The 115343-nt window shown below is 28.8% G+C and carries 82 protein-coding genes, 8 tRNA genes, 2 rRNA genes, 1 other RNA gene and 1 pseudogene (1 of these 94 running past the window's edge); 20 read left to right on the forward strand and 74 right to left on the reverse strand.

The window, feature by feature from the left end; genetic code table 11:
* A protein-coding gene (cysP, locus tag Bsayi582_RS02645; protein ID WP_500815673.1) for a thiosulfate ABC transporter substrate-binding protein CysP crosses the window boundary here: on the reverse strand, positions 1–245 show its start. The gene continues 781 nt to the left of window position 1, outside the view; only the first 245 of its 1026 coding nucleotides appear in the window; it begins with the start codon at positions 243–245; its stop codon lies beyond the left edge, outside the window.
* 2091 nt (positions 246–2336) lie between these two features.
* Here cysP and tkt point away from each other — a divergent pair.
* Positions 2337–4334: a transketolase gene (gene tkt / locus Bsayi582_RS02650; protein WP_500815674.1), complete on the forward strand. Its 1998-nt coding sequence runs from the start codon at positions 2337–2339 to the stop codon at positions 4332–4334.
* Between the two features lie 177 nt (positions 4335–4511).
* Positions 4512–5654, forward strand: coding sequence for a succinyl-diaminopimelate desuccinylase (gene dapE / locus Bsayi582_RS02655; protein WP_500816108.1), 1143 nt, complete (start codon positions 4512–4514; stop codon positions 5652–5654).
* Between the two features lie 196 nt (positions 5655–5850).
* Here the strand turns inward: dapE and Bsayi582_RS02660 are convergent, their stop codons facing one another.
* Together Bsayi582_RS02660 and dapA are read right to left on the reverse strand one after the other, a co-directional pair.
* Entirely contained in the window at positions 5851–6159 is a 309-nt protein-coding gene (locus Bsayi582_RS02660) for a hypothetical protein (RefSeq protein WP_500815675.1), read from the reverse strand.
* A gap of 54 nt (positions 6160–6213) precedes the next feature.
* Positions 6214–7101, reverse strand: coding sequence for a 4-hydroxy-tetrahydrodipicolinate synthase (gene dapA, locus Bsayi582_RS02665; protein ID WP_500815676.1), 888 nt, complete (start codon positions 7099–7101; stop codon positions 6214–6216).
* A gap of 538 nt (positions 7102–7639) precedes the next feature.
* On the opposite strand from dapA, the gene bcp reads away from it, so the two are divergent.
* Complete coding sequence (gene bcp / locus Bsayi582_RS02670; RefSeq protein WP_500815677.1) at positions 7640–8110, forward strand: thioredoxin-dependent thiol peroxidase; 471 nt, start codon at positions 7640–7642, stop codon at positions 8108–8110.
* Positions 8111–8427: 317 nt separating this feature from the next.
* Here the strand turns inward: bcp and upp are convergent, their stop codons facing one another.
* On the reverse strand, positions 8428–9054 hold the full coding sequence (gene upp / locus Bsayi582_RS02675; protein WP_500815678.1) for a uracil phosphoribosyltransferase: 627 nt from the start codon (positions 9052–9054) through the stop codon (positions 8428–8430).
* Between the two features lie 777 nt (positions 9055–9831).
* Here upp and Bsayi582_RS02680 point away from each other — a divergent pair.
* Positions 9832–10047 carry a DUF2633 family protein gene (locus tag Bsayi582_RS02680; protein WP_500815679.1) on the forward strand — a complete coding sequence of 72 codons (216 nt, stop codon included), beginning with the start codon at positions 9832–9834 and terminating at the stop codon, positions 10045–10047.
* Positions 10048–10128: 81 nt separating this feature from the next.
* Here the strand turns inward: Bsayi582_RS02680 and ureG are convergent, their stop codons facing one another.
* The 8 genes from ureG to guaB all read right to left on the reverse strand — a co-directional run bounded on the left by ureG (position 10129) and on the right by guaB (position 18729).
* Complete coding sequence (ureG, locus tag Bsayi582_RS02685) at positions 10129–10740, reverse strand: urease accessory protein UreG (protein ID WP_500815680.1); 612 nt, start codon at positions 10738–10740, stop codon at positions 10129–10131.
* A 134-nt stretch (positions 10741–10874) separates the two neighbouring features.
* A complete protein-coding gene (locus Bsayi582_RS02690) occupies positions 10875–11558 on the reverse strand; it encodes an urease accessory protein UreF (RefSeq protein ID WP_500815681.1) in 684 nt (227 codons plus the stop codon).
* Between the two features lie 424 nt (positions 11559–11982).
* Positions 11983–13686, reverse strand: a complete 1704-nt coding sequence (ureC, locus tag Bsayi582_RS02695; RefSeq protein ID WP_500815682.1) for an urease subunit alpha — start codon at positions 13684–13686, stop codon at positions 11983–11985.
* 2 nt (positions 13687–13688) lie between these two features.
* A complete protein-coding gene (locus tag Bsayi582_RS02700) occupies positions 13689–13997 on the reverse strand; it encodes an urease subunit beta (protein WP_500816109.1) in 309 nt (102 codons plus the stop codon).
* A 41-nt stretch (positions 13998–14038) separates the two neighbouring features.
* The gene (locus tag Bsayi582_RS02705; protein WP_500815683.1) at positions 14039–14341 is read right to left on the reverse strand and encodes an urease subunit gamma; all 303 of its coding nucleotides are present in this window, start codon (positions 14339–14341) and stop codon (positions 14039–14041) included.
* A gap of 11 nt (positions 14342–14352) precedes the next feature.
* Complete coding sequence (locus Bsayi582_RS02710; RefSeq protein WP_500815684.1) at positions 14353–15189, reverse strand: urease accessory protein UreD; 837 nt, start codon at positions 15187–15189, stop codon at positions 14353–14355.
* A gap of 370 nt (positions 15190–15559) precedes the next feature.
* On the reverse strand, positions 15560–17170 hold the full coding sequence (guaA, locus tag Bsayi582_RS02715; protein WP_500816110.1) for a glutamine-hydrolyzing GMP synthase: 1611 nt from the start codon (positions 17168–17170) through the stop codon (positions 15560–15562).
* 92 nt (positions 17171–17262) lie between these two features.
* Complete coding sequence (gene guaB / locus Bsayi582_RS02720) at positions 17263–18729, reverse strand: IMP dehydrogenase (protein ID WP_500815685.1); 1467 nt, start codon at positions 18727–18729, stop codon at positions 17263–17265.
* Positions 18730–19249: 520 nt separating this feature from the next.
* On the opposite strand from guaB, the gene mqo reads away from it, so the two are divergent.
* Positions 19250–20815, forward strand: a complete 1566-nt coding sequence (gene mqo, locus Bsayi582_RS02725) for a malate dehydrogenase (quinone) (protein ID WP_500815686.1) — start codon at positions 19250–19252, stop codon at positions 20813–20815.
* Positions 20816–20874: 59 nt separating this feature from the next.
* Here the strand turns inward: mqo and der are convergent, their stop codons facing one another.
* The 6 genes from der to Bsayi582_RS02755 form a co-directional block, all read right to left on the reverse strand.
* Complete coding sequence (der, locus tag Bsayi582_RS02730) at positions 20875–22323, reverse strand: ribosome biogenesis GTPase Der (RefSeq protein WP_500815687.1); 1449 nt, start codon at positions 22321–22323, stop codon at positions 20875–20877.
* Between the two features lie 289 nt (positions 22324–22612).
* The gene (gene hisS, locus Bsayi582_RS02735; RefSeq protein ID WP_500816111.1) at positions 22613–23917 is read right to left on the reverse strand and encodes a histidine--tRNA ligase; all 1305 of its coding nucleotides are present in this window, start codon (positions 23915–23917) and stop codon (positions 22613–22615) included.
* Between the two features lie 10 nt (positions 23918–23927).
* Positions 23928–25064, reverse strand: a complete 1137-nt coding sequence (gene ispG / locus Bsayi582_RS02740; protein ID WP_500815688.1) for a flavodoxin-dependent (E)-4-hydroxy-3-methylbut-2-enyl-diphosphate synthase — start codon at positions 25062–25064, stop codon at positions 23928–23930.
* Between the two features lie 377 nt (positions 25065–25441).
* Positions 25442–26575 carry a dual-specificity RNA methyltransferase RlmN gene (rlmN, locus tag Bsayi582_RS02745; RefSeq protein ID WP_500815689.1) on the reverse strand — a complete coding sequence of 378 codons (1134 nt, stop codon included), beginning with the start codon at positions 26573–26575 and terminating at the stop codon, positions 25442–25444.
* Between the two features lie 254 nt (positions 26576–26829).
* Positions 26830–27231, reverse strand: a complete 402-nt coding sequence (gene ndk, locus Bsayi582_RS02750) for a nucleoside-diphosphate kinase (protein ID WP_500816112.1) — start codon at positions 27229–27231, stop codon at positions 26830–26832.
* A gap of 516 nt (positions 27232–27747) precedes the next feature.
* On the reverse strand, positions 27748–28917 hold the full coding sequence (locus Bsayi582_RS02755) for an IscS subfamily cysteine desulfurase (RefSeq protein WP_500815690.1): 1170 nt from the start codon (positions 28915–28917) through the stop codon (positions 27748–27750).
* A 790-nt stretch (positions 28918–29707) separates the two neighbouring features.
* Between Bsayi582_RS02755 and Bsayi582_RS02760 the strand changes: the two genes are divergently transcribed.
* On the forward strand, positions 29708–30502 hold the full coding sequence (locus Bsayi582_RS02760; RefSeq protein ID WP_500815691.1) for an inositol monophosphatase family protein: 795 nt from the start codon (positions 29708–29710) through the stop codon (positions 30500–30502).
* Between the two features lie 106 nt (positions 30503–30608).
* Here the strand turns inward: Bsayi582_RS02760 and glyA are convergent, their stop codons facing one another.
* From glyA to lepA, 7 genes and pseudogenes are all read right to left on the reverse strand, one after another.
* Complete coding sequence (gene glyA / locus Bsayi582_RS02765) at positions 30609–31871, reverse strand: serine hydroxymethyltransferase (protein ID WP_500815692.1); 1263 nt, start codon at positions 31869–31871, stop codon at positions 30609–30611.
* 372 nt (positions 31872–32243) lie between these two features.
* On the reverse strand, positions 32244–32705 hold the full coding sequence (gene tadA, locus Bsayi582_RS02770) for a tRNA adenosine(34) deaminase TadA (protein ID WP_500815693.1): 462 nt from the start codon (positions 32703–32705) through the stop codon (positions 32244–32246).
* A 209-nt stretch (positions 32706–32914) separates the two neighbouring features.
* Positions 32915–33297, reverse strand: a pseudogene (acpS, locus tag Bsayi582_RS02775) (holo-ACP synthase).
* Positions 33297–34031 (reverse strand): pyridoxine 5'-phosphate synthase, encoded by a 735-nt coding sequence (gene pdxJ / locus Bsayi582_RS02780; RefSeq protein ID WP_500815694.1) that lies wholly within the window; start codon positions 34029–34031, stop codon positions 33297–33299. The pseudogene acpS and the gene pdxJ overlap by 1 nt, the downstream one beginning before the upstream one ends.
* Positions 34032–34753: 722 nt before the next feature.
* The gene (rnc, locus tag Bsayi582_RS02785; RefSeq protein ID WP_500815695.1) at positions 34754–35443 is read right to left on the reverse strand and encodes a ribonuclease III; all 690 of its coding nucleotides are present in this window, start codon (positions 35441–35443) and stop codon (positions 34754–34756) included.
* 134 nt (positions 35444–35577) lie between these two features.
* Entirely contained in the window at positions 35578–36573 is a 996-nt protein-coding gene (lepB, locus tag Bsayi582_RS02790; RefSeq protein ID WP_500815696.1) for a signal peptidase I, read from the reverse strand.
* 21 nt (positions 36574–36594) lie between these two features.
* The gene (gene lepA, locus Bsayi582_RS02795) at positions 36595–38397 is read right to left on the reverse strand and encodes a translation elongation factor 4 (protein ID WP_500815697.1); all 1803 of its coding nucleotides are present in this window, start codon (positions 38395–38397) and stop codon (positions 36595–36597) included.
* A gap of 349 nt (positions 38398–38746) precedes the next feature.
* Here lepA and ung point away from each other — a divergent pair, with 349 nt between their 5' ends.
* Positions 38747–39412, forward strand: coding sequence for a uracil-DNA glycosylase (gene ung / locus Bsayi582_RS02800; protein ID WP_500815698.1), 666 nt, complete (start codon positions 38747–38749; stop codon positions 39410–39412).
* Positions 39413–39763: 351 nt separating this feature from the next.
* Here the strand turns inward: ung and grpE are convergent, their stop codons facing one another.
* On the reverse strand, positions 39764–40360 hold the full coding sequence (gene grpE / locus Bsayi582_RS02805) for a nucleotide exchange factor GrpE (protein ID WP_500815699.1): 597 nt from the start codon (positions 40358–40360) through the stop codon (positions 39764–39766).
* Between the two features lie 129 nt (positions 40361–40489).
* Here grpE and nadK point away from each other — a divergent pair, with 129 nt between their 5' ends.
* Positions 40490–41386 (forward strand): NAD(+) kinase, encoded by an 897-nt coding sequence (gene nadK / locus Bsayi582_RS02810; protein WP_500815700.1) that lies wholly within the window; start codon positions 40490–40492, stop codon positions 41384–41386.
* A gap of 182 nt (positions 41387–41568) precedes the next feature.
* On the forward strand, positions 41569–41856 hold the full coding sequence (bamE, locus tag Bsayi582_RS02815) for an outer membrane protein assembly factor BamE domain-containing protein (RefSeq protein ID WP_500815701.1): 288 nt from the start codon (positions 41569–41571) through the stop codon (positions 41854–41856).
* A 193-nt stretch (positions 41857–42049) separates the two neighbouring features.
* On the opposite strand, the gene Bsayi582_RS02820 is transcribed toward bamE, so the two are convergent.
* Positions 42050–42484, reverse strand: coding sequence for a type II toxin-antitoxin system RatA family toxin (locus tag Bsayi582_RS02820; RefSeq protein ID WP_500815702.1), 435 nt, complete (start codon positions 42482–42484; stop codon positions 42050–42052).
* A gap of 147 nt (positions 42485–42631) precedes the next feature.
* On the opposite strand from Bsayi582_RS02820, the gene smpB reads away from it, so the two are divergent.
* From smpB to pssA, 4 genes are all read left to right on the forward strand, one after another.
* A complete protein-coding gene (gene smpB / locus Bsayi582_RS02825; protein ID WP_500815703.1) occupies positions 42632–43096 on the forward strand; it encodes an SsrA-binding protein SmpB in 465 nt (154 codons plus the stop codon).
* A gap of 59 nt (positions 43097–43155) precedes the next feature.
* Positions 43156–43557: a transfer-messenger RNA gene (ssrA, locus tag Bsayi582_RS02830) on the forward strand.
* Positions 43558–43846: 289 nt separating this feature from the next.
* Positions 43847–44170 (forward strand): DMT family transporter, encoded by a 324-nt coding sequence (locus tag Bsayi582_RS02835; RefSeq protein WP_500815704.1) that lies wholly within the window; start codon positions 43847–43849, stop codon positions 44168–44170.
* A 435-nt stretch (positions 44171–44605) separates the two neighbouring features.
* Positions 44606–45982: a CDP-diacylglycerol--serine O-phosphatidyltransferase gene (pssA, locus tag Bsayi582_RS02840; RefSeq protein ID WP_500815705.1), complete on the forward strand. Its 1377-nt coding sequence runs from the start codon at positions 44606–44608 to the stop codon at positions 45980–45982.
* Between the two features lie 87 nt (positions 45983–46069).
* Here pssA and Bsayi582_RS02845 read toward each other — a convergent pair.
* The 3 genes from Bsayi582_RS02845 to Bsayi582_RS02855 all read right to left on the reverse strand — a co-directional run bounded on the left by Bsayi582_RS02845 (position 46070) and on the right by Bsayi582_RS02855 (position 51161).
* Positions 46070–49075 (reverse strand): 23S ribosomal RNA (locus tag Bsayi582_RS02845).
* 319 nt (positions 49076–49394) lie between these two features.
* Positions 49395–49467: transfer RNA gene (locus Bsayi582_RS02850), tRNA-Glu, on the reverse strand.
* Between the two features lie 132 nt (positions 49468–49599).
* Positions 49600–51161: ribosomal RNA gene (locus Bsayi582_RS02855) — 16S ribosomal RNA — on the reverse strand.
* The 16S and 23S rRNA genes sit together here with 1 tRNA gene alongside, the layout of an rRNA operon.
* Positions 51162–51616: 455 nt before the next feature.
* Here Bsayi582_RS02855 and purH point away from each other — a divergent pair.
* Positions 51617–53245, forward strand: a complete 1629-nt coding sequence (gene purH / locus Bsayi582_RS02860; protein ID WP_500815706.1) for a bifunctional phosphoribosylaminoimidazolecarboxamide formyltransferase/IMP cyclohydrolase — start codon at positions 51617–51619, stop codon at positions 53243–53245.
* Between the two features lie 584 nt (positions 53246–53829).
* Here the strand turns inward: purH and rpoC are convergent.
* The 17 genes from rpoC to aroK all read right to left on the reverse strand — a co-directional run bounded on the left by rpoC (position 53830) and on the right by aroK (position 77539).
* On the reverse strand, positions 53830–58095 hold the full coding sequence (rpoC, locus tag Bsayi582_RS02865) for a DNA-directed RNA polymerase subunit beta' (protein WP_500815707.1): 4266 nt from the start codon (positions 58093–58095) through the stop codon (positions 53830–53832).
* Between the two features lie 93 nt (positions 58096–58188).
* Entirely contained in the window at positions 58189–62214 is a 4026-nt protein-coding gene (rpoB, locus tag Bsayi582_RS02870; RefSeq protein WP_500815708.1) for a DNA-directed RNA polymerase subunit beta, read from the reverse strand.
* Positions 62215–62488: 274 nt separating this feature from the next.
* Complete coding sequence (gene rplL, locus Bsayi582_RS02875) at positions 62489–62863, reverse strand: 50S ribosomal protein L7/L12 (protein WP_500815709.1); 375 nt, start codon at positions 62861–62863, stop codon at positions 62489–62491.
* 92 nt (positions 62864–62955) lie between these two features.
* On the reverse strand, positions 62956–63453 hold the full coding sequence (gene rplJ / locus Bsayi582_RS02880; RefSeq protein WP_500815710.1) for a 50S ribosomal protein L10: 498 nt from the start codon (positions 63451–63453) through the stop codon (positions 62956–62958).
* A 388-nt stretch (positions 63454–63841) separates the two neighbouring features.
* Positions 63842–64540 carry a 50S ribosomal protein L1 gene (gene rplA / locus Bsayi582_RS02885; RefSeq protein ID WP_500815711.1) on the reverse strand — a complete coding sequence of 233 codons (699 nt, stop codon included), beginning with the start codon at positions 64538–64540 and terminating at the stop codon, positions 63842–63844.
* 2 nt (positions 64541–64542) lie between these two features.
* Positions 64543–64977 (reverse strand): 50S ribosomal protein L11, encoded by a 435-nt coding sequence (gene rplK, locus Bsayi582_RS02890; protein WP_500815712.1) that lies wholly within the window; start codon positions 64975–64977, stop codon positions 64543–64545.
* Positions 64978–65127: 150 nt separating this feature from the next.
* Positions 65128–65673, reverse strand: coding sequence for a transcription termination/antitermination protein NusG (nusG, locus tag Bsayi582_RS02895; RefSeq protein ID WP_500815713.1), 546 nt, complete (start codon positions 65671–65673; stop codon positions 65128–65130).
* A 6-nt stretch (positions 65674–65679) separates the two neighbouring features.
* Entirely contained in the window at positions 65680–66057 is a 378-nt protein-coding gene (secE, locus tag Bsayi582_RS02900) for a preprotein translocase subunit SecE (protein WP_500815714.1), read from the reverse strand.
* A gap of 80 nt (positions 66058–66137) precedes the next feature.
* On the reverse strand, positions 66138–67322 hold the full coding sequence (gene tuf / locus Bsayi582_RS02905; RefSeq protein ID WP_500815715.1) for an elongation factor Tu: 1185 nt from the start codon (positions 67320–67322) through the stop codon (positions 66138–66140).
* A gap of 66 nt (positions 67323–67388) precedes the next feature.
* Positions 67389–69503: an elongation factor G gene (gene fusA / locus Bsayi582_RS02910; RefSeq protein WP_500815716.1), complete on the reverse strand. Its 2115-nt coding sequence runs from the start codon at positions 69501–69503 to the stop codon at positions 67389–67391.
* A gap of 188 nt (positions 69504–69691) precedes the next feature.
* On the reverse strand, positions 69692–70162 hold the full coding sequence (rpsG, locus tag Bsayi582_RS02915; protein WP_500815717.1) for a 30S ribosomal protein S7: 471 nt from the start codon (positions 70160–70162) through the stop codon (positions 69692–69694).
* Between the two features lie 186 nt (positions 70163–70348).
* Positions 70349–70723 (reverse strand): 30S ribosomal protein S12, encoded by a 375-nt coding sequence (gene rpsL, locus Bsayi582_RS02920; protein ID WP_500815718.1) that lies wholly within the window; start codon positions 70721–70723, stop codon positions 70349–70351.
* 1872 nt (positions 70724–72595) lie between these two features.
* Positions 72596–73180, reverse strand: a complete 585-nt coding sequence (locus tag Bsayi582_RS02925) for an anthranilate synthase component II (RefSeq protein WP_500815719.1) — start codon at positions 73178–73180, stop codon at positions 72596–72598.
* Positions 73181–73475: 295 nt separating this feature from the next.
* Positions 73476–74495: a tryptophan--tRNA ligase gene (trpS, locus tag Bsayi582_RS02930; RefSeq protein ID WP_500815720.1), complete on the reverse strand. Its 1020-nt coding sequence runs from the start codon at positions 74493–74495 to the stop codon at positions 73476–73478.
* A 261-nt stretch (positions 74496–74756) separates the two neighbouring features.
* Positions 74757–75434, reverse strand: coding sequence for a ribulose-phosphate 3-epimerase (gene rpe / locus Bsayi582_RS02935; RefSeq protein WP_500815721.1), 678 nt, complete (start codon positions 75432–75434; stop codon positions 74757–74759).
* A 422-nt stretch (positions 75435–75856) separates the two neighbouring features.
* A complete protein-coding gene (gene aroB, locus Bsayi582_RS02940) occupies positions 75857–76948 on the reverse strand; it encodes a 3-dehydroquinate synthase (protein WP_500815722.1) in 1092 nt (363 codons plus the stop codon).
* 45 nt (positions 76949–76993) lie between these two features.
* A complete protein-coding gene (aroK, locus tag Bsayi582_RS02945) occupies positions 76994–77539 on the reverse strand; it encodes a shikimate kinase AroK (RefSeq protein WP_500815723.1) in 546 nt (181 codons plus the stop codon).
* A 1214-nt stretch (positions 77540–78753) separates the two neighbouring features.
* Between aroK and Bsayi582_RS02950 the strand changes: the two genes are divergently transcribed.
* Positions 78754–79344, forward strand: coding sequence for an NfuA family Fe-S biogenesis protein (locus tag Bsayi582_RS02950; RefSeq protein WP_500815724.1), 591 nt, complete (start codon positions 78754–78756; stop codon positions 79342–79344).
* 169 nt (positions 79345–79513) lie between these two features.
* Here the strand turns inward: Bsayi582_RS02950 and asd are convergent, their stop codons facing one another.
* Positions 79514–80623, reverse strand: a complete 1110-nt coding sequence (gene asd / locus Bsayi582_RS02955; RefSeq protein WP_500815725.1) for an aspartate-semialdehyde dehydrogenase — start codon at positions 80621–80623, stop codon at positions 79514–79516.
* Positions 80624–80877: 254 nt separating this feature from the next.
* Here asd and Bsayi582_RS02960 point away from each other — a divergent pair, with 254 nt between their 5' ends.
* Complete coding sequence (locus Bsayi582_RS02960; protein WP_500815726.1) at positions 80878–81477, forward strand: YhgN family NAAT transporter; 600 nt, start codon at positions 80878–80880, stop codon at positions 81475–81477.
* A 531-nt stretch (positions 81478–82008) separates the two neighbouring features.
* Here Bsayi582_RS02960 and yigL read toward each other — a convergent pair.
* The 4 genes from yigL to dapF all read right to left on the reverse strand — a co-directional run bounded on the left by yigL (position 82009) and on the right by dapF (position 88453).
* Positions 82009–82818, reverse strand: coding sequence for a sugar/pyridoxal phosphate phosphatase YigL (gene yigL, locus Bsayi582_RS02965; RefSeq protein ID WP_500815727.1), 810 nt, complete (start codon positions 82816–82818; stop codon positions 82009–82011).
* A 387-nt stretch (positions 82819–83205) separates the two neighbouring features.
* Positions 83206–84150, reverse strand: coding sequence for a magnesium/cobalt transporter CorA (gene corA, locus Bsayi582_RS02970; protein ID WP_500815728.1), 945 nt, complete (start codon positions 84148–84150; stop codon positions 83206–83208).
* A gap of 2545 nt (positions 84151–86695) precedes the next feature.
* Positions 86696–87421: a 5-amino-6-(5-phospho-D-ribitylamino)uracil phosphatase YigB gene (gene yigB / locus Bsayi582_RS02975; RefSeq protein ID WP_500815729.1), complete on the reverse strand. Its 726-nt coding sequence runs from the start codon at positions 87419–87421 to the stop codon at positions 86696–86698.
* 204 nt (positions 87422–87625) lie between these two features.
* Positions 87626–88453, reverse strand: coding sequence for a diaminopimelate epimerase (gene dapF / locus Bsayi582_RS02980; RefSeq protein WP_500815730.1), 828 nt, complete (start codon positions 88451–88453; stop codon positions 87626–87628).
* A 1046-nt stretch (positions 88454–89499) separates the two neighbouring features.
* On the opposite strand from dapF, the gene hemC reads away from it, so the two are divergent.
* Together hemC and hemD are read left to right on the forward strand one after the other, a co-directional pair.
* Positions 89500–90417 (forward strand): hydroxymethylbilane synthase, encoded by a 918-nt coding sequence (hemC, locus tag Bsayi582_RS02985; RefSeq protein ID WP_500815731.1) that lies wholly within the window; start codon positions 89500–89502, stop codon positions 90415–90417.
* Positions 90418–90457: 40 nt separating this feature from the next.
* A complete protein-coding gene (hemD, locus tag Bsayi582_RS02990) occupies positions 90458–91204 on the forward strand; it encodes a uroporphyrinogen-III synthase (protein WP_500815732.1) in 747 nt (248 codons plus the stop codon).
* 166 nt (positions 91205–91370) lie between these two features.
* Here the strand turns inward: hemD and Bsayi582_RS02995 are convergent.
* The 19 genes from Bsayi582_RS02995 to rpmE form a co-directional block, all read right to left on the reverse strand.
* Positions 91371–91444 (reverse strand) — tRNA-Pro (locus Bsayi582_RS02995).
* 137 nt (positions 91445–91581) lie between these two features.
* Positions 91582–91666 (reverse strand) — tRNA-Leu (locus Bsayi582_RS03000).
* A gap of 28 nt (positions 91667–91694) precedes the next feature.
* Positions 91695–91770 (reverse strand) — tRNA-His (locus tag Bsayi582_RS03005).
* Positions 91771–91835: 65 nt separating this feature from the next.
* Positions 91836–91909: transfer RNA gene (locus Bsayi582_RS03010), tRNA-Arg, on the reverse strand.
* Positions 91910–92227: 318 nt separating this feature from the next.
* A complete protein-coding gene (gene rho, locus Bsayi582_RS03015) occupies positions 92228–93487 on the reverse strand; it encodes a transcription termination factor Rho (protein ID WP_500815733.1) in 1260 nt (419 codons plus the stop codon).
* A gap of 450 nt (positions 93488–93937) precedes the next feature.
* The gene (trxA, locus tag Bsayi582_RS03020; protein WP_500815734.1) at positions 93938–94276 is read right to left on the reverse strand and encodes a thioredoxin; all 339 of its coding nucleotides are present in this window, start codon (positions 94274–94276) and stop codon (positions 93938–93940) included.
* A gap of 185 nt (positions 94277–94461) precedes the next feature.
* Positions 94462–95943 (reverse strand): ketol-acid reductoisomerase, encoded by a 1482-nt coding sequence (ilvC, locus tag Bsayi582_RS03025; protein WP_500815735.1) that lies wholly within the window; start codon positions 95941–95943, stop codon positions 94462–94464.
* A gap of 60 nt (positions 95944–96003) precedes the next feature.
* The gene (gene ilvA / locus Bsayi582_RS03030) at positions 96004–97548 is read right to left on the reverse strand and encodes a threonine ammonia-lyase, biosynthetic (RefSeq protein WP_500815736.1); all 1545 of its coding nucleotides are present in this window, start codon (positions 97546–97548) and stop codon (positions 96004–96006) included.
* A gap of 8 nt (positions 97549–97556) precedes the next feature.
* On the reverse strand, positions 97557–99410 hold the full coding sequence (ilvD, locus tag Bsayi582_RS03035; protein WP_500815737.1) for a dihydroxy-acid dehydratase: 1854 nt from the start codon (positions 99408–99410) through the stop codon (positions 97557–97559).
* Between the two features lie 84 nt (positions 99411–99494).
* Entirely contained in the window at positions 99495–100418 is a 924-nt protein-coding gene (locus Bsayi582_RS03040; RefSeq protein WP_500815738.1) for a branched-chain amino acid transaminase, read from the reverse strand.
* Between the two features lie 59 nt (positions 100419–100477).
* On the reverse strand, positions 100478–100714 hold the full coding sequence (gene ilvM, locus Bsayi582_RS03045; protein WP_500815739.1) for an acetolactate synthase 2 small subunit: 237 nt from the start codon (positions 100712–100714) through the stop codon (positions 100478–100480).
* A 2-nt stretch (positions 100715–100716) separates the two neighbouring features.
* Complete coding sequence (ilvG, locus tag Bsayi582_RS03050) at positions 100717–102357, reverse strand: acetolactate synthase 2 catalytic subunit (protein WP_500815740.1); 1641 nt, start codon at positions 102355–102357, stop codon at positions 100717–100719.
* An 892-nt stretch (positions 102358–103249) separates the two neighbouring features.
* Positions 103250–103323 (reverse strand) — tRNA-Trp (locus tag Bsayi582_RS03055).
* Between the two features lie 57 nt (positions 103324–103380).
* Positions 103381–103454, reverse strand: a tRNA-Asp gene (locus tag Bsayi582_RS03060).
* A 201-nt stretch (positions 103455–103655) separates the two neighbouring features.
* A tRNA-Ala gene (locus tag Bsayi582_RS03065) sits at positions 103656–103728 on the reverse strand.
* A gap of 566 nt (positions 103729–104294) precedes the next feature.
* On the reverse strand, positions 104295–105134 hold the full coding sequence (gene murI / locus Bsayi582_RS03070; RefSeq protein ID WP_500815741.1) for a glutamate racemase: 840 nt from the start codon (positions 105132–105134) through the stop codon (positions 104295–104297).
* A gap of 323 nt (positions 105135–105457) precedes the next feature.
* A complete protein-coding gene (gene metF, locus Bsayi582_RS03075) occupies positions 105458–106366 on the reverse strand; it encodes a methylenetetrahydrofolate reductase (protein ID WP_500815742.1) in 909 nt (302 codons plus the stop codon).
* A gap of 578 nt (positions 106367–106944) precedes the next feature.
* Positions 106945–108093, reverse strand: coding sequence for a cystathionine gamma-synthase (gene metB, locus Bsayi582_RS03080; protein WP_500815743.1), 1149 nt, complete (start codon positions 108091–108093; stop codon positions 106945–106947).
* Between the two features lie 313 nt (positions 108094–108406).
* Positions 108407–108652 carry a 50S ribosomal protein L31 gene (gene rpmE, locus Bsayi582_RS03085; protein WP_500815744.1) on the reverse strand — a complete coding sequence of 82 codons (246 nt, stop codon included), beginning with the start codon at positions 108650–108652 and terminating at the stop codon, positions 108407–108409.
* 1214 nt (positions 108653–109866) lie between these two features.
* Between rpmE and Bsayi582_RS03090 the strand changes: the two genes are divergently transcribed.
* Positions 109867–110616, forward strand: coding sequence for a ferredoxin--NADP(+) reductase (locus tag Bsayi582_RS03090; RefSeq protein ID WP_500815745.1), 750 nt, complete (start codon positions 109867–109869; stop codon positions 110614–110616).
* Positions 110617–110812: 196 nt separating this feature from the next.
* On the forward strand, positions 110813–111583 hold the full coding sequence (tpiA, locus tag Bsayi582_RS03095) for a triose-phosphate isomerase (RefSeq protein WP_500815746.1): 771 nt from the start codon (positions 110813–110815) through the stop codon (positions 111581–111583).
* A gap of 109 nt (positions 111584–111692) precedes the next feature.
* On the opposite strand, the gene pfkA is transcribed toward tpiA, so the two are convergent.
* From pfkA to gpsA, 3 genes are all read right to left on the reverse strand, one after another.
* Positions 111693–112655 (reverse strand): 6-phosphofructokinase, encoded by a 963-nt coding sequence (gene pfkA / locus Bsayi582_RS03100; RefSeq protein ID WP_500815747.1) that lies wholly within the window; start codon positions 112653–112655, stop codon positions 111693–111695.
* Positions 112656–113206: 551 nt separating this feature from the next.
* The gene (gene cysE, locus Bsayi582_RS03105) at positions 113207–113962 is read right to left on the reverse strand and encodes a serine O-acetyltransferase (protein WP_500815748.1); all 756 of its coding nucleotides are present in this window, start codon (positions 113960–113962) and stop codon (positions 113207–113209) included.
* A 59-nt stretch (positions 113963–114021) separates the two neighbouring features.
* Complete coding sequence (gene gpsA, locus Bsayi582_RS03110; protein ID WP_500815749.1) at positions 114022–115044, reverse strand: NAD(P)H-dependent glycerol-3-phosphate dehydrogenase; 1023 nt, start codon at positions 115042–115044, stop codon at positions 114022–114024.
* Between the last annotated feature and the right edge of the window lie 299 nt (positions 115045–115343).

The following is a 115343-nucleotide window of genomic DNA, read 5'->3' on the forward strand; positions in this document are numbered from 1 at the left end:
CCTTGTAATATAGCCATCGCTTGTCTGGTAGAGCCTGCATGAGACTGACGAATAATTAACACATCTTCAGGATATTTATCCTTCCAATATTTAATAAAATCAGCATTAATTTCTAAAAATAATTCTCGAGATATATCATACGAACTATTTAACAAAACAGCTCCATATACTGACACACAAATAATATAATATAACAATAATACTGTTGTTATTTTAATTGCTTTTAAAATAATATTCATACACATCATATGCATCCAAATACAAACAAAATACACCTACTCAAAAATAAATATAAATTATTCCTCTATCTGCATTATGTGATAAATATATAAAACCAATATATTTTATGTACAGACATATATTTATATAAAAATTATCAACCAATTACTTATTACATAAATTAATTTATATCCACTAATTATTAAATTAATAAAAAATTTTACTCTTTATATATTCTCAACAACAAACAAACACAATATTAACTTTTCTATCATTAACCATATTTAAATTAAATACCTCTTATATAATTATCTCTAAAAAGAAACCATATTAAATATTATATATTTTACAGCAATATAAAAATATTAATACGTATAATTATCTTGTCCGATAAAATATAAAAATCACTTTTTATAAATCAATTAAAATAATTATTTATATAATAATGTAATAATTAAAATACAACTATAAATAATATTTATTATAATTAATTATCTATACAAAAAAAATCATCTTTATATATAAATCTATTTATAAAATTAATCAATTTTATAAACACTAACAATATTTATTATGAAAATCATTAACGAATTTATACTACATAATAATTAATATTTAAATAAACAAAAATTTAAAAAATAAAAAAAAAGAATAGTTGCACCATAATGTTCATACAAATAATATTTAAACATTAATTTTTATATCAAAATCACGTATAAAATTTTATTTTCAACATAATCATAAAATCTAAATATTTATTATTTATTATTTATTTATATGCTGCCTATATATTCTTATTATATGTGTTCTAAAATAATCATTCAATTCACTTAATACCATACGTAATATATACTCTGCGATATAATTCTTACAATCATATAAATGACAAATGACACTATAATATTAACATTATTGATAATAACTCCACTATAACAATCACTTTTTAAAATAGTCTCATATTTAAAATATATATGTTAATTAATTTATTAATTAACATATATATCTTATATCAAAAGATATAATTTCAACTTAAAAATATAATAAATATAATTTATTTATAACAAATAATTTTTTATATATATAAATACAACAAAATAATATTAAATATTATGGTATTTACAATGTTTGAAAATTATAAATATTGTAATAACTATTAATATCAATTAACTATAAAATAAATAATTACATAAATTAATATTAAATCAATCAATAAAAAATAAGTTCAAAATTCCTCACAACTTCAATTAATCAATAAAATATTTATTCAATTAAATCCTAAAATTTAATTTCATAATATTACTAATACCAATCCTTTTTTTTATTATTGTCTAATCAATACTTCTTAAATCTTATTAAAAATTATTTGAAAATACTCTGAAATATCGTTCATACAAAAAAACCAAATTGATGTATATATTCATATATATTTAACATAAAAACAATAAGTTAAAAATATGTATCATTGAATCTTTATTAAAAAAATAATAAAACAAATCTTTATTAACTAGAGAAATACCTTCTATTGTACTGTTCAATGAATATATAACTATAAAAACAATTAAAAATTAATCAAAAATATTAATCATTACACAACATACAAATATCTCACATCTTTTCGCTAAAATTACTAATATTTATAAAAATATTAAACTAAAGAAGTTAAAAATATAATATTAAAACAATCTAACACTTCCAAACTATTTTGATATATTATAGTATTGATATGTATGTAATTTTTATATTCATAAAATCGTATTTATAACCCAGTATAATCTGTTATCATACAAACATAAATTAACGATAAAATAATTAATACATACAAAAATAATTAAAAAATTATTATACCCGACTTTAATTTAATATTTGCTGTTTCTTACACTTTATTACTAAAAAATTATTTTATAATATATTATGACTTATTAAATGTTATTTACTTATTTCTATAAAATATTTAAACAAACGTATTCTTTTGTTTAAACTATATTTTTTTCAACACATAATAAGCATAAAATAACCACATAAAAAACTAACAAGCAATATTTAAAGAATCATTTATAAATCAATAACCATCTAAATGATCTTTTTATGAAAAATCTAATATTAGGAAAATACCTTATATGTTATCAGAAAAAATATTAGCCAACGCCATACGTATACTAAGTATAGATGCCATACAAAAAGCTAATTCAGGACATCCCGGCTGCCCTATGGGTATGGCTGACATTGCCGAAGTATTATGGAGAGATTATATCAATCATAACCCATGTAATCCAAATTGGATTAATAGAGATCGCTTCATTTTATCCAACGGACACGGATCCATGTTATTATATAGCATTTTACATTTAACTGGATACAACATATCTATAACAGATATAAAAAATTTCAGACAATTAAATTCTAAAACTCCTGGACATCCAGAATATAAACATACTGACGGAATTGAAGTAACAACAGGCCCGCTGGGCCAAGGTCTTGCTAACGCCGTAGGACTAGCAATTGCTGAAAAAACACTAGCAGCCCAATTTAACCGCGCACAATTTAATATTATTGATCATTATACCTATGTATTTTTAGGAGACGGATGCATGATGGAAGGAATTTCTCATGAAGTGTGCGCACTAGCCGGAACCATGCAACTAAATAAATTAATTATATTCTATGATAACAACGGCATTTCCATAGACGGAAACGTAACAGAATGGTTTACAGATGATACTGCTATGCGTTTCGAATCGTACGGATGGCATGTAATACATAATATAGATGGACATAATAGAAATTCTATTAAATCTGCAATCGACCAAGCCAAAACTGTATTGAATAAACCATCACTACTAATATGTAACACAATTATTGCTTTCGGAGCACCAAATAAAAGCGGAACACACAGTGCCCATGGAGCCCCATTGGGAGAAAAAGAAATATCTGAAACTCGAAAAGCACTTCATTGGAATGAACCTCCATTTGTCATACCACAAGAAATATATAAACTATGGAACGCTAAAACATTAGGTCAAAAAAAAGAAAACATTTGGCAACAATTATTCTGCGAGTACAAACTTGCCTATCCTAATTTAGCAAATGAATTGATCAGACGAATACAAAGAAAATTACCTAATGATTGGCAACAACACACACAAAAATTCGTTAAAAATTTACAAATGAATCCACAAAATATTGCTACGCGTCAAGCTTCTCAAATTACGATTGAATCTTTTTCTAAAAAATTACCAGAACTCATTGGAGGATCAGCAGACCTAACACCAAGCAATTTAACAACCTGGTCTAAATCTTCTTCTATTATGAAAAACCCTGCTGGAAATTATATTCATTACGGTGTACGTGAATTTGGAATGACTGCAATTGCTAATGGAATTGCCAATTATGGAGGATTTTTACCTTATACTGCTACATTTTTAACGTTTGTTGAATATGCACGTAATGCCGTTCGCATGGCAGCCTTAATGAATAGTCATCACATCATGATTTATACTCACGATTCTATTGGATTAGGAGAAGATGGTCCTACTCATCAACCTATAGAACAATTGGCTAATTTACGTATGACTCCAAATTTAATAGTATGGCGGCCTTGTGATCAAGTAGAAACCGCAATTGCTTGGAAAGCAGCAATTGAACACTGTGGGTCAACTGCACTTATTTTATCTAGACAAAATCTCATACAACAAAAACGTACATTAACACAAATCACCAATATTAATCGAGGAGGATATATACTTAAAGATTGCAACAATACTCCTGAACTAATTATCATTGCTACTGGCTCAGAAGTAACATTGGCGATAAATGCATATTATCATTTAACCAATGAAGGTTATAAAATCAGAGTTATTTCTTTACCTTCCACTGAAATATTTGATAAACAAGATCAATCATACCGTGAACATGTACTACCACAAAAAATAACTAATAGAATAGCAATTGAAGCTAGTAGTGCTGATTATTGGTATAAATATGTAGGATTATATGGGAAAATAATCGGTATGCATACATTTGGAAAATCAGCTCCATCAAATCAATTATTTAAGTTTTTTAACTTCACTACAGATTATGTAATTAAACAATCATATGAATTATTAAATAAATACTAAATACATAAATTATTAAAAATATTTTTCAAAAAAATGAACTTTATATCTAATATATAACTATATAGTTATATATACTTTATCAAAATTTTTATCTGTTTCAATATTATAATACCTATATATTATTATCACATTTAATATTATATCTACAATAATTTTAATTCTATGATAGGAATCATGATGCATTATCCACTTGTAGTAAGATTAGCTCAAAAATTAATTAAACAACCCTTAGATTATAATTGTCATGAAATAATTATAAATTATTTAAAAACTCTAAATTTCAATATAGAACGAATGCAATTTAACGACACTCTTAATATTTGGGCGTACCATAGCCACGACGTAAAACCACAAAAAAACACATTACTATTTCTCGGACATACCGACGTAGTAGATCCTGGAAATATACAACACTGGGACTATCCTCCTTTTTCAGGACTAATACATGATAACGTTTTATATGGACGAGGAGCAGCAGATATGAAAGGTGCATTAGCAGCTATATTAGTAGCTATTAAAAATTTTATAAATCAACACTCTAACTATCAAGGACGTATTGCATTACTTATCACTTCTGATGAAGAAGGCACTGGTATACATGGAACCACAAAAGTTGTAGAATGTTTAATGAAGCGTAATGAATCGATAAACTACTGTATAATAGGAGAACCCTCAAGTCAAAATCAACTCGGTGATGTTATAAAAAACGGAAGACGTGGCTCACTTATGGGAGAATTAATAATATACGGATCACAAGGACACGTAGCTTACCCCCAGTTCTCTAAAAATCCAATACATTTAATCGTTCCAGTTTTATCGGAAATCTTAAATACCACCTGGGAACAGGAGAAAAATATATTATTTCCTCCTACCACTATGCAAATTATTGATATTAATACTAATAACAAAAGCGCTAACATTACACCTCACAAAATCACATTAAACTTTAATTTTCGATTCAACGACAAGCATTCTATCGAATGTATTAAAAACCACATAAACAAAATATTAACATATCATGCTTTAACTTATCATATTGATTGGAAAATTTTAGCAGAACCTTACTTTAGTAATCCTGGAAAATTAACTAAAATTGTTATAAATACAATTAAATATTACCAAAAGTTCACACCTCATTTAGAAACTACAGGAGGAACATCTGATGGACGCTTCATAGCCAAAATGGGTACAGAAATCATAGAATTAGGAGCGCTAAATCATAGTATACATAAATTTAATGAACATATAAATTTAACTGATTTAAAATTACTCAGTTCTATATACCAAAAAATTATAGAAAATTTATTATTAGATACATAATCAAAACCAAATTAACATAACGCAAAATCACGATTATAAAAACACTGTATAAACAAATAGTATATAAAACTATATATACGTATAACACGAAAAATCAATATTTGACATGAAATATCATGATTCATCGTATAATTTCCAAATAAATTTAAACAACTATCATACTAAACATACTTCGTATATACGAATATGTCTGTCATTAATCTTTAATATTAACCAAACAAGATTCATGTAACATATCTATAGAACAAACTGACGGAGGACATATATTCAGATTTTTACCTAATGCTTGAGTGTCAGTGTTAGTAATGGCAGGAACAGTATAATGATGACTCAATAACTCAAACGAGTCTACTGCACCTAAATCTTCTGGCAAATTTAATTTTAATAAAAATTCAGCATTTAAATATTCTAAATCATTATTTATTTTACAACGATTGTCCTCATGTACCCCAAAAGAACAAGCTGATAATAACAATACACATAAAATCTCTAAAAAAATCAACATCACAAACTCTATATATAAAAATAGTTATTTATAATTATACTGATTAGTTAGTAGTTAGTTAGTATATAATAATCCTGAATCTATTAAAGCTTTCTTTAACACATTACGATGCGAATCAGATAAAGAAGTCATAGGTAAACGTAAAGTATCGTATGAAATAAGTCCTAACTCTTTACAAGCCCATTTTACTGGTATAGGATTAGAATCAATAAATAACACTTGATGCATAGCACTTAAACGTTGATTAATGTGTTGTGCGCTTAAAAAATTATTCTCATTTGCAAATTTACACAATTCAGCCATTTCTTTTGCAGCAATATTTGCTGTCACAGAAATTACTCCGGAACCACCAAGTTTCATAAAATCCAGCGCACTCATATCATCTCCACTTAATAAAACAAAATCCTTGTGAACTAACTGTTGTAATTGACTTACTCTATTTAAATTTCCTGTTGCCTCTTTAATCCCAATTATATTTTTTATTTTTGCCAGACGAGCAACAGTAATAGGCAACATATCACAACCAGTGCGTACTGGAACATTATATAATATCTGTGGTAATTCCGTACTTTCCGAAATAGCTTTAAAATGTTGAAATAATCCTTCTTGATTTGGACGATTATAATAAGGAGTGACACTTAAACAAGCCGCTACATCACTATCATTGAATTTATTAGTTAATAACACAGCTTCTGCAGTTGAATTCGCGCCAGTGCCCGCTATAACGGGTAATCTACCATCACTAAACTCTAAGGTCCACATCACTACATCAACATGTTCTGCATGTGTAAGCCCAGACATTTCACCAGTTGTACCTACAGAAACAATAGCTGAAGTACCACTCATGATATGATATTCAACAAGTTTTTTCAAACTCATTCGATCTACAGCACCACGTAAGTCCATTGGGGTAATCAGAGCCACTATACTTCCCGTAAACATTAACTATTGTCTCCAATAAATAATACTAATCAATAAAACACTTATATTTAATAAAAAAATAAATTAAATAAAACAATAAATTCCAAATTAACAATGTTTCATTATTTTACTATCCATATTAAATTTTAATAAACAATAATTACAATACTTTGATCATTAATTAATTATGTAGTAGAATTATCTATATATAACCATCATCAATTATAATTCAAATAATTATATTAAATACCATGTATATATTTACATATATATATCATTAACTATCGTATAAGATTTTATATGAATTACATATTGTTTTCATTATATTTTTGTTTATTAAGTAAATTATTTTTCGTTAATAACATACAACATATTTTCAATAAAAACAATTATCCATGTCCCATGAATGCTATATAGAACTTTTTAAGTATAAAATTACACTGTAAATATACATAATAAATTTTTTAAATAATCGAATCATCTCATATACAAAAAATAAAAATAATATTAAAGTCTAATTATTTATATAAATATATTGATTACTTAGTGGAGCATTGTTATGAATTTATTAAAACCTGGCGATAAAGCACCGCAATTTAGTTTACCTGATCAAGATGGTGTTTTAATTAATCTTTATTCTTTTATAGGAAAAAAGGTTCTTATTTATTTCTATCCTAAAGCTATGACACCAGGATGTACTATACAAGCATGTAAATTAAGAGATAACATAGATGTATTTAAAACATTAAATACAGAAATCATTGGAATTAGTGGCGATACACCAGAAAAACTTTCAAAATTTTCTGAAAAAGAAATGTTGAACTTCACTTTACTTTATGACAAAAATCATCAAGTTACTAAACAATTTGGAGCATGGGGAGAAAAAAAATTTACGGGAAAAATATATAACGGCACATACCGTGTTAGTTTTATAATAGATCAAACCGGTACTATCGAACAAGTATTTGAAAATTTTAAAATTTCTGATCACGACCAAATCGTTTTGAACTACCTAAAAAACATACAATGAAATAACTTACATAAATACTCATTTTATTCAGATATATTATATTCAAATTTACAATATATTCTCATAAAAACTTATATAAACAATACTAATACTAGTAAAACATAATAATTATTAATTGTATACAATACTATAATAAAATTATTCTAGTATTATTTTGTATTGTATAAATCAAAAATAAATCTATATGCAAAACATAAAAAAATCAAATGTGAATACAAGCATTCAAAACTGTAGATATATCATTAAAAAATAAAATTTATAAATAATATTTATTTATATGTAATTTTTATATTTCATATCATGAAATATCATAAATATTACTTAGTTCCAAATGTCTTGTCACCAGCATCTCCGAATCCTGGTATTATGTAGCCGTTTTTATTAATCTTATGATCTATGGAAGCTAAATACAATTCAACATCTGGATGTTTTTTTTCCAAAGCTTCAAGCCCTTCTGGAGCAGCTACTATTGACAATACTTTTATGGTGTTACACCCAGATTTTTTCAGTAAATCAATAGTAGCAATTATTGATCCGCCAGTAGCTAACATAGGATCTAATATCATAGCCATACGTTCATTTATTTTAGAAACCAATTTATGAAAATATGGAATTGGCTCAAGAGTAATTTCATTCCGATAGATTCCCACTATACTGATACGCGCACTTGGAAGATGTTCTAAAACACCGTTCATCATACCTAATCCAGCTCGTAAGATCGGAACTACTGTTATTTTTTTTCCTTTAATACGTGCAATTTGAACTAATCCACACCATCCTCTAATAGTCACTATTTCCATTTCTAAAGCATCAGTAGCTACGTAAGTTAACAAACTTCCTAATTCTGAAGATAACTCTCTAAAACGTTTAGTACTAATATCACAAATACGCATAAGCCCTAATTTATGTTGTACTAATGGATGTTTTATCTCAACTATTTTCATATCAATTTTATTCTCCATGAAAGCAAACAACAACACTAAACTTGAGAGATTATACCCCTAATTGCAATTTCATAATAATATGTATAAATTTATTAAAAATAAATATATACTATTATTAGTAGTATATATTATTTCATAATATATACTACTAATAATATATTGATCTTATTATTTACAATCTTATATTTAATTAAATGATTCGTAGAACTACATTGAGAAAACAGGAACTTGCATACATAAGATATGTTATTAAATTACTTAGGCTCATATATTTAACACAAATAAAATATTGATACTAATATTAGAGTATAATATCTTCTGGTCATTAATTATTTAATGAATGAGATTATATAAATTTAAAACCATTATGTATATATTAATATAGTAATATAAAAAATAAAAAATAATTCATTACAATAATAAAACCTAAATATCTAAAATTGAAATCAATATGTTTGAATAATACCTCTATAAAATAAAAAATATACTGTTCACATACACAATTTATTTATAAAAATAAAAATATAATACTGTTTCAATCAACATACATATAAATTAATGATCTAATTAAAAAAATTATTAATTAATATTAATTCATATAAACCAATCACTTAAATGAATTTAAATTATTTTCACTATCTTAACAGAAAAGACCATACCATATATTAAATAATACAATATCCTCCGTATAAAATATATTATATAATTTCTTAATCGAAATAAACCAAATTACGTTTTAAACAAAAACGTATTTCCTTAATAAAATATTATGATATTATGACAATAAATACTAGTTATGACAGTATATCGTTGGTTGCTTTAATGAAAAAAAAGAAAACAAAAACACGTATTACCAAATGGGTGCTATCAATCAGTTTTATAATACTATTTATTAGATTAATATATGCTTCTATAAATTCTTGGCATTATCACAAATACAATAACAATAATTCCAATACCATCTCATCATTATCCAATGAAATAAATCGATGATTTATAATTCTGTTATATGCAAAACTAAACATGTACACAAATTTTACTTATAAATACATAATATTATTGTATTATTAACAATTATAATTGCTTCACAATAAAATCAACGACAGATTTTACTCCATAACCTGTTTTTAAATTAGTGAACGCCCACGGCAAATCTTTACGCATACAATTTGTGTCTTGAATCATGATTTCTAACGATGCTCCTACATAATCAGCTAAATCAATTTTATTAATTATTAAAAAATCAGAACGTGTAATACCTGGACCACCTTTTCTAGGTATTTTATCACCTGCGGCTACATCTATAACATATAGATTTAAATCTGATAATTCCGGACTAAAAGTAGCACTTAAATTATCGCCTCCACTTTCGATAAAAATAATATCTAAATTTTTAAATTTAGATATTAATTCTTCTATAGCTAATAAATTCATAGAAGCATCTTCACGAATAGCAGTATGTGGACATCCTCCAGTTTCTACACCAACAATACGATCAGCATCCAATGCATTTGCATCTGTTAAAATACGTTGATCTTCTTTAGTATAAATATCATTGGTTACCACTGCTAACTGATAATTAACTTTCATTTTTTTACACAATACTTCAAGTAACGCGGTTTTACCTGATCCAACCGGTCCTCCCACACCTATACAAAATGGCTGTTTACATTGATTACACAACAAAATACGCCTCCAATCTCAGTTTGAACATTGGTTAAATTATCAGCTTATTACAAAATTTACATACGATCATTAACTACAACACTAAACAATAAATACCTTATATATATTCTTTATTTATGTTAATTCTATTCTCTTCAGGAACGGAATAACCGTGAATATTGGGTTTCATGACAAGAAGAAGCTATCGATTGTAATGGAAAATTATTTCCTAATTCATTATCCGTTATAACATTAGCCTTATCCCAAGCATCTGGAAGAAATTTTATTAAATGTCTTAACAATTTTTGAGCAGTATTTTGTCCAAAAGGTATTAACTTTAGACCTACCATTACAGATGATTCTAACATGCTATATGCATACCCTAGTGCTAAGTTTTTTAAAGAAATATCCCACATACAACCTAACCACGCCATAGCTGCTAATCCACTATTTTCTAAAGCTACCAACCAAACATCATCATTAGTAAACGAATACCATTGCAAAATTAATTTTGTCATTGATTTTCCACGTTGTTGTTCTTCCAATCTAAGTTCATAAGTATCACGATACGATAATATTTTTAATGTACATTGTAAAAAATTTGCTCTATCTCCAATCTGAGCATAAATGTAACAACGTTTAAACATAGGCCAATCTAAATGGATTAATGGTCCATGAATCCATTGTTTTTGCCACAAAAAAAATGTTTCTACAGAATTCACCCAATTATATTCTATAGCCCATTCTAAACCTTGTGAATAAGTAAACCCTCCTAACGGAAAGTTAGAGCTAATTAATTGAAACAAAAACAATAATGAATCATCAGTTCGAAATAACATACACAATTACAATGATTAAAACTTAACGTCAATCCTATATGTAAATAAATATTATTTCCATTTTAATTTATAAAATAACGATTGCTATACACCATTTTCTTTCTTATAAAGGAAACCATCCATAACCAATTACCAATTAAATATTATTAATCAATTATATTTATATATCAATACACATTGCATATATCCAACTCAATAACTAAGCAAATACTTATTCATATTACAATCACCTAATTTTATAAATATTTTTTCGATAAAAAATCATCAATAACTTAAGAGTTTTATTCAAAATTAAAAATACAATAATTACGAATATAACAAAATATTATACGAACATCATATCGTTTTATTAGTATAAATTACACAAAATATGTACAATCAATATTGTACACAAGAATCAATAAGATATTCCCTATAAATCTAATTAAAAAAGGAAATAACGCTGAGACATTGGTAACGTCGATATAGGTTCGCAAGTCAACAATTCCCCATTAGCTCGAACTTGATAAGTCTGAGAATCTACTTCAATCATTGGCTTCCAGAAATTATTAATCATATCCTTTTTCTTAACATCTCTACACTTACGAACCTCTCCAATCAAACTAGCTAATTTTAAACGATTTATTAATTCTGAATTATAAGCCGCTTGAGACACAAAAGTCATACGTGTAGCATGTTTTGCGGCACCATACGCTCCAAACATCAACCTATAATGTACTGGCTGTGGAGTAGGTATAGCAGCATTAGGATCTCCCATGACAGAACAATTAATCATACCACCTTTAATTATTAACTCTGGTTTTACTCCAAAAAAAGCCGGATCCCATAATATTAAATCTGCCAATTTACCTTCTTCGACAGAACCAACTTCATGAGAAATGCCATGAGTTATTGCTGGATTAATTGTATATTTAGCAATATATCGTTTTACACGTATATTGTCGTTATATTTATCATCACTTAATAACGAACCTCGCTGTAACTTCATTTTATGAGCTGTTTGCCAAGTACGTAAAATAACCTCTCCAACTCGTCCCATAGCTTGAGAATCAGAAGAAATCATGGACAAAGCTCCAAGATCATGTAAAATATCTTCAGCAGCAATTGTTTCTCTACGAATTCTAGATTCTGAAAATGCTATATCCTCAGGAAGATTAGGATTAAGATTATGACAAATCATCATCATATCTAAATGTTCATCTATTGTATTAACAGTATACGGCATTGTAGGATTAGTAGATGATGGTAGAACATTATTAAATCCACACATACGTATAATATCCGGAGAATGTCCTCCACCCGCACCTTCAGTATGATACGCATGCACTGTTCTATCTTTAATTGCGGATAAAGTATCTTCGATAAATCCTGATTCATTTAAAGTGTCAGTGTGAATTGAAACCTGAATATCAAAACGATCGGCCACATTTAAACAACAATCAATAGTAGCAGGAGTCGCTCCCCAATCCTCATGCACCTTTAAACCTATAGCACCAGCAATTACTTGTTCTTCTAAAGCTTTAGGTAAGGAAGCGCTACCCTTACCAGTAAACCCAATATTCACAGGTAAAGTATCTGCTACTTGCAGCATACGACACAAAAACCAAGGACCTGGTGTACACGTTGTCGCATTACTCCCTGTTGTTGGGCCAGTACCACCTCCAATCCAAGTGGTAATTCCAGAACATAATGATTCTTCTGCTTGCTGAGGACAAATAAAATGAATATGAGCATCAACTCCTCCAGCAGTTACAATCTTTCCTTCTGCTGCTATTATTTCCGTACCAGGTCCGATACATATTGTCACGCCTGGCTGTACATCTGGATTTCCAGCTTTGCCTATACCAGATATGCGACCATTATTTATACCAATATCCGCTTTTATTATCCCCCAATAATCAATAACTATAGCATTAGTTAAAACTAAATCCGCGCAATCTTTACTACTCATTTGCCCTTGACCCATACCATCTCGTATAACCTTACCTCCTCCAAACTTTACTTCTTCTCCATATATAGAGAAATCTTTTTCTATCTTTATCCATAATGCAGTATCTGCTAATCGTACAGAATCACCAACAGTCGGTCCAAATAAAGAAGCATAATGATATCGAGACAATATATTCATAATCAATCCAACTTACCCATAATAGCTTTACAAAAACCATAAATTTTACATGTACCAGCATATTTTATAAGTTCTACAACTCTAGATTGTCCCGGCTCAAAACGTACTGCTGTCCCTGATGGAATATTCAAACGAAATCCACGAGCAATCACTCGATCAAACTGTAAAGCTGTATTCACTTCATAAAAATGAAAATGAGAACCAACCTGTATAGGTCTATCTCCACGATTTAAAACTTCCAATGAAACTCTCTGTCTCCCCATATTTAATTCTATATTTCCGTAAGAAATATAGAATTCGCCTGGTATCATAGTCATTATTATTTATAATACTCATTCATGTATTTATTTACTTAAATGATTGGATCATGGATTGTTACCAATTTAGTTCCATCAGTAAAAGTAGCTTCTACTTGTACATTAGAAATCATTTCTGGCACCCCCTCCATAACATCGTCTCTAGTTAATATATTTTTTCCTATATCCATTAACTCAGCAACATTTTTACCTTCACGAGCACCTTCTAAAATTACAGAACTAATCAATGCTATCGCTTCCGGATAATTTAATTTTAACCCCTTATTACGGCGTCTTTCAGCTAACAATGCTGCTGTAAACAACAATAATTTATCTTTTTCACGAGGTAATAATTTCATAAATTCATCCTTTATGTAAACCAAATACGAGGTATTGTAACTTTTCTTCCAATTATAAAAGGACGTATAACATACCAAATATGATGCAATAATTTTTTTACACACCAATCATTATTACCCAATAAACGTACTACAAGAATATCATCTAGCAATGTAGCCCCTACAATCTGAACGGGCTTAACTGATTCAATTAATTTACGCACCTTATTTAAAACATTTTTATCTGATGGAATAGCGAAAAGCAACGCGCTTATTTGCGACCCACCCAACTTAGTAGCACAATTTAGTTCATTCACCTGAAGTCGTTCTCTCAAACCAAAGGAACTAGATGAACAAATATCTAAAAAAATATTTACTTCTTCTGGATACATGTAAACATCTAACGACGAATTTCCAAAAAATAATACCTCAAACGAAATGACTCGAGCTCCTTGTTCTATAATAAAAGTAGTATCTATTTTAGCTCTTGCTTTAGGAAAAAAAATGCTACTTTGAGGAACCCATTCTAAAGCAGTATTACGTTTTAACCTGAACGTATACTTATGAGTAGCATAAAGACCATTAGTACGATAAAATTTAGAAGCACCAGGTGTTGTTAATAACGCTCGACTATCTGGTTCTAATGTAACGTCTAATACCAATTTATCTCCTCCCACTAATCCGCCAGGAGGATGTAACAAATATACGTGTGGAGTATCGTCATTTTCTGAATAAAAACTTTTTTGAACATAGAAAGGTCCAATATGCTTGCATCTAGTCAATACGCTACGTCCTTTACGGACAGCAAAATTTAATTTTAACTCTCCTAACCAACCATCAATTAATTTCTGAGACAATCTACTAGCCATGAAACATATAATGTTGAATATTTTTAAGAATCGCAGATAATAAAACTCACACATAAAAAATCATTTTTATAATATTATTACATATATTACTTACAAAGCATGAAAACTATACAAACTATAATATTTGCATAAAAATACACAAAATATCCAACGATATAAAATATCGTCATACTATATAAATAATTATTTTAATAATATTCATTTCTATTATTTTCTATTAACAATCGATATATATCGATATCCTATGTTTATACACAAACTACCGTATTTATATATCTTTAGTCATTAAACTAATAATAACTAACATAAAATAACACAATATCAGGAAACACAAATGACGTATATAACTACTATATACAGAAAATTTCACTTACTCCCATTCAATAGTCGCTGGAGGTTTAGAAGAAATATCATAAACTACACGAGATACCCCTTCAACTTCATTAACAATACGATTAGATACCTTATATAAAAAATTATAAGATAAATACATCCAACGTGCCGTCATAAAATCCGTAGTCTCCACTGCACGAAGAGCTATTACCCATTTATACTTACGCTGATCACCCTGTATTCCTACTGAATGTATTGGTAAAAACACTGCAAAAGCTTGACTACTTTCATAATACAAATTCTCACGTTTAAGTTCCTCAAAAAGAATAAAATCTACTGCACGTAAAATATCACAATACTCTCTTTTCACTTCGCCCAATATTCTAATAGCTAAACCAGGTCCTGGAAATGGATAACGATAAACTATATCATAAGGCAATCCTAAATCTAAACCAATACTACGAACTTCATCTTTAAATAAATTCCTTATAGGTTCTAATAATTGAACATTCGTAATACCTTTAAACCCACCCACATTATGATGTGATTTAATTACATTCTTTAAAGAAGGTAATGACATTCCAGATTCAATAACGTCCGAATATATAGTACCTTGAGCTAACCATTTTATATCCATTAAATTACGGATCTGTTCTTCAAAAACTTCTGTAAAAATACTACCAATTATTTTCCGTTTTTCTTCTGGATCAACAATCCCAACTAAAGCTCTTAAAAAACGCTGTGCTTCTGATACGTAAATAATATCTAGATCATAATTTTTAACACAAAAATCATTAATTTTCTCAGAGTCATAATCTAATAATAACCCATTATCAATAAAAATACATATAAATTGACGTCCAATCGCACGTCGTAACAATAAAGCCGTAACAAGAGAATCAATTCCACCTGAAAATCCGAGCGCTACCTTATCATTACCTACTGTCGCACGAACATTCATAACAATATTATCAATTATATTTATTGTTTTCCATGAAGATTTACAACAACAAATACACATAATAAAACGTTCTAGAATATTTTTTCCTTTTTTAGTATGAGTTACTTCCGGATGGAATTGAACACCATATAAACGACGACTCTCATTAACCATTACAGCAACCTGCTGATACCTATCCACACCAACAACAGTAAAATCTTGAGGAACAGTAGTTACAATATCTCCATGACTCATCCAAACATCCAATAAAGTGTGCCCAGTAATATTATCAACATCATCATAAATATCATCCGTCAAAATACTTTTATCAATAATTTTTACTTGAGAACAACCAAACTCACGACGTGTTATTACTCGTTTTACCTGACCACCTAATTGTAACGACATAACTTGCATACCATAACAAATTCCAAATACAGGTATACCCAATTGAAATATAAATTTCGGAACACACGGAGAACACTTGTCAATAACACTATAAGGCCCTCCAGAAAGAATAATACCATTAGGATTAAACGTATATATTTGAGATTCACTGATATTCCAAGAAGCAAGTTCAGAATACACTCCTAATTCACGAATTCTTCTTAACAATACTTGAGTGTATTGAGATCCAAAATCTATTACTAAAATTCGATAATTAGCACGCTTCACACTACAATTTATTCCACCATTCACACTAATCATCATACGTCAACCATACATATTATACTATCAATGATAGCCATCATATTAATATAACAAAAATACATCTATATATATACAATATCTCATCTCAACTATCTTAAACGATAATTAGGAGATTCTTTTGTAATAATCACATCATGCACATGACTTTCTCTAATACCAGAATAACTTACACGCACAAACTTAGCTTGTGTTCTTAAATCATCAATAGTCATACAACCTGTTAAACCCATACAAGAGCGCAAACCGCCCATAAGCTGATGTATAATCGTTTCCAATTTACCTGTATAAGGCACACGTCCTTCAACGCCTTCCGGCACTAATTTATGAGCAACAGTTGTATTTTGATGAAAATATCGATCAGCAGAACCTTGTTGCATAGCTCCTAAAGAGCCCATCCCTCGATAAGTTTTAAACGATCTACCCTGATAAAACTCTATATCGCCTGGAGACTCCTCCGTACCTGCTAGCAATGAACCAATCATCACACAATGCGCACCAGCTACTATTGCTTTCGCAATATCTCCAGAAAATCTAATCCCACCATCTGCAATAATTGAAACATTAGTACCTTCTAATGCTCTTGCTACATCAGAAATAGCTGTAATTTGTGGAATTCCTACTCCAGTAACAACACGAGTAGTACAAATAGAACCAGGACCAATACCAACTTTCACCGCATCAACACCAGAATCTACTAAAGCTAACGCGCCTTCTTTTGTGACAACATTACCCCCTATAATAGACAAAGTAGGATACATATTTCGAATTACTGCGATACATTTCAGGACTCTATCTGAATGTCCATGAGAAGAATCAACAAGCAATACATCTAAACCAGCCCGAACTAAACCATCAACACGTTCTTTATAATCGGATCCTACTCCAACCGCAGCTCCAACACATAATCTCCCATAATTATCTTTACATGCATGTGGCTTACGTTTTGATTTTTCAAAATCTTTTGCAGTAATCATTCCTTTAAGATGAAATAAAGAATCAATTAACAAAACTTTCTCTACTCTCTTATCATGCATTTTACGTAACACTATTTCTCTATTTTCTTCTTCTAATACCGTAACCAAACGTTCTTTAGGGGTCATCACAGAAAAAACAAAATTAGATAAATCACTTACAAATCTAACATCACGACCTGTAATTATTCCCACCAATTCATTCATATTTACCACAACCGGATAACCAGCGAAACCATTACGAGCAGTTAATTCTCTTACTTGCAATAAAGTCGTATCCGGGGTAACACATTGAGGATTAGTTACCACTCCGCTCTCATGCCTCTTAACACGACTAACTTCACAAATCTGTTGCTCTAAAGACATATTTTTATGTATAAACCCTACCCCACCCTCCTGAGCCAAAGCAATAGCCAAATCCGACTCAGTTACTGTATCCATAGCTGACGATATAATAGGAATATTCAAAAAAACAGAACCAGCCAGAGAAGTTTTTAAAACTGCTTCGGAAGGAAGCACTCCTGAACTAGCAGGTACAATAGATACATCATCAAAAGTTAAAGCTTCTTTAAAAATACGCAACATTACATTATGATCTAACAACTCAGAACTACATATAATTAATTAAATACACAAAAACTATTAAAATTGAAAAACTATTCAATCGACAGAAATTATAAACACTACATATCTTTTAATTATAAAAATTACATATTGACACTTGCACCCTATCAGCGTTGATCTTAGCATAAATTATATAATTAATCAAGTCTTGATAAATAGACCACAATAATTAACTGATTGAATCAATTTATAAAAAATATCTATACACAGGATAGATTACTTTTTTATAAAAAATATACTTTATATTTGATGACTAAATCACTATATTTAATTATACGTTCTATTTTACGGATTTTAAAATTTCAAAATTAATATTTTTAACACATTTTAACAATTATTGTTTATTTTTTTGTTAAAAAATGATATTATCGTTGGTAGTAAATTGTTATTATATTATAAATAGTGTTTGTTATTATTAAGAGTTTCATTTACTATCATAAATAAGTAAGCAAGCTCAATGTAGTAGCGTTAAGTGATAAAAATGAGTAATGTTGCCGTTGTAACCAACCAACATCGCTTGGTTAGAATTACTTCTTCCCCAGATGTAGTCTTAATCGGCGCGGGTATTATGAGTGCAACTTTCGGTATGTTCTTGATGACTCTCGAACCAACTTGGAAAATTCACATATACGAACGTCTCGACAAACCTGCGCAAGAAAGTACCAATGTATGGAATAATGCTGGTACTGGACATGCAGCATTTTGTGAACTTAATTATACTCACTATAATTGTCAAAACAATTCTATTGATATTTCAAAAGCTATCGCTATTAATGAAGCATTTGAAATATCACGTCAATTTTGGGCATATTTAGTACAAAAGAAAATCATTAACAATCCAAGCTCTTTTATTAATAATGTACCACATATGAGTTTTGTATGGGGAGATGAAAATATTAATTTTTTAAAAAAACGTTTTCAAGCATTACAAAACAGTATTTTGTTTAGCGGTATGATGTACTCAGAAGATTTACAACAAATTCAAACATGGACTCCACTTATTATTAACGGACGTAATACTTCTCAAAAAGTAGCAGCTACTCGTATGGAAACAGGCACTGACGTTAATTTTGGAGCACTTACTCAACAACTATTAAATGAATTAAAAAAAAATGTAAATTTTAGAATATATTTACAACATGACGTCACATCTTTACATCATAATAACGATAAAACTTGGGATGTACATGTTATTGATAAACGGAATGGTCAAAAAAAATGTACTCGTACAAATTATATATTTATAGGAGCTGGAGGCAGATCTCTTAATATTTTACAAACTTCCAAAATTCCAGAAATTACTGGATATGCCGGTTTTCCAGTAGGAGGGCAATTTTTAATAACAAAAAATCCAAAAATAGTCGAACAACATTTAGCTAAAGTATATGGGAAAGCACCTGTAAATACACCTCCAATGTCAGTACCTCATATAGATACCAGAATATTAAACGGTAGTAAAGTCTTGTTATTCGGACCATTTGCCACTTTTAGTAGCAAATTTTTAAAATATGGGTCTTGGTTAGATTTATTTCATTCCTTAAATAAACATAATTTTATTCCAATACTTCAAGCGGGAATAGATAACTTTGATTTAGTAAAATATTTAATTAATCAATTAATTATGTCAAATGTACAACGTATTGACGAACTTAAAAAATATTATCCAACAGTTAATTCATCAGATTGGAATTTAGTTACAGCAGGGCAACGTGTTCAAATCATTAAAAAAGATAGTAAAAAAAGAGGTATATTACAATTTGGAACAGAAATAGTTAGCTCTAATGACAGTACTTTATCAGCACTCCTCGGAGCATCCCCAGGAGCCTCTACTGCAGTTTCAATAATATTAAAACTTTTAAGTACAATGTTTAGCAAAAAAATTAACAGCGAGACATGGAAAAATAAACTTATAGAAATAATACCATCATACACTAATAAATTAAACAATAATATTGTATTAACAAATAAAATAAGACGATATACTTCCAATACTTTAAAATTAAATTATATAGAAGCAATAGATCATAAGAACTCAATGCATTCATAATTATCTGTTGTTACCAACAGATATATACTAAATTTAAATTTAATTGTATTTAAATTTTGCTATTTTTTTAAGCAATTTCTGTCATTAAGAAATGGATTGCTAGTATCCTTAAAATGCATACGCAACAACACACCTGTAATATTTAGCATACGATAAAAATAATTCTTTAAATACCGTTGGTAATAGTCAGGTAGCTTGCTGACACGAGCACCATGAATTATTAAAGTTAATGGATTATATCCTCCAAGATGTATATATTTAGGTTTAATTCTTCTGCCATTCAATAATGGAGGAGGATATGCAATAATTGCTGAATGCATTATGCGTATTAAATGTGCAGTACTAATAGTTTTAACAGAACAAAAATACGTTTTTTTTATCGATTGAAATAATTTTTTAATGCCATTACCATATAACGCTGAAATGAAATGCACTTGAGTAAAATTAATAAAATTTATTTTTTTATATAAAATTTTTTTTATGTTATTTCGTAAAGCTGGAGATATTTTATCCCATTTATTAAAAACAATTATTAACGTCTTACTATTATCCATAATGAATCGCAACAAATACAAATCTTGATCAGATATACCCAGCTTTACGTCTCCCATAAATAATACTATATGCACAGATTTAATGATTTGAAATGTTTGCATTATAGAAATTTTTTCTGCTGTGTTATTTATTTTTTTTTTCTTCCGAACTCCCGCAGTATCAATTAATACATACTGTTGTGTATCATACATTATAGGAGAGGTGCGAATACTATTCCGAGTAGTCCCTGGTGTATTACAGGTAATCATACGGTCTTTCCCCAAAATATGATTAATAAAAGTAGATTTTCCAGAATTAGGAGGGCCTACAACAGCCAATATAATAGTAGTATTATTAGTTAATTGTTGTACTTTTTCAGATAAAAGACCCGTATGTTTTTGGTGAATAGCTGCTTTTATATTAACTGACGAGATATTATTGTTTTTAATTCTCGATATATTTTTTAAAATCAATAAAGATATTTGTTCCAATAAATTATCAATTCCATGTCCATGAATTGCAGAAATAAAAACAGTATTCTTGATACCATAAGAATAATAATCCCATATCAAGAAATTATGTATATAATATGAAATATCATCAATCTTATTAATAACAATAAATATATGCTTTTCTAACTTTCTTAATATCTTAACAATATCCTGATCTACAGGAGTTCCTCCGAATCTACCATCTATCATAAATAATATGATATCAGATTCTTTTATTGCTAAATTTGTTTGATAAGTAATATAATTTTGAATACTTTTTACCTCTATATTACATAATCCATCAATTCCTCCAGTATCCACAAGGATAGACTTAAATTGTTTACATTGAAAATAACCATACTGTCGATCTCTCGTTAATCCTGGATAATTAGATATTAAAGCATCACGTGTGTGCGTTAATTTATTAAATAAAGTAGATTTTCCTACATTTTTTTGTCCAACTAAAGCAATAACAGGCAACATTCTTATAATCCACACATAATTAATTATTTAATGATTACACACAACTTAATGATCAAAACAATTAAAACAAATATAATATATATTATATACTCATAATAAATACTTAATGACAACCTAATTATCATATATTTTATAGTTATAAATATAAATATATACTTAATATTTAGTCGTTTTTATTATTTATAAACATAAATTACTGTATTACATATGATCTATCTACTAAATAAAAATTATTTTTTTTCTAATAAAAATTATACTTACGCATAATGAATGTTATCGTCATTGTACATCATAGTATATGTTTTAATCTTTCAATAACTTCGCTATATTTTAATATTTCTTCAGTTCTTACTTGTAAATTTCTCAATATAACTGTTTTTTCAACAGTACTTTCTTCGCCCAAAATTAATACGAAACGTGTTTTATATTTATTAGCACAAGCAAGCTGTTTTTTTATACTGTCTCTGCCATAATGCATCATTAAACGTATACATGGTAATACTGACCGAATATGTTCAGACAGTAACATTGCATCTTTTTTCGAATTATATCCTACACTTATTATATACACATCAATACATATTTTTTGAGCAGAAATAATAATATTATTCTTATCACTATTATTCACTGATCGAATTAATAATATCACACGCTCTAACCCTATAGAAAATCCTACAGCAGGTACTGCATTTCCTCCTAATGTCTGTGTTAATTCATCATAACGCCCGCCAGCACAAACAGTTTTTTTTATTCCTAAATTATTAGTCACCCATTCAAAAACTGTTTTATTATAATAATCCAAACCACGCACCAAAAGTGGATTAACTCTATATGAAACCCCTAACAAATCCAATAACTTACATAATTCAGAAAAATGAGTACGTGAATCATCATCTAAATAATCAATTAATTTAGGAGCATAAAATAATAATTCTTTAATTTTTTCGTTTTTTGTATCTAATATTCGCATCGGATTAGAGTATAAACGATGTAAAGCATTATGATCTAAATCATTTAAATGTTTTTCTAAAAATTTTATTAATTTATTACGATAATTTATTCTAGATGACAATGAACCAATTGAGTTTAATTCTAATGACAAACAATGATTAATTCCTAATTTTTTCCAACAACACACAGTAATTAAAATTAACTCAACATCAATATCAGGACCTATTTGCCCAAAAACTTCAGCACTAAATTGATGAAACTGCCTATAACGTCCTTTCTGTGGGCGTTCATAACGAAACATTGGTCCAAGATACCATAAACGTTGCTCTTGATTATTACGAAATAACCCGTGATTAATCCCTACTCGTGCGCAACAAGCAGTCCCTTCTGGACGTAATGTTAAACTATTTCCGTTACGATCTTTAAAAGTATACATTTCTTTCTCTATTACGTCTGTTGTTTTTCCAATAGAATGTGTAAATAAATCTGTATATTCAACAATAGGGAATCTAATCTCTTTATATCCATAACTATTTAATATAGTTACTAATATGTTTTCTACATACTGCCATATCATTATATCTTTTGGTAAATAATCATGCATACCACGAATAGATTTAATATTTTTATTGTTTTTTATCATCATATATAAATCATTTATTTATTGTATGTAACATAACAGTATCACAATTGTCATTATTATTTAACGCATTAGATTTAGCTCTAATACGACGTTCTAATTCTTCAACGATCGATGTATTACTACAACGCTCTCGTTGCCGTACACCATCTTCATATATACCGCTTTTACTATGCGCCCCAGCAACGCCAATTGTTGATTTTAATGCTTCTCCAGGACCATTAACAACACAACCAATAATCGATACATCCATAGGTGTTATTATATCGCTTACTTTTTGTTCCAAATCATTAACCACATTAATTACATTAAATTCTTGTCGTGCACAACCCGGGCAAGCTATAAAATTAATACCATGAGCACGAATCTTTAAAGTTCTTAAAATATCAAATGCTACTTTTACCTCTTCTATAGGATCTGCAGCTAATGATACACGTATAGTATCGCCAATGCCTTCAGTTAATAAAAAACTTAAAGCTATTGCAGATTTCACTGTACCATTACGCAAAGCTCCTGATTCAGTAAGACCTATATGCAACGGTTGATCAATTTTTGATGCTAACGCGCGATATGCTTGAACTGTCATGAATATATCAGAAGATTTAACGCTAACCTTAAATTGATGAAAATTTAATTTATCTAAAATATCTACATGTCTCATTGCAGACTCTAATAAAATAAGACCATCTGGTTCTCCATCATATTTTTTTTGTAAATCACGTTCGAGAGATCCAGAATTTACACCAATACGAATAGGTATATTTTTATCTTGAGCACAATGTACTACAGATTGAATACGTTTATTATTTCCGATGTTTCCAGGATTGATACGTAAACAATCTGCTCCGTATTTAGCTGCTTTTAATGCAATGCGATAATCAAAATGAATATCTGCTACTAGTGGAACATCAACTATTTGTTGTTTAATTATCTTGAAAGCTTCAGCTGCATCCATAGTAGGTATAGATATTCGAACAATATCTACGCCTGCTTTTTTTAAAGCATTAATTTGTTTAACTGTTTCTAAAACATCTATAGTACGAGTGTTTACCATGGATTGGACCGAAATTGGAGCATTATCTCCAATAGGAACATTACCAACATAAATACGTGTAGACTTTCGACGAATAATATTAGTCAAATTATTCATGTGTTCTCCGATATCTTTATATTATAAAAATAAATATACACCATATATTATTTAATATTAATACAACACACTTATACCAAACAATTACAATTATATTAAATATATTGAAGATATATATATTGCTTATCCTGAAGGATATTAATAATTATTTAAGAAAAATACTTAATTAAACAATAAATTTATTATAAAATCAAAATAATAAAAATATCTATTATTGATAATAATTATTTTATATATTTTAAATATTTCTAATTATAATATAATATATAATTATTACTATACGTTTATAATTATAGTTAATTATTATAAATAAGGTTAATATCGTATATATTAATTTGAAAAATATTTTTAAAATACTTGCTATTTCGTTAACTTATTTAAATATTATTAACCACAATAGTATTATCATGATTATGATAAGCTATATGGCTACAGTTCACTCGGTTTATTACTTCTCCCGTTAACTGTCCACAAGCAGCATTGATATCTGATCCCCTTATTTTCCGTATAATAGTTATAAAATTATATTGCAATAATACTTTAAGAAACGCATTTATACGAATTTTAGAACTACACGCATATTGTGTATTAGGAATAGGATTCCACGGGATCAAATTAATTTTACACGGAATGCCTTTAAGTTTTTTTGCTAATTGATGAGCATGCAATACCTCATCATTAATACGATTCAATAATACATATTCTATAGTTATTACTCTACTATTATTAGTTTTAGATTTACTTAAATACTGACGAATTGCTTTTAATACACTATTAATATTATATTTTTTGTTAATTGGCATGATGCTATTTCTAATAAGATCATTTGGAGCATGTAACGACACAGCTAATGGTATATCAATCATATCTTTTAGTTTTTCTATACCCGGTACAATACCAGCAGTAGAAAGAGTAACATGTTGTTTGGAAAATCTAAAACCACAATCATCTAATATAATTTTTATTGCTGATACAACATTAACAATATTTAATAATGGCTCTCCCATTCCCATAAATACTATATTAGTAACAGGAAAATTTTTTTTTATTTTAATATCTTTATTAAGAGTAATAAGTTTTACCACTCTCCAAACCTGACCAATAATTTCTGATACACGTAAATTTCTATTAAAACCCTTTTGAGCTGTACCACAAAATCTACATCCTAAAGGACATCCAATTTGCGATGAAATACATAATGTGGCTCTCATTTTTTCAGGAATATACACTGTTTCAATTTGTTGTTTATCAACTTGCATAGTCCATTTAATAGTTCCATCACAAGAAAATTGTTCTTTTGTAATTGTTGGGGCGCGAATTTCTGCTACTTGATTTAATTTAAGTCGCAGAGATTTACTTAAATTTGTCATTTGATCAAAATCATCACAGTAACGATGATATATCCATCTCATTACCTGATATGAACGAAAAGGTTGCTCTCCTAATTTAGAAAAAAAATTTAGTAATTCCATTTTATTCATATTAAGAAGATTTAATTTTTTTGTACACATAAATATATCGTTAACTATTAATAGTTAATTTTAAACTTAGATTATGTTCACAATCTATAAACATTATTAAATAAAAAGTCAATCAAATAAAAAAAAGTGATTCCACCATACCCAAAATTTATCTATACTTATATTGAAGTTATACGCATAAAAAATAAATATCAATAAATTTTGAAACTATCGATTACGCAAAATACGCTCGATTACTCCATGTATAAACAATACAAACATCCAAACATATAAGCATTGATATATTAAAAAAAATAAGAAATCTCACGTATAGCTGACTTTTTAGAATCCGAACCATGAATGGCATTTTTAGTACAATCATAACCATAATCAGATCTAATCGTTCCCGCTAATGCACGAGCCGGATCAGTAGAACCTATAATTTCTCTATTACGTTGTATTGCATTATTAGCTTCTAAAATCTGTACAAATATCGGCCCCGAAATCATAAAATTTATTAAATCTTCAAAAAAAGATTTCTTCTGATGTTCACGGTAAAATTCAAAAGCTTGCACAGATGTTAATCGTAGCATCTTAGCTTTTACCATAACTAAACCTGAAATTTCTAATCTACTAATTATAGCCCCAATTACATTTTTAGCAACTGCATCAGGTTTGATAATTGACAGTGTATGTTCTTTAAGAATCATAAGAACTCCTATTGTAGTACTTACTCATATACTTGTAATACATGAGTAAGTATAAATATACGATAATAATTGTGCCATTTTTATATTATCTACATTTATACGAAACATACCACCGTATAAAACTATAATTTAAATTTATATCATATATAAAAATTTTAATAGACCACATAATAAATATATCATCATCAAAACGTTAATTCTGTATCTAAACAACGCGTGAATATCTTGTTCAAGATATATAATATGCTATTCTATTACTTATAATAAATACTGACGCAATACTTAATTTTTACATAAAATAAAATATCTAAATATATAATATTAATTGATTAAAATGATTTAGTAATCACGCTACCACAACAACAAAAAATTATTATTATACAGAAATACTTTAAAGTATCTTTATTTGTTTTACCAAATAAGGTAAACAAACTTCTAATTTTTATTCACAAAAACACGATAATTAAACACATAATCTACATATAATTACAATTTACTATTTATTATAAAATATTATAATAAATGTATCATTGTATTCAATTTAGTAACAGTATTCACTATATGATGAATAGCATAGTCTATTTCTTCTTCTGTTGTAAATCGACCAAGAGAAAATCTAATTGAATTATATGCTAATTCATTATTTTTCCCCAAAGCTTGCAATACATGCGATGGACTTAAAGCACCAGAAGTACAAGCAGAACCAGAAGATAAAGCAAAATCTTTTAATGCTATCATTAATGTTTCACCATCTATTTTATCAAAACTAATATTTAACAATGTACCTATACTATGCTTCAAATCACCATTAATTAATATCCCCTCAATTTCTTGTAATCCTCTCCATAATCGATCTCTCATTTTTTTTAAATACATCATTTCTGTTGTCATTACTTCTTTAGCTAAACGATACGCTTCAGCCATACCAACAATTTGATGAACTGGTAATGTACCAGAACGAATACCATTTTCATGTCCTCCACCATGAATCTGAGGTATAATACTGATTGTTGGATACCTATTTCGTCTTATATATAAACCTCCAATACCTTTTGGTCCATACAATTTATGCCCATTGAAAGACATTAAATCTACTGGTAAAACAGATAAATCAATATGTAATTTCCCAACACTTTGTGTAGCATCCACGTGAAATATTATGTCATGTAGACGACATAGTTTCCCAAATTTTTCAATATCTTGTATTATACCAATTTCATTATTCACATGCATAATAGATAATAAAATTGTATCATCACGTAATGCGTCAGAAACTTCATCGAAAACAATCAAACCATTATGTTGTGGAAATATACGAGTAATTTCAAACCCTTGATGCTCAAGATATTGACAAACATCCAAAACTGATTTATGCTCCGTCATACTTGTAACAATATGCTTGCCTTTATTATGATAAGCATGCGCTATTCCTTTAATAGCTAAATTTACTGACTCAGTAGCTCCTGAAGTAAAAATGATCTCTTGTGATTCCGCTCCTATTAATTGAGCAACTTGTCTGCGTGCTATATCTACTGCTTCTTCTGCTTTCCAACCATAATAATGAGAACGAGAAGAAGGGTTACCAAATATTCCATTTATAGTAAAACATTGCATCATTTTTTCCACTACTCTAGGATCTACCGGAGTAGTAGCTGCATAATCAAAATATATTGGTAACTTCATATAATACACCCTAAATACTTGTTTATAATGTATAAATTTTTAAAACATTATATAACTAACTTTTAGTTATATAAACTGTATTTATTTATGCAGTAAGTATTAATATTACATACTCAAAACATTATATATCATCACATCATGATAATGATCATTATAAAAAAAATAATGAAATACATTTCATGGTTTTTATTTTTTGTATACATTTTAATTTAATATAAATAAATATGCATATTTAATTAAATGATTCATATATAATTATATTTTCATGTAAAATAAATACTTATAAATAATCTTTATAAATCAATCTAATCTAGAAGTTTTATTTTTTTATAAAATATAGTAAAGTATTATTTAGTTTCATTACTTAAAATTTATATAACAATTGAAATGTTACGATTAATTATAATAATAAAAATTGATTATTGACCACAACAAATATTAATAGCAAAAATAATTAATATTCAATATATATTTACATTATTAACAATAATTGGCATAAACACTTGATTCTAATTAATTCATAAAATATTAAGTCTATTAAATTTTTTAATGATTTTATTATTTAAAAAAAATACACAATATTTAAATTCAAATTTAATATAAAATCACATACTCATAATATAAAATGTTAATTTTTTAAAATTTTTAGTTAATTATACATTTGATATGTATGTATTAAATAATATGCATATAAAATAAATATGATATGTTTACAAAACATATTCGATAAATACTTAGTATAAATTTATTTATATACATCACTTTATTCATATTTATTATGAATCATAGGATGAAAAAATTTATGCATCCAACACTCAGTATTGCTATTCAAGCCATAAGAAAAGCAGGAAACTTTATCATTAAACAATGTGAATCACTCGATAAAATTAATATACAGCAAAAAAATATACATGATTTTATTTTAAAAATAAACGAAGAATCACATCATATTATCACAACAATTATCCAAAAATTTTATCCATCACACACTATTATTAGTACACTAAATAATGATCTTCTTGATAATATCAAAAATAAAGAAAACATTTATTGGATCATTGGCTCCATAGATAATGATGTTAATTTTGTCAAACAATTTCCTTTTTTTGCTTTATCCATCGCTATTCAAATTAAAGGTCACATAGAAATAGGAGTAATATATGACCCTATTCATAATGAGTTATTTAGCGCTTGTCGCGGAAAAGGTGCTCGACTTAATAATTATAAAATTCGTGTGGGTACTGCTAAAAATTTATATAAAGCCATTATCGCGATTTCTTTTTCCTATGAAAACCAACATAATATAATTAACTTATTAAATAAATTACGTAATAAATCCATAAATTTTAGATGTACTGGCGCAACTATTTTAGATTTAGCCTACGTTGCTGTTGGACGATTAGACGGATGTATTTCTATTTCTTCAGAAAATATCAATAACAATAAATTAACAAGTAGTGCTTTAATAATTCGTGAATCAGGAGGTTTTATTGTTGATTTTACTGGAACTAATAACTATTTACTTTCTGGAAATATCATTGCAGGTAATATAAAAATAATTAAAACTATCTTGTCAAAAATATAATCCGATTACAATAAAAAATCAAATTTAATAAATATCAACACCTAAACCTGTTAATAAAAAATCTTCATACAAAAAATAACACAATTATTTTTTTGTAATTGTGCATTTATTTAATTTTTTTATTATATTTATTATATATAGGATACTGGGAGCACATATGTAAAACTTTATTTTTTACTGATAAAATAATTTCATTATCATCAATATTATTAAGTATGTCACATATCCAATGAGATAATAATTTAACGTCATTTTCATTAAAATTACGTCTAGTTACAGCTGGAGTTCCGATACGTATACCAGATGTAATAAAAGGACTCTTACTATCATTTGGTATACTATTTTTATTCACAATAATATTAGCCCGTTCCAAGACTATACTGGCAGCCTTTCCAGTAACATTTTTATTTCTTAAATCTAATAAAAAAAGATGATTATTAGTCATACCAGAAATTACTTTAAATTTTCTTAATAAAAATTCCTCAACCATCGCTTTAGCATTTTGTACTACTTTTTGTTGATAAAGTTTAAAAGATGGATCCATTGCTTCTTTGAAAGCAATTGCCTTAGCTGCAATGACATGCATTAATGGCCCTCCTTGAGAACCAGGAAAAACTGAAGAATCTAATTTTTTATATAATTCAGCATCTCCTCTACTGGCCAAAATTACACCACCTCTTGGACCTGCTAATGTTTTATGAGTAGTAGCAGTCACCACATGCGCGTGTAATACTGGATTTGGATATATACCTGCCGCAACTAAACCCGCAATATGAGCCATATCAACAAATAAATACGCTTGCACGGCATCAGCAATTTGACGCATTTTTGACCAATTGATAAGACCAGAATATGCAGAAAATCCTCCTACGATCATTTTTGGTCGATGTGTTTCAGCTAAATGATATATTTCCTCATAATTAATATATCCTGACTCATCCACTCCATAAAATATAGCTTTATATAATTTCCCTGAAAAATTCACTTTAGAACCATGTGTTAAATGCCCTCCATGATTTAAATGCATTCCTAAAATGACATCTCCAGGAGATAATAAAGCATTATAAACAGAAAAATTAGCTTGAGATCCAGAATGCGGTTGTATATTTGCATAGTCTGCAGAAAATAATTTTTTAGCTCGACTAATACCTAATTGTTCAATCATATCGATATATTCACATCCACCATAATAACGATTACCTGGATAACCTTCAGCATATTTATTAGTAAGTTGAGAACCTTGTACTTGCATGACCTGAGGACTAACATAATTTTCAGATGCAATCAATTCAATATGCTCTTCTTGACGAACAATCTCTTGTTTCATTATTCCCCATAACTCAAGGTCATAATTTGTATGCACGAACATTACAAACACCTATTTTTTTTTATAAATTAAAAACACGCATCATATATCAATCAATATACAAAATTATTTTTAGTTAAATCATCACTATTTTAATATAGCAATAATTACAATAATAATGCTATTATTCTAAGATAGAAACAATTTTTAAATTTTAAATAAACAACAAAACTATTATTTTTTAAAAATCCACAACAACCTCATAAATATTTCTATAATATTTAATAACTATACATAGTTCTTTATTTATATTTATATTTTATAAATAATGACTAATTTATTAATAATATTACAAATATTGTGTTATACATATTTAAATAACGTTCATATATTAAATATAGTACAAGTTTTAAAAAAATGAATAAGTTCTTAATGTTAACGTTGATATTTAAAAAAATTATTCAATCGCGTAACACACTCCTTTTCTAATATTCCAGTTGTCAAGGATATATGATGATTAATCATTGGGTGATTTAAAGTATTCTTTAACCATGCAGTCCATCCAATTTTATTATTTTTTGCACCACAGACTAATCGATGAATACGGGCATGAATTATTGCGCCCACGCACATCATACATGGTTCTAAGGTCACATATAAAGTCGTACCTAATAATCGATAATTGCCTAAAATTTTACCACCTGCACGTAACGCTATAATTTCTGCGTGAGCACTTGGATCATGAGATATAATAGAAGAATTCCAACCAAAACTTACGAGTTTACCATTTCTCACTAAAACTGCCCCTACCGATATTTCTCCGGTAATTTCAGCATAAATAGCTAATATTATCGCATAACGCATCCATATCACATCTATATTTTCTATTGCGTACATTTATATATTCTTTATAAATACTACAAAATATTATAAACATATAATTATAAAATAATTATTTAAGTTCATATACCCACACTAACATCTCAATAAAATTAAAATACCAAAATAATTAATATAAACTTTCAATAAAAACGTACGTTTCATGACAATAAAAAATATCTATACCTTTTAAACTCTCAGATTTTATACTACATATTTTCTCAAATCTATCGTTCAAATACAACACACGCACAAGCATAAAAATTAGTATCTGATAAAGTCACATGCGTCTTTTTTAATGCTAGTTGATCAGCTAATAAAGCTGCATATGCAAGTAAATGCAAGACTGGCTTTCCCAAATTATCGTTAAATATCTCAATTTGTCGAAATGTTATACCTGCTCTCATACCAGTTCCAAATGCTTTAGCTACTGCTTCTTTTGCGGCAAAGTGTTTAGCTAAAAAACGCATAGAATTTTTTTTTTACTTTGATATATCTTCCATTCTGATTCGCTAAGTACACGTTTCGCTAATTTGTCTCCCTTATGTGTCATTATTTTACTTATTTTTCTAATATCAACAATATCTATACCAATTCCATGAATCACTATTAACCTCTTCTTGAGTTTTGCAATAATTCTTTCATATCTTTAATTGCTTTAGGTAGTCCACAAAACATTGATTTACTTATTATAGAATGTCCTATATTTAATTCTTGTATCCATGGCAATGTTGCAATAGATTGCACGTTATAATAATTAAGACCATGTCCAGCATTAACTTTTAAACCAACTTTTACAGCATATTGTACGCTTTTTTTAATACGTGCATATTCTAAATCTCTAGTTATTTCATCTATAGCATCAGCATAAAAACCAGTATGTATTTCTATATAAGACACATTCGTATTATATGCCGCATCAATTTGTTGTTCATCGGGATCAATAAATAATGACACTCTAATTCCAGAGTCAGTAAGTTTACAAACCATACCACGTAATTTATTTACTTGATTCACTATATCTAAACCACCTTCTGTTGTAAGTTCATGACGCCTTTCAGGCACTAAACAACAATAATGAGGTTTTAACGTACACGCAATATCAACCATTTCATCAGTTGCTGCTATTTCCAAATTCATAGTTGTTTGCGTGATTTTACGCAATAATTTGACATCGCGATCTGTAATGTGACGACGATCTTCTCTTAAATGCACCGTAATACCATCTACCCCTGATTGCTCTGCAATATAAGCAGCATATACAGGATCGGGATATGCAGTGCCTCTTACATTACGTAATGTTGCTACATGATCAATATTTAAACCTAATAATAAATTAGACATTATAATCTATACTCTCATTGTATATGTATTTTTTGTTACTTCAATATAATTAACACAATAACAAATTATAGCGCTTATTTACTTATATCATACCTAAAATATACAGCACTCATTATACATAATGATATAATTTATATACAATTCTTTAATTAAAAAATTAATTTTATTAAAATCTTCAATTTTAGTGTATACAAATATTAATAACTGACATCATCAAAATTTTTCTGTAATACTGAGCTCTAAACACGACTAATTTTAGTCATATGCAACACACAAAATATTTATGATGTATATTGCTTAAAAATTACTAAAAAATAAAAATTAAATATGACATCATCCAATATAGGACTAAACTAATAATAAGCATAAATAAATATTACCATTAATAATTTACTTTTTTACAATTACTCATCAAAATATTTATATATTGAAAAATAACAAACAGAAAATTTCTTTATTTAAAATTTATATATGCATATAAATTTTAAATAACTTTAATAAAAATAAATAACACACACTTCATTTCACACAATATATTTATGATTACAAAATATAAAAATCATATGATACATGTATTTCAAAAATATAATTAACTAATTAATAAGCCATTAATTTTTAATATTTAAATTCAATATGAATTATTTACGCTGTAAATAACGCTTGTTTTTATTTTTTTTAAGTAAAACACATTATAAATTTATAAAAACAATAACTTACACAAATCATACATCTTTATTATTATGATGGTTCTCTAATATTTTTATGGCTTTTTCTGCTGCATCTTGTTCAGCTCTACGCCGACTAGAACCACATCCAACAATAGGTTTTAACAAATCGCTGATCTGACAACTTACAGTAAACATTTGGTCATGAGCCTCCCCAACAATTTGATCAATCCAATATATGGGTAATGGTAAATGACGATACTGCATGTACTCCTGTAAACGGGTTTTGGGATCTTTTTGTTTATCACAAAGATTCATTTTATCTAAACGCATTTTATACCACTTAATAATTAATATTTCAACAGTTTGAATATTACTATCTAAAAATATACCACCTATTAATGCTTCTACTGTATTTGCTAAAATAGATTCACGTTTACATCCACCATTTTTTAATTCTCCTTGCCCTAATTGTAAATAATGGCCCAAATTAAATTCTCGTGCTAATGCAGCTAATGTATTTTTACGTACTAAGTTTGCACGCATCCTACTCATATCTCCTTCGTTTACATTAGGGAACTTTTGATATAAAATATTAGCAATCACATAATTCAATATAGCATCTCCTAAAAATTCTAATCTTTCATTATGCTGATTACTAGAACTTCTATGAGTTAACGCTTGGAATAACAAGTCATGCTGACTGAAAACATAACCAAGCTTATTTTGAAGTATATTAACTGACATAGTGTTTATATTCTATATGGTACTATATACTATTATAATGGTAATATTTATAATTAAAGCTCACTATACATATAATTATATTTATATAAAAACATTTTAATCTAATCATTTAATAGATAAACTATATATATTGTTTATTGTATACTACTGATTCTATTTAATTGAATACTAATAGGCCATACTCCTTCTTGCTGTTTTTTTATATTCATCCAAATAGTTGTTGCTTTCCCTATTATATTACGTTCAGGAACAAATCCCCAATAACGACTATCAGAACTATTATCTCTATTATCTCCCATTACAAAATATTCACCCGCAGGCACTAACCATTCAGATACTAAATACTTCGCATGTTGATTATACATGTCTATTAAATTTTGATCCCCAGGTGGTATCATTGTTAATATATTATGCGCTATACCGTCAAATGATTCTACAGTCTGAATTAATCGAATACCATGAGAATACTTTTGATGTGGTTTTATTTGAATAAAAGTAGTACGAACCTTTCCATCTATATCAGTATGAAATACTTGCACAAAATTACTAGGCATAACATTACTATACACAATAGGTAGTGACTGTGTATATGTAGATTTATTAATATTAGAGGGGTATATTGTTAATTGTTTAGTAATTATATTATAAATTATCTTATCTCCTGGTTCTCCAATTACTCGTTTAATATAATTTAACATAGGATTTTTAGGATACTTAAATACTATTACATCTCCACGTTTTGGATGTCCAGTACCAATTAACGTTTTTTGTGTAATAGGATTCTTAATACCATATATAAATTTCTTTACTAAAATAAAATCTCCTATCAATAAAGTTGGCATCATAGATCCAGAAGGTATTCGAAATGGCTCAAAAATAAACGACCGTGTTATAAATACTAACAATAATATTGGAAACATTGAAGATAAAAACTCACAAATATTTAGACAATATGAAATTATTAATGAATAAATATTTTTTGATTTTTGATTAAAATTATCTGATCTTCGAAAAAAAATATTTTTATGTCGATAATAACTATACATTAGCGCGTATAATACTTTTAAACCCCATAAAACTCCTGATATACCCGTAACGATTATTAAAATTAAAGAAAATGTGTTAATCATACAAATAAAATCCTTTAGTTATTATTTTTTATCATTGTTTACATTGAAAATTGCTAAAAAAACAGTATTTGGTAACTGAATATTACCTATTCGTTTCATGCGTTTTTTCCCTTTTTTTTGATTAGATAATAATTTTTTCTTTCTAGTTATATCTCCTCCATGACATTTTGATAAAACATTTTTTCGTAATTGTTTTACAATATCGCGAGATATTATTCGATTACCGATAGCTGCTTGAATTACAACATCAAATTGTTGTCTTGGGATTAATTTTTGTAATTTCTTAATTAATAAGCACCCAATGGGTATAGATTTTTTTTGATGTACAATTACTGCTAATGCATCGATGCGTTTTTTATTTATTAAAATTTCTATGCACACTATCTTCGAAACTTGAAAACGACAAAATTTGTACTCAAATGAAGCATATCCACGAGACACTGATTTTATTTGATCAAAAAAATTTAATATTATTTCAGACATAGGTAATTCATAAGTTAACGCAACTTGAGAATCGTAATATGTCATAGAAATTTGAACACCTCTTTTTTCAATGCATAAAGCAATAATTTCTCCAAGATATTTTTTTGGGAGTAATATATTGCATAAAACAATAGGTTCGCGTATTTCTTGAATTTTAGTTAAAGAAAGTAATTTTGATGGACTATCTACATATATTATTTCACCATTAACAGTATATATTTCATATACCACCATTGGAACTGTGACGATTAAATTTAATGAATATTCACGTTTTAACCTTTCTTGTATGATTTCCATGTGTAATAATCCGAGAAATCCACAACGAAAACCTAAACCTAAATACTCTGACCTTTCTGGCTCATAAACCAAAGAAGCATCATTTAAACTAAGCTTATATAAAGCATCATGAAAAATTTTTTGAGTCTTAAGACCTGTAGGAAATAATCCCGCATAAACATAAGGTTGCAGTTTTTTAAAACCATGGCATGCATTACTTGCAGGATAATTTAACAGCGTTAATGTATCTCCTACACAAGCTCGTATAATATTTTTGTTGACACAAACCAACCAACCTACTTCACCACAAACTAATGTTTCACGTTCTACTTGTTTTGGAGTAAAAATTCCTATTTGATCAACAGTATACTTTTGACCTGTATTCATAGAAAGCAATACATTGCCTTTATATAATTTTCCATTTTTAATACATACCAACAACACAACACCTAAATATTTATTGAACCAAGAATCAATAATTAATGCTTGTAGAGGAGCAGATGAATCTCCTTGAGGATACGGAATATCACAAATTAAATGTTCTAATAGTTCTGATATACCATCACCTGTTTTAGCTGAACACCGTATTATATTATTTACATCAATGCCAATAATATCTTTTATTTCTTGAGATACTCGGTCAGGATCTGCTGTTGGCAAATCCATTTTATTTAATGCTACAATAATCTTTAAATTCATTTCATCGGCTATTTTATAATTAGCTACAGTTTGCGCCTCTACTCCTTGAGTAGCATCTACTATCAATAAAGCACCTTCACATGCTGCCAAGGATCTAGACACTTCATAAGAAAAATCTACGTGTCCAGGAGTATCAATCAGATTAAGTTGATAAAATTGACCATTTTTAGATGTGTAATTAAGCGTTACATTTTGTGATTTTATAGTAATACCACGTTCTCGTTCCAATTCCATAGAATCTAATACTTGAGATGTCATTTCACGAGCATTTAATCCGCCGCAAGTTTGAATAAATCGATCAGACAATGTTGATTTTCCATGATCAATGTGTGCAATAATAGAAAAATTACGTATATGTTTTATCATGATTCATACTAATTTAAATGTAAAAATCAATATTCTTAGTAATAAAACTAAAGTTAATTAGTGTATAATGGAATTTATTTTATTAAATAGAAAAAATAATACCAAAAAATTGGTAATATTTCCTAATGCATACAAAGTACCTATTACTCATAATAATGTAATCAGTACATTTAATATACAAATTTTACCATATTTTTTAAATTTTTTATGATTTTAAAATAATATTATTTTTAATAATGTTTCGAATTTATATAATTCTATAAATTTTCATACAAATCATATTATGGATTATCAAATTTATTTAGATAATAACACGCTCGATTATATATAGCATTTGAGTACATTATAAATGAAAGAGTTAACTTGGAAATCTTTTTTATCGGAAGAGAAAAAACTACCTTATTTTAAAAATATATTATCTATTTTAGAAAAACGTAAAAAAAAAGGTATTGTAATTTATCCAAAACAAAGAGATATTTTTAATGCATTTCGTCTTACTAGTTTTAAATCGGTTAAAATTGTAATCATAGGGCAAGATCCTTATCACGGACCAAATCAGGCACACGGTCTCGCTTTTTCTGTTTTACCTGGCGTTGTATTCCCGCCTTCTTTAAACAATATATTTAAAGAATTAATATCTGACATACCTAAATTTATTAAGCCAAATCATGGTTGTTTAGAAAATTGGGCAAAAGAAGGAGTTTTATTATTAAACAGTATTTTAACTGTCGAATCAGGAAAAAGTTGTTCTCACGCTAGTATTGGATGGGAAATCTTTACAAATAAAGTCATACATATACTCAATATTTATAAAAAAGGTGTTATATTTATGTTATGGGGAAATTATGCTCAAAAAAAAGGAAACATCATTAATTATAAAAAACATCATATTTTAACTACATCACATCCTTCTCCTATATCCGCTCAACGTGGATTTTTAGGATGTCGTCACTTTTCTAAGGCCAACATGCTTTTATTACAGCAAAATAAACAAGCTATTAATTGGGAACTTTGAAAATAATTAAAATTACAAAAAAAACTTAAACAACACAACCAACACATTTATAAATTAAAATTTATAAATATCAATTTAGTATTTTATTAAAAATATTGAATTATTCGATATAAAAATAAAATAACACCACTTATAACAAACAATTGCTTATTGTTACAATAAGATTACTCAATTAACAATTGATTTATTTTATTTATACAGAACTTTTTAGTAAGATATTAATAAAATATTATACAATTTGTCAAAATTATATTGAAAATTATTTCATGCTATTGCACACCATAAAAACACACACGACACGTATGATTAATTCAATCTTTGTTGATTGTTATTTTTTAAAAAATTATATAACTAACTTTTAGTTTTTGATACCGTAACCATAGCTGGTCGAATCAATCTACCATTAAGAATATATCCTTTTTGAATAATTGTTAACACTTGATTTGATTTTTCACTTTCTGATTCCACCATGGATATTGCTTGGTGTATTTCAGGATTAAATGGAACATGAATTTCGTGTATAGATTTTAATCCAAATTTGTGTACAGTATCTAAAAAAGATTTCAACGTTAATTCAACACCTTCTATTATCGAAGACAATAAAGAATCAGAATTATCAGCAATAGTGAGTGTGAGTGTACGTTCTAAATTATCAATAACTGGTAATAATTCAAAAATAAATTGCTCTAATCCAAATTTATGTATTTTTTCTATTTCTTGAACATTTCTTCGACGAATATTTTCTATTTCAGCTTTGAGACGTAATATAGCGTCACGTTCATGCTCTTTAAGTTGAGCTAATTCAATTTTTAATTTAACAATTTGATCGTTTTTTGGATCAAATATATTACTTGTTTCACAAGTAGATTCCAATAATTCTTCTTGTTCTGTTTTTTTATCTTGTGATATTTTTGTGTCAATATTATTTTTTACATTGTTATCTATCATTAACTTTATCCTCTGTTTATTAGTTATATATTCTATAATTCAGTTATTATAAGGATGAATAACAGGTATTCAAGACATCATTTATGATGAATAAAAAGTTATAATAAAACAGAAAGGATTCATAATAACATGACTTCTTCTATTTTTCGTACTATTGGTATTATAGGACACTCTCGTTATCCACAAGCTATACATACATACAATACTTTATATCATTGGTTATATAATCAGGGAATCACAGTAATGATTGAACGTCATGCTGCTAGCCTATTAAATGTACAAAAATCAATTATAAGTGATTTAAAGGATATAGGTAACTATGCAGATCTAGCTATAGTTATAGGTGGAGATGGAAATATGCTAAGAACAGCGAACATTCTAGCACAATATGATATTAAAGTTATTGGTGTCAATCGTGGTACTCTTGGGTTCCTTACCGATTTAGATCCTAATTCAGTATTGATAAAATTATCTGATGTATTATCAGGTAATTTTATCAGTGAAAAACGTTTTTTATTAGATGTAACAGTACAACGACATTATAATAATCTTATTAAAGTTGGTAGTGCCATTAATGAAGTTGTTTTACACACAAACACAATTAGACGTATGATTGAATTTGAATTATATATTGATGATAATTTTACTTTTTCACAAAGATCTGATGGATTAATTATTTCTACTCCAACTGGGTCAACTGCATATGCTTTATCTGCTGGAGGACCCATTTTAAATCCAACAGTAGATGCTATTGTATTAGTACCAATATGCCCTCATACTTTGTCATCACGACCAGTTGTAATTAATAGTAAAAGTATAATTTGTTTAAAATTTTCTCAAGTTACATCTAAATTAAAAATTGGTTGTGATAATCAAATTCCTATCTTCATTAGCGAAAAAGAAAAAATTATTGTTCAACGTAGTAATTATTATCTTGATTTAATCCATCCTAAAGATTACAACTATTTTAAAACACTAAATATTAAACTTGGTTGGTCAAAAAATATCTCTGAAACAACAAAATAATTTTATAAATTAATGATTTTATCCTTAATAATATTTATATAAATATAAATAAATTATAATTACTAAAAATATTAATTTTGTTAAAATTATAAAATTCACAAAAAAAATAAATTAAACAATAAATTATGTATTTAAAGATATTTCCCAATACACTAAATAATACCATCGTTATTGTAATAACGATGGTATTATTTAGTGTAAATTGTTTCATAACACAATATACACCTAAATGTTTTGATATTACTCAAGGCAATTATTTAACCGAATATGATATCAAAAAAATTTGTATTGGCATGACTAAATCTGAATTATCTTACAATATTGGAGATCCAACCTTACAAGATTTATTTGAATCGAACATATGGTATTATATTTTTTATCATCATAGTAAAAATAAAATAATAAAATATCAAATAATAACTTTAAAATTTGACAAAAATGATACTCTAATAGATTTTAATAAAAACTAACATTATTAGTTTGAATAATACAACTATTTACATTTATTAAATTTTATAATTACACTCGGTCAATAATAATTTATTATAATTTCAAATATAATATATATAAATATATAGCTATTATAACCTTATTACAAAAAGAGTAATGAAAAATAAATTTTAGGTAAAAATAATTATTATAATTTCAATATTATAGAATATATTATGTATCATATATTTGGTTAGCTCTAGAAACAAAAGCTTTAATTATATTTTTATACTTCTCTTGAATAATACGATTAAAAAGTTTTTCAATAAATATTGATTCAAACTCATAATCAGAAACATATTCTATTTTACTAATATCATTATTAATAGGAACAAATTTCCAACATCCATAAAATGATTTGAACGGCCCTTTTATTAAAAAAATCATAATACTTTTGTTTTTTATAAAAAAATTTTGAGTAACTAACGACTTAATAATTCCGTTTGCAACTAAATTCATTTCAGCAACGATTTTATTGCCGTTTTGTTCTAAAATTTTACTTACATTACATCCAGGGAGAAATTTGGTGTAAGAATTAATATCATTTACTAAATGAAACATTTGTTCTACACTGTATGGAACCAAATCAAAATATTTTATATGAGACATGCACGCCTTTTTTATATTTTAAAACTTTATATTTATAAAAGTTATATGACAATAATAACAATTGTTCTCATAAAAACATATGATATATTCTACTCTACTAATGATATTTTTTTTAAATAAAAAATAATACTTTTATAAAATTTTGTTATGAACCAACTATCATTAAAAAAAATTACACAAAATAAACATGCATATTATGAATATTTTATTGAAAAAACATTTGAATCCGGAATCCAATTATTAGGATGGGAAGTAAAATCTGCACGCTTTAATACAATAAATATTAATAACAGTTATGTATCTTTTTCTAATAAAGAAGCATATATTTACAACTCTGTGTTTCAACCAAATATCACTAAATTTTGTCACGAAATTTATGATTCAGTCCGTACAAGAAAATTATTATTAAAAAAAAATGAATTGTTATTTTTAATGGGAAAAGTTAAACAAAAAGGTTACACAATAATTATTTTAGATTTATATTGGAAAAATTCTTGGATTAAAGTAAATATTGGCCTTGCTAAAGGTAAAAAAAAATACGATAAAAGAAATACAATAAACATACATAATTGGAAACAAGAAAAGATTAAAATTATAAAACATATCAAATAATAAAGTTTGTATATGTATAATTTTAATGATAAAATTACCTCTGTTTCATAATAGATAATGGGGCTGATTTTGGATTCGACGGGATATCTTGTATTTAAAGTGCATGCCGAGGAGAGGTGGGCCTCGTAAAAAAACCTCGAAAAATAATTGCAAATAGTACACACAACGAACCTGTTGCTTTGGCAGCTTAAATCAGATTAATACCCTGAAGGTTCCCTCTCGGCTTAAGTTTTACTCTTTTAACTATTAAAAGCAATCACAAAAAGAGAGGTCATTTATTTAATAAGAGTGCGCGTGAAGCTTGCTTTTGGCTGAGCGCTAAGTATTTAAAAAGCTAGTTGGTTTAGTGATTGGTCTTAATATATCTAAACTGATTAAAAAATAATTTAAGACCTAAGCATGTAGTTTACTGAAAATAAAAAGAATTCTGGACGCGGGTTCGAATCCCGCCAGCTCCACTAAAGATTTAAAATTTTAGTGAGTATAAAAAGTAAATTGAATAATAAAAAAATAACAAAATCTATGTAATTTATAATTTTATAATTGTACATATAAATAATAATTATAGTTAAATGATATATAACAATATTTATTGCAATAATAAATAAAACTTAAAATTTTAATTTATTCAAATCATTGTTATCTTTTTTATTCAATAAAAGAAGATATTATTTGTCTTATTGTACCATTCAAAAATTTATCTAAATATCTGTTGTATATAATTACAAAAATTTTTTAAAACAAAATTATATGGATTATTTATATTTATTTATTGCTATTATTTCAGAAGTAGTCGCTACTGCTTCTTTAAAAGCATCTGAAGGATTTAGTAAATTATATCCTGCTATTGTAGTGATAATTGGTTATGCTCTTTCTTTTGTATTACTATCTTTAGTATTACAAACAATACCAATGGGTATTGCTTATTCCTGTTGGGCTGGGCTTGGTATTGTGTTTATTACTATGGCTGGATATTTATTTTACGATCAAAAATTAGACAGTTTAACTATTATTGGTATTACTTTAATTATTATCGGGGTTATATTAATTAACATATTTTCCAGAACAATATAAAATTGATTAGATTATTATACTTCAATATTTTATAATCTTACATAATTAAAATACACTGATATTATTAAAGTATAATATCTGTCATAAATAATAAATTGATAACATTAACTAAATTTAGTATTTAACTTTTTTTTAAATAACATGCAAACTATTCAAATTTTCAGGATTTTATCTACCTATTTGTAAAAAAATATTATATGACGTACACTATTTTAACAATACTTATTACTACTATTATTTTATAAAAATTTTAGTATTATTTACAACAATATTAAATTATAACATGAATTACATATAATACATCTATTTATATGAATACAATTTTTTATTATTAAATAATTTATTAAATATATATTTAAATTATAGTTTTACATTTTATTATCACTGTGCTTCATAGTATATAATTATTTTTATTAATAAAATATTTTGTTTATTATGATAAAAAAAAGACACTGTAATCACCTAAGTGAATACGATGATCATCACAAATTTCTTGTAGATCTTCCTAAAATTACTCAAAAAATGGAATATTTTAGAATATTATATAGTCCTAAAGAGTTTAGTGATGCACTATTATATGCTATTTCTCAAGCAAATAATCATATTTATTTAGTTACACTCTATTTAGAAAGCGATCAAGGTGGTAAAAAAATTATTGATGCTTTAATTCAGGTTAAAAAACTTCGTCCGAAAATTAAAATTAATATTTTGGTAGATTGGCATCGTGCTCGCAGAAATCGTATTGGTTCATCTGAAAAATACACAAATATTGATTGGTATTTAGACATCATAAAAAAATATCCTAATACTGATATTGCTATATACGGAATTCCAATTAATATTAATGAAGCCTTAGGAGTTCTTCATTTAAAAGGATTTATTATTGATGATCAGATACTATATAGTGGAGCTAATTTAAATAATGAATATTTACATATAAACAATAAATACAGATATGATCGATATCATATAATACGTAATCAACAATTATCTAATATTATGTTGAATTACATTGATAAAGAATTGCTGTCTTCAAAAATAATCAATAAATTAGAATATAAAGATTCTCTAAAAAAAATCAATAAAAATAACAACAAAATTTATTTATTACGTCGTAACCTGCGAAACGTTTGTTATCATTACCAAGGCAATGCTACATTTGACGAATTGTCTATTACTCCATTAGTTGGTTTAGGAATACACAGCACACTTAATCAAACTATTTATCATTTAACTTGTTCAACAAAAAATAAAGTTATACTATGTACTCCTTATTTTAATATGCCAAATATATTGATACGAACTTTAATTTGTTTATTATATCAAGGAAAAAATATAGAAATTATTGTAGGAGATAAAATTGCTAATGACTTCTATATACCTGCATCTCAACCATTCACATTAATTAGTGCTCTACCATATTTATATGAAGTAAATTTACGCCATTTTTCAAAAAAACTGCAGAAATATATTGATAATAAACAATTAATAGTACGCGTATGGAGAGAAGGCAATAACGGATATCATGTTAAAGGTATTTGGGTGGATGATGATTGGCAATTAATTACTGGGAATAACCTTAATCCTAGATCTGCAAGATTTGACTTAGAAAATGCTTTACTTATACATGATCCGGATAAATTGCTTATTCATCATAAAAACAAAGAACTAAATACAATTCGTATGTATACACGTCGCATAAAACACTACACATTGTTACAAAACATATCTGATTATCCAATAAAAATAAGACAGTTACTTCACAGAATACATAAAATAAGATTTGATAAATTAATTAATCGAATTTTATAAAGAAATAAACTTATTTTCATGTGTGTTAAAATTTAAATGAATAACACACATGAAAAACAACAACAATCAAAAATCTCAGGTATTGCGAAGTTAAGTTCTCACGGGTCATTAGTATCGGTTAGCTTAACGCCTCACAACGCTTACACACCCGACCTATCAACGTCATAGTCTTTAACGTCCCTTTAGGAGGATTTTAATCCTCAGGGAAGACTCATCTTGAGGCAAGTTTCCCGCTTAGATGCTTTCAGCGGTTATCTTTTCCGCACATAGCTACCGGGCAATGCCATTGGCATGACAACCCGAACACCAGAGGTGCGTCCACTCCGGTCCTCTCGTACTAGGAGCAGCCCCTCTCAATCTTCCAACGCCCACGGCAGATAGGGACCGAACTGTCTCACGACGTTCTAAACCCAGCTCGCGTACCACTTTAAATGGCGAACAGCCATACCCTTGGGACCTACTGCAGCCCCAGGATGTGATGAGCCGACATCGAGGTGCCAAACACCGCCGTCGATATGAACTCTTGGGCGGTATTAGCCTGTTATCCCCGGAGTACCTTTTATCCGTTGAGCGATGGCCTTTCCATACAGAACCACCGGATCACTAAGACCTGCTTTCGCATCTGCTCGAATCGTCATTCTCGCAGTTAAGCTAGCTTATGCCTTTGCACTAACCTCACGATTTCCAACCGTGATTAGCTAACCTTTGTGCTCCTCCGTTACTCTTTAGGAGGAGACCGCCCCAGTCAAACTACCCACCAGACACTGTCCTTGATCCGGATAACGGACCTAAGTTAGAACATCAAATATCAAAGGGTGGTATTTCAAGGACGGCTCCATAAAAACTAGCGCTTTTATTTCATAGCCTCCCACCTATCCTACACATTAATATTTAATATTCAGTATCAAGCTATAGTAAAGGTTCACGGGGTCTTTCCGTCTTGCCGCGGGTACGCCGCATCTTCACGGCGAATTCAATTTCACTGAGTCTCGGGTGGAGACAGTCTGGCCATCATTACGCCATTCGTGCAGGTCGGAACTTACCCGACAAGGAATTTCGCTACCTTAGGACCGTTATAGTTACGGCCGCCGTTTACCGAGGCTTCGATCAAGAGCTTCTCTTTTTCTACAAAGATAACCCTCTCAATTAACCTTCCGGCACCGGGCAGGCGTCACACCGTATACTTCCACTTTCGTGTTTGCACAGTGCTGTGTTTTTAATAAACAGTTGCAGCCAGCTGGTATCTTCGACTGGTTTCAGCTCCGGAAGCAAAAACATATTTTGTTTTTGTTCTTTCACCTACATTCCAGCGTGCCTTCTCCCGAAGTTACGGCACCATTTTGCCTAGTTCCTTCACCCGAGTTCTCTCAAGCGCCTTAGTATTCTCTACCTGACCACCTGTGTCGGTTTATGGTACGATTAGATATAATCTGAAGCTTAGAGGTTTTTCCTGGAAGTATAGCATTAATTCCTTCACCATTTTCATGGCTCGTCATTACGCCTCAGTGTGAAAAAGATCGGATTTTCCTAATCTTTCCACTTACACGCTTAAACCGAGACAACCGATCCTCGGAGAACCTAGCTTTCTTCGTCACCCCATCGCAATTATATCTAGTACAGGAATATTAACCTGTTTCCCATTAGTTACGCCTATTGGCCTCACCTTAGGGATCGACTCACCCTGCCCCGATTAACGTTGGACAGGAATCCTTAGTCTTTCGGCGAGCGGGTTTTTCACCCGCTTTATCGTTACTTATGTCAGCATTCGCACTTCTGATACCTCCAGCATGCTTTACAACATACCTTCTCAGGCTTACAGAACGCTCCCCTACCCAATACAAATTTTAAGCTTTAATAAAATTTACTATTAATAAATAAATGATACTAATCAACAAAATATATATTGTCGCAGCTTCGGTGCATGATTTAGCCCCGTTACATCTTCCGCGCAAGCCGACTCGACCAGTGAGCTATTACGCTTTCTTTAAATGATGGCTGCTTCTAAGCCAACATCCTGGCTGTCTAAGCCTTCTCACATCGTTTCCCACTTAATCATGACTTGGGGACCTTAACTAGCGATCTGGGTTGTTTCCCTCTCCACGACGAATGTTAGCACCCGCCGTGTGTCTCCCGTAATAACATTCTTTGGTATTCGTAGTTTGCATCAAATTGGTAGTCTGGGATAGACCCCTAATCGAAACAGTGCTCTACCCCCAAAGATGAATTTACGAGGCGCTACCTAAATAGCTTTCGGGGAGAACCAGCTATCTCCCGGTTTGATTGGCCTTTCACCCCTAACCACAAATCATCCGCTAATTTTTCAACATTAGTCGGTTCGGTCCTCCAGTCAGTATTACCTAACCTTCAACCTGTTCATGGTTAGATCACCGGGTTTCGGGTCTATATCCTGCAACTGAACGCCCAGTTAAGACTCGGTTTCCCTATGGCTCCCTTATTCAGTTAACCTTGCTACAGAATATAAGTCGCTGACCCATTATACAAAAGGTACGCAGTCACGCAAAAAATTTATTTGTTCATCGCGCTCCTACTGATTGTACGTACACGGTTTCAGGTTCTATTTCACTCCCCTCGCCGGGGTTCTTTTCGCCTTTCCCTCACGGTACTGGTTCACTATCGGTCAGTCAAGAGTATTTAGCCTTAGAGGATGGTCCCCCTATATTCAGACAAGATATCACGTGTCCCGTCCTACTTACTGAATTACAATAACCAATATATTTTCAGATACGAGGCTATCACTCTATATTGCTAATTTTTCCAAATTATTCTCTTAATATATTGAGATTATATTACATAATTCTGGCTACTCCCTGTTCGCTCGCCACTACTAAGGGAATCTCAAATTGATTTCTTTTCCTCAGAGTACTAAGATGTTTCAGTTCCTCTGGTTTGCTCCATTTAGCTATGAATTTACTAAATGACAATGCACAACTTTAAATTGCATTAGGTTTCCCCATTCGGAAATCACCGGGTCAAACGCTTCATATCAGCTTACCGATGCTTTTCGCAGATTAGCACGTCCTTCATCGCCTTTGACTGCCAAGGCATCCACCGTGTACGCTTAAATCACTTAACTTCGCAATCCTCAGATTTCTGATTTAATTATAAAACTTGAGAAATACTTTTAATACATCAAATATATATTTTCAATCATACCCTGTTATTAATATAAATATCACACAATATATTACAAATTCTAAAATATCACACCATCATAAAAAATCATACTATATATTGACTGTATATAACCAAAATATAAATTATTATTTATAAATAAGCTCGATCTAAAATACAGAATATTTATTTTCAATATTTCAAAGTTTAAGTATTAAGCATTTTCCTAATTGTTAAAGAACAAACAAATACTACTTTCTTTATTTAAAAAATAATCGATTGTCCCCTAGGGGCTTCGAACCCCTGTTGCCGCCGTGAAAGGGCAGTGTCCTAGACCTCTAGACGAAGGGGACTGAGCCACCCTACCTAGTAAACAACCAAAAACAAAAAATTAACATTTATATAATAATCAATGTCTACATGTTTTTAAAACAAAAAAACAAACAATTTATGTGGGCACTTTACTATCATATATTTTTTATAAGTAAGGAGGTGATCCAACCGCAGGTTCCCCTACGGTTACCTTGTTACGACTTCACCCCAGTCATGAATCACAAAGTGGTAAGTGCCCTCCCGAAGGTTAAACTACTTGCTTCTTTTGCAACCCACTTCCATGGTGTGACGGGCGGTGTGTACAAGGCCCGGGAACGTATTCACCGTGACATTCTGATCCACGATTACTAGCGATTCCGACTTCATGGAGTCGAGTTGCAGACTCCAATCCGGACTAAGACGTACTTTATGAGGTTTGCTGGCTCTCGCGAGATCGCTTCTCTTTGTATACGCCATTGTAGCACGTTTGTAGCCCTACTCATAAGGGCCATGATGACTTGACGTCATCCTCACCTTCCTCCGGTTTATCACCGGCAGTCTCCTTTGAGTTCCCGACTTAACTCGTTGGCAACAAAGGATAAGGGTTGCGCTCGTTGCGGGACTTAACCCAACATTTCACAACACGAGCTGACGACAGCCATGCAGCACCTGTCTCAAAGCTCCCGAAGGCACTCTCATATTTCTATGCGATTCTTTGGATGTCAAGAGTAGGTAAGGTTCTTCGTGTTGCATCGAATTAAACCACATGCTCCACCGCTTGTGCGGGCCCCCGTCAATTCATTTGAGTTTTAACCTTGCGGTCGTACTCCCCAGGCGGTCGATTTAACGCGTTAGCTCCGAAAGTCACAGCTCAAAGTCTACGACCTTCAAATCGACATCGTTTACGGCATGGACTACCAGGGTATCTAATCCTGTTTGCTCCCCACGCTTTCGTACCTGAGTGTCAGTTATCGTCTAGGGGGTCGCCTTCGCCACCGGTATTCCTCCAGATCTCTACGCATTTCACCGCTACACCTGGAATTCTACCCCCCTCTACGAAACTCTAGCTTACCAGTTTCAAATGCAGTTCCTAAGTTGAGCTCAGGGATTTCACACCTGACTTAATAAACCACCTGCGTACGCTTTACGCCCAGTAATTCCGATTAACGCTTGCACCCTCCGTATTACCGCGGCTGCTGGCACGGAGTTAGCCGGTGCTTCTTATATGGGTAACGTCAACTGACATCGGTTTTAGCAATGCCAAATTCTTCCCCATTGAAAGTGCTTTACAACCCGAAGGCCTTCTTCACACACACGGTATAGCTGCATCAGGGTTTCCCCCATTGTGCAATATTCCCCACTGCTGCCTCCCGTAGGAGTCTGGACCGTGTCTCAGTTCCAGTGTGGCTGATCGTCCTCTCAGACCAGCTAAGGATCGTAACCTAGGTAGGCCATTACCCTACCTACTAGCTAATCCTATCTGGGTTCATCCAACGGCATAAGGCCTTCTTACGAAGGTCCCCTACTTTGGTCAATACTATACGACTTTATGCGGTATTAGCTATCGTTTCCAATAGTTGTCCCCCTCCATCGGGCAGATCCCCAGATTTTACTCACCCGTTTGCCGCTCGCCAGACAAAGCAACTAAAAAAGTTACTTCCTGTTGCCGCTCGACTTGCATGTGTTAAGCTTACCGTCAGCGTTCAATCTGAGCCATGATCAAACTCTTCAATTTAAACCAAGCTCTCATTCATCAAAAAAACAAATTTGTTAATTTTTGCATAAATAAAAGTAACCAAATTAACTCTTTTGTGTTTTTTAAATGAAATTTAATACCATAATCTTATATGCGCTCAAGTGCCCACATAAATTGTTATAACATTCAATTGTTAAAGAACATACACTCATCATACACATTTTCAATGTTTTAAAAATATGCAAACAGAATTATAATTATCATCAATTTGAATTTATGTCAATAGTATTTATGCTATTTTCATGATTTAATAATCATGATTAAATTATTTTAATTTAATTTTTTACGATTGTATAAAATCCACTTAAATTATTTTATATTTTATAAAATATTATTTGTATCATGATATTACAATTAAAATTCATATTATTATGCATAACTTTTCAACCATACAATATATTTCAATTATTTAATTTACTATTTGTGAGGATGCTATGACACAATCATCACTACGTATTCGTCGTGTATTAATCAGTGTATTTGATAAATCCAATGTTTTAGAATTCGCTCGGTCATTGGTTCAAAAAGGTATTCAACTATTATCTACTGGAGGTACAGCTCAAATGTTATCTAATGCTGGTTTATCAGTACTTAAAATTTCTGATTATATTGGGATGCCCGAAATCATGAACGGACGAATCAAAACACTACACTATAAAATATATGCCGGCATTTTAAGTAGACAAGGATTAGATGATGCTGTCATGCAGCAATATAACATTGAATCAATTGATATGGTAGTAATCAATTTTTATTCAATTGATCTTTCTCATACACAACACGAAAAATCTTCTCAAGAAAAAATAATAGAAAATATTGATATCAGCGGCCCAAGCATGGTAAGAGCAGCGGCAAAAAATTACAAAAATGTAGTTACCATAGTCAATCACAATGATTACACAAAAATTTTAGATGAAATTAATTATCATAATGGACTAATTAGTTTAAACACTCGTTTTAATCTAGCTGCGAAAGCATTTAAATACGTCACTGAATATGACCAAAAAATTTCTGATTATTTTAATTATCAATTACAAAATAATTATCACACCCCCATAATTGACAGCAATAACTATAATCAATCTCATCACTTTTTTCCTAAAAATTTAGATTTTATGAACCTTAAATTCATAAAAAAACAAAATATACGTTACGGAGAAAATCCACATCAACGAGCAGCGTTTTATGTAGAAACACTCGCACAACAAACAGGATCCATTGCTACCGCTCAACAATTACAAGGAAAACCACTGTCTTACAACAATATCATAGATATGGATACAGCTTTAGAATGTGTAAAAATGTTTAATGCTCCGACTTGTGTAATTGTTAAACATATGAACCCATGCGGTGTAGCTACATCTGACACTATTTGTACTGCATACATTAAAGCTTATCAAGCAGATCCTATTTCTGCATTTGGAGGAATTATTGCTTTAAATTGCACTTTAGATAAAGACACAACTCAAGCCATTATTACACAACAATTTGTAGAAGCAATAGTCGCTCCAAATATTAATCAAGATTGTTTTAATATTTTATCTAACAAAAAACATATACGAGTATTAAGATGCGGTACATGGACCTCATCACGAATATCAGATATAGATTTTAAACGAATTAATGGAGGATTATTAATACAAGATTGCGATATGATAAAAAACTTAAAAAATTTAGAAATAGTTACTACCTGTCAACCAACAAGAAAAGAAATGAAAGATGCGTTGTTTTGTTGGAAAATTGTTAAATTTGTTAAATCTAACGCAATTGTTTGTGGTAAAAATTATCAAACCACTGGAATTGGTGCTGGTCAAATGAATAGAGTACATGCAGCACAAATCGCCACCTCTTTTAAAAAACCAGGATCATTAAATATTAAAGGATCAGTGATGGCCTCAGATGCTTTCTTCCCGTTTCCTGACATCATACACATTGCTTCTAAAATGGGCATTCATTGTATTATACAACCCGGAGGATCTATTCGAGATCAAGAAATTATTAATACCGCTAATCAATATGACATCGCGATGATTTTCACACATGTTCGTCATTTCAGACATTAATTATTTAAAACTTTTACAAACCTTTTTAAGCATTCGCGTCATGTATACTTATATATATACTTATTTATTAAAATAAATAATGATAATAACACCAATTAATTCTATAATTATGAGTGTAATATTCAATTATTTCTGAGCAAAAAAATACATTATATATTTTATACTACACCCGTTTTATGTATAATAATAAAATTATAATAATCAAATTCCTTTAAACTAATCTACTAAATATATAACAACATACATCAGATTTGTTTCTTGATTAAAGAAAAACAAACTTATATATATATAAATATAAATATATGATTAAAAAATTTATCTATTAATTTGTATTTTATTTAATTCTATTTTTACTTATCCGTTTTAAAAACTTTTTACCATATAAAATTTATGATTTAATAATTTTATATAAAAACTAATAACTGAAATTGGGTAATTATATTAAGTTTTATTTAGTCATTTTTTAGATAAAATTCTCAAAAAATCAAATAATATTATAGATAAATAGTATTATGATATAAAAAATAATTTATGACATTAGAACAGCATTATTAATAAATATTTATAATTAAAAAACTACGTATTTAAGGTGTTGTTGCATTCAGCAATTCGGTTAAATTTGCCGACGCTTCGTCTGCTGTTATTTGAGTAGAAATATTTGTTGTTAACATAGACTTTTCTTCTGTTTCATTGATACCATTAATATGACGGTGAGTATTCATGATACGTGCCTGATGATAAGAATAACCAGTTCCAGCTGGAATTAATCTACCAACAATGACATTCTCCTTGAGTCCTCGCAATTCATCTCTCTTTCCAGCTACAGATGATTCTGTTAATACTCGCGTTGTTTCTTGAAAAGATGCTGCAGAAATAAATGATTCTGTAGCTAATGATGCTTTAGTTATACCCAACAAATTATGTGCGAAAATTATTTTAATTTTTCCTTCTTTTTCTAATTTTCTGTTAGCAATTTTAATACGTGAATATTCTACTTGTTCACCTGTCAAAAAATCAGAATTTCCCGACTTAATAACAGTAGCTTTACGTAACATCTGACGAACAATAACTTCTATATGTTTATCATTAATTTTTACTCCTTGTAAACGATACACATCTTGCACTTCATTTACAATATAACGAGTAACTGCATGTACTCCACGTAACCTAAGAATATCATGCGGAGATTCTGGTCCATCAGAAATAACATCTCCACGATCCACATATTCGCCTTCAAAAACATTAAGATGACGCCACTTAGGGATCATTTCTTCATAAATATCACCATTATTTACAGGAGATATCATTAAACGACGCTTGCCTTTTGTTTCTTTCCCAAAAGATACAATTCCACTAATTTCTGCTAAAATTGCTGATTCTTTTGGACGTCGTGCTTCGAAAAGATCAGCTACACGAGGTAAACCTCCAGTAATATCTTTAGTACCACTACTTTCCTCATATGGCAATCTTGCTAATGTATCTCCACAAATAATTCTAGACCCGTCAACTAATTGAACTACACTTCTGCTAGGTAAAAAATATTGTACTGGAAGATCTGTACCCGGCATAAAAATATCGTAACCATTAATATCAACTATTTTTAAAGTAGGTCTCAAATCTTTAGCATTGCTCACACGTTCAGCAGTATCTAATACTACAATCGAAGTCAACCCTGTCAATTCATCAGTTTGTTTAATAATACTCTGACCATCTATCATATCAATAAACTTAATAAAACCACTTACTTCTGCAATTATCGGCATAGTATGTGGATCCCAATAAGCTACTATTTCACCATGTGTTACTTCTTCTCCATTTTTCTTAGTCATTACAGATCCATATGGTAATTTATAACTTTCTTTAGTACGAGAAAATTTATCAATAATTTTAAGTTCAGTATTACGAGATATAATGACTAATTTCCCTTCTCCATTTGTTACAGATTTCACATTTTTTAAAGAAATAGTACCTTTATTTTTAATTTGAATACTTGATTCTAAAGCAGATCTGGAAGCAGCCCCACCAATATGAAAGGTACGCATAGTTAATTGAGTTCCTGGCTCACCTATAGATTGAGCAGCAATCACACCAATCGCTTCCCCCTTATTCACAAGTTGACCTCGTGCTAAATCTCTGCCATAGCATCTAGCACAAACACCAAAATCGGTGTCACAAGTCACAACAGATCTCACTTTAACAGTATCAATTGAATATGCATCTAAAACATCACACCAATATTCATCTAATAAAGTATTGCGTTTAATTAATATTTTAATATCTGAATCTTTAGATTCCAGAATATCTTCCGCTAAAACTCTGCCTAATACACGTTCTCGTAATGGTTCTTTGACATCTCCGCCTTCAATAATAGGACTTATTATAATACCGGATAATGTATTACAATCATCTTGAGTAATTACTAAATCCTGAGCAACATCTACTAAACGACGTGTCAAATACCCAGAATTAGCTGTTTTTAACGCCGTATCAGCCAGTCCTTTACGGGCTCCATGTGTAGAAATGAAATATTGCAATACATTCAATCCTTCTCTAAAATTCGCAGTAATAGGTGTCTCAATAATTGACCCATCTGGTTTTGCCATCAAACCACGCATACCAGCAAGTTGACGTATTTGAGCCGCTGACCCGCGAGCTCCAGAATCTGCCATCATAAAAATATTATTAAATGAAGCTTGCGCTTCTACTTGTCCATTACGATTTATTACAGTTTCAGTAGCTAAATTATCCATCATCGCTTGCGCGACACGCTCATTAGCTGCAGCCCAAATATCAATAACTTTATTATAACGTTCACCTGCTGTAACCAATCCAGTTTGAAATTGATCTTGTATCTCAGCTACTTCAGACTCTGCTTCATCAATTATATCCGATTTTTTAACTGGAATAATCATATCATCAATTCCTACAGAAGCTCCAGAACGAGCAGCATACTCAAATCCAGTATACATAATTTGATCGGCTAAAATGACCGTAGATTTTAATCCCAATACACGATAACAGTTGTTTAACATAGTGGATATAGCTTTCTTTCCTAAGACTTGATTCACTAACATAAATGACAATCCTTTAGGAATAATCATCCAAAAAATAGCACGTCCTATTGTACTATTAACTAAGCTTGTTTTTTCTAACCATTTTTCATCATTTTTATCATATTTATATTCAGTAATACGTATCTTAACACGAGCATGCAATTCAGCTAAACCTAAACGGTATAAATACTCTGCTTCTTTAGGTCCAGTTAATACCATTCCTTCTCCCTTTGCATTTGAACGTTCACGAGTCATATAATATAAACCTAACACTACATCTTGAGATGGCACAATAATAGGTTCTCCATTAGCGGGAGATAAAATATTATTAGTAGACATCATCAATGCTCTGGCTTCCAATTGCGCTTCTAATGTTAATGGCACATGCACTGCCATTTGATCTCCATCAAAATCAGCATTATAAGCAGCGCAAACCAACGGATGTAACTGAATAGCTTTCCCTTCCACTAACACTGGCTCAAAAGCTTGAATACCTAATCTATGTAATGTAGGAGCACGGTTTAACATTACTGGATGTTCTTTGATGACATTTTCAAGAATATCCCATACTACAGCCTCTTCCCGATCTACCATTTTTTTAGCAGCTTTAATAGTATTAGCAAATCCTTGTAATTCCAATTTTCCATAAATAAATGGTTTAAACAATTCTAAAGCCATCTTTTTAGGTAACCCGCATTGATGTAATTTCAAATAAGGCCCAACAGTTATTACTGAACGACCAGAATAATCAACCCGTTTTCCTAAAAGATTCTGACGAAATCTACCTTGTTTTCCTTTAATCATATCAGCTAAAGATTTCAAAGGACGTTTATTAGAACCAGTAATCGCACGTCCTCTGCGTCCATTATCTAACAATGCATCTACTGCTTCTTGAAGCATTCTTTTCTCATTACGGACTATTATTTCTGGTGCTGCTAAATCTAATAATCTTTTCAATCGATTATTTCTATTAATAACACGACGATATAAATCGTTTAAATCAGAAGTAGCAAAACGACCGCCATCTAATGGAACTAATGGTCTTAAATCAGGAGGTAATACAGGTAAAACGTTCAAAATCATCCATTCAGGTTTGTTTTCAGAATGCATAAATGCTTCAACTAATTTGATACGTTTTGTTATTTTTTTACGTTTAGTTTCAGAATTACTGTCTTCTAATATCTCTCGTAAGTATTCACATTCATTTTTTAAATTTATATTTTTTAATAAAATTTGAATAGCTTCAGCTCCCATCTTTGCTTCAAATTCATCCCCAAATTCTTCTAATGCATCTAAATATTCTTCTTCAGTTAAAATTTGATGACATTCAAGACTAGTCATGCCACTTTCAACTACTACGTATGATTCAAAATATAAAACGCGCTCGATATCACGTAATGGCATATCTAATAATAAACCAATACGTGATGGCAATGATTTTAAAAACCAAATATGAGCAGTAGGAGAAGCCAACTCAATATGCCCCATACGTTCACGTCGCACTTTACTTTGAGTTACTTCTACTCCGCATTTCTCACACACCACTCCACGATGTTTTAAACGTTTATATTTACCACATAAACACTCATAATCTTTAATAGGTCCAAAAATACGTGCACAAAACAAGCCATCTCGTTCTGGCTTAAAGGTACGATAATTAATAGTTTCAGGTTTTTTTACTTCACCAAAAGACCAGGATCTAATAGTATCTGGAGAAGCAAGCGCTATTCTAATCGCATTAAATTCCTCTATTTGAGTATGCTGCTGCATCTTAAAAAATTTAAGTAAATCTTTCACAAACAAGCCTTTATTAAAGTTATACTTATTGAACTTGAAAATACAACATAATTTTAAATTATATTTAATATTGTATTAAATATAATTTAAATATTACTCTTCTAGTTCAACATCAATTGCCAAAGAACGAATTTCTTTTAATAAAACATTAAAAGATTCCGGCATACCAGGTTCCATTGTGTGATTTCCATCAACAATGTTCTTATACATTTTAGTACGCCCATTTACATCATCTGATTTTACAGTTAACATTTCTTGTAAAGCATATGACGCTCCATATGCTTCCAAAGCCCATACTTCCATCTCACCAAAACGTTGACCTCCAAATTGAGCTTTTCCTCCTAGTGGTTGCTGAGTCACTAAACTATAGGAACCAGTAGAACGTGCATGCATTTTATCATCTACCAAATGATTTAATTTCAACATGTACATATAACCTACAGTAACCTGTCTTTCAAATATTTCCCCTGTACATCCATCAAACAATGTAATCTGACCTGAAGTAGGTAATCCAGATAATTCCAAAAGATCCTTAATTTCTTTTTCCGTAGCACCATCGAATACTGGAGTAGCAATAGGCATACCTTTTTTTAAATTATTGGCTAACTTTAATATTTCTTCATCAGAAAATTTATCAAGATCTATATGCTGACGCGATCCTTCTCCTAAATTATATGCTTGTTGAATAAATCTTCTTAATTGATTAACTTCTTTATACTGTTGTAGCATGGAATTTATTTTATCTCCAATACCTTTTGCAGCCATACCAAGATGGGTCTCTAAAATTTGACCAATATTCATTCGAGACGGCACTCCGAGAGGATTAAGTACAATATCCACTGGCACTCCGTTCCGATCATATGGCATGTCTTCAACAGGATTAATTTTAGAAATTACCCCTTTATTTCCATGGCGTCCTGCCATTTTGTCACCGGGTTGTATTTGACGTTTCACAGCTAAATACACTTTAACTATTTTTAATATTCCAGGAGCTAATTCATCTCCTTGAGTGATTTTACGATGTTGAATTTCTATTTTTTTTTCAAACATACGTTTTAAATCAAAATATTGTTTATGTAATTGAGATAATTGGTATTGTTTATCTGTATCTAATAATATCAGATTGAACCAAGAGTTACGGCTAATTTCAAACAATTTTTCTTTTTCAATACCACTGCTAATTAATACATCATAAACACGATCAAACAAAGCTGCTTCAAAAATTTGTAGCTCTTCATTTAAATCTTTTTTAACTTGCTCTAATTTAGTAGACTCAATTATTAGCGAACGCTTATCTTTATTAACACCATCCCTAGTAAATATCTGCACATCAATTACGGTACCGCAGACTCCATTAGGAACACGTAAAGATGAATCTTTTACATCAGAAGCTTTCTCACCAAAAATAGCACGCAACAACTTTTCTTCAGGTGTTAATTGGGTCTCCCCTTTTGGAGTTACTTTTCCAACAAGAATATCTCCTCCTATTACTTCTGCACCGATATAAATAATTCCAGATTCATCTAGTTTAGATAACGCTGTCTCTCCTACATTTGGAATATCAGCCGTAACTTCTTCAGGACCTAATTTAGTATCTCGAGATATACAAGTTAACTCTTGTATATGTATACTTGTAAATCTATCTTCTTGCACTACGCGTTCTGAAACTAACATTGAATCTTCAAAATTATATCCATTCCAAGGCATAAATGCAATTCGCATATTTTGACCTAAAGCTAATTCTCCTAAATCAGTAGATGGTCCATCTGCTATCACGTCTCCATGTTCTACTGATTCTCCTAAAAATACGCAAGGACGTTGATTTATACAAGTATTCTGATTAGATCGAATGTATTTAGTTAAATGATATATATCAATACCTGATTCCTCAGAATGCACTTCATCTTTGTTAACATGAACTACAATACGCGATGCATCTACGTATTTAACAATACCACCACGTTTAGCCACTGCAGTTACTCCAGAATCTATAGCTACCGCACGTTCCATTCCAGTACCTACTAACGGCTTTTCACTACACACGGTAGGAACAGCCTGACGTTGCATGTTCGCGCCCATAAGAGCACGATTAGCATCATCGTGTTCAAGGAAAGGAATCAATGAAGCAGCAACTGAAACTATTTGTTGTGTAGACACATCCATATAATCAATTTGATCTTTTTTGAAAAGACCTGATTCACCTTTATTTCGACAAGTTACTAAATCATCAATAAATTCTCCTTGAGTATTAAGATTTGTATTTGCTTGAGCGATAACAAAATCACCTTCTTCTATTGCAGATAAATAATGAATATCGCTACTAACAATTCCATTTTGAACTCTACGATATGGAGTTTCTAAAAATCCATATTCATTAGCTCTAGCATATACAGACAATGAATTAATTAAACCTATGTTTGGTCCTTCTGGAGTTTCTATCGGACAAACTCTACCATAATGCGTAGGATGAACATCACGTACCTCAAATCCTGCCCGTTCTCTAGTTAAACCTCCAGGTCCTAAAGCAGATATACGACGTTTATGAGTAATTTCTGACAATGGATTATTTTGATCCATAAATTGAGACAACTGACTAGAACTAAAAAATTCTCTTACTGCAGCTGAAATTGGTTTAGCATTAATCAAATCTTGAGGCGTTAGTATATCCAAATCGCCTAAAGATAATCGTTCTTTTACTGCTCGTTCCACCCGAACTAATCCAATTCTAAATTGATTTTCTGCCATTTCACCTACAGAACGAATACGCCTATTCCCTAAATGATCAATATCATCTACATTCCCTTTACCATTTCTAATATCAATTAACTTTTTTATTACATCTACAATATCATCTTTATTTAATATTCCCGAATCTTCTATTTGAGTCCGTTGTAATGAACTGTTAAATTTCATTCTCCCTACAGCAGATAAATCATAGCGTTCTTCGGAAAAAAATAAGTTTTCAAATAAATATTCAGCAGCCTCTTTAGTTGGCGGTTCCCCAGGACGCATAACACGATAAATCTCTGCTAACGCATCACACCTATCAGTGGTAGAATCAATTCGTAAAGTTTCAGAAATGTAATTACCATAATCTAAATCATTACTGAATAATGTTTCTATAAACATATGTCCTGATTGAATTAAATTATGTAATATATCAACAGATATTTCCGTGTTGGCTGTAACAATGAGCGCTCCTGTATTGTTATCAACATAATCTTTTATAACAACTTTGCCAATAATATAATCTATGGGTACTTCAATTTTTGAAATATTATCTTTTTTTAATTGACGAATATGTTGAGCTGTAACACGACGTCCATTTTCTACATATACAACACCATTAGCGACAATATTAAAAGAAGCTGTTTCACCACGTAATCTTTCAGGTACTAAATGCATATATAATACATTATTACAAAATTCATATACTACTTTATCGAAAAATATATTTAGTATTTGATCAGTGCTATAATTTAAAGCACGTAATATGACTGTTACCGGTAATTTTCGTCTACGATCTATTCTAACAAATAAATTATCTTTTAGATCAAATTCAAAATCCAACCAAGATCCACGATATGGTATAATACGAGCATTATACAGTACTTTACCAGATGAATGAGTCTTACCTTTATCACTATCAAAAAATACACCAGGGCTTCTATGCAATTGAGAGACAATGACTCGTTCGATGCCGTTAATGATAAAAGTTCCATTGTTTGTCATTAATGGAATTTCACCCATATATACTTCTTGTTCCTTAGCATTTTTTACTATATATTCCGGACCATCCCGTTCATAAATAACTAAACTTAGACATACACGTAATGGAACAGAAAACGTTGCACCACGTGTTTGACATTCTTTTACATCAAAAATAGGATCCCCTAAACGATACTTAATATATCTCAATTCAGCGTTACCATTATAACTTTTAATAGGGAAAACAGACCGAAAAGCTGACTCTAATCCACACTTCCCTTTTACATCTTGTTCAATAAATTTTTGAAAAGAATCCAGTTGAATAGAAAGAAGATACGGAATATCCAAAACTTGAGGGCGTTTTCCAAAATCTTTACGAATACGTTTTTTTTCAGTATAAGAATACACCATAAAATTCCCCGGTTAGTTAATATAGACAACTATTTTTAATAAAAATAAGTTGTCTATTACACAAATATTAATGTGAAATAACAATCTAACATATACATTATTTTTTTGAACGTAAAAATAAACAAACCCATTAATGTATTTCTGATACACAACAAAATACTATAATACATATAATCTTTATTGCTATTTCACATTAAATATCATTTATATATTTAGTATTACAAAATATTACAGCTAACAATCAATCATGAAATTTAACATTGTTGATTTGTCTTTATTTGATTTCGACAGACGCACCTATTGTTTCTAAAGTTTTTTTTATGGTTTCAGCATCATCTTTACTTATAGATTCCTTCAAAACAACGGGCGCAGATTCTACCAGTTCTTTTGCTTCTTTTAGTCCCAAACCAGTAATACTGCGTACAGTTTTAATAACCGGAATTTTGTTATTACCAATAGAAATTAAAGAAACAGTAAACTCAGTTTGTTCCTCTACTACTGATTCTGATACATCAGGTTCAGTAGGTTTTAATGCAGTAATAGCAGCAGATACTCCAAATTTTTTTTCCATCATTGAAGTTAACTGTACTATATCCATAATAGACATATCAGAAACAGCGTCTATAATTTGTTCTTTTGTGAGAGACATAAAAATCTCCAAAAATATAAAAACCAAAATATAAAAATATTATATAATCAATTCACTATTTTATTTTTTAAAATTCATATCATTTTGATAAACTATAATTTAGTCTTTTGATTAGATAATACGTGTAAAATTCGTATTAAATTTCCTATACCACTTGTTTTCATCACTGCAATTAACCTAGAAATAGCTTCTTGACGATCAGGCAAATCAGATAAAAGATTAATTTTTGACGCGGGAATGAAATTACCTTCAAAAGCTGCGCCTTTTATTTTAAAATAATCATGATTTTTAGCAAATTTCATAAAAATACGCGCAGAATCCCGAGGTTTTTTCATGGCAAACGCAATAATGTTTTGCCCAATTAAAATATTGCGTAAACATTCTAAAGATGTTCTCTCTATTATTCTTCGCATTAATGTATTTCTAATCACATAAAGATATACATTCAAATCACGCGCTTCTTTTCGCAATGTAGTTACTTCATTTACCGTCACTCCATGCAAAGACGCAACCACCGCTGACAAAGAAATTTTGGCTGTTTCATGAATCTTACAAACAATTCTTTCTTTTTTTTTTAAATTTAATACCATTTGACAACACCTTGATTCAATTTGATATACATATTTAATTTTTATAAATATTCAGTTTTACAAATTCATATACATATATATATAAATGAATCAATCTAACAATTTAGATTATACCCATATATAAATATATATAAGCTATTAACACTATAAATATTTTAATTTTAATTAAATATGCTTTTATAATTATGTTACTAAACAGCCAAACACAAATGATATGCCAAATTATGGCATACCATTTCTAAATTAAAAACTACATAATTCATTTTAACAACATTTTAAATATAAATAACACACAGAAACTCCATTGAATAATAGACTAATTAATAAATTGTGTAAATAATCTATATACAAATACAGATTAATATTAACTTATTAAGATAATCACACATCACATAACATATAAACTATTCTTATCTATAGATAGAGAACAACCCATAGTAGTAGAAACGGTAATTTTTTTAATGTATATCCCTTTATATAACATAGGTTTAACTTGTTTTAAAGACACTATTAAAGCTTCTAAATTTTCTTTGAGCTGTACCACATCAAAATTAATTTTTCCAATAGTAGAATGAATAATGCCATGTTTATCATTTTTATAACGTATTTGACCTGATTTAACGTTTTTGACTGATTCTGCTACATTATCAGACACAGTTCCCATTTTAGGATTAGGCATTAAACCTCTTGGCCCCAAAACAGGCCCTAACTTGCTGACTATATGCATAACATCAGGAGATGCAATAACAACATCTGGTAAAAGTTTTCCATTTTTTATTATATCAAACAAATCTTCTAACCCTACTAAATCAGCTCCCGCATTTTTAGCTAATATCACATTATCACCTTGAGTAAAAACAATAACATGAATATCACGACCTATACCATGCGGCAAAATAACACTACCACGTACATTTTGATCAGATTTACGTGCATCAATTCCCAAATTAACAGCGGTATCAACACTTTCAATGAACTTAGTTTTTGTTATTTTTTTTAGTAATTTTAATCCATCTAACACATCATATTGTGTAGACATATCTACACAACTTCGTATCATATTCATCCTTTTACTTAACTTACTCATATTCAATAATCTTCCACTTCAAGTCCTATAGAACGAGCAGTACCTATAATAGAACGCGATATCGATTCTATATTAGCACCCGTCATATCAACAGCTTTAATTTTAGCAATATCATAAATTTGAGCACGTGATACCTTACCAATATTTATAATATTTGGTTTTTCAGATCCAGATTTAATATTTGCAGCTTTTTTTAATAATATCGCAGCAGGAGGAGTTTTGGTAATAAATGAAAAAGAACGATCAGTATAAACAGTAATGATCACTGGAATAGGCAACCCCGTTTCAATTTTTTCAGTACTTAAATTAAACGCTTTACAAAATTCCATAATATTAACACCTTGTTGACCTAAAGCGGGACCAATAGGAGGACTAGGATTAGCTGAGCCAGCAGGAATTTGTAATTTAATATAAGTTTGTATTTTTTTTATTACCATATCGCTCGTCCTAACAATAAAAAAATTATTAATAATATTTCTATTTTTTATTTATTTCATTTAATATAATAATTACAAAAAACAAAAATTCTATTCTATCATACACACTTTTATAAGTATAAATCCATCAAAATATAATAAAACACAAAATTAATATTTTTCAACCTGAGAAAAATCTAACTCTACAGGAGTAGCTCGACCAAAAATAGATACTGATACTTTTAAACGATTCTTCTCGTAATCTACTTCTTCTACTACAGCATTAAAATCAGAAAAAGGACCATCACTAACCCTAATAAGCTCACCAGGTTCAAATAACGTTTTAGGACGAGGCTTATCTCCTATTTGTTGCAATCTATAGATTATATCATTCACTTCTTTGTCAGCAATAGGAGCAGGCTTATCACACGTTCCCCCAACAAAACCCATAACACGCGGAACACTTTTTACTAAATGCCAAGTAACGTCATTCATAATCATCTGTACTAACACATAACCTGGAAAAAATTTACGTTCACTTTTCCTACGTTGTCCAGCTCTCATTTCAACTACTTCTTCCGTTGGTACCATAATTTCACCAAACATTGCATCCATACTACGTAATTTAATATGTTCACGTAAAGAACGTGCTACACGATTCTCAAATCCAGAAAATGATTGAATAACATACCAACGTTTTTTTAAAGTATCAGTCATATTATTTTATAACTTTAATCCAAACGATATTATATATACTAAAATACTATCTAAACCCCACAACAATAATGACATGACTATTGTGACTCCTATTACAATGACAGTAGTATTCAATCCTTCCCTATAAGTGGGCCATACTACTTTTTGTAACTCATCATATGAATCGTTTCCAAATGTAACTATGAGTTTTCCTAATTTAGTAGTCAAGATAATATATGCAGCAACAGCAATAACAATAAAAACTATAATACCTCTAACGAACATATGGTAATTACGATACAAATAATTTCCAACAATTGACGTTATTACTAGTCCGATAACACTAACCCATTTAATTATTTCAAATATATATAATTTTTTTTTATTTTTATTATCTGTACGCATGTACATTATCCTTTATTTTTATAAATACCGTACTATTATATTATAGTACACTATATTTATAACAATTATATAATATACAATTAAGATATAATTTTAGAAACTATGCCAGCGCCAATAGTACGACCTCCTTCTCTAATAGCAAATCTAAGACCATCATCCATAGCTATAGGAGATATCAAATTTACAACCATTTTAATATTATCCCCAGGCATTACCATCTCTACCCCTTCTGGCAATTCAATAGTACCAGTGACATCTGTAGTACGAAAATAAAATTGAGGTCTATAACCCTTAAAAAACGGCGTATGCCTACCTCCTTCATCTTTGTTAAGAATATATACTTCTGATTCAAAACAAGAATAAGGCTTAATATGTCCAGGTTTAGATAACACTTGACCTCGTTCCACTTCATCTCGTTTAGTGCCACGTAATAAAACCCCCACATTCTCTCCAGCACGTCCTTCGTCTAATAATTTTCTAAACATTTCTACTCCGGTACATGTGGTTTTTATTGTATCTTTTATACCGACAATTTCTATTTCTTCACCTGATTTTATAATACCACGTTCAATACGACCAGTAACAACCGTCCCTCTACCAGAAATAGAAAACACATCTTCAATAGGAAGTAAAAACGGCTGATCTATAGCACGTTTAGGTTCTGGAATATAACTATCTAATACATTCGATAATTCCAAAATTTTATTAGACCATGTTTCATCCCCTTCTAATGCTTTCGAAGCAGATCCTCTAATAATCGGTGTACTGTCTCCTGGAAAATCGTATTGAGATAATAATTCTCTCATTTCCATTTCAACCAATTCCAGTAATTCCTCATCATTAACTATATCGCATTTATTCATAAATACAACAATATACGGAACTCCAACTTGTCTGGCTAATAAAATATGTTCTCGTGTTTGCGGCATAGGACCATCAGTAGCAGCTACTACTAAAATAGCTCCATCCATTTGAGCAGCTCCGGTAATCATATTTTTTACATAATCAGCATGTCCTGGACAATCAACGTGCGCGTAATGTCTAGTTGCAGTATCATATTCGACATGAGAGGTATTTATAGTAATTCCTCGTGCTTTTTCTTCCGGAGCATTATCAATTTGATCAAAAGCACGGGCATAGCCACCATATTGTTTAGACAATACAGTAGTTATAGCAGCAGTTAAAGTAGTTTTTCCATGATCTACATGACCAATAGTGCCTACATTAATATGAGGCTTGATACGTTTAAATTTTTCTTTAGACACCTTTAGCTCCTTAGGTCTATTTTATAATCTTCTTTGAAAATTGTGAAACCTAAATATTATTTATTATTACTCAATCTGGCGAGAATGTATTATAACTTGCGCGATATTATTAGGGACTTCGTGATATTTTAAAAATTCCATAGAATAAGAGGCACGTCCTTGAGTTTGAGAGCGCAAACTAGTAGCATAACCAAACATTTCAGATAAGGGAACCTGAGCACAAATAATCTTTCCAACTATTGTAGAACCTTCTAAACCAGTAATTACACCTCGTCTACGATTTAAATCTGCTATCACGTCTCCCATGTAATCTTCAGGTGTTTCAATTTCTACATGCATGATAGGTTCTAACAACACAGGATTAGCTTTCATAAATCCTTCTTTAAACGCTATAGATCCCGCTATTTTAAATGCAATTTCTGAGGAATCAACTTCATGATAAGAACCATCAAAAATAGTCACACAAACATCTACGATTGGATATCCAGCAAGAATACCGTTACTTATTTGCTCTTGTACACCTTTGTCTACAGCAGGTATATATTCCTTAGGTACAACGCCACCCACAATTTTATTTAAAAACTTATAACCTTCTTCATTCGAATGCATAGGTTCAATCTGCAGCCAAACATGACCAAACTGACCTCGCCCTCCAGACTGACGAATGAATTTACCTTCTTGCTGAACACTAGATCGAATAGTCTCACGATAAGCAACTTGAGGCTTGCCTACATTAGCATCAACATTAAATTCCCTTTTCATACGTTCCACAAGAATTTCTAAATGTAATTCACCCATTCCAGCAATAATAGTTTGACCAGAGTCTTGATCTATCCAAACACGAAACGACGGATCCTCTTGAGCCAAACGATGTAATGCTATACTCATCTTTTCTTGATCTGATTTAGTTTTAGCTTCTACCATGACAGAAATTACTGGTTCTGGAAATTCCATGCGCTCTAAAATAATTGGTGCAGATAAATCACATAATGTATCTCCAGTAGACACATCCTTCAAACCAATAGCTGCAGCAATATCACCTGAGTGAACGACTTTAATTTCTTCTCGTTTATTTGCATGCATTTGTACGATACGACCAAATCGTTCTCGTTTTTCTTTAGTAGAATTTAAAACACTATCTCCGGAATGCACCACACCTGAATATACTCGAAAAAAAGTTAAGTTTCCTACAAATGGATCAGTAGCTACTTTAAATGCCAACGCGGAAAAAGGTTCGTTATCACTAGCATAACGTTTTATATGTGTGGATCCATCTCTTAATATGCCTGTAATAGATTTTATATCACTTGGAGAAGGTAAATATTCTATAACAGCATCTAACATAGCTTGTACTCCTTTATTTTTAAAAGCAGATCCACACGTTACTAATACAATTTCATTGTTCAACACTCTTCTACGTAATGCCCGTTTAATTTCTTGTTCTGTAATCTGATTGCTGTTAGATAAATATTTCTCCATTAATTCCTCAGAATCTTCAACAGCAGATTCAACTAAATGTTTATGCCATACACTAGACAATTCCGTCAAATCTTTAGGTATTTGACCATAATAAAAAGTCACACCTTGATCTGATTCATTCCAACGAATTGCTTTCATTTTTATTAGATCAATAATTCCAGTAAATTTATCTTCTGAACCTACAGCTAATTGAATAGGTACAGGGTTAGCAAATAATCTAGTTTTTAACTGTTCCACAACCCGTAAATAATCTGCACCCATTCTATCCATTTTATTCACAAATGCAATACGAGGTACTTTATATTTGTTTGCTTGACGCCAAACTGTTTCAGATTGAGGTTGGACTCCTCCTACAGCACAATAAATCATGACTACACCATCAAGTATGCGCATAGAACGTTCTACTTCAATGGTAAAATCTACATGCCCAGGAGTATCTATGATATTAATGCGATGTGAATCAAATTGATTGGCCATACCTGACCAAAAACATGTAGTAGCTGCAGAAGTAATTGTTATTCCTCGTTCCTGTTCTTGCTCCATCCAATCCATAGTGGCAGAACCAGTATGGACCTCTCCAATTTTATGGTTTACACCTGTATAAAATAAAATTCGTTCGGTGGTCGTAGTTTTTCCAGCGTCAATATGCGCACTTATACCAATATTACGATACCGCATAATTGGTGTTACACGACTAGCCATTACTATCCCCAATCAATGTGATGTTATTCTAATTTTTAAAATATTTATCAAACTTAATAAAACTCTGTTTCTAAATTACATTTTCATACACTTTTATACATGAATGGTTATAGGTTATATTTTTTGTTAAACAACCGCCACGCTCTTTTAATCCATCAAACAACATTAATATCAATATTAAAAAATCTTTACCAACGATAATGAGCAAAAGCTTTATTAGATTCTGCAATACGATGGATTTCCTCGCGTTTTTTTACAGCATGCCCCTTACCCTCTGTAGCATCAAACAATTCATTTGCTAAACGCAATTCCATAGATTTATCATTTCTTTTACGAGCAGCCTCAACAATCCAACGCATTGCTAAAGTATTTCGACGCACAAGACGTACTTCCATTGGAACCTGATAAGTAGAGCCTCCAACACGTCTAGATCTCACTTCCAAAAGTGGACGTACATTATTCAAAGCCATTTCAAATGCTTCTAAACAATTTTGATTGGATCGTTTCAACAAAATATCTAACGCAGAATATACTATTGTTTCTGCAATAGATTTTTTTCCATCAAACATCAATATATTAATAAATTTTGATAAAAGATCAGATCCGAACTTTGGATCTGGAAAAATATTGCGTTTTATAATGATACGATGACGCGGCATAAATTATAATTCCTATTTAACTAATCAAATTACTTATATCAAGATAAAATCAACACACCATTTTCACTATACGTAAATAATCAACTTAACTTCGTATTGCACTCAAAACTTATCTGAAACTAAAAACAAAAAATACAAGAACAACCATGCATGCTTACGTTTTTTAAGTATATGATACTATTATAATCATGATTTATTGTGTTTTGTACCATATTTTGAACGACCCTTCTTACGAGAATCAACCCCTGAACAATCAAGCGCTCCACGCACAACATGATACCGAACACCAGGTAAATCCTTGACACGACCTCCTCGAATGAGGACCGAAGCATGTTCTTGTAAATTATGACCCTCTCCTCCGATATATGACGTAACTTCTAACCCATTAGTTAAACGAACACGACATACCTTTCGTAATGCAGAATTTGGTTTTTTTGGAGTAATAGTATATACACGCATACATACTCCTCTTTTTTGAGGACAAGCTCCTAATGCTGGAACATTACTCTTAAAAATTTTTACAGAACGCGCATTACGAACAAGCTGATTTACTGTTGTCATTAATTAAATCTCCAATCCCCTTTTTATTGAAACTAAAATTTCATCAAAATACACCACTTCAAATCAATTTAAACATAAACAACAAAATGAAGCCCTGTTATTATTTATTTCATATAAAATTGATATTATTACGCAATACTAATTATTATTGATCATTATACTTAATACACAAAAAACTATGATAACATATTTATATTTTGTAATCTAATATTTTGTAAAATTAGAATCTAATTATTTTTTTTATTTTGAATAAATAAGAAAAAAATTTTTTAAATAAAACGAAATAAGATTTACTGCTCACACGATGCAACAAATATATATAACTTACATTATAATACTATGTTTAATTTTTAATACACTTAGAATAGTTACATGACCGATTATTACATTATTTTTACTATTTTCATTACACACACATAATAATCATTGTTTTAATCAAAAAATATTGTTTTTCATAAAACAAAATAACTATAATGTTTTTATGTAATCATCTAAATTCATCCAAACAATTTCATTGTAATATTTATTACAACACAGTAATACAATACATATTTTCAGGACACAATTACCTTAGTTAGTAAACAAACTAAATCTAGTATATAATACCAACAACATTCTGTAATAATATATAACAAAAAGCTAACAGATGATACCAGTTAAAGCAAGTGAAATAATAGAAATAAATAAAATAAATTTAACAAATAATGATCTCATGATTTTTACTTCTCCGTAAAAACTGGATTTTACTTTATATGATAAAAATTATTACATCGTATAATTACTGTTTTTGTATATATTATTTGCTAAAATTTACCTACATATTTCATATACAAATCAATATATTTTAAGTAATATCTATATGATAGATGTTATATAATCTCTAATTTTTTTAACTTAATAAAGTTTAATAAACTAAATATTAAAGATTTCTAAATCTTAATAATTACAATATAATAAATAAGATATAAATATTTACTTAAGTATCAAATTCTAAACATTTTAATAATTTGTTAATGAACATTCGTACAATAAATGTTAAAAATTATCGGTCCTGATTGATTCTTTTATATCAGAGATATAGAAATTATGTTTAGTTGATGTAACATCGTATTGATTTCATCGTATCTTATTCTACTAATAAACAAATACAATATTATATTATTGTATATTTATGTAAGTTAAATAAGATAGAGCTGATATAACTCAATTATTATTTTATAGGCAATACCAAACATAAATTTTTAAATATATTTAAAAATATCGATATAAAAACTGTATATAGATTTATATAAATAGACAAAATGCCTTACCTATATTGAAATGTAATATTATTTAATTAATTAAAAATTATTTACATATACTTTACTATAACAAGTAATAAATATAGGTAAATAATTTACTATAATAAACATGGTAAATTATTAAATAAATTAAGTCAACACATCTATATATAACAAAATAACCTTTATTGTTTATAATAAATTTTATTTTCTTTATAACAAAAATAAATAGATAAAATTATTTTACTTTTTGCATGTAATTTTTTAATAAACTCTAAAATTGCTCAAAAAAATAAAAAAATATCTATACTTCTAAAATTTAAAAACATCAAAACTATACAAACAACAAATATTACTATATATATCAAATTATTTGATTCACATAAATTTAATATTAATATTAATAACATTTAAATATCTAAAAATAAAATTGATTAACCTTTTTATATATAAGAAAAAACAAATGTTCTTTGCATATTACTATTGCTAATATCTAATATACAAAATTACAATTTTGTATACTTTGTAAAAAAAATATAAAATCATTATTTTTCAGTTTTAAATTATTGCTATTAATTTTTTTAATTTTAAATCAATAACTCATAAAATTAGCTAATATTTGATACCCTTGCTCACTCAGAATACTTTCAGGATGAAATTGCACACCTTCTACAGCTAACTCACGATGACGAATACCCATAACTTCACTCTGCTTATTAAAAGAACACGCACTCCAAGCAGTTATTTCTAAACATGCTGGAACAGTATTCATATCTACCACTAAAGAATGATATCGCACTGCATTTAAAGGTTGTATTATTCCAGTAAATACTCCATTTCCATTGTGATGAATTAAAGAAGATTTTCCATGCATTATCTCTTGGGCCTGCATTAATTTAGCCCCGAAAAATTGTGCTATAGCTTGATGTCCAAGACACACTCCAAGAATAGGCATTTTTTCATGAAAATAATCAATGACATTCAAAGAAATACCTGCATTATTTGGAGTTCCAGGTCCAGGGGAAATCACTAAACGATTAGGAGATAAATGTTCAATATCTATGATACTCAATTCATCATGTCTTTTAACTTCCACTATACCACCCATTTTTCGAAAATATTGATATAGATTCCAGGTAAAAGAATCGTAGTTATCAATAATAAGAACTTTGTTCATTGTATTTTCTATAATCATAATTAACTATACAATAAACATTACATATATACTTTTAAAAAACATAAATAATATAAATATATAATAATCTTTATCACATAAAAAACAAAACATTAAACATGCAATTAAGCATATATGCTATATATAATTGATTTTTTGTAAGATCTAATACTAAAAAATGGAGAAATCGATTTATTTTTATATTCTATCAAAATTTTAGTATAACAAAACATATTTCTGATACAAGAATATCTATGCTCATTATTTATATGATAATTTTGATAAAATAATATATAGTCTATATATGATTAAGTAATCCCATTACTTTATGCACTTTGTTTAAAGTCACATTAGCCTTCTTTTGTGCTTGATTTGCTCCAACACGCAATATGTGACGTAATTTATTTTCGTTAATACGCTCCTCATAATAACGATTTTGTAATTTTATCAACATTGATGATATTGATCGGATAATATCAGTTTTAAACTGAGCATATGTTTTTCCTTCAAAAATTTCTTCTAAATATGTGATAGGTTGTTCGCGTATTCCAGAAAGAATTTCTAATAAATTAGAAACCCCAGGTTTATTAATAGGATCGTATTTAATCACCGGCGGTTGATCCGTATCAGTAACAGCACGATTAATCTTTTTTGCTACTACATTAACATCATCTAAAAGAGTAATAACATTATTAGGATTAGGGTCTGACTTAGACATTTTTTTATTTGGTTCCAACAAAGACATAATACGAGAACCATATTTAGGAATAAATATTTCTGGAACAACAAAAATTGATCCATATATATAATTAAAACGATTAGCTATATTTCGTGTTAATTCCAAATGTTGTTTTTGATCTGAACCTATTGGCACTAAATTAGTTTGATATAATAAAATATCTGATGCCATCAGCACTGGATAATTAAATAACCCAATACTGATATTTTTTTTTTGTTGAGTTGATTTTTCTTTGAATTGAGTCATACGATTTAATTCTCCAAAATATGTATGACAATTTAATAACCAATTTAATTGACTATGTTCTGCAACATGAGACTGAACAAATATTATACTATTATTTGGATCAATTCCACATGCTAAATATAAAGCTAATGTATCTAACGATATTTTATGTAATTGATTTAAATCGTTACAATTTGTCATCGAATGTAAATCCGCAATACAATATATACATTGATAATCATATTGCATTTCGACCCATTGACGTATAGCTCCCATATAATTACCAATGGTAATTTTACCTGATGGCTGAGCTCCACTAAATACCACCGGTTTATTATTAATATAATTTTCCATTTTTTAAGATAAAATAATAAAGAAATACCACATTAAAAACTAATATAATCAAAACTATACTAAATACATATCCGCCATCAATCCATAATACATGAAAAATAAGCTTTGTTTGATAAAATACGAAAATTAATCTGACTTCATATATATATAAATCATCATTATGCCTAAATAAATAATATACATTCTTCTAAATAAACCGATTATATTATGCTACCATACTTGTTTTTAAGTTTTTGTTCATAAAAAAAATACTACCATTCTTCATTGTTTATTCGATAAAACAGATCGAAAATCATGCATAACATCATAATAATTTTTAGAACTAAAAATAGCTGATCCTATAATAAATGTATTGGCACCTGCTTTAAAAATTGAACGTATATTTTCTATATTCACCCCCCCGTCCACTGCTAGATCAATATTACAATTAGCGTTATCTATTAATTCGCGTGTTTGACGTATTTTATTTAAAATAATAGGGATAAACGCCTGTCCACTAAAACCAGGATTCACCGACATTAACACAATAAGGTCTATTTTATGCATTACATATTCTAAGTAAGTAAGAGCAGTACTAGGATTGAATACTAATCCTGCCTTACATCCATGTTCTTTAATTAACTGTAATGAACGATCAATATGTTCTGTCGCTTCTGGATGAAAACTAATATAAGTTGCTCCAACAGCCGCAAAATCTGATATTAATCGATCTATCGGTTTTGCCATCAAATGAACATCAATAGGAATATTGATGCCATCACCATAACGACACAATGATCTTAATATCATGGATCCCATGCTTAAATTAGGAACATAATGATTATCCATAACATCAAAATGCAATAGATCTGCACCAGCCGATATCACATCAGCAACTTCTTCTCCCAATTTAGCAAAATTAGCCGATAAAATAGATGGAGCTATTAAAAAACGTTTCATCACAAATTTCCAATTGAAAATCGTAACTTTATAAAATATTAATCCATTTAAATAAAATTTTGTATATTTTAATTTTAAATTAATTAATCAAGTAATAATTCAATTTTATTACAATTATATTGTTAACTTGTATATAAAAAAATAAAATACATACATAACCACATATTATACACAACAATAATTTATACTATATTTATATATTTTTTAAATTACATAAATTAACTACGTAATGATATGTACTATCATGACTTATCTCGTACAACATGAGATAAAATGAATAGAAATTATAATGAATACACATAATTAAGTATATATATCAATAATTAAGTCTTCTTGTTAAAAGATAATATAATACATGAACTTTACTGTGTAAAATACAAATTTTATATATATACGAAGACTATGAATATAATGATAATGATTTATTTACAACTATCTTCAATAGATGCAAATATCAATTCATGATTTATATTAAAAAAAGTTTTTACACAACCTATAGCAGTAGGTAAAACAAGATTAATTCTGCCTAACATTGATTTCTTATCACGTATCATATATTTCAGATAATTTTTTGGTATCATTCCTTCCGGACCATGTACGGGCAAACCAGCACGCATTAATAACAATTTTACACGGTTAGCATCACTATAATTCAATATATTTAAACGCAATGCAGTATTCACTGCCATCATAATACCCGCAGCTATAGATTCACCATGAGACCATTGTGTATAATTTAAATATGATTCTATGGCATGACCATAAGTATGCCCAAGATTCAACGAACTTCTAATATCTTTTTGATCACGCTCATCAATTGTAACTATAGATGCTTTTAACTCACAACAACGTCGAATACAATACGTTAAAGTCGATGGATGAAAAATTAATAAATCATTTAAATGATCTTCTAACCAATTAAAAAAATCAGCATCAAGTGCAATAGCGTACTTAATTACTTCAGCTAATCCAGAAGAAAATTCTCTAGCAGTTAACGTATGCAAAACATCTAAATTGATAACAACAGCAACAGGCTGATGAAAAGCTCCTATCATATTTTTACCAAGTATATGATTAATGCCGGTTTTACCTCCTATAGATGCATCTACCTGAGCAAGCAACGTTGTTGGAACTTGAATGAAACGTATTCCACGTTGATACGTAGCCGCTGCAAATCCAGTTATATCCCCAATTACACCTCCACCAAGAGCAATAAGTACTGTATTACGATCATAATTTTGTGCCAATAATTTAGTAAATATTGTATTTAACGTAATTAAAGATTTATTTTGTTCACCATCTGGTAAAATTAATTGATCAACCATAATATCTGATCTAATGAATAAGCTATGCAATTTATCTAAATAAATAGGGGCCACTTTATCATTAGTGATACACACTACTTGATCTCCAGCATTTAATGGCCAAAAAGATGGAAAATCATCAAACAATCCACTAGAAATAACGACTGGATAGCTTTTTTGTGTAGGTAATTTTATATTAATTTTTTCCATAAGAAAGTTAGTAAACATTTAATTTAGAGACAAATAGATATATAATTAAGAACCTCGCATAATATTCTGATTACGAAGCATAATAATTTTACTAACTACAACTCTAACATTCTGTTCATCAGTAGAAATTTTTATATCTGCAATTTCTTCATACAACGGATTGCGTTCTTTAGCTAAAATTTCTAGTAACTCACGAACATTTCCTGATGTAACTGATGATTTTAATAATGGACGTCTTTTATCATGTTGCGTACGAATTAATTGTTTTTCAACAGTTGTTTCTAAATATATCACTAATCCACGGTGAGAAAGATTATTGCGTGTCATTTCAGATTTTACAGAACCACCTCCCGTAGCTAAAACAATTCCTTGTTTTTTTGTCAATTCATTAATAATTTTTTCTTCACGATCACGAAATCTAGATTCACCTTCCACATCGAAGACCCAACTAATATTTGCTCCAGTATTAATCTCTATTTCCTGATCAGAATCAAAAAATTCCATATTTAACTGATTTGCTAACTGACGACCAATGGTGCTTTTCCCAGCACCCATAGGTCCAACCAAAAAAATGTTATGTTTTTTTAACATATTATCACTATATGCAAATAAAATTTATTCATCCTATATATTTTATATCATGTTATATACAAACTAACTAATTTCATGAGTAAGTAGTATAAAACATCAATTATTATATTATTACTTTTTATAAAATATTCGTTATTCTTCAGATTATATAAAATAATAAATTAAAATATATATCTAATCACACTCATATAGATACAAATATTATTCATTGTTACTATATGATAGTACGATGCTTATTATTATAATACAAATCTTTGTTGAGATACAACATAGAAATTTGTTTCTTATTACAATTACAGCAAAAATAAAAATTAATATTCAAATAAATATACATGACTCTAGTAAATATAAAAATATTAATTTATCATGATAAATAACTACTACATAGGTAGTATATTAAAACCACATACAATATATTTTATATGAAATAATTAATTATTAAAAATAGAATTATGAATACTAAATTTTTTTAATAATATTATCTATAACTTAAATTTACAGAAACTATTGAAAATATATTTTTATACAAAAAATTTCAAATATTAATACCAATTTGTAATTGTTCTATTCATATCATTTAAAATGAAATTTTTATTCATTAAATTTATCAACACAATAAAAACATTACACATTATATGTCAATATTTATTTAATATATTTACGAATCAAATATAACAAACTCACCACTCTTTACCTCAATCATAATAATATTCTAAATTAGTCTATCAAAATATTAAACAATAATTAAAATTCATTACCATGATAGCGTTAATTTTTTTTAAAAAAATAAAATAGATACGGTCAATTTTATTGACAACCAAAAAACTATTACTTACAATTAAGTTTAAAATTTAAAATATCATTAATATTTTATTCAGTATATTTAGTAACTCATAAATACAACCACTATGGCTATTTAATTTTTTTTTTAAATCATTATATTTTTATTTTAGCATTAATAATTATTTTTAATAAACACATATTCATCCTATTAATTACTTATTTAAGTTTTAAAATATTAAATCAACACATTCAATAAATATATTGTTTATTAATAGTTTAATGCTTTCATACACATTAAATCTCTTTATGCTCTATATATAATTAATAATTTTTATTGAAAATGTATATACTTAGTTCAAATGTTTTGTTATATAATTTATTAATAATCTGGTTTCTAAATTTTTATATTTACTAACAATTAGGTGTTATAAATGATTCATGTAACGTCTGCTGCTCAAAAACATTTTGCTAAACTTTTAAGTGATAAAAAACCAGGTACCCAGATACGAGTATTTGTAGTTAATCCTGGTACAATTCATGCAGAATGTGGTGTTTGTTTTTGTTCTCCAGAAGAATTTAAATCTAGCGATACTGTAATTAAATTTGAACTTATCTCTATATATATAGATCAACTGTATATATCTTTTCTAGAAAATGCGTTAATTGACGTGTTAATTAATGAATTAGATGCTCAACTTACCATTAAAGCACCTAATGTTACTAAAAAATCTAATAATACAAAACATGATACAAATCATCATTCACTGGAAGCACAAGTTCAAAATGTATTACAATACCAAATCAATCCACAGTTGAAACTACACGGTGGCAGTGTATCTCTGGTGCGTATTACCGAAGATTTATTAGCCATTATTCAATTTTCTGGAGGGTGTAATGGTTGTATGATGGCTAACTATACTATCAAAGAAGGAATAGAAAACACTCTAAAGAAACTTTTTCCAAAATTAAAAGGAGTATTAGATATTACCCAACATCAACATGGATCCCACTCTTACTACTAATAAAAAATTTAATATTTAAATTTTAAAAATTTCAAACTAAAAAATAACAAATTTATTACATTCATGCCACAGATCTTTACATTAAAAATTGAATAATTAAATTTTCTATATTACTTATATACGATATATACAAATAAATTTTATAACACAAACAAATTAATTTAAACCATCATAATAATTTAACCAACATCCTTCGTAATGGCTCAGCAGCTCCCCAAAGTAATTGATCTCCTACAGTAAAAGCTGAGATATACTTGTTACCTGCATGTAATTTACGTAATCGTCCAATTGGGATATTAAGCGTTCCAGACACCATTATAGGTGTTAATTTCTTTAACGATTGTATAGCATCATTTGAAACTACTTCTACCCATGTATTATGAGACTGAAGTAATACCTCTATTTCTGATAAACAAATATCTTTTTTAAGTTTTAAAACAAATGATTGGCTGTGACAACGCAATGAACTAACACGTACGCACAAACTGTCTACTGTAATGATTTCAGAAGTAGTATTAAGAATTTTATTAGTTTCTGCTTGACCTTTCCATTCCTCTTGAGTTTGACCATCACATATATAATCTCCAATCCATGGAATAACATTACCCACTAATGGAACCTTAAAACAATCTACCAATAAAGAATCAGTTCTACTAAATTTAGTAATTGTCTTTTCGATATCTAAAATCGCTATCTTAGGAGCCATTAATAAATCAGTTACTGTATTATACACTTGTCCCATTTGTATTAATAACTCACGTATAGCACGTGCTCCACATCCAGAAGCTGCTTGGTAAGTAGAAGTAAAAATCCATTCTATCAAATTTTGAGCAAACAATCCTCCTAAAGACATTAACATTAAACTTACAGTACAATTTCCACCTACAAATGTTTTAATCCCATTACTCATACTTTTTTCTATAAATGATTGATTAATAGGATCTAAAACAATAACTGCATCATCATTCATTCTTAAAGATGAAGCACTATCAATCCAATATCCCGACCATCCTATTTTTCTTAATTTTGGATAAACAATATTACTATATGAACTACCTTGACATGTAATGATAATATCTAATGAATTAAGAAAATCGATATTCCAAGCATCTTGTAAAAAAAAATCTTGTTGCCCTTGAATATTTGGAGCTCGTTTTCCTACTTGAGAAGTAGATAGAAATATCGAGTGAAAAGAATCAAAATTACGTTCTTCTTGCATACGATGCATTAATACTGAACCTACCATTCCTCTCCAACCAACAAAACCAACATTTTTCATTATTAATCTCTTAATTATTATTAAATACTTTGTAGTAAAAAAATTATATATTTTACATTATATAAAATATAGCAACATTTATATAAAAATATGTTATACATTATATCAAGTTTTAATCATACGGTTCAATGTATATAATAATATACACATCAAAAAATATACATTTAACACATTCACAATAATGTTTATAATTTACTGTATACAAAATATAATGTATATAAAATAAAATATAAGTAACTTCTGGGAAAATAATAATGAATGAAATGATATCAGCTACTGTTTTGCTGTTTTTAATTATGGATCCTATAGGAAATTTACCAATTTTTATGTCAATATTAAAAGATTTAGAACCAAAACGACGTCAAATTATAATAATTAGAGAAATGATAATTGCTTTGTTATTAATGTTAGGATTTTTATTTGTCGGCGAACATATTTTAATATTTCTTAATTTACATACAGAAACAGTTTCAATTTCCGGAGGTATTGTTTTATTTTTAATTGCCATAAAAATGATTTTCCCTTCAGAAGAAGGAAATAATACTGGATTTTCAGACGGAGAAGAACCCTTTTTAGTTCCACTCGCTATTCCCTTAGTAGCAGGTCCCTCTGTCTTAGCAACATTATTATTGCTATCTCACCAATATCCTCAACAAATTAATTTAATAATTTTAGCATTAATTGTTGCTTGGGGGGTATCCATGTTAATTTTAATGTTATCGAATATATTTTCTCGTTTATTAGGTAATAAAGGTATTAGCGCGCTAGAGCGATTGATGGGATTATTATTAGTAATGATTTCTACTCAAATGCTACTCGATGGCATTCGTAGTTATTTATACACATCACCATAATAATGATAAATTCGTATTTTTGATATATAAATTATACATAATATATAGTTTTATTTTATATTTTTAGTTATATGTTCATATTTATTATGGACTAATTACCAAAGACATACAAATTATGTCGTCATCGCCATAATCATGACATATTACAAATATTTTATCAGACGACAACTATTATTTATGCTTATAACGAATATTATTTTCGTATCATGTATTATTTATATGTCAAAACTATAATATATATTATACATAGTAATTGTTATACTTTTCATTAATTTTAATTAATGAGTTTTATAATTTTGCACCATTAAAATATTTTAGTAATAAAGTAAATTATTCAAAATTTTATTTCTTTATCACACTATGTTTATAAAATTTTATTATAATTATTCATATACCTTACATACTATATAATAAAATATTTCATAAATAAAATATATATACCATATAATCATATGTCTAATAAAAACTAAAACATATACTATTTCTTTTTGAAAATTAATCTATGAATAATAGTTACTTTATTGAAATACGCTAAATTGTGTTTAAGCAATAAATATTTTGTAAATAACGCGGTACCGCCTCATTTTTATTACTACCAATAATCTCCAATGATGGTAAAGCATCTTTTAGTCGCTGAAGAGCGTTTTCCATTATACATCCTTTACCAGTCACCGATAACATTTCTTTATCGTTCATCCCATCACCAAATGAAATACAATCCTTAAGTTGATATCCCAATAATTGAGCTACTTGCCTTAAAGCAAATCCCTTGGAAACCCCACCTGGCATCACTTCAAGGCATGTAGATAACGAAAAACTAATATTAACTCGCGATCCCCAGCGAGCATTCAATACTTTTTCTAATGATAATAATCGTTGATGATTATTACTAGTAAAATATATTTTACAAATACTATCTAAAGGCAGCGAACCTTCTCGATAAACTTGATAATTAGACCCATATCCGTTATCAAAATCATCTTGATCTAATCTATATCGATTAACTAACCATTTATCACCATAAAAGACATTAGTAATAATCTTTGTATCATTATATGCCACATATAATAAATCAGATACAATTTCAGAATCTAAATTGTAAGAGGAAATTAACTTTCCATAATCATTGTGTATTCTCGCTCCATTAGAAGTAATCATATAGGAATTAATTTTAAGTTCATTTTGTATTTGTATAACATTCGTGTGATGTCGTCCAGTAGCAAAAACAAAATGAATATTACGAGCGATTAACAATCGAAGAATACTTTTAGTGAAAGGTGTTAATTGGTGGTCCGGTGTTAGCAGGGTTCCATCTAAATCAGACGCAACAATGCGAAACATTTATTACCTCATTCTATTATTTTATTCATCGAAATAATATTAATTATTATACACAAATAATTACAACATAATATCAATAAAGAAATCAACCTAACATAAAGATATCTATATAAACACAGATATGTTATTTAACTATTTAAAATATATTGATAATGTCAACACAATTTTGTATGTAATTTAAATTATTGTTTATATACTACTTTAGTTACATGAATTAGAAAAATTATAAATTTTAAATATTCAACTATCAAAAATCCCTCTATTTTATCTTCTCACTATTATATAATTAAGTATCCATTCAATATCATTAAACATTTGCTAAATGATTTGTGTCAATAATACAATAATTATATGTATGAAAAATATCATATAACTATCCATTAATTCTTATAACCAATTTTTATGTTTAAAATAAATATAAGGCGCAAGTCCAGCTAAAATCATCAAAACGATAGCACTAGGATAACCAAACACCCATTGTAACTCTGGCATAAACTTAAAATTCATTCCATAGCTGGAAGCTATTAAAGTTGGAGGTAAAAATACAACAGAAAAAATTTTTATTATCCTATTTTGTTCAATATTAATAAATCCCATTGCCGATTGAGTTAAAGAACTTATCTGATGAAATACATACTCATTATGTGGCAACAACAATGTTATATCATTTAAAATATCATTAGCATATTGCAATTGTACTATAGGTAATGGAACTTTGCGAATTAAAAATTTTATCGCTCTTTCAGTATCCAATAAATTAACACGTATTTTCCAACTTATATTTTCTAATATAGCTAAATCAGAAAGTGCATGATCATATTCATCAATCTGTTGTCCATTCATAATTACACAACTTAACGTCTCTAAAGTAGAATACATATATTCTATTTTATTTGCCATATCATCGAGTTTTACCTCAAATAAATTTAATAATAATTCATAAGGATTCCCGTTAATTAATAAATGATTATGTAAATATTTTTGATACATGCAAAATACTGGAAATTCTTCTTTACGTGAAGTATACAAACATCCGTTATAAATAGTAAAAAATACAACAGAATTATTTATTCGTTCCTGATCATTATACGCAAAGAAAAAAGAACGAATATGTAATCCATGTTCGTCCTGAAAAAAACGTATAGTCTTATTAATATTTTCTAATTCAAAAAATTTTATTTTTTGATGAGCCAATATATTTTGTATATAGTTATATTCATCATCATTTAAATCTATTAAATCAACCCAAATAAAATCGTTTAAGAATAAAATTTCATCTTTTTCATTAACACGAAATAAACGATTATTTTTTAATTGAAATATGTTGAACATATATTATTGATTCCTCAACGGATACAAATAAAGACATATCGAATCACAATAATCAAAAATTAATAATCAACAGTTAATCTTATACACCACATAATTTTGAAATAAGATACATTACATAACAAAATAGTTATGAAAACTGTCCTTGAAAATCAAATATAAATATCTACAACAAACAATTAGAATAGTTTACAAAGCAACTATCTATTAACTATTATGATAGTTCGCTAAACGCTCAATCAATATTCTTCACTAAAAATATTACTATAAATGCATCTATATAGATTAGAACACGCATGTTATGCCTGGAATAAAAAAGTTGTCAATATTTTCGATAAATTCTTTTTTATCACAACATATAATATAGATAAATCCGAGTTATATATCAACCTAATAAAAATTCAGAGTGACAATTTTTTAATAATTTAATCAAATAGAAATTTGATATATATATAATAATAATATATTTATCTTTAACAAAGATAATTATATATATTTCCAAACAACTCGTTGATAATCCATCACAAAAAATTAATGACAGTATATGTAATTACTATTAATTTTTATAAAATGACTGATTTTTAAACTACTAATTTATTAATTTATCTAAAAACCCTGTGATACTATACATACATTCATTAATGTATGTTATTACAATATTTTTGTAATTAATCGCAGATTACATATGCAATCTAAAAGTTTTTTTATAAATCATAAATATCTAATGACATTCTATTTTCAAAGTATATAATCCTACATGTTGTACCGAATCCCGAATTCAGATACAAATTAAATATATTTTCTTCAAGTTTTAAAAATTAAATTACTAAAACAAATAAAAATTGTTACAATAGATATGTATTACGTAGTTTTTTTCTGATGAAATTTTATATTACTTATTCATTATCCATATTGATACTAACTCTTCAATCATTTTGCATACACTCATACCGAGTTCATTCTAGCGCTTTTATACATATTTTATAGTTCAAACTTCTGAAGAATATAATAAATTTAATTGTATGAAAGTAATATATTAAAAATTATTCTCTTTTAATATTTATTAAAGTAATAAAAAATTTTTAGAACCATAATAAATATTTTCATTTAAAACAAACAAATTATTTTTTTACGTACTAAAACAATTTAAATTAGCATATTTATTAACAATTTCTAAAATGCATCTAATATCTTTCCATCAAAAATATTGATTAATTATGCATAAATAAACATCATTATATTGATTAATAATTATTTTTTTTTAATAAGCTATATAAAAACAATAATAAAATTTTAATTTCTTTATTTTTATAATACTATCCTTCTATATATTCAATACAATATATTTTCAACAACATTTTATTTTAACAAAAAATTGAAAAACTATTCCTATATAAAATTTTTATTGTTAAATAAACTATATCATTTATTCTAAATTATTAAGTTATTCGTTATAAACAAAATTTCATTACTTTTATTAAAAAATAAAAAAATGAACATGCAATTTCTTTTATTGTCACACATCTATAATTTTTAAAAACATATGTTATTGTCATGAGTAAACGAAATTCACGGTTTTCAAAATATAAAAAAAATAGAACAGTAATTCTATTTTAAACTAATAATATATATATTTAAATTTTTTAAAAAAAATCATTTTGATTTTTTTACTGACGATTCCTTCTATTTATAAATAAATTAATTAAAACCACCAATAATTACAAACTATTACCCTTGCTTTAATGATAAATAATATCCATCAATCATATTATTTTTTTTGATTAATATTTTGAAATGCATCCACTAACATAACAACAAAAACCTTTAAATAAAAACACAAAACATTAGATGATTAAAAACCATAACAATAACATCATATACATTTTAGTAACTCTTTCAAGTCCATCAACTGACAACCATGTATTATGTATCGTATCATATGGTACACTTCTTAATACATTGAATACTCTCTGAACTACATTAATTCTAATGAATCACTATTTATTTTTAATTTTAAACATTTTAAACACATATCTCTTCCCACATTAATACGACGCAATACTTAGTACATACACCGCATATTTACTTTCTATTTAAATTAAATAAACATATTAATTATTTTATAAATAACAAACGATCAATTTTTATTAAAAAATTTTAATTTCTTTTTTTATAAAAATATATTTATAATGATTAGTACAATATTAAATGACTGTTATTCTATAAAATTATTGATCTAAGTGTCATTCTTTTTTAAATATCATCAAATATTAAATACAATTACATATATCAATTAATACACAAACCTTATTCATCAAAATAACTGATATAATTGAATATAGTTTATATTTTAACTAATCTTAAAAAAACAATATACTTAACTAATATTCTAACTTTTTACTATTCTCTCCAGATATAAAACACCAATACATTTTTTCATTAAAAATTGTTACCGATCTTTATTTATTATTTAGTCAATCAGTAATATTGTAGACATTTATAAAATATTTCGATACATAATAAAACTATATATCACTATACATATAGTTTATAATAAATGTGTTAAAAACATTAATTTTGAAACTTTTAAATGTGGTAACAATTTTAAATCAGCCCAATAAACCTTATTTGTATCTAGCGTATTATATTGATTCACCCAACAAGCCTGCATTCCCGAATATATTGCTCCTTTTACATCAGTCTGAAAATCATCTCCTACATGTAAAATATTTTTACAAGGTATTCCTAAACGCCTTGCAGCTAAATAATACATATCTGTATAAGGTTTAGCACGTCCATGTGTTCCAGCACGGAATACATCATAAAAATATCTTTGTAATCCACAAGAAATAGGATTTACATTACCATTAGTAATTGCAATTAGTGGCCATTTAGAACTTAATGCTAATAATGTATTATGAGTACTAATAGGAATACTAATTTTATTACGCCAATATATAAGTATATCCATAGCACAATCAGCTCCTAATTGTGCATCGTGTTTGCTAAGCCCTGATTGCAATAAAGTTATTTTTAAAGCCTTCCAACGCCAATAATTTGCATCATGGTAAATATTTGGTTCTGCACAGCGAAGGATTCTGCGTGTTATACGATAATCTTTTTTTTGAATCTTAGATAATGCAGGATGATATTTTTGTAAAAATAAAACTGACTCCGATTCAGCTTTATTAATTATTGAATAATTATTATATAATGTATTATCTAAATCCAAAGTTATGCCATATATAGATTGTAATTTACGATAAAAACGCATAAACTATACCTTAATATATTTATTAATATTTTTTATTAAAAATAATCAAGAATTTAATTTTAATAAATATATAAATCACATATATATTTATTACTTAAATGTCAAATAACACTCACATATCGAAAAAATTTCATAAAGTAAAATTTTATTAAAGTAAATATATTGTTGTTTTTAACAAAATTAAAACTTAAAGATATTATTTTTTCACAAGTGAATACATCCATCGTATACATATGATGTTGTACCAATCATATATAATGGATACCCCATCCCTTTCCAATGTATTGACAAATTACCCCCTGGTAATATTACATCTACTATCTCACATAATAACGCTTGTTGAATACCTACAGCAACAGCCGCACAAGCAGCTGTGCCACAAGCTTTGGTTTCTCCTACGCCACGTTCATGTACTCGTAATCGAATACTATTACGATTAATAATTTCCATAAAACTTATATTAACTCCTTCTGGAAAACGGTGATGATCTTCTAATGCTAATCCCAATGAAGAAACTTGAATAACTTTGGTTGATTCCACCAAAATAATACAATGAGGATTACCCATAGAAACTATGCCACATAGTATTGCTTGTGTAGGTAAAAACAAAATGTAAATCTTTTGATATTGTGATGCATAAAATGGGATGAGTTTTGGATCAAATATAGGTAGGCCCATATTAACAGATACACAGTTGTTATTCATTATGGATAATGCCACCACATTATTAGCACGAGTACTAATGTGAATATTTTGTTTATTAGTTAATTTTTTTGTGAAAACAAATTTCGCAACACAACGAATACCATTTCCACATTGATTAACCTCTGTGCCATCTGCATTATAAATTCGACAATGAAAATCTATTTTCGAATTATGAGAAGACTCTACTATTAATAATTGATCAAACCCAATGCCATAATGTCTATTGGATAAATATTTTATATTTTCAGGAGTAAGACAAATATTTTGCGTTATAGAATCTACAATTACAAAATCATTTCCTAATCCATTCATTTTTGTAAATCGCATATTTTTTAAACAAACACTCAATGACAAAACGCATGTGATGTAATTGCATACATCAACAATTTTTATTTAAAAACATATTGTATAATACTATCTCAAATAAAATATTTAGTCTGTGGTTATAAAGAATATTTTATATTTACTAAATTATATAAATATTAATAATCGTACATATATTTTGGAATGTATAAAATATACAGCTATATAATATTTACAATTCTTTTATTACCATTTCATTTTATAAATTTGAATTATCAACATATTGTGGAAACTTATTTTTTATACATTAAAATATATAATGTACCGTTATATAATAATTATTTTTTCAATATCAATATAATATTTTTTAAAAAAATTACAAATTACTGCAAATAATACAATTTTGATCTAAATAATTCAAAACTCAAATTACTATTTTTACAAAAAAAAGCACACATATATCTTTTATATAAAAAAATATATGTTAAAACAATTAATTTCCATTATAATTTTTTTAATTTTATTATAATATTTATATTTTTAAAAAATAAATTAAATCAAAATATACAATATTATTAAATCAAATAAATCACATACTTGTTATAAATGAGTGATTTTAAATAAATTTAATTACAAAAGAAGCTTCATAAAAATAAACAATATTACAATTTAAAATATAACATTATAAGAATAAAATATCATATATTGTATATATAATATATAATGTAAATTCATATAATTTTTTAATTAATTTGAAATATAAAACCTGTTATTGATTAATTTTATTAAAATTAAGACCACTGTAATTTTATACGATCAACTACATGTATGAATTCTACCATATTAATAAACATTAACAATTAAAAAATTAACGTACATAATATAAAAATACAACTAAAGTATAAATTTTTTATTTAATTATAACTATAACTAATTCTTTGATCAATTAATAGAATATATTGTTATTTTTATCATTTTAAATAAATATTGACATATTATAATTATACATATTTTATGTACGTATTAACTAAATATTATTTATAATATATTCTATTAATATAATTATAACAATGAATACCAAAATTTTACGAATTGCTACTCGAAAAAGTCGACTCGCCATTTGTCAAGCTCAATATGTCTGTGATGAATTAAAACGTTATCACCCCACTATACAAATAGAATTAATACCTATCATAACAACAGGAGATAAATTTTTAAATGCTACTTCAAAAAATAAAATCACAAAAGGCATATTTATTAAAGAATTAGAACACGCATTAGTAAATCTACGTGCTGATATTGCTGTGCATTCTATGAAAGATATTACAGTCCCCTTACCAAATGAATTAACTCTTCCGATTGTATGTAAACGAAATGATCCTCGCGATGCTTTTGTTAGTTTAAAATACTCTAATATCAATGAATTACCTATTAGGGGAATAATAGGAACATCAAGTTTGCGTAGACAATGCCAAATACGAGCACAACACCCAGATGTAATAATAAACGATTTACGAGGAAATATAGATACTAGATTAAAAAAATTGCGACATGGAGAATACGATGCCATAATTTTAGCCGTGGCTGGTTTAAAACGATTAAAACTAAATAAATACATTCGTACTCATATAGACCCATCCAACCTATTGCCGGCCATGGGACAAGGCGCTATAGCCATTGAGTGCCGTTCAACTGACATTGATGTTTTATCTTTGTTGTCCCCTTTATATCATAGAGAGACTTCATTACGTATCAGCGCAGAACGTGCCGTTACTACTTATTTAGAGAGTTATTGTCAATTCCCAATTGCTAGTTATGCTGAAGTTGAAAAAGAACAAATATGGTTACGCGCACTTATTGGTTTGCCTGATGGTAGTAGAATTATTCGCACTGAAGGACGAGCACCTTTAGAACAAGCAGAAAAATTAGGCTTCATTCTTGCTGAAGATTTATTGATTCAATTTAAAAAAATAAATATTTTATCCTAATACAATAGGATATATATTATTAAATAAAATTTAATTAATTATGAACATTTTAATTACTCGACCGTCTCCACATGGAGAACAATTAGTAAGTAAATTACTTTCTGCAGGTAAATTGGCTTACCATTTCCCATTAATCTATTTTTCCACCGGAAAAACATTATTCTTATTAAAACAACAACTGAATCTTCTCGACGAAGGAGATTTTCTATTTATAGTATCACAACATGCAATTAGATATGCTCATAGTTACTTACTAAATATAGGCACTCATTGGCCTACTAAATTAACATATTTTTCCATTGGTCACGCAACCAGTATAAAAATGTATAATTTATCAGGAATATTAGTAAAATATCCACGAAATAAGGAAACCAGCGAAAATTTGTTGCAATTTCCCGAATTAATTCACAGTTATGGAAAACGCGCACTCATTCTCAGAGGAAATAATAGTCGCACTCTTTTAGATAAAGTTCTTCAAAAAAGGGGAGTGTTAGTTTCATCTTGCGAATGTTACAGCAGACAATTACTACAATACAACGGAAAGAAACAATACTATAAACTACTAGAATTGAATATCAAAATAATAGTGATTACTTCTGGAGAAATACTAAAACAATTATATTATCTAATTCCTGAATTTTATCGTAAATCATGGTTAATACGATGCAAATTAATAGTAGTAAGCCTACGTTTAGCTATATTAGCTAAAAATCTAGGTTGGACAGATATTATCATAACACATTCAGCAAATAATGATACGCTCACCCACATATTATTGCGTCAGTAATACATGGATAGATAAAATATATTAAAAAGTCAGTAACTATCGTGAACAATATTCAATTAATATTATCACTTTAAATTAAAATTAATATCATATCAAATAATTCCTTTTAAAATGAAATATTAAAATATCTAATACTATTTTATTTTTATATAACTCACAACAATTATCGGCGAGAGAGGATTTGAACCTCCGACCTACTGGTCCCAAACCAGGAGCGCTACCAAACTGCGCCACTCGCCGATAATTTTATTTCTTTTTATATGAATATTTAATTTTATTTTATTTTATTATATAATATACATATTCATGTATAATAATTAATATTTTTATTTTTATTTTTCATAACTCATTATTTTACAGGTAATAAAATTAACCTATGCGAAGGAAGGGATTTGAACCCTTACGTCTTATAAAGACACTAACTCCTGAAGTTAGTACGTCTGCCTGTTTCGTCACCTTCGCTATACTGCATATCATTCAACATATAACATGGGGTGATTGATGGGATTTGAACCCACGACTACTGGAACCACAATCCAGGGCTCTACCAACTGAGCTACAATCACCACATTATATTATATTATAGATTATCATCTATCTTACATTTTTCGTAAAAATTTAAACGAATCAACGCGTCCGACAGGATTTGAACCTGAAACATTTGCCTCCGGAGGGCAATGCTCTATCCAATTGAGCTACGGACGCCAATAATTGTATATATATACATCTTTTACTTAGTTTTTTTTTGCAAATTAATCCTAATTAATAACTTTAAAATATAAAATTTTTATGATTATATAAATAATAATTTAAATTATATACACTCTGAAACACAACAAACAAATTATCATTAACGGATACATGAGGAACGCATAATAACATAACCAAATGGTTGGTTATGTTATTTTATAACATTAACATACAATACCAATATATTAGTAACATACTAATATCATTAAAAATTCAATATCAAATTTCACTTAATTAAATACATTACAATTAAAACACGTGCATCGTATCACATCAACAACGCTTCATCATATCAAAGAACTCGTCATTAGTTTTAGTCATAGAGAGCTTATTCATCATAAATTCCATTGCATCAATTTCGCTCATTGGGTGAATAATTTTACGTAAAATCCATATTTTTTGTAATTCATCTTGAGTGGTAAGTAATTCTTCTTTTCTAGTTCCAGAACGATTATAATCAATAGCCGGAAAAACACGTTTTTCAGCTATTTTTCTTGACAAATGCAATTCCATATTACCAGTTCCTTTGAATTCCTCATAAATCACCTCATCCATTTTTGATCCAGTATCAATTAATGCAGTCGCTATAATAGTTAAACTTCCTCCTTCTTCCATATTACGAGCAGCTCCAAAAAAACGTTTTGGACGATGTAAAGCATTAGCATCCACACCTCCCGTTAATACTTTACCAGATGATGGAACAATAGTATTATAAGCTCTAGCTAATCGCGTGATAGAATCTAATAAAATAATTACATCTTTTTTATGTTCTACTAATCTCTTAGCTTTCTCAATTACCATTTCAGACACTTGTACATGGCGAGAAGCTGGCTCATCAAATGTAGATGCAATTACTTCTCCATGTACTAAACGCTGCATTTCAGTCACTTCTTCTGGACGTTCATCTATTAAAAGAACTATTAAAACACAATCCGGATAATTATGACTAATACTTTGTGCAATATTTTGTAACAATATAGTTTTTCCGGCTTTAGGAGGAGCTACAATTAAACCTCGCTGACCGCGCCCAATAGGTGATGCTAAATCTAATACTCTGGCAGTTAAATCTTCTGTAGAACCATTTCCTCGTTCCATACGCAATCGTGAATTAGCATGTAATGGAGTAAGATTTTCAAATAAAATTTTACTACGGGCATTTTCTGGTTTATCATAATTTACATCACTAACTTTAAGCAATGCGAAATAACGCTCTCCTTCTTTTGGCGGCCTAATTTTTCCAGAAATCGTATCTCCAGTACGCAAATTAAAACGACGAATTTGACTAGGAGATACATAAATATCATCTGGACCAGCAAGATAAGAACTATCACTAGACCGAAGAAAACCAAAACCATCTTGTAAAATCTCTAATACACCATCTCCGAAAATATCTTCTCCAGTTTTAGCATGTTGTTTAAAAATAGCAAAAATAATATCCTGTTTTCGCATACGCGCTAAATTTTCTAGTCCCATACCTTCCCCAAGGCGTACTAATTCGGAAACTGGTATGTTTTTTAACTTTGTAAGATTCATAATTGTAGATTCTTATAAACTGGAGTATATACCGTTGATATTAACAAGACATGATGCATGATGCATAACGCAATATAATAAATTTATTCATAATATGAATATCACCTTTTTTGTTTTTCCACGCCCAGAAATATCTAACATGGGAAAACATTAATTTTTATTTACTACTAAACTGTCACAAAAAACAAGCTTATGAAAACTTTATCAGTAATTTTATCATAACCATTATCGTCAAAAAATCCCAATACCAATTTTACTGATTATGTTAGACGACATCTACGAACTCCCTTATTATCATGAAGACCGTACATTCTATTTTCATCACGAACCAATTATCTACATAATTAGCAAACATGCAACATAATGATAACGCTATTCTACTGTAATCCTAATAAAACGTCTACTAAGATATGAAAGAAATTTCAAAAACACAAGTATAAAAAATAGTAATCATATATACATCTGTAAACATTCTTGTAATTGTTGTTTAGATACTAAACCTACCTTAGTCAACAATACTGTCCCATTCCGAACGAACAATAAAGTTGGAATACTTTTAATTCCATAATTTTTAGTAGTTATAGGATTTTCATCTATATTTAATTTTGCTACTGTTACTACATCATTAAACTCAGAAGCTATATCTTCTAAAATAGGAATCATCGCTCTACAAGGAGAACACCATTCAGCCCAAAAATCAATCAAAAACAATTTTTTTTCTTCATTTGTAGAATAAAGCACTTTTTCTTTAAAATTAGAATCTGTCAGACATATAAATTGACGATTCATCTATCCCCCTTATTTTTATCGATTTACATCAACCACTATATATATTCATATAATTATACACAATATTACACTTTATCGTTTTGATTTAAAACCTATATATCTTAATTAGAACTGCTAAAAGGTATATATTTCGTGAAAAACAATAAATGCGCTGTATATGACACATAGTTATATGCGTTTATATTTTAAACATTAATAGATGACAAACTTTTCATGTTTTTCATATAATTTCTTAATTTAATCCCGATCTTCTCTATTGTATGATTTCTAATAATTGTATTAATGTCACGTAAAATAATATTATCTATTTCAATATTTTTAAGTGATTCTCCTAAATCTCCCTTTTTTAAATTAGGTATTATAGTCCTTTTCAATAAAGGTATCACTGCATCACAAAACAAATAATTACCATATTCTGCGGTATCAGAAATTACTATATTCATTTCATACAATTTTTTCCGAGCTATAGTATTTGCAATAAGAGGTAACTCATGTAACGATTCATAATATGCTGATTCTGGTGCTATTCCAGCTGCTACCATTGTATCAAATGATAATTCTACCCCCGCTTTTATTATAGCTACCATCAATATACCATGATCAAAATAAGTTTGTTCCGAAATATATTGTTGACAACTTACTACCTGCTCAAATGCAAATTCACTAGTCTTTTTGCGCCAACCAAGCAATTTAATATCATTATTTTTCCAATCTAATATCATTTCTCTAGAAAAAGACCCATTAAGTATATCTTCCATATGTTTTTTAAAAATTGGGCTTAAAATATTTTTTAATTCTTCAGATAACGTGCAAACACGTATTTTGGCAGCATTAGATAACCGGTCCATCATTAATGTAATACCTCCCTGTTTTAATGCTTCGGTTATTACTTCCCATCCATATTGAATAAGTTTGCCAGCATACCCACAATCAATACCGTTGTTTATCATATATTCAAAACAAAGAATTGATCCAGCCTGTAACATACCACACAAAATAGTTTGTTCCCCCATAAGATCTGATTTAACTTCTGCAACAAATGAAGACTCTAATACTCCAGCACGATGACTACCTAATGCAAATGCCCAAGCTTTTGCAAAAGTCATACCTATATTATACCTATCATTTTCTTCATGTACGGCAATTAAAGCAGGTACTCCAAATCCACGTTGATATTCTTGACGCACTTCTGTTCCAGGACACTTTGGAGCAACCATAATAACCGTGATATCTTGACGAATTTTTTCTCCAATCTCTACAATATTAAATCCATGCGAATAACCTAATACAGATCCATGTTTCATTAAAGGCTCTATTTCTTGTACTATCGATGAATGATATTTGTCTGGTGTCAAATTAATGATGACATCTGATTTTGGAATAATTTCATCATAAGTTCCCACAGGAAATCCATGTCGTATTGCTCTCAACCAAGATTCTTTCTTATGAATAATAGATTCATGTCGTAAAACATATGTAATATCCACACCTGAATCTCTCATATTCAAACCTTGATTTAAACCTTGTGAACCACAACCTATTATAGCTATTTTTTTAGATAATAATGCCTTAACTTCATCAGAAAATTCTTCGCGATTCACAAATCGACATTTTCCTAAATGTCGTAATTTTTCTATAAAAGTTAATGTATTAAAATAATTAGTCATAAAATATCTCTGTGAAATAATATTAAAAAATCATTTGACAAGTGTAATACAAATTCTTTGTTAATTTAAAAATACTTCAAATACCGGATTAGTTGTTACATCGTGCCATTCATATCCTAATTTAGATAAATGTTGTTCAAATTCTGATTTTTTTTGATTAGACAATTCAAATCCAGCCAAGACACGCCCATAATCAGTACCGTGATTTCGATAATGGAATAAAGAAATATTCCAGTTAGCACCTAAAGTATGAAGAAATTTCAATAAAGCCCCTGGAGCTTCTGGAAACTCAAAACTAAAAATACGCTCCTGTAAAGGTTGAAACAAACGCGCTCCAACCATATATCTAACATGTAGTTTAGCCATTTCATCATCAGATAAATCCACTACATGAAAACCATTAGTAAGTATTTCTTGTACTATTTTTATTCGTTCAGAGAGTCCGTTCTGTAAACGTATACCAATAAAAATACAAACTTTTTTGGATCCATTATAACGATAATTAAATTCAGTTACCGCTCGATTCCCCAATATTTTATAAAATTCTAAAAAACTACCTTTTTTTTCTGGAATAGTAATTGCCATTAAAGCTTCTCGTTGTTCTCCTAGTTCGCAACGTTCTGAAATATAACGTAATTCATGAAAATTTATATTAGCACCTGAAAGAATATGCGCTAATCTTTCACCGCGTATCGCATATTGTTGAACATATTTCTTCATACCAGCCAATGCTAAAGCACCTGAAGGTTCAGCAATAGCACGTACGTCTTCAAATAAATCTTTTATTGCAGCACAAATTGCATCATTATCCACCGTAATGACATCATCCAAATATTCTTGGCATAAACGAAATGTTTCATTTCCCACACACCGAACAGCTACTCCTTCAGCAAATAGCCCTACTTTATGTAACCATACTGGAGTTCCAGCCGCTAATGCAGCGCATAAAGAAGCTGACTCTGCCGATTCAACACCTATCACTTTAATTTGCGGCATAAGATGTTTAATTAATACAGAAATGCCTGCAGCTAATCCACCACCTCCTACTGGAACAAAAATACGATCCAAATGAGCATCTTGTTGCAACAATTCCATAGCTAATGTTCCTTGACCAGCAATTACTGTAGGATGATCAAATGGAGGAATAAAAGTTAACTGATGCTTGCTTGCTAAATGCATAGCTTTAACTTTAGCCTCATCAAAATTACCCCCACACAATAACGGTTTTCCTCCAAAATTACGTACTGCGTCTATTTTTATATCAGCAGTATTTGTAGGCATAACAATCAAAGATGTAATACCAAGATGAGTAGCAGAAAATGCAACCCCCTGAGCATGATTACCCGCTGAAGCCGTCACAATACCAGAAGATTTTTGTATTGTATTAAGACTTGAAATCATAGCATAAGCTCCACGTAGCTTAAAACTATGTACTGGCTGCCTATCTTCACGTTTTACCAATACTGTATTTTCAAGACGTTGTGATAACTTATTCATAATTTGCAATGGAGTTACTTGAGCTACTTCATATACGTGAGAACGTAAAGCTGCTCGTAAGTATTCTGCAGGACATGGTGTATCAGGAAAAAATTGATTTTTATTCATCTATGAAATCATCCTAACAATTTAGATCTATCACGAACTGCTCCCTTATCAGCACTCGTCACTAAATTAGCATATGCTTTTAAAGAAAAAGATACACTTCTATTGCGATACTTTGTTGGAGTCCACGCTCTAGTTCCTCGATCAATTTCTGTTTTACGTCGCATTTCCAGAGTATCTTCAGATACTTCCAAAATAATACTTCGAGTACTAATATTTATGCTAATTATGTCTCCATTATGGACTAACCCAATTACCCCTCCATTAGCTGCTTCTGGAGATATATGCCCAATGGACAATCCTGATGTTCCACCTGAAAATCTACCATCTGTAATTAAAGCGCAACATAAATCTAAACTCATAGATTTAAGAAAAGATGTTGGATACAACATCTCTTGCATACCTGGACCACCTTTTGGTCCCTCATATCTAATTACGATCACATCTCCAGAACACACATCTCCTGTTAAAATTGCTTGAACAGACTCTTCTTGACTTTCATAAACTCTAGCAGGACCACTAAATTTCTGGAGTTTTATATGAACACCAGCTGTTTTTACAAGACAACCATCTACAGCAAGATTACCATATAATACTGCTAAACCACCATCCTGACTGTAAGCATGTGTACGAGAACGAATACATCCAAAACAACGATCTGTATCTAATGAAGTCCATCTATTTTTTTGAGAAAACGCTTGCGTGGTACGTATGCCAGCTGGTGCTGCAGCATACATATTTTTTAATTCAATATCATCGCAAGAAATGATATCATAACTTAATAATGTTTCCGATAAAGATTTATTTAATATGTTTCGTGCATCTCCATGTAATAAATTACAACGATATAATTCACCAAGCACAGCCATCACCCCTCCAGCTCTATGAAAATCTTCCATGTGATATTTTTGACTATTTGGAGCTATTTTACACAAATGCGGTACTTTTCTAGATAATCTATCAATGTCTGACATAGTGAAATCTATCTCTCCTTCTTGTGCAGCAGCAAGTAAATGCAAAACAGTATTAGTAGAGCCACCCATAGCAATATCTAACATCATCGCATTTTCAAAAGAATGTTTATTAGCTATACTGCGAGGTAAAACAGAATAATTATCTTTTTCATAATAGGATTTAGCCAAATGAACAATATATTTTCCAGCATTTAAAAACATTTTTTTACGATCAAAATGAGTGGCTAACAATGATCCATTACCCGGTTGAGCTAATCCTAATGCTTCTACTAAGCAATTCATGGAATTCGCAGTAAACATCCCTGAACAAGAACCACACGTAGGACATGCTTTTGATTCAATGTTTTGTTGATCAATATCAGAAATGTTTGGATTTGCAGCATAAGTTATTGCATCAACTAAATTTATTTTTATATCCTCATTGAATAAATTTATTGTCCCAGATTCCATAGGACCGCCTGATATAAAAACAGTCGGAATGTTTAAACGTAATGCAGCCATCAACATTCCAGGAGTAATTTTATCACAATTAGAAATGCATACCATAGCATCAACACAATGGGCATTAATCATATATTCTACAGAATCAGCAATAAGATCTCTGGATGGTAAAGAATATAACATGCCGTCATGTCCCATAGCGATTCCATCATCTATTGCAATAGTGTTAAATTCTTTTGCTACTCCTCCATGAATATTAATCTGTTCAGACACTAATGTTCCTACATTTCGTAAATGTATGTGACCAGGAACAAACTGAGTAAATGAATTAACGACGGCGATAATCATTTTATTAAAATCTTCAGTAGTCATGCCTGTAGCACGCCATAATGCTCGAGCGCCAGCCATATTACGACCATGTGTAGTAGTAGTAGAACGATATTTAGGCATATAAACTCCGGAGTATTTATTCCTTATCTTAAATAAATTAAATTATTAAAAATTAATTTACATATATATATTATAATGATAATATTACTGATAAACAGTATCTAACCAATTCCATTTATCTTCAGTTTTTCCAGTAAACAGATCAAAAAATAAATGCTGTAATTTTTTAGTAATAGGTCCACACGTTCCAGCACCAATCTGAATGCCATCTACACTACGTACTGGAGTGATTTCAGCAGCAGTACCAGACATAAATATCTCATCAGCTGTATACAAAGATTCACGAGATAATATTTTTTCCTGAACTTCCAAACCAATATTTATCGCTAACTTCATAATAGTATCACGTGTGATTCCGGGTAATATGGAAGAATTGCATGACGGTGTTAAAATTACATTATCCTTAACTTCAAACAAATTTTCTCCAGCACCTTCTGAAACATAACCATATATATCCAATCCTATTCCTTCTTGATAACCATTTCGATGAGCTTCATTACTAATCAACATAGACGATAAATAATTTCCACCAGCTTTAGCCAAGCTTGGAAAAGTGTTTGCTGGTGCTCTATTCCAAGAAGATACCATCACATCAATTCCTTGTTGCAAAGATTCTTCTCCTAAATAGGGTGACCAAGAAAACGCCGATATAGCAACTTCAGTAGTATACCCAGGAGCAGGATTAATTTCCATACCTACATCTCCAATAAATACTAAAGGACGGATATATGCATTAGTTAAATTATTTTTAACAACAATCATTCTGCAAGCTTGCATTAATTCATTGATACTCCAGGAAACGGGCATACGATATATTTTTGCAGAATCATGTAATCTCTGTATATGTTCACGACTACGAAATATAACCGGACCTTTATATGAATGATAACATCGCATCCCTTCAAATACTGATGATCCGTAATGCAAAGCATGAGACATAACATGTACCTTAGCTTCTTTCCAAGGTATGATATTTCCATTGAACCAAATAAAATTCACTGTATTCATTTAATATCTTCTTTTATTAATATAAATTTTAGAGACATCAAGTCACTCATTGCGTTAATTTATTGAATTTCAATATAATACACATCTATTAATTTATTTAATTGTGTATATAACAAATGTATCGCTCTATTACTAGAGACGGTTAAAGAAAGATTTATTTTTTTATGATTCAACGTATTATATGACAACATATTTAATGTCTGTAACTCAAATCCACGATGACGGATAACCCGAAGAATACGTTCAAGTACTTCTGGACAAAATCTAGCTTTTATAAATAAAGAATGATTCGCCATTATTATTGCTCCAACATAGCATCATTTGAAGAACCAGGTGGTACTAACGGCCAAACATTTTCATACTCATTAATTAATACATGTAATAAAAAAGGTCCTTTATATTTAAATAATGTATCAATTGCATCTAATATTTGAGACGTACGTGTAATATATAATCCATGAATGTCAAATGCTTTAGCCAAAACAATAAAATCAGGATTATCTGTCAACTCAGTTTCACTGTAACGTTTATTAAAAAATAATTGTTGCCACTGACGCACCATCCCCAAACGTTGGTTATCTAATAAAATAATTTTAATTGGTAAACTTTTACGTTTAATTGTAGCAAGTTCTTGTATATTCATCATAAATGACCCATCACCAGAAACACATATTACTGTACAATTTGGTTGTCCAATTTGAGCGCCAATCGCTGCTGGTGTACCAAATCCCATAGTTCCGAGTCCTCCAGAAGTAATAAAATTTTCCGGACTATTAAATTGCATATGTTGAGCAACCCACATTTGATGCTGACCAACATCAGTGGTAACCACAGTATTATAAGGGGCATGCTTACTAATTTCTCTTAATAAAGTTGGTGCACAAATTTTATCATCAGATGATTGATAAGACCAACGATACTTCAGTTTTAAAGATTTTACATTCGTTCTCCACATATCAATAGATAAAGGCTGTGTTAATGCAGACAGTAAATCATTTAAATTTCCTAATAAAGTAACATGCGCTAATCGTAATTTATTAAATTCCGCAAAATCAATATCTAAATGAATTACTTTAGCTTGCGGCGCAAAAGTATGTAATTGTCCAGTTACTCTATCATCAAATCGAGCTCCTATCGCGATCAATAAATCACATTGTTGTACTACCAAATTGGCTGCTTGATTGCCATGCATTCCTAACATTCCTAAATAACAATCTTCTGTATAATCTGGAGCTCCAAGTCCTTTTAACGTCACCACAGTAGGTATTTTTGTTTTAGCAATAAATGTGCGTAATGAAGTTACTGCTTTGGCTATACCTACTCCCCCTCCTACATAAAGCACTGGTTTTTTTGATGTCAGCATCAATGTACGTGCTTTTTTGAAATCACCTTTAATACTGAAAATATGTTTCGTATTTATACGATAAGTAGACTCCAGTGTTCCAGTAGATAACTGAATATCTTTTGGTATATCTATTAATACTGGACCAGGCCTGCCTCTAGAAGCTATAGAAAATGCTTCATCAATAATATTTGGTAACATATCTAAGGAACGAACCAAAAAACTATGTTTAGTGCAAGCTAACGATAATCCTAATACATCTACCTCTTGAAATGCGTCAGTACCCATAAAATTTAACCCTACCTGCCCTGTAATAGCTACTATAGGAACAGAATCTAACAATGCGTCAGCCAATCCAGTAATAAAATTAGTAGCTCCTGGCCCAGAAGTCGCAAAACACACACCAACTTTTCCAGTAGCTTTAGCGTATCCAATAGCAGATATGATCGCTCCTTGTTCGTGTCTACACAATAAATGTTCTACTTCAGATCCAAACAATGCATCATATATTGGCATGATGGCGCCGCCAGGATAACCAAAAATAATGTCCACACCTTTATCTCTCAGTGCTTTTATTACCCACTGAGCTCCGTTCATATTTATTTCCTCATATAATTTGTATGAATAAAATAATAATCTAATTAGACCATTTATTTTTTTTAATGAATCTTATTTTTTTTAAATCAATTATGAAGTATATGGAAATGACACATTGTTATTACATTCAAGCAAATACAAGATATTTATAAAACATTGTACATATAATGAAATATCTAAAACTTTACTTTTTTATTAAAAACAAAATAATCATAATCTTCACGTTTAAAAAATAAATTTATCTTGATATTAAATTTTTAGGTTTTACTATTTATATTTAACGATGAATGTAAATTACATGTATTTCATAGCTTTAATAATTATTGATTACAAGAAAAAAATTAAATTTTTCAATTGTATAATTATTGATTCTCAATTTTTTAATAATACTTACTCAGATATTTTTTTGTTAAAAACTATCAATAATTTTTAAAAAATATCTATATCTTATATACAAAATACTAATAAAATATTAAATATTAATTATTGTTACAATAATAATTATTCCTGATTATTCATTAACATTTTTAACTTAATTATTAAAAAAAAATGTAATACCACTTTTATATATATTTAAATACATAAATATAATTTTTCATATATTTTATACAACACAAATACTCATACTTAATCATGATATTTATTACAAACAAAACAATTATTACATTTTTCGGTACTAAATTTTATCACTATTATCATCATCAATACTCTTAATATTATTACGAATCACTATCACTTGACTCATAATATACAATCGAATAATACGATTAAAAGAAAACATATCTTTTTCTGATGTAACTTAAAAAGTTATCTTATTTTACAAGAAAAATATAACAAAAAAACCACAAATACATTACATAATTTATTTCCAAAAAAAAACAGCTACAAATTACAGGGGTGAAGAGACTTGAACTCCTAACACCCGGTTTTGGAGACCGACGTTCTACCTAGTTGAACTACACCCCTATTATTGCATTTATCTTCTATATCACACAAAAACACCATCATTGTTTTATTACACGACGGTGCGGACGGGATTCGAACCCGTGACCCTCGGCGTGACAGGCCGATGTTCTAACCATCTGAACTACCGCACCACACTGATTTGGTTCATGAAAAAAACTATTAAATATAATCTCATAACACTCAATATGTTTTAGTAATTTAATTATTAAAAACCATTTTAAGATTTCCAGATTCATCCTTACAACACATACCACGTACAATAATTTTATATAATTTAAATTACAAAACATCATATCCCAATTTTTGTTCTATTAGATTTTTATACAGTATAATGGAGCTAAGCGGGATCGAACCGCTAACCTTCTGCGTGCAAAACAGATGCTCTTCCAATTGAGCTATAGCCCCACATATCCAATTTGCCATACTGTAACAAGTTTAATATAAACACTCAAATTAAAATCATATATTTATAAAATTTAATTTTAATAAAAAATAAATATTAATCACATTCCATAAACTTTAGATACATTAATGTTAATTAATTATACTTTCTAAAAAACTAGATACTACACAACATAGTATAGTGTATTTAATTAAATAAACAAACTGTATTTTTTAAAAATTATTTATAACTTCGTATAAAATTTATTAAATAAAATTTAATAATATTAATTATTAAACTTATAAAATATAAATATGATCAAAGTTAATGTTCATATAATAAATACATGTAATCAATTTTATTTAAAAAAAATAAAATTGATCAGAAATAACTTAATATAAATAATTATTACATATTTATACACATAATATACTATTTCATAATATAAATTGATATGTATAACATATAACAAATTAATCCTTTATGATTTTCAATCATAACTCCATGTATATATTGTATGTCTTATATTAAGATAAACTTTAATTATTAATCATATAAATCATAAACATACAGTATTTATATACATATTTTATATAGATAAAATTTCTAAAGAAAAGAAATTGTAACGAGATAATAAAATACGTTTTAACTTTATAATCTTTACAGTATTCATAGAGCAATAGATTTTATTCGATTTATAATTATAAAATTGATTTATAGATCCATTTATATTTTTACGCAATAAAAACATACTATATTTCGCAATTGATTGTCTAGAATCTACTAAATAACCATCAAAAGATAATGTTTTAATTAATTCTTTTTTTAATAATGAAAAATGCGTACATCCAAGCACAATAGTATCAGGAAATTGCTGCATACCTATCCAAGGAGTAAGAATTTTACGAAATATTGACATTGGTATTTTTTTTCCACATATTTTAGATTCAGCTACATTTACTAATTCAGATGAACCCAATAACATCACTTGATGTTTATTCGCAAAGCGTCTTACAAGACTCCAAGTGTAATTATGAGCAACAGTACGTCGTGTTGCTAACACACCAATAATTCCATTTTTGGTTAATTTAGATGCTAACTTAATTGCAGGTATTACTCCGATAACTGGAAATAAAAAACAATTTTTCAGTATTTTTAATGAAACCACGCTAGCAGTGTTACAAGCAATGATTACAAGATCTAAATGATGTTGATTTCGTATAGCTTTAATTATAGACATTACACGATGAATAATAAATTCTTCCGATCTCTCTCCATAAGGAAAAGCTTGATTGTCAAAAAAATATAAATAACATACGTGTGGCAACAATTTTTGTATCGCAGTATAAATAGAAAGACCACCCACACCAGAATCTAATATTAAAACTGTTGGTTGTCTGTTGTTACTTATATGCTTTTTGGAACACATAACTCATTTGTTTGATTGCATGTTTATCTAATACATTATATCCATACATAATATAGACTAAATTATTATCTATTTTAATTTTAAACTTTATAATAAAAAATACATAATCTGTATCTAAAACTTTATGTTTAATAAATAAAACACAGATACATATATACTCCATGTCTGTTGTATATAATATGATATTATTTCTCGTGTATCCCCTTCCTGATCTATATTCTAATTAACTAAATATTATTACATGAAATTACCATAACAACTCCAACACCAATATATAACAACATATCATTTTCAACCAATAAATAATATAATGTATTTATTTATTAAATTATGTTTATTTTTTTATTTTTTACACCTAAAGTATGACATATTGCATATGTTAAATCTGACCTATTGAGAGTATAAAAGTGAAAATTTTTTACTCCTTCTTTAATAAGAATTCTAATCATATCTATTGCTACAAACATTCCGAGCATTTTCTGTGTTTCTAAATCATCATCTAATCCATGAAAAATTACATATATCCAATGTGGTATCTTTACTTTGGTAAAAGTGATAAAATGTTGTAATTGACGAAAATTAAAAATAGGTAATATCCCAGGAATAATTTCTATATCTATACCTACAGATATACACAAATCTCTAAATCTTAAATATTGTTCCACATCAAAAAAAAATTGAGTAATAGCACGATTAGCACCAGCATCTATTTTTTTTTTTAAATTAATTAAATCTGATTGTGCATTCTTTGCTTCGGGATGTACTTCTGGATAAGCAGCTACTGCAATGTCAAAATTTCCAACTTTTTTTAACAAACATACTAAATCTGCAGCGTACATAGTCGTAGATGATTGATGATTTTTTTTTATTTGATCTCCTCTGAGTGCAATAATATTGTGAATACCATTATTCCAATATTCTTGAGCAATAGTTTGCAACTCTTGTGGAGTTTCATTAATACATGTTAAATGAGGAGCTGCGATTAATCCAGTACGATTTTTTATATCTTTAATTGTTTTATCAGTATAATTTCGTGTTCCAGAATTAGCACTATACGTGACAGAAACAAAAACAGGATTTAATTCACTTAATTTACTTATAGTTCTCCATAATATTTCCTCCATTTCATTGGTGCGTGGAGGAAAAAATTCAAACGAAATATTAATATTCCCTTGTAATTCAGCCAAATGCTGATTTAATAATTTTTGTTGAGTAGCATGAAACATACTCATACTTTCCTCTCATAAATCTACAAAACATATATATATAAACTTCACATAAAATTATGTGTTCAAATATATTTATAGACATAATTCTTATAATACAAAATATTTAATTGTTATCTGAATATATGAAATATACACATAACACTATTTATTTAAAGAAATAAAATCAATTTATTAACACTGATAAAAATTTAATTTTTATTATTATAATCAATTTTAGTTAAAATAAATCAAAACAAAAAATATACTATAAAAATTATATCTATACAATTATTTTTACCGTTATTACTTCATAATTAAATGAACATTTCTATTAATTCTTTAAATATATCATCACGTATTTCTTTTACATAAAAAATTATTGTCATTTTTTTATCTTCAAATGAAAGATTACTAATATACTAAAACTTATAATATAAAATACACACAAATATATGTACTTAACATTAATTAATCTAATATTTATTATTAATACACTTATAATTACTTAATTAAAATGCTAAATTAATATAATAAACATGTATATTAATAACTTAAATTTTAATTAAAGACACACTTTAATTATTAAAATCATAGTAATAATATTATCGTATTGATAAAAATGCACGTTCTAAATCAGAAATAAGATCATCACTATCTTCTAGTCCTACCGAAACACGAAGTAACATGTCGCTAATTCCAGCACATTTTCTAATATTTTCTGGCATAGCAGCATGAGTCATAGTAGCCGGATGCGCAATCAAACTTTCTACTCCTCCAAAAGATTCTGCTAATGTAAACAATTTTAATGATCTTAAAAATTGCAGTAATGTATTTTTAGTTCCTTTCAATTCAAAACTAAATATAGAACCAAACCCACTTTGTTGCTTACAAACAATGTCGTATCCAAGATGAGTTGATAACCCTGGATAGTATAATGCACGAATTTGAGATTGTTTTTGACAAAAAGCAACAATTTTTTTAGTATTACTTTGTTGTTGATAAATTCGAGGTATCAAAGTACGAATACCACGTAATAACTGATAACTATCAAATGCACTACCAGTAATGCCGAGTGTATTTCCCCACCATGCTAATTGATCACAAATATATGCATCTTTAGATACCACCACTCCTGCTATCAAATCCGAATGTCCATTCAAATATTTACTACAAGAATGTATCACTAAATCCGCACCTAAAATTAATGGATTTTGAAACACTGGTGTCATAAAAGTATTATCTACAACATATAAAATATTTTTTTGAAGCTTACAAATAGAACAGATATCTACTATACGAAGCATAGGATTACTTGGAGTTTCTATAAACATTAATTTAGGCTTATATTTCAATGATTCCAATAACAATTGTGTATTACCTTGATCAATAAAAAGTACTTTAAAAACACCCTTTTTATTTAATGCGTCTAACAATCGGTAAGTTCCTCCATAACAATCATAAGGCGCTATTAGTAAATCATTTGGTTCAAGTAAAGCAGAACATACTAAATAAATAGCAGACATACCACTACTTGTCATAATTGAATTTTTTCCATATTCTAAATCTGACAAAGTCTTTTGAACTACATCACGGGTTGGATTTTTACGTCTTGAATAATCATAAGGACGGGGTTGATTTAATCCAAAAAAATTATAGGTAGTAGAAAGAGTAATCGGAGGCACCACACACCCATGTTGTTCATCACTATTTAAACCACTTCTAACACTAACTGTGGATTTTTTTATATTCATAATAATAATTACAACTATTCCATATTTATAATATACACTTACAACATTTGACACGTCAAGATCACTAATATATATTCACGCATATATAAAAATTATTAGATCAAGACTTTTATAAAATTTGCCAATAATAAACACTATAAACTACATATAAACACATACACAGTACGTGCATTGATTTACACGAATAAATCAATGCTATATTACTATAGCTACAAACTATAATAATCAGTACCTCATATATCATCATAGTGTTATGATAACACATTTATTGTGTTACATATTACAACAAGTAAATACATAGATGTGATGATATTCATGTCTTTAACTTTTTATCAACAGATAAAAAGTTAGCATTAGTAGTAATATTAAAACGTTTGTTAAAAAGATTAACGCGCCCACGTGTATCTACTATGCGTTGAGTTCCCGTGTAAAATGGATGACACATATTACATACATCTAAGTTTAAATTACGATTTAACGTAGATCTAGTGTGGATAATATTACCACACGAACAATATGCAGAAATTTTACCATATTTTGGATGAATATTTTTTTTCACTATATATCTCTCAAGTCAAATGATACTACGAATTTATAACAACTAATAATATTTAATAATAAAAATAATTTATGAATTTATCTTGAATAAGTCCTTAATAAACAAAAATATTGCATATATTATATACACAATCAATCATATAATGCCATTTTTATCAATTGACCTTGACCTATACGTTGTTATTGATCTACATGAGTTATCTAAGAATCGTCAAAACACATATATACACTTAATATATATATGTAAATATGTACAACAAATTAACAATTTTTAAAAATTCATTATTCATGTAACTATTAAATATAAAATTTTCATATAAAAACTAATAACATCCATTATTTTCTGAGTATTTATAAATACAACATATTAAAATATATGAAATATTATATATACATTTTATAAAGAATAAAATAAAAATAACTAATGATTTATTTTTTTATATTTCAACAAAAATATAAAACACTACGTACTATCATAAACATCCTTATTTCGAAAACTAACAACAAATTAATAATTAAATATAATCTAATTTATATAAACTTTTATTTATGCTAAATTAAATACTATGGTTACTAATATAAGTAATGCACATACATCTATTTATTAGTAATATCCATAATCGTAATAATATTATATTAGATATTTTATCTACACAATCAATTTTATAAAAACACATATTCTTATGTAATCATTAAATATCAATGTAATAACTTAAAAATTTTACTATTATCAAATAACATACATTGATCACAAATATCATATTTTGATTAAAATATTTAAAATAGTAATTTTTTTTATTAAATTTTTAAAATAAAATTAAGATAATAAATATTTAAAGTAAAATAATATTATACACACCAATACAATTAAATTACTAAATGAAATAAACAAACATTTTCAACTAATTACGTAAAAAAATAAAAATAATTTTCACAAAAATATTTATAATATATATAATGGAATCGTATTATAAATACAAAATACTTCTTATTAATAAAATTAACAACAATTGAATTACATATTAAATACATACTTTTAATAAAATAAATACATATGATACTATATATATAGAGTTTTATTATATAAGATTTTATTTTATTGATTAAATTAATAAATAACCATATAAATGGTACTATATTAAATACAAATGTTTTAACATGAATAAAATTTGATTAATTATTTATTGATTAATATAATTCAAAACAGGATATTATATGCCTACATGGGTTACTGGAAAAATCATTCATATAAAGCATTGGACAAATGAATTATTCAGTCTTATAGTACGAGCACCGGTAGATAAATTTATTGCTGGACAGTTTACTAGAATAGGAATGAATATCAACAATATAATTACACAGCGTGCTTATTCATATCTCAATGCCCCACACAATCCGAACCTAGAATTTTATATAACTACTGTACTAAAAGGTAAATGTACTCCTGTCTTATGTACCTTAACTCCTGGTGACATTATTATGTTAACCAAAGAATCATACGGACATTTTATATTAAATAATATTCCAAATTGCGAAAATTTATGGATGTTAGCTAGCGGAACAGGAATAGGACCATATTTATCAATGCTTGAGGACTGTAATACAAGATTGAATCAATTTAAAAACATCATATTAGTACACGCGACGCGATTTTCTAAAAATTTAAACTATTTGCCTCGCATGATAAAATTAGAAAATTTTTATCAAGGAAAATTACATATACAAACAATTATGAGTCGGGAAAAATGTTCTAATTCGCTCTTTGGGCGCATACCAGACCTAATAGAAAATGGTTCCTTAGAAAAGGCAGTAGGATTATGCTTAAACATTAATGATACTCATGTAATGTTATGTGGGAATCCACAGATGATACATGACACAAAAAAAATACTTAAAAAAAAATACAGAATGCAAGACCATTTAAAACAAAAACCAGGACATATTACTCAAGAACGTTATTGGTGAGAAAACAAATAATATAAACATACGTACACTTACCACCAAATATAATTTATATGTATATTTCACAATCAATTAAAACAAATTTATTGCAAATTTTATAATATAAAATGTTACAAATACCATATATAAATATATTTTATGCATCATATACTAAATTACATTAGTATAATTATAAAATATTTTTAATAGGAAATATAATGTGAGAAATCTACTGGTAATAGGAAATTGGAAATTAAACGGCAATAAAAATAGCATAACTAACTTAATTGTTGCTTTAACCAATTCATGTGGTGATATTTCTAAATGTAACGTGGCTGTTGCGCCCCCTGTGATATATTTAGATCTAGTAAGACATTATTTAATAAATCATAGCATTCAGTTATGCGCTCAAAATGTTGATATTAATTTATCCGGAGCATTTACTGGTGATATCTCTGCGACAATGTTACAAGATCTTAACACACGATACGTTATTATAGGTCATTCTGAACGTAGAATACATCATAAAGAAAACTATTTATATATTGCTCAAAAATTTTTTATTTCAAAAAAAATCGGATTAATTCCTGTTTTATGTATAGGAGAAAATAAAAAAGAATACGATACTGGACAAACTGAATCAGTGTGTATTAATCAACTAAAAACAGTGATTAAATTAATCGGCATAAAAGCATTTAAAAATTCAGTCATCGCTTACGAACCTATATGGGCTATAGGAAGTGGAATGTATGCATTTCCAGAAAATGTACAAGCCATCCATAAACTAATACGAGACTATATTGCTCATTATGATGAATCTATAGCTAATCAAGTCATAATACAATATGGAGGGTCTGTAACACCAGAAAATGTTGCTCAATTTCTTGATCAAAAAGATATTGATGGTGTATTAGTTGGGTCCTCATCTCTAGATGCAAATAAATTCTCCATGATAATACAAATAGCAGAACAACACAAAAAATTATTGTGATTCTAAATCAAAATACACTCAAAGATTTTCAGTTATGTAATAAAATATTACATATGTAAACAAATAAAACATACAGTTTTTATTGAAATAATTATTGTTATAATTTAGATCAAAACAACTTTTTAGCTGTTTTCAATAAATCTTTTCGAAATGGACGTTGCATATACTGTATTGCATCATTAATATCATGATGTACTAATTTTTCGTTTTGAACGCCAATACAACGTCCCGCATAACCTTGTAATAATAATTCAATAGAATAAGCTCCCATTCGAGATGCTAAAATACGATCATAAGCAATAGGTTTTCCTCCACGCTGGATATATCCTAAAACAGTAGCTCGAGTTTCTCTACCAGTTTTCCTCTCAATGTACTGTGCTAAATCAAATATATTACAAATATGTTCAGTAATAGCTATTACTGCATGTTTTTTACCTTTAGAAATACCAGATTTAATCTCATTTACTAAATCTTCAGCATTAAATTCCACCTCAGGTACTACAACAAACTCACAACCTCCCGCTATCGCTGCTGCCATTGTCAAATCACCACAACAACGCCCCATTACCTCTACAATAAAAATACGTTGATGTGAAGAAGATGTATCACGCAATCTATCAATCGCCTCAACAATAGTTTCCAAAGCTGTAAAATAACCAATGGTATAATCTGTCCCGGCAACATCATTATCAATAGTTCCAGGCAAACCTATACAAGGAAATCCCATCTCAGTAAGTCTTTTAGCACCTAAATACGATCCATCTCCTCCAATAATTATTAAAGCATCAAGATTACGTTTATTTATATTATCAATAACGATCGCTCTAGTAGCATATTCTTTAAACTCAGGAAAACGAGCAGAACCAAGAAAAGTTCCTCCACGATTTATTATTTCCGATACACTACGACGACTCAATTGTTTCATCCGATCTTGAAATAATCCTAAATAACCATCATATACTCCATAAATTTCTAATCCTTCAGAAAGACCTGAACGCACTACACCTCGGATAGCTGCGTTCATTCCTGGAGAGTCACCCCCACTTGTTAATACCCCTATTTTTCTTATCATGTATACATAACTCTACTATATTACGTTAACAATAAATAATAATTTTTATTTCTTATATTATTCACATAATAAAAACAAATATAATTGTTATGTGAAATATATTACATTTATAATAGGATTATAAAAATATTGTCAGTTTAATATTTTTAAAAATCAAATAAATTAAATATTAATACTCATAATAAACATTATTTAATATATTAAATTATTAAACTTAATATATTAAAAATACGAGCTATTATTAAATTTATTTTGATAAAAATGGCAATCTTTACTGTACAGTAGTACGTACATACCACATCATATGTGCTTCATGTAAGATTTTTGTTTATAATCACTATGTAACAATTTTTTTTAATTAATCAAAACATAAAAATTACTATTTATATAGTATATTCTATATAATTGTTTAATTTATATTTAATAATATTGATTGTTAATACCAGAGATATTTAATATTTAGATCAATTTAAAAGAATAATTACACATATACACAATTAATGTATATCTATGATATAGAATTACAATTATATTGTGTAGCGAATAAGTTATTATAATTTATTATTTTTTTTACGTATAAGCCTAGCTGGTTTACCAGCAACCGTAGAACAAGGCGGAACCGAATGTAATACGACAGAACCTGCTCCAATTTTAGCGCCACGTCCAATTTCAATATTACCTAACACAATAGAACCTGCTCCAATCATTACTTCTTGTCTAATTTTAGGATGTCGATCACCATTGGTCTTACCGGTTCCTCCTAAAGTCACAGATTGCATGATGGATACATTATTTTCTACGATTGACGTTTCTCCTATTACTACTCCAGTTGCATGATCTATCATAACACCATATCCAATACTAACGGCAGGATGAATATCTACATTAAAAATAGTTGCAACATGGTTATAAAAATACATAGCTAATTCCTGGCGATTATTGCACCACAACCAATGAGAAATACGATGCATTTGCAGCGCATGAAATCCTTTTAAATATAAAAAAGGAGTAGAATATTTAGTTACAGATGGATCATTAGAACGAATAGCATAAATATCTCGAGCAGCAAAAGTAACTATTTCATCATCAGAATTATATACCTCTTCTAATATTTTAGTTATATCGACAATAGACATATCTGTATTAACAAATTTTTTAGATAACATAGAAATCAATGCATGTTTGAAATTTTTATGTTTTAATAAAGTTGTGTATATGAAATTAGTTAATATAGGTTCAGAATCAATCAATAATCTCGCTTCAATCTTAATATTGCTCCAAACTATTTCTAATACATCTAAAGACATAAATTTGCCTTATTGTTGTATAATAATTGAATGATAATCAAAATTCATTACTAGTTATATTAGTTGTCAAAAATATTTTCTTTTTTTTGTATACGATCTAACAAAGAATAAGCGGCATCATGCACATTCTTATTACAATGTAGTATCTGATACACTTGTTCAGTAATCGGCATTTCTATTTTATATTTAATTGATAACATGTATACTTCTTCTATATTACATAATCCCTCTATTATTTGTCCAATATCCTTTTGAGCACGGCATACGCTTAAACCTTGTCCTAATAAAATTCCAAACCGACGATTACGTGATTGATTATCAGTACAAGTCAACACTAAATCACCCAATCCAGCCAATCCCATAAAAACATCTGGAGCTGCGCCAACAGCTACCCCAAGCCGAGACATTTCTGCTAAACCACGCGTAATTAATGCTGTTCGAGCGTTTGAACCAAATCCTATCCCATCAGAAATACCTGTGCTAATGGCAATTATATTTTTTACTGCTCCAGCTATTTGAATTCCAATAGTATCTGTATTGCTATATATTCTAAAATATTTATCACAATGCAATATATCTTGCAAATCATCATTCAATTCATCATCAGTAGAAGCTAATGTTATCGCAGTAGGCAAACCCATAGCAAGTTCCTTAGCAAAAGTCGGACCAGATATAATCGCAACAGGTATATCACATCCTAATACATCGTATACCACATCCTGCAGTAAACGACCAGTTTTTGGTTCTAAGCCTTTAGAAGCTATAATAATACGAGTATTATGTTTTAAATTCGGTTTGATTTGGATTAGAACACTATTAAAGACATTACTTGGAACAGCAATTAATAAATTGCGACATGTAGCTAAAACTACTGATAAGGATTCTTCTAAATATAACGATAATGGAAAACAAACGTCTGGAAGATAAACCTGATTACATCTATTAATTTTAAGTTCTTTAATATGAGACGGATTATACCCCCACAATAATACCGAGCGACCATTTCTAGACAACGCAACAGCTAAAGCCGTTCCATAAGACCCAGCTCCAATCACAGCTATAGTAGGATAAATAATAGACACAATAATTTAAAAAATAATTATTTCAGTATGATATTAATTTTCAATTTTGTTATTGTATTTATTTCTAATATTCCACTCACAAAACACCAATGCTGACCGGATCTAAGTTAATTTTCAAAAGCGTGTCTCAAAACACTTAATAATTTCATGTACCCACTCATATACAAACATCACTAATCAATATATGCACGAAAACGATATACCATTTATATTCTATTAATGTCTAAAACATCAAAATTTCAATACGTCTTACTTTACACAAAAAATACCGCACCGTTCTCTAACAACTTACAGCAATA

Source organism: Candidatus Blochmannia sayi (nom. nud.) (assembly GCF_059935855.1).

Excerpts from the sequence above, each read along its gene's own strand:
- fusA (WP_500815716.1), bottom strand. The coding sequence starts at position 69,503 with ATGGCTAGTCGTGTAACACCAATTATGCGGTATCGTAATATTGGTATA.
- nadK (WP_500815700.1), top strand. The coding sequence starts at position 40,490 with ATGACTTCTTCTATTTTTCGTACTATTGGTATTATAGGACACTCTCGT.
- Bsayi582_RS02680 (WP_500815679.1), top strand. The coding sequence starts at position 9,832 with ATGACAATAAATACTAGTTATGACAGTATATCGTTGGTTGCTTTAATG.
- Bsayi582_RS02700 (WP_500816109.1), bottom strand. The coding sequence starts at position 13,997 with ATGATACCAGGCGAATTCTATATTTCTTACGGAAATATAGAATTAAAT.
- asd (WP_500815725.1), bottom strand. The coding sequence starts at position 80,623 with ATGAAAAATGTTGGTTTTGTTGGTTGGAGAGGAATGGTAGGTTCAGTA.
- rplL (WP_500815709.1), bottom strand. The coding sequence starts at position 62,863 with ATGTCTCTCACAAAAGAACAAATTATAGACGCTGTTTCTGATATGTCT.
- Bsayi582_RS02705 (WP_500815683.1), bottom strand. The coding sequence starts at position 14,341 with ATGAAATTATTACCTCGTGAAAAAGATAAATTATTGTTGTTTACAGCA.
- smpB (WP_500815703.1), top strand. The coding sequence starts at position 42,632 with ATGAACCAACTATCATTAAAAAAAATTACACAAAATAAACATGCATAT.
- rpoB (WP_500815708.1), bottom strand. The coding sequence starts at position 62,214 with ATGGTGTATTCTTATACTGAAAAAAAACGTATTCGTAAAGATTTTGGA.
- purH (WP_500815706.1), top strand. The coding sequence starts at position 51,617 with ATGACACAATCATCACTACGTATTCGTCGTGTATTAATCAGTGTATTT.
- murI (WP_500815741.1), bottom strand. The coding sequence starts at position 105,134 with ATGTGTTCCAAAAAGCATATAAGTAACAACAGACAACCAACAGTTTTA.
- pdxJ (WP_500815694.1), bottom strand. The coding sequence starts at position 34,031 with ATGTCTAATTTATTATTAGGTTTAAATATTGATCATGTAGCAACATTA.
- corA (WP_500815728.1), bottom strand. The coding sequence starts at position 84,150 with ATGTTCAACATATTTCAATTAAAAAATAATCGTTTATTTCGTGTTAAT.
- rpsL (WP_500815718.1), bottom strand. The coding sequence starts at position 70,723 with ATGACAACAGTAAATCAGCTTGTTCGTAATGCGCGTTCTGTAAAAATT.
- Bsayi582_RS03040 (WP_500815738.1), bottom strand. The coding sequence starts at position 100,418 with ATGAATACAGTGAATTTTATTTGGTTCAATGGAAATATCATACCTTGG.
- aroK (WP_500815723.1), bottom strand. The coding sequence starts at position 77,539 with ATGTTAAAAAAACATAACATTTTTTTGGTTGGACCTATGGGTGCTGGG.
- trpS (WP_500815720.1), bottom strand. The coding sequence starts at position 74,495 with ATGGAAAATTATATTAATAATAAACCGGTGGTATTTAGTGGAGCTCAG.
- Bsayi582_RS02950 (WP_500815724.1), top strand. The coding sequence starts at position 78,754 with ATGATTCATGTAACGTCTGCTGCTCAAAAACATTTTGCTAAACTTTTA.
- trxA (WP_500815734.1), bottom strand. The coding sequence starts at position 94,276 with ATGAATCGTCAATTTATATGTCTGACAGATTCTAATTTTAAAGAAAAA.
- ung (WP_500815698.1), top strand. The coding sequence starts at position 38,747 with ATGAAAGAGTTAACTTGGAAATCTTTTTTATCGGAAGAGAAAAAACTA.
- Bsayi582_RS02925 (WP_500815719.1), bottom strand. The coding sequence starts at position 73,180 with ATGAACAAAGTTCTTATTATTGATAACTACGATTCTTTTACCTGGAAT.
- mqo (WP_500815686.1), top strand. The coding sequence starts at position 19,250 with ATGAGTAATGTTGCCGTTGTAACCAACCAACATCGCTTGGTTAGAATT.
- guaA (WP_500816110.1), bottom strand. The coding sequence starts at position 17,170 with ATGATTAGTGTGAATGGTGGAATAAATTGTAGTGTGAAGCGTGCTAAT.
- Bsayi582_RS02755 (WP_500815690.1), bottom strand. The coding sequence starts at position 28,917 with ATGAAGTTACCAATATATTTTGATTATGCAGCTACTACTCCGGTAGAT.
- ilvD (WP_500815737.1), bottom strand. The coding sequence starts at position 99,410 with ATGCCTAAATATCGTTCTACTACTACTACACATGGTCGTAATATGGCT.
- yigB (WP_500815729.1), bottom strand. The coding sequence starts at position 87,421 with ATGCGTTTTTATCGTAAATTACAATCTATATATGGCATAACTTTGGAT.
- lepA (WP_500815697.1), bottom strand. The coding sequence starts at position 38,397 with ATGATAAAACATATACGTAATTTTTCTATTATTGCACACATTGATCAT.
- secE (WP_500815714.1), bottom strand. The coding sequence starts at position 66,057 with ATGCGTACAGATAATAAAAATAAAAAAAAATTATATATATTTGAAATA.
- dapA (WP_500815676.1), bottom strand. The coding sequence starts at position 7,101 with ATGTTTACGGGAAGTATAGTGGCTCTGATTACCCCAATGGACTTACGT.
- rplJ (WP_500815710.1), bottom strand. The coding sequence starts at position 63,453 with ATGGTATTAAATTTAAAAAAAAAAGAAAGAATTGTTTGTAAGATTCAT.
- yigL (WP_500815727.1), bottom strand. The coding sequence starts at position 82,818 with ATGTTTCGCATTGTTGCGTCTGATTTAGATGGAACCCTGCTAACACCG.
- ilvA (WP_500815736.1), bottom strand. The coding sequence starts at position 97,548 with ATGAATAAAAATCAATTTTTTCCTGATACACCATGTCCTGCAGAATAC.
- rnc (WP_500815695.1), bottom strand. The coding sequence starts at position 35,443 with ATGTCAGTTAATATACTTCAAAATAAGCTTGGTTATGTTTTCAGTCAG.
- rpsG (WP_500815717.1), bottom strand. The coding sequence starts at position 70,162 with ATGCCGCGTCATCGTATCATTATAAAACGCAATATTTTTCCAGATCCA.
- upp (WP_500815678.1), bottom strand. The coding sequence starts at position 9,054 with ATGAAAATAGTTGAGATAAAACATCCATTAGTACAACATAAATTAGGG.
- bcp (WP_500815677.1), top strand. The coding sequence starts at position 7,640 with ATGAATTTATTAAAACCTGGCGATAAAGCACCGCAATTTAGTTTACCT.
- lepB (WP_500815696.1), bottom strand. The coding sequence starts at position 36,573 with ATGATTAACACATTTTCTTTAATTTTAATAATCGTTACGGGTATATCA.
- dapF (WP_500815730.1), bottom strand. The coding sequence starts at position 88,453 with ATGCGATTTACAAAAATGAATGGATTAGGAAATGATTTTGTAATTGTA.
- Bsayi582_RS02960 (WP_500815726.1), top strand. The coding sequence starts at position 80,878 with ATGAATGAAATGATATCAGCTACTGTTTTGCTGTTTTTAATTATGGAT.
- ilvG (WP_500815740.1), bottom strand. The coding sequence starts at position 102,357 with ATGAACGGAGCTCAGTGGGTAATAAAAGCACTGAGAGATAAAGGTGTG.
- Bsayi582_RS02710 (WP_500815684.1), bottom strand. The coding sequence starts at position 15,189 with ATGGCTAGTAGATTGTCTCAGAAATTAATTGATGGTTGGTTAGGAGAG.
- der (WP_500815687.1), bottom strand. The coding sequence starts at position 22,323 with ATGTTGCCTGTTATTGCTTTAGTTGGACAAAAAAATGTAGGAAAATCT.
- hemC (WP_500815731.1), top strand. The coding sequence starts at position 89,500 with ATGAATACCAAAATTTTACGAATTGCTACTCGAAAAAGTCGACTCGCC.
- nusG (WP_500815713.1), bottom strand. The coding sequence starts at position 65,673 with ATGACTGATACTTTAAAAAAACGTTGGTATGTTATTCAATCATTTTCT.
- pssA (WP_500815705.1), top strand. The coding sequence starts at position 44,606 with ATGATAAAAAAAAGACACTGTAATCACCTAAGTGAATACGATGATCAT.
- rplK (WP_500815712.1), bottom strand. The coding sequence starts at position 64,977 with ATGGTAATAAAAAAAATACAAACTTATATTAAATTACAAATTCCTGCT.
- ureC (WP_500815682.1), bottom strand. The coding sequence starts at position 13,686 with ATGAATATATTGTCTCGATATCATTATGCTTCTTTATTTGGACCGACT.
- guaB (WP_500815685.1), bottom strand. The coding sequence starts at position 18,729 with ATGTTGCGTATTTTTAAAGAAGCTTTAACTTTTGATGATGTATCTATT.
- hemD (WP_500815732.1), top strand. The coding sequence starts at position 90,458 with ATGAACATTTTAATTACTCGACCGTCTCCACATGGAGAACAATTAGTA.
- ilvC (WP_500815735.1), bottom strand. The coding sequence starts at position 95,943 with ATGACTAATTATTTTAATACATTAACTTTTATAGAAAAATTACGACAT.
- rlmN (WP_500815689.1), bottom strand. The coding sequence starts at position 26,575 with ATGTGTACAAAAAAATTAAATCTTCTTAATATGAATAAAATGGAATTA.
- rho (WP_500815733.1), bottom strand. The coding sequence starts at position 93,487 with ATGAATCTTACAAAGTTAAAAAACATACCAGTTTCCGAATTAGTACGC.
- metB (WP_500815743.1), bottom strand. The coding sequence starts at position 108,093 with ATGAATATAAAAAAATCCACAGTTAGTGTTAGAAGTGGTTTAAATAGT.
- dapE (WP_500816108.1), top strand. The coding sequence starts at position 4,512 with ATGCATTATCCACTTGTAGTAAGATTAGCTCAAAAATTAATTAAACAA.
- tadA (WP_500815693.1), bottom strand. The coding sequence starts at position 32,705 with ATGTACGCAATAGAAAATATAGATGTGATATGGATGCGTTATGCGATA.
- metF (WP_500815742.1), bottom strand. The coding sequence starts at position 106,366 with ATGAGTATGTTTCATGCTACTCAACAAAAATTATTAAATCAGCATTTG.
- rplA (WP_500815711.1), bottom strand. The coding sequence starts at position 64,540 with ATGAGTAAGTTAAGTAAAAGGATGAATATGATACGAAGTTGTGTAGAT.
- pfkA (WP_500815747.1), bottom strand. The coding sequence starts at position 112,655 with ATGATAAGAAAAATAGGGGTATTAACAAGTGGGGGTGACTCTCCAGGA.
- aroB (WP_500815722.1), bottom strand. The coding sequence starts at position 76,948 with ATGGAAAAAATTAATATAAAATTACCTACACAAAAAAGCTATCCAGTC.
- hisS (WP_500816111.1), bottom strand. The coding sequence starts at position 23,917 with ATGATAAAAAACAATAAAAATATTAAATCTATTCGTGGTATGCATGAT.
- ilvM (WP_500815739.1), bottom strand. The coding sequence starts at position 100,714 with ATGGCGAATCATTCTTTATTTATAAAAGCTAGATTTTGTCCAGAAGTA.
- Bsayi582_RS02760 (WP_500815691.1), top strand. The coding sequence starts at position 29,708 with ATGAAAAAATTTATGCATCCAACACTCAGTATTGCTATTCAAGCCATA.
- Bsayi582_RS02660 (WP_500815675.1), bottom strand. The coding sequence starts at position 6,159 with ATGTTGATTTTTTTAGAGATTTTATGTGTATTGTTATTATCAGCTTGT.
- grpE (WP_500815699.1), bottom strand. The coding sequence starts at position 40,360 with ATGATAGATAACAATGTAAAAAATAATATTGACACAAAAATATCACAA.
- Bsayi582_RS02690 (WP_500815681.1), bottom strand. The coding sequence starts at position 11,558 with ATGTTATTTCGAACTGATGATTCATTATTGTTTTTGTTTCAATTAATT.
- Bsayi582_RS03090 (WP_500815745.1), top strand. The coding sequence starts at position 109,867 with ATGCCTACATGGGTTACTGGAAAAATCATTCATATAAAGCATTGGACA.
- tkt (WP_500815674.1), top strand. The coding sequence starts at position 2,337 with ATGTTATCAGAAAAAATATTAGCCAACGCCATACGTATACTAAGTATA.
- Bsayi582_RS02820 (WP_500815702.1), bottom strand. The coding sequence starts at position 42,484 with ATGTCTCATATAAAATATTTTGATTTGGTTCCATACAGTGTAGAACAA.
- rpe (WP_500815721.1), bottom strand. The coding sequence starts at position 75,434 with ATGAAACGTTTTTTAATAGCTCCATCTATTTTATCGGCTAATTTTGCT.
- cysE (WP_500815748.1), bottom strand. The coding sequence starts at position 113,962 with ATGTCTTTAGATGTATTAGAAATAGTTTGGAGCAATATTAAGATTGAA.
- ispG (WP_500815688.1), bottom strand. The coding sequence starts at position 25,064 with ATGAATAATTTGACTAATATTATTCGTCGAAAGTCTACACGTATTTAT.
- bamE (WP_500815701.1), top strand. The coding sequence starts at position 41,569 with ATGGTATTATTTAGTGTAAATTGTTTCATAACACAATATACACCTAAA.
- glyA (WP_500815692.1), bottom strand. The coding sequence starts at position 31,871 with ATGTTCGTGCATACAAATTATGACCTTGAGTTATGGGGAATAATGAAA.
- Bsayi582_RS02835 (WP_500815704.1), top strand. The coding sequence starts at position 43,847 with ATGGATTATTTATATTTATTTATTGCTATTATTTCAGAAGTAGTCGCT.